Here is a 96,047-nt window from a genome sequence, read left to right on the forward strand (position 1 = left end):
CACGGTTTCAGTCAGGTGCTGTTCGTTGAAAACGCGCAGCGCTTCGGCCGTGGTGCCGCCCTTGGAGGTCACATTTTCGCGCAGGGTAGACAAATCTTTGTCCGGGCTGGCGGCGACCAGCGCGGCGGCGCCGGTGGCGGCCTGCTGAACCAGCTGGCGTGCCGTGTGAGCATCGAACCCCTGACGTTCGGCTTCCCGCTGCATGGCCTCCATAAACAGGAAGAAGTAGGCAGGCGCGCTGCCCGCCGCGGCGATGACGCCGTTGATCTGCGCTTCCTCATCGACCCAGCAGACTTCGCCGACGCTGCTCATCAGGGCGGCGGTGAAGTCACGGTCAGCCTTGCTCACGTTATCGGGCGCATACAGTCCGCTCATCCCCTGACAGACCAGAGACGGGGTGTTAGGCATGATCCGGACGATATTCAACGGCTTGCCCAGCAGCGCCTGAAAACGCGCGACGCCGACGCCCGCGGCGATGGACAGCACCAATTTGTCGCTGAAGTCGACGTTCGACGCCAGCGATGAGCATACCTCCGCCATCAACTGAGGTTTTACCGCCAGCACCACGACATCGGCGTGTTGTACGCAGTCGATGTTATCGCCGGAGCTGATAATGCCATACTCTCTGGCCAACGCATCGCGACGCGTCGCTGTCGGGGCGCTTACGGCAATGTGCGTGGCGGGATAGCCGCCGTCGATTAAGCCGGCAATAATGGCCTGCGCCATGTTACCTGCGCCGATAAAGGCAATTTTACGGTGTTCCATCGGATTCTCGCTGTAGTCGGGTGTCTGTTAAGCGTCAGGCGGCGGAGTAATCTCTCGCGCCGAAAATCGCCGTGCCAATTCGCACCAGCGTGCTGCCGGCGGCGATGGCCGCCGGCATGTCGTCCGTCATCCCCATGGAAAGGGTATCCGACTCTGGATAACGGCTCCTGAGCTGCTGAAAAAGATCGGACAGCTGGCGGAAAACCGCGAGCTGACGCTGATAGTCGCTTTCCGGCGCCGGGATCGCCATCAGGCCGCGCAAGCGCAGTCGGGGCATGGCGGCGACGCTGTCGGCCAGCGCGGGCAGTGCGTCCGCCATCATGCCTGACTTACTCGCTTCCTGACTGATGTTGATCTGTAACAGGACATTGAGCGGCGGCAGCCCGTCCGGACGCTGGTCGTTCAGGCGCTGCGCGATGCGCAGGCGATCGATAGTGTGGCACCAGTCGAAGTGCTCCGCCACCAGTCGGCTTTTGTTGGACTGCAAAGGACCGATGAAGTGCCATTCCAACGGCATATCGGGCTTCGCGGCGCGGAAATGTAGGATTTTATCGACGCCTTCCTGGACGTAATTTTCGCCGAAGGCGCGCTGTCCGGCTTCGATCGCCGCTTCGATCGCGCTGAGGGGTTTGGTCTTGCTGACGGCCAGCAGCGTGACGTCTTCGGGAAGGCGTCCGCAGCGTTCGGCCGCCGCAGAAATTTGCTGCCTGACGCCCTGTAGATTCTGCTGCACCGTCTGTGTCGTAAGGTTCGTGCTCATAGTCATTCAGGAGGCTTATAGGTGATTTGAAATATCGGTTCGGCAGATAGTGTAAAACAGAATGCCCTGGATCTGCACCTTGAAGGGTAACCAGTCCGGTGGGCGAAGCGCCTTAACGCATGAAAAAAGGCGTGCTCGCAAGAGTTTGGTCTAAGCTAAAAACCAGCAAGCCGGATAGGTGCGGCCTCGACCTGCCGGTTTGCTTCGTTCGACAGTTCTAAAGATGACCGCCGTTTATAGGGAATTTTCAATGAATAAAAAGAAAACAATCGCGACCATCGGCGTCGCCTTACTCCTTCCCCTGATGGCTGATTCAGCCAGCGCCGCCGCGCCTTCGTCCCCGCCTATCGGCAAGATTTGCAAAGCGACCACCTCGTTAATTTTCGGACGCAGCACCCAGATTATGAAGCTCGACGCCGTTGAAAACGGCATCGCTTATGTGCATTACTTCCGGCCTGGCGACCGTTCCCGCTGGGCGATCAAATGCAAGCTGGCGGGCAATCGTGTGTTGTGGGCCAGCAACAATCCCGACAGCATTGGCCGGTGGCGCGACGATCCCGCGGATGAAACCATCACCTACCGCATTCACGGCGATGCGCTCGATATCAGCGAAATCTACTCCGATGGCTCCAAGGAGCGGCAGTCTTACTCGTTAAACGCGCTTTAGCGTTGAAAACCGCTGGCCTTTCCGGACGAGGCCAGCCCGTCCGGAGCGCGGGCTTAAGCGTAGTCGATGCGCTCGGGCGTACGGCGCATGATCACCTTTCCGTGGCGCACGGACAGCAGCGCCTTGGCCTGACGACGCACGGCCTCGTAGTCATTTTCCGCGTCCATAATCAGTAGGTTGGCGGGCCGGCCGACGACCAGACCGTATTTTTCGCCCAGATGCATCGCTTTGGCGCTGTGATCAGTCACAAAGTCCAGACAGCGCTGTAGATCTTGGTAGCCCATCATGTGACAGATATGTAGCCCCGCATCCAGCACTCGCAGCAGGTTGCCGTTGCCCAGCGGATACCACGGATCTTTGATGGAATCCTGACCGAAACAGACGTTCATCCCTGCACGATCCAGCTCCGCGACGCGGGTAATGCCGCGCCGTTTTGGGAAGGTGTCGAAACGGCCTTGCAGGTGGATGCTTTCGGTCGGACAGGATATGAAGCTGATGCCGGAACGCTTAAGCAGACGAAACAGCTTGGAACAGTAGGCGTTATCGTAGGATCCCATCGCCACCGTATGGCTGGCGGTCACGCGCTCGCCCATGCCGCGCACACGCGCTTCTTCGGCCAGCACCTCCAGAAAACGCGACTGGGGATCGTCGGTCTCATCGCAGTGCACATCTACCAGACAGCCCCGGCGCTCCGCCAGATCCATCAGAAACTTCACCGAACTCACGCCTTGTTCGCGGGTATTTTCGAAGTGCGGGATCCCGCCGACGACGTCGGCGCCCAGGTCAATCGCCTGTTCCATCAGTTTGCGGCCATCGGGGAACGACTCGATCCCTTCCTGCGGAAACGCGACGATTTGCAGGTCGATCAGATCGCGTGCTTCCTCTTTGACTTCCAGCATAGATTTTAGCGCACCCAGCGTGGGATCGGTCACGTCGATGTGGGTACGCACATGCTGGATACCGTGATCTCGCAGCAGGCCGATGGTGCTGTGCGCCCGGCACTTGGTGTCTTCGTGGGTGATTGTGGCTTTGCGCTGGCTCCAGCGCTCAATACCTTCGAACAGCGTCCCGCTCATGTTCCATGCCGGTTCACCGGCGGTCAGGGTCGCATCGAGGTGGATATGCGGCTCCACCAGCGGCGGGATCACCAGCCGCCCGCCTGCATCGATGTCCTCGGGCGCCGCCGTTAGCTGACCGTTCTGCGGCTCGATGGCGGCGATCAGACCCTCGCGTAGGCTCAGGGTATATAGGCCCGGCTGATGGCGAAGCCCAGCATTGATAATGTTCATAGCAACTCCTGCTGTTGTGCGTTGGACATACGCCAGATCAGCAAAGCGACCGACGCATTCAAGCGAAATTGGGGATCGCTCAACGCATTCCCCGACTGTTGTTCGATGCGCTGCAAACGCTGATGCAGCGTATTGCGATGAATATGTAGCCGCTCGGCGGCTTTGATCAGATTGCCGTTTTCCTGCAACACGGCGTCGAGCGTTTCCACCAGTTGATGCGGATGTTTGCGGTGAGGCTCGAACAGCATCCCCAGCGTCTCCTCCATGAACTGCGTGATCAGTTCAGGCTCTTCGACGGCGGTCAGCAGTTTCAGCACGCCCAGCTCGCTATAGTCGCACTGGCCCTTGGCCGGCTGCATGCTCTGCGTGACATCCAGCGCGCGTCGCGCTTCGATCAATCCTTGTCGGTAGCGCGCCGCCGACATCACCGTGGACGAGATGCCGCAGAACAGGCGCAGCGGGCGGATAGTGTCGTCGATCGTTCGCTGTACGTGTTGCAACCGCTGTTGGCTGCGCCGGAATGGCCGATCGTCCTCGGGCAGCAGCAGGATGAACAGTTCGCCTAGTACGATCAGCGGCAGCCCGGCGTCGTGGCTGGTCAGCGCCGCCTCCAGCTGCTGTTGAATTTGTTGGCGGGCCGACTGTAATCGCGCTTCGGCCGTCGCGGGATCGTGCCTGCTGAACAGGGCTTGCGTGCCGCTCAGTCGCAGCGCGACGATCCGACGAGGCTGCTCCAGCGCGAGGTGGAGATAGCTGGCGCGCTGGTTAGCGATCGCCAGGCTCGGATACTCGCCGGTCAGCAATTGGATCAGAATGTCTCGTTGGGATCGCAGCGTCGCTTCTCGCTGGACCAGCGCAGTGCCGATCAACTGAGTGACGATCCCCATTTTGAGCGAGTAGGGCTGTTCTATCAATGGAATCCCTAGCGTGTCCGCAAGCGTGATAACGGTCTGCGGGATCGCATGAATAAACGCCTCTCCGGTGAGGATCACGATGCCCGCAATACCGCGTTGGCGGCCTTCTCGCAAGAGCCGCCGCAGGTTTTCCTCATCGCGCGGATGGTTGATCCCGGTGACGAACACCAGCTCGCCGCCCATGATCCACTCGGCGATCCCTTCATTTCCCGCCACGTAGTACCAGCGCACCGCGCGATGAATATTGTGCGCGCCGCCGCGCAGCGTCAGCGGCTCCAGCCCCGGTAGCGACAGAATTTCACCGATGGTCAAACTCATGACTGCTCCTTGCTTTCCGTCAGGACCGCACGGCGTCCGGTCAATCGCGTGAAGAGTATATAAAGGCCGGCGGAGGCTGCGATACCGACCAGCGGAAAGGCGACGCCCAGCTTGCCGCCCGCGAACATCGTTGCCGTAAAAAACGTACAGCTGAACAATACCATTGAGATCGAGAGCAACCCTTTGCGCTGATTTTTGGGTGTTTCACTCAAGGGAAACTCATTCCGTTCTGACATGGCGGTGGCCTCTGTTTAACGTAGGGAAGGGAAATACCTGAGTTAACAGAGCAATTAACGTGCCCGTTTTTTGATTCGGAGAAAGTAGGCGGTGGATACGTCAAGTATTGTGCAGTTTGCCCGGTTTTTGCGTCTTTATTTCCCGTAACCGCTCTATGATTGTGCGTTTTGCCCGTGAGATGCACTGATATCGACAGGCGTGCCGAAGGAAGAAAAGGGAAGAGGGGCGATAAAAGGTCGTCGCCGCCTTGATGGCGACGACGGTCGGGCGTTAGGGCAGTAGCGGAAGCTTATCGCCGATGCGGAACATCGCCATGGCTTCCACCAACTGGCGGGATTGCGCTTCCAGCGATTCGGTCGTGCTGGCGGAGGCTTTCACCAGCGCGGCGTTCTGTTGGGCGACCTTGTCTATTTGGGTAAAGGCGATATTGACCTGCTCAATGCCGCGATGCTGCTCCTGAGACGCATAGGCGATCTCTTTTATCAGGCTGGTGATGCGGTTGATCTCGCCGGACACCTCGTCCATGGTCTCGCCCGCCTGCGAGGCCAGCGTCAGGCCCTCGGTCACGTGGTTCTGCGAGTCCATGATGAGCGTTCGAATCTCCCGTGCGGCCTGTCCGCTGTGCTGGGCCAGATGGCGAACCTCGCTCGCCACTACCGCGAACCCTTTGCCTTGTTCTCCGGCGCGAGCTGCTTCCACCGCCGCGTTCAGCGCCAGAATGTTGGTCTGGAATGCGATGCCGTCGATGACACCGAGGATATCGCTGATGCGTTTGGCGCTGGCGGCGATTTCCTGCATTTTCTCGATGACGTAGCACACCGATTCGTTGCCCCGGTCGGTGGTGTCCGAAACGTTGTCCGTCAACTGATGCGCCAGCGTAGCGGTGTCGGCGTTGTGTTTGACCGTAGCGCTGAGCTGCTCCAGGCTGGCCGCCGTCTGCTCGAGCGCGGCCACTGAGGCTTCGGTGCGCTCTTCAAGGTGACGGTTGCCGGAGGTCAGTTCATGGCTGCCGTGGTCAATGTGAGTACTGGCGTCGCGCACCTGTCCGACCGATGTCATTAGTGCGAGCTGCATGCGTTCAATGGCGTCGCTCAGGCGGCCTAGTTCGTTATCACCGTTTGCCGGGATGCGCTGAGTCAGATCGCCCGCCGCCACCTGCTCCAATTGCTCAATGGCCCGGTCGAGCGGCTTGAGTAGCATATGCCGCAGCGCCTTCCAGCCAAGGAATACCAACAGCAGCGACAGCAGGCCGGCCACGCTAATCAGCAACAGCATGATGCGTTCGTTATCTTCGGCGTCCTGAATGCGTTCAACGGCTTGCTGCTGCGCATAGGTGCGAAACGCTTGAATCGCGCGGTCGAATGCCGTCGACAGCGGCGTCAGTTCGCTTTCCAATAGCGTGTAGTATTCGTCTGTGTACTGTTTTTGCAGCGATTCCACCATCGGGTTGAGGCCTTGTTCCAGATAGCGTTGATAGGATGTCGCGACGTTTTTCGCCAGCGAAAGTCCTTCCTCCGACGCATGTCCGGTCTGGGAAAATTGCTGGATAACCTGGGTTGCGCGCTGGACATCGCGGGTCAGACGCTCGGTTTCCTGTGCGCCGATATCGAGCAAGCCGACCTCGATTTTTCGGACGGCCAGCGTGGCCGAAGCTCTGGCCTGTAGCGTGAGGTTATAGCCGTTCATCAGGCCGCCCAGCTGTATACCCTGAATAAGGTTTAGCGCGCCGAGCGATTGTCGGCTTTGATTAATGGAGTGAATGCCCATGCCGCTGACGATAAGCAGCAGCAGGGTGACGAGCGTTAACAACGACAAAAGACCGGTACGAATGGAGAGGTTCTTCAAACGCATGATGTCTATTCCCTGTGTGTAGAAAAAATCACGGACGGCATCACTGCAACGCCGCCGGACGTTGCCTGCTATAGAATATGAAGCTCCCCCGACTGCCCCGGACAAATCTGGGCGGCGCTCGAAATCGTGGCGCACTCTCTGTACGCTGCGTTCCCGTAGTCTTTCCGAGTCCAAACGGGGCGTGAGGGATAAAGGCCACGAAGCGTGGATTTTGAACATATCAGAAGAGCGGCGAGGGCAGGAAACAGGATTCCCTTATCGTATGGCGGAGGCCAAAAAGGGAAAAATGGAGCGAAATTGTCGTTAAACGTTAAATAATTGGCCCTGATGTTTGCCGCTGGTTTATTATCTGCTGATAAAAAATGAGCATGTAGTGTGAGATGCCGTTTACGAATGTTGAGTTGCGAAGCACAGCGGGGAACCTGAAAGCACGGGGCGGCTTCCTCAGCGGCACCCGAAAATGTCCCCAGAGGTGAATGTGCAGTTAACACGTTTTACGGATTACGGCCTGCGAGCGCTGATCTATCTGGCGTCGTTGCCGGAAGGAAAAATGACCAGTATTACTGAAGTGACCGACGTTTACGGCGTCTCTCGCAATCACATGGTCAAAATTATCAATCAACTGAGCCGCGCCGGGCTGATTAACGCGGTCCGTGGCAAAAACGGCGGCATCCGACTGGGCCGTGACCCGGCTACCATCCGCATCAGCGACGTATTGCGAGAACTGGAGCCGCTGACTTTGGTCAACTGCGATCGCGATAGGTGTCACATAACTTCCGCCTGCCGTCTCAAGCAGGCCCTTCATCAGGCAGTGCAGAGTTTCCTGCAGGAGCTGGACAGTTACACGCTGGCTGATATGGTGAAAGAAAATCCGCCGCTATACCAATTACTTCTGGTTGAATAAGCAAGCCATTCAGCCACCTGCCGATGACAACGGAGGAAACTTAATGTCACAAGATCCATTTCTGGAACGAGAAGCAGAAAAATACGAATCACCGATTCCTAGCCGAGAATACATTCTGGCGCACCTCGCCAAGCGAGATACCCCTATCAGTCGTGAAGAACTGGCCACCGATCTGGACCTGACGTCTGACGAACAACAAGAAGCGCTGCGTCGTCGCCTGAGAGCGATGGAGCGTGACGGCCAGCTGGTCTTTACCCGTCGTAAATGTTACGCCCTGCCTGAAAAACTGGATTTGCTTCGCGGTACGGTCATGGGCCATCGCGACGGTTTCGGTTTCTTGCGCGTTGAGGGTCGCAAGGACGACCTGTACCTGTCCGCCGAACAGATGAAAACAACGATACACGGCGACGTCGTACTGGCTCAGCCCCTCGGCGAAGACCGCAAAGGCCGCAGAGAAGGGCGCATCGTCCGCGTGCTTGAGCCGCGAACCAGCCAGATCGTCGGCCGCTACTTTACCGAAGCCGGTACTGGCTTTGTGGTGCCGGACGACAGTCGTCTGAGCTTCGATATTCTGATCCCGCCTGAGGCGGTATCCACCGCCCGTATGGGGTCGGTCGTCGTGGTCGAGCTTACGCAGCGCGCCACGCGTCGTTCCAAAGCGATCGGTAAGATTGTGGAAGTGCTGGGCGAAAATATGGGAACCGGGCTGGCGGTGGATATCGCGCTGCGCACCCATGATATCCCGCACGCTTGGCCGCCGGAAGTGGAAGAACAGGTCGGCGAATACAGCAGCGAAGTACCTGAGAGCGCCAAACAGGGGCGCATCGATTTGCGTCAGCTGCCGTTAGTGACCATTGATGGCGAAGACGCCCGAGACTTCGATGATGCCGTTTTCTGCCAGAAGAAACGCGGCGGCGGCTGGCGTCTTTGGGTGGCGATTGCGGATGTCAGCTATTACGTGCGCCCGGAGACCCCGCTCGACACTGAAGCGCGCGCCCGCGGCACGTCGGTTTACTTCCCGTCTCAAGTCGTGCCGATGCTGCCGGAAGCGCTTTCCAACGGCCTGTGTTCGCTGAACCCGCAGGTGGATCGTCTGTGCATGGTGTGTGAAATGACCATCTCCGCGCAGGGACGGCTCTCCTCCTATAAATTTTACGAAGCGGTGATGAGCTCCCATGCGCGTCTCACCTATACCAAGGTGTGGAATATTCTGCAGGGCGACGAAGCGCTGCGTGCGCATTACCAGCCGTTGGTCGGCGCGCTGGAAGAGTTGCACGAGATGTACCAGGTGCTGGATAAAGCCCGTGAACAGCGAGGCGGCATCGCTTTCGAAACGGAAGAGGCGAAGTTTATCTTCAACGCCGATCGCCGTATCGACCGTGTGGAAGCCGTGGTGCGTAACGACGCGCACAAGCTGATTGAAGAGTGCATGATCCTGGCGAATATCGCGGCGGCCAAGTTTGTTGAGAAACATGAAGAGCCTGCGCTGTTCCGCGTGCACGATCGTCCTACCGAAGACCACGTTCTGGCGCTGCGCAGCGTCCTGGGCGAGCTGGGCCTGACGCTGAAAGGCGGCATGAAGCCACAGCCTCAGGATTATGCGGAGTTAATGACGCAGCTGGCCGACCGTCCAGACCGCGACATGCTGCAGACCATGCTGCTGCGTTCGATGAAGCAGGCGGTTTACGATCCGGAAAACCGCGGCCACTTCGGGCTGGCGCTGACGTCTTATGCGCACTTTACGTCGCCGATCCGCCGCTACCCCGATCTTTCGTTGCACCGGGCGATCAAGTATTTGCTAAGCGATCGCAAAGCGCGATCGACCGCGACCGGCGGCTGGCACAGCGATATGGCGGAATGTCTGCAATTGGGCCAGCACTGTTCCATGACGGAGCGCCGTGCGGATGAAGCGACGCGTGACGTGGCGGACTGGCTGAAATGCGACTTCATGCAGGATCATGTGGGCGAGGTCTTCACCGGCGTGATCTCCAGCGTCACCGGGTTCGGCTTCTTCGTGCGGCTCAACGATCTGTTTATCGATGGGTTAGTCCACGTCTCGTCGCTGGATAATGACTACTATCGCTATGATAATATCGGCCAGCGTCTGATCGGCGAATCACGCGGCCAGGTTTACCGGTTGGGCGATGTCGTGGAAATCCGTGTCGAAGCGGTGCATATGGACGAGCGCAATATCGACTTTGCGTTGGTCTCTTCCACGCGTAAAGTGCGCGGCGAAGGTAAAACCGCGCGTGACCGGATGAAGCAGGGCGACGGAAAAGACACTAAATCCCCCCGCCGCCGTAAGCCTGCCAATAAGCACGTCAACTTCGAGCCGGACAGCGCGTTCCGCAAGGATAACGACGGCGCGAAAAAAGGGAAGGCGGCCGATGGCGGGAAGAAAACGCCGTCCAGAGCCAAGAAGAACGCGCAGAAAACGCGTAAGATCGCGGCCGCCACCAAGGCCAAGCGAGCAGGCAAAAAGCCCCCCGCGGAATAAAGCCTGACATCTGGCGATAAGCGCAGCGTCGGCGCGGGGGAGTATCCCCCGGCTGAAACTGCGTATCATCAGCGTAGTGAAGCGTATCCATTATCAACATCGCGGGCGGTCTGCCGCCCGCGTTATCTGTCAAAAGAGTATCAATGAGCGAAATTATTTACGGTATCCACGCGGTGAAAGCCCTGCTGGAGCGCGACCCACAGCGTTTTCTCGAAGTGTTCATCCTGAAAGGTCGAGAAGACCGTCGTCTTCAGCCGGTTATCGCCGAGCTGGAATCCAACGGCATCGCCGTGCAGGTCGCCAACCGCCAATGGCTCGACAGTAAAGTCGAGGGTGCCGTACATCAGGGGATCATCGCTAACGTCAAACCGGGCCGCCAGTTTCAGGAAAACGATTTGCCTGAATTGCTGGCTGCCCACGATGCACCGTTTCTGCTGGTGCTGGACGGCGTGACCGACCCTCATAATCTTGGCGCCTGCCTGCGTAGCGCAGATGCGGCGGGCGTGAATGCGGTGATTGTTCCACGCGACCGTTCCGCTCAGTTGAACGCTACGGCGAAAAAAGTCGCCTGCGGCGCAGCGGAAAGCGTGCCGCTGATTCGTGTGACCAATTTGGCGCGGACGCTACGTTTGCTGCAAGAGCACAACGTGTGGATCGTGGGTACGGCGGGCGAGGCCGACCATACTCTGTATCAAAGCAAACTGACCGGGCCGATGGCGCTGGTGATGGGCGCGGAAGGCGAGGGGATGCGTCGATTGACGCGCGAGCATTGCGATGAGCTGATTAGCATTCCGATGGCGGGCAGCGTCTCTTCGCTGAATGTGTCGGTCGCGACCGGCGTGTGTCTGTTCGAAGCGGTGCGCCAGCGAAGCTGAGGCGGATTGTGATGGCGGGAGCGAGCGCTCCCGCTGACCTTTCTTATTTCGTCGTGGTGGACGACGATTTGGCCGCAATGCGTTGTTCAACCGCGTTACACCAAAGCACTGACGTCTTATTCGGCCAGGATCTCGCCGCCAGTTTACTCTCTACCGCCTGCTGCCAGGTCGTCGAACCAATCTGCACATTGATTTGCGATTGGCCGAGAATATTCAGTTCGGACTCCACCCATAAATTCCATTCCAGACTGCGGCAGGGCGCGGTGGTCGTGGTGGCTGCAGTGGCGGAACCCGCACTGAACAGCAGAACGGCGATGGCCAGTATTTTCTTCATTAGATCCTCTCAATCGGGTGGTTTCAGGGTCTCTGGGCCGCCGGTTGCCTGTACAGTACGGCAAAGGCTCTCCAGACGCCGGGGTTCAGCTTTTCGCTCTCCGTCCGGCTGACAATCCGGTAATACTGCGCGCCGCGCAGATTGGCCAGGCGCAGCACTTCTCTGTCCGCGTCATCAGGACTCCCGCGCACGATAACAGAAAGCGTGTCGATTCTATCCACTGACAGGCTCTGCTGCCGGTTAATCTCAATGGCATGTTGACCGGGCGGCGGCGCTGGCTCCGGCGCGTTCAGGCCGCAGGCGGAGAGTAGCAGAGAACATGAAAATATCGCCAGTCGCCAGCGTGTTGGCCGCCGTAATGGGGGTCAGTTTGGATATCGAAAATTATTGTACGTTAAGCTCGTTTTTTGAGCACAATAACGTTGCACAGAGGCTTAACTGACACACCGCTATGCAACGTAGGTCACGATCAATCGACTAATGAAACAATGCCTTCAAGAATGTCTATAAGCTCAATTTTGTCATTATTATCATCTCTATAAGTAGAGCATTTTATGATTTTTTCGGCAGTCATTAAGGGCCAGAACCTGTCCAGTACGTCGTTAGGTTTCGTGCTGGTTGCCCTTCCTATGATTTTTTTTGCGTCGCATGTATCTGTGAAAACAACCTGAACCCCTGTCTCATCCCTTATTAGATCTGGGCAAAGATAGTTTTCAATTTCACGTTTACGTGTGGCAAAAAACATTTTTCCGGCCTCTTCAACTTCCTTTTTTCGTTTTTCTATCGAAAGAACTTGTGCTCGATCCCCTCCAATATCCGAATCAAGAAAAACGCACCATGGTAGTCCAAGGTCATTTGCTAGATTTAACGTTACCCAATGTTTAACACTTCCACATCCTCCAATCAGTATGGGTACAATATTTACATCTTCTAGGCTTGCAGGAATATCTCCGGATTTTTTTAAACATTTTCCTGCGTGTCTAAGGAATGTTACATCTGATTTTCCCTCAACTAAAACTATACCCTTAGCTCTTTCCATACCAGTCTCTGGCAGAACGCCAAGACTTTCTGTCGCCTCCCTAAGAACTGCATCATCAGGCATTTTTACAACAGGCTGTCCATCAGCATCTTTTGTTACATATCGAATACCCTCGACTGGAATTAATCCTGCCAAAGCTGGTACATGTGTAGTTACAATAATTTGCCTATTAGGTTGACGTGACAGTGATAATAAAGCTTTCATCAACATAATTTGATAATTAGGGTGCTGTGATGTTTCTGGTTCTTCTATAGCATAAATAACGTTGCGCTGGGTCCCTGATACTGCTTTCTCAGCTTCAGCTCTAAAAAAATTAAGCAAAATAAGTCGCCTTACACCGCTTCCTCTTTTATTTATTGGAATTCCATTCTCACCATCGAGTGTAAAGTTAAATGTCCATTTGGGTTTTTCTTTAAACCGCGGAGTAAGCTCATTCGCAAGTTCTGGTGCCATTTCTCGCAGTTTATCCAGAGTCCTCTCAGCAACATCTAATACACTGTCCTGGATTTCTTGTTCAAGAGCTGAAATTTTCCCTTGCAAAGCCGCTTGAGCATCTTTAACAGCTTGTTGTAATGGGCTTTTTGCTTCAGAGTCACCATCGCTACTCTCTCTGTCGGCCTTGAAGAGAGCAAAGGTTGGTAGTTGTTCAAGAATCCGCCCCCATATTGACTTAGTTTCTGTCCCTAATCCCTTATCTACATCAAGTAAAATTTCAGCACATTCATATGGCATAGCAGCATCTCTGATAGCCTGTCGCCATAAAGATGCAGTTCGCTTATCCTCCACATTTTTCTCAACATCTTTTCCTGTGACTTTCAATTCTGATATTTTCATTCCCAGCAAATTGTTCAACGGTTCATTTACAGGGTGCTGGCAACGTATGTATGTTTTATCTGGTTTTCCAGTTGTTGTTGCTTTGAATGTTTTTACAATTTCGAAATGTCCATGACTGTTTAATAGATGTTCAGAAGCCAGAGTTGTGCTCACTCGTTCATCAATAAGTATAACGGGTGGCAAATCATCAAACTCACAAGAAATTTCAAAGTGAGTTTCCCCATTAGCCATGCTAAAGCAGTTCATGTCATTTTTATCTGCTTTAATTCCATCAATTTCAAAAAATATAGCTAATGCTTCAAGGATTGTTGATTTACCAAAATCATTACGGCCTACAATTCCCGTCATGGCTTCATCGACAGGAATTTCTATTGTATTTCTGTAACCCCTGAAATTAGTGAGTTTGATCTTTTTGAGTCGCATGTGTAGTCCTTATTTAGTGCATTAAAGAGTTTATTTATTTTGTTTATATATAGCCTGTATTCGACATACTTGCGAACAGCTATATCCTGTAGCATCAGCTGTTTCTCGAATACTCAGTTTCTTAATCTGGCGGTAGTAGGGCTCCGTTTGGGAAACGGAAAATATTGTACGTTAAGGCTATTTTTTAACCATTACGCCACTTGGGACTGTTATCAAAACCAGCCCCATTAATTATGCATACTAAGTGTGAAGGATGTCGTTGACTACCTGCCGTTTAATGGTTCACTGTATTAATTATTAAACGTAGTTTGCAGTTTCTCATACATCTTTTGAGCCTTTTGCAGCTCTGAAGAAGAAAGCTCTTTGGCGATTATGTCTCGTTCATCACTTGAATCTGGAGTTGCATCTGCGCCAATTGAACACCATGCCCAAGCGGCAATCACATCTTTGGTTACAGTAATGCCGTTATGAAGATAATGACATACTCTGTAGGCAGCGTAGGTGTAACCTTGGTTTGCGGCTTTCTGATACCAGAATAATGCACGCTCAGGATTTACAGGTTCCATCTCCTCATAAATCTCACCTAATCGTTCCTGTGCCCACATGCTGCCATTTTTGGCCGACAGCTCGAGCCATTTAACCGCTTCCTCTGTTTTTCCTTCGCGGAGAAAGTCCATACCAACGGCAAATTGTCCGCTGGCGTTACCTTTCTTGGCTGATTTCAAAAACCAGTTAAAGGACTCTTTTCTGTTTTTTTCTTCATCACGCAGAAAATATCCAAGCTGAAGCATTCCTTCTGGCGAACCATTTTTTGCGGAGTCTGTCAGCCACTTTTTCTTTTAATTCGTTTTTGTTTTTTAATAGCAGGAAAGGGTACTCTTCCAACAATTTTGCGAACTCCAACTGATCACTGGCACTACCTGATTGTGCCCATGTGGAATACCAATGCAGGGATTGTTCGGTGTCTGGTTTGCCACGTTCACCTCTGGCATAAACCGCCGCCAGTGCTTTCTGGGCAGGCCGATATCCCTGTTTGGCGGCACGCTGATACCAGTCAGTAGATTTGGGTTCATTACGGCGCGGATAAACGTTTTCATAATCAGGGTCTGCTGCCAGTATAGTCGCAAAATCGTACTCTGCTTTTACATCGCCGGATTTGGCCTGTACTTCTATTTCGTTATAGCGGCTACGAAGGGCATTTAATCGTTTTCTGGCCTCGTCTGACTTGCCAAAATGAATGGCACGACTGTAATAAAAGTATGCCTGACCAAGATTCTTTTCTATTCCATCACCACTTTCTAAACGCTTAGCCAGTTCGAGATTTGCCGCTGCATCACCACGGCCTGCTTTTAATCCTAAGTCGTGAATTTTATCTGAATCTGCAAAAGCAGTTGATACTGTAATTAATGACATAATCAGCGCAATGGATGGTAAAATTTTTGTTTTTTTCATCGCTACATCTCCTGGCATTCCGTTTGATAAACGAAAATTATTGTACGTCAAGGCCAAACCTGGACCATTCCGATAGGAGAGAACCGCTCTATGCGCGGGTTCTCGAATTGTGATCGGGTGATGCTGAGTTCGCACTCAATCGATCTTAAAAAGACCTTTTCTGTTTCAAGGTTTAACTACATTTAGCATATAATTTTTACTGAAATAACTTGCCGGTGCGATCATACTTCCGTACATTCCACCACTGATATTTATCTTAATTTCAACTACTTTATTCGGTGTGCCATAAACTTCTACACAGTTTCCATTATAACGCGGCTCTTTATGCAACATAGAGTCATCAGTATTTTCGTCAGGCAACAAGCAATTTCGCAGGGAAATACCCGCATCAGATGGTGTAACAGTACCAGGAATATAACCAGTTCGTTGGTGATACCATCCGCCCATAACAGATCCACCAATAATATCTATTTTAACAAAGTAAGGAACACCCACTGAGGCTGATTTCAATCTACTGCCTTCTGGCATATACTCGGCCTTCGGGCTTAATAAACCACATGCAGAAAGAAAAAACGCACAACCAATAATAAGAAAGGTTATAGTTCGCATTTTTATTTTAATGGTTTAAAAACCACCCCCCCAAAAAATCGATTGATGAAAAAAGATATATCTTTCCCATACTTTATTTGATTTTCCACTTGCCCCCATGAAAATAATTTCAAATGAACTGCTCCACTAACATCCTGTGTTACAGGACCATCCCAGACAATCCAGTGAGTGGGCACTGTCAATTTATCCGACAAGCTTCCATTTAATAATCCATCATTAATTAGGGTGATGACTTTATAACCTTTATTAATATATTCATTTAAATCTCGAATACCCTGAATGCCAGCCTGTGCTATCCCGACATTGCTGAACACCTTCTCATACCCAGCTTTTTCAAACCATTCCGTTAGCGTTTTCCACAGAGTGACACCAGCAACAGGAGAGTCAAGGGTATCAAAGCTAAATATGGTATTCTCTGAATCTCTTAGCCCTGCCAGAGTCATCCAATCAAGGCCGGAGATATTATTATAAAAATGCCCCGTAGGATGGCGGCATCCCTCACTAGGTTCTATCTCAAGTTCACCAATTTTTGTTTTCCCATACCGCCAAAGTTCACGAGCCGCCTGTGCATACACATCAGGGCGGTCTTTTTGCAGACAGTAAAAAAATGCAGCAGGACCACACACACTGGCTCCGGATTGATAAGGGTAAGATAAATGGTTAAATCTTTCCTGAATATCGCCTTCAATGCTGTCTTTTTCAAACGGATCCTGTGGTGTTCCTATTGGATATTCTTTCGCAATAAATGGACGTTCCGGGATAGTGATTTTAATCTGTTTTGTTTCGCCCCCCTGACTCTCAGGCTTCATTGTCCCTTTTGATTCAAAATAACAGGGGTTTTCTCGCTTCACCGGAGACCAGGCTTTGCCTGATGCAAATTCTTCCAGTGTATACATCTTAGTGAACGGAACAGGCGTTACACAGTGCGTATGCAACATGGTTTTTCGGTAAATGTTCATTTCCATAATATAAATAGATGAGAGTGACTCATTTATATTTCCGGTCATGTGGCTCTGTGTTTCATAATTGCCCTGAAATGGCTGTTGTTTTACATCCACCAGGGGATGTTTATTCCTTTCGGAGTCCATGCGGTAAATACACAGGTCATACCGAAGGGAATCAGCCGGGACATTAGAGTTTATTCTGGTACTGAGGTGGTAAACAGCCATCATTAATCCATTAATATATGCAGGTTAATATTTTCAGCGGATTCAGAAAAATGACACTCTGTCATCCCCTGGCTATCCGTATTCCCCGTTTCTGTATGACCGTCCGGGAACATCAGAACATACCGGCAATCCACCATCAGTCTGCCATCATCATCTGCACACTGAAAACGAAGGGTGTTACGTGAAGAAGGTTGCTGCACTGACTGGCTCTGTGCGCTGACAATTTTTGCCGTTGACGGGTTTCCCGCCGCAATAACGAAGTTCGTTCCGGTCGCACAACCACAGCGTACTGGTGAACCATTGACGGCTACGGCCCACCCCTGTGGGTTGGTCTGCCGGAGATCGCCGGAAGCAATCACGCCTGGCTGCCCGCATTTCGGGCAGAGTGACGTTTTATCGCCCACGTAGAGCTTTCGCCTTCCGTTCACCGACCAGCCCTGACTCCCGGCATAACAGACTGCCCCTGTTGACGTTTTATCACCATCAAGCCCGGAGTTTTTGCCGTGCACACCGCTCCATCTGTTGTCTGACATACATGTTTTCCTCAGTCCGTAAGAATATGCAGACTGATATCGTCTGCCGATTCGGCATAATGCCATCCGGTAACCCCGTGCTCATCGGTAACGCCAGCTTCAGAGCGTCCGTCCGGGAACATCAGGGTATAACGGCAACCGGCCATTAGCTGCCCCTCGTCACCGGCGCACTGAAAGCGAATACAGTTCCGGGCGCTGGAGTTCTGAGCTTGCTGTGCAGGAATGGAGGTATGATGGGTATTGCGGGAGGTCAGGGTACCCGGCATCGTGCTGGTATACTGTGTGGCAGAGCCAAAAACGTAATGGTCCGGGCAATGGCATAACACTCTGTCACCCGTGGCAACATAAGCCCGCCCTTCTTCGGCCCAGTCCTGAGCTGAAGCCAGAAGTTCAAAGTAGCCATCACATTTACTGCATGATGCCTTGTCACCGGTCCGGGCTATTGCTTTATTTCCTTCAAACCAGGTCGCAGTGGCAGAAATGATTTCTCCATAGCTCGTTTTGTCGCCAAGGCAGGCCAGTGCTCTTGCCATCATTAATCCCTCAATATATAAATGGTTATGCTCATAGGCATCATACAACAATCACGACTTAACCCAAATTTTCCGTTTCTGATTGCCGGTACAGCGCCTGAATGCGGCATATCTGGGAAGGGCTGTATCCCGTTGCATCCGCTGTTTCCCTGATACTGAGTTTCTTGACCTGCCGGTAGTACAGGACTTTCTGATGCCGATCCTGATCGGCTTGCTTACCCCGATATTTACCCAGCGTATGCGCCCGCTCAATTCCCTGTTTTTGTCGCTGGCGGCGGCTCAGCCAGTCCTTATGTGACATTGCGGCCATCAGGTCGATAAGCATATTGTTAATGGCGGTTATTACTGCGCGGGTGATAGGGTCGACCTGCGAAGGGTCTTTATCTGAGAGTGCCTGCCATGAGGTGGGGACATCCAGGCTGACAATTCGCAGCTCGTGTTGTTCTATCTGCTTTTTCAGCGTCATCCAGTCGCTGTTGCTCAGGCGGGTCAGGCGGTCTATCTGCTCGACCAGCAAAATATCATTACGATGACTGTCCATCAGCAAGCGCCCCAGCTCCGGGCGGTCAAGTTTTGTCCCGCTGATGTTCTCCCGGTAATAGCTGGCGATTTTATGCCCTCGTTCCTGAACGAACTGCTCCAGCATCTCTTTTGCCCGATCGGCGAACTGATCTTCCGTCGATGCTCTCAAATAAGCTCTGATGAACATTTTTCCACCGCGTTATCGCATTTAGGTTATTGCATTCACTCTATCGCATATAGGTTATGTCATACATCGTATGCCGTCACGTTTTGATTATGGCGTCAGGGTGTACCCTTATGCCATAAGCATTTTTGTAAAAAATACTGCATCGAATAATTTATGAGGGAAACTATATGGCAAGGAGGCAGATTCTTTCTCTGTCGGAAAGAGAATCATTACTGGCATTACCGGACGATGAGTTAACGCTGACCCGAATGGCGTATTTCAGCGAGCAGGATCTGGCATTTATTAATGCTCACCGTAAACCCGCCAGTCGGTTTGGTTTTGCCGTCCTTCTCTGTTATCTGAAAAATATCGGGTTTGCTCCGGATAAAAAAATCCCACCCTCTGATGCGTTGCTGAAGCATATCGCCAGCAGGCTAAAGCTTACCGGGGATCTCTGGCCCGCTTACCTTTCCGGCAGGGATACGACCCGGCGTGAGCATTTAACCGAACTGTACCGCTATCTTGGCGTAAAGGCGTTCACCGGAAAAATACAGCAGGACTGTATTACACACCTGCTGTCGATGGCGACGCGCACCGATAAGGGTATTCTCCTAGCCGAAGAGTTACTGGTCTGGCTCCGGCAGAACAACGTGATAATCCCTGCGATTGATGTAGTGGAACGTACCTGTGCGGAGGCCATGGCAGGCGGCGATAAAATCGTATTTCAGACCCTGAATGCCCCGTTAACTCCGGCTCACAGGGATGCCCTGGATCGTTTACTTGAGTCATCAGATAATCAGTCGTCCAGGCTGACATGGCTTCTGCAACCGCCGGGTAAAATCAATGGTAAAAACGTGCTGCAACATCTTGATCGGCTCAGTAGCATTGAATCGCTGGCATTACCGGAAGGTATAGATCGTATCATTCACCAGAACCGGTTGCTGAAACTGGCGCGGGAAGGCCGAAAGATGAGCAGCCGGGATTTAATTCGATTTTCAGCAGCCCGGCGTCATGCGATCCTGGTGTGCGTGCTGGAAGAAGCCAGAGCCACACTGACAGACGAAGTGATTGAGCTGCATGAGCGAATGCTGAACAGCCTTTTCAGCAAAGCCAAAAGAACACAGGCTGAGCGGCTTCAGCAGACCGGAAAGCTGATCCAGTCAAAACTGAGGCAGTATATTGATGTCGGTCAGGCGCTGTCTGATGCCCGTGATTCCGGTGGCGATCCATGGCTCGCAATAGAAAACATACTCCCATGGCCTGAATTTGTCGCCAGTCTGGAGGAAACACGCCATCTCGCCAGAAAAAATAATTTTGACCCGCTGCATATTATTACCGAGAAATACAGCACATTACGGAAATATGCCCCGCGCATGTTGTCAGCTTTACAGTTAGTCGCAACTCCGGCAGCGCAACCTCTGGCTGATGCGCTGGTTGTGATCAAGGATATGTACCGGAAGCAGTCACGTAAAGTTCCGGCCACCGCGCCGCTTGAGTTTGTCCCCGAAAGTTGGCGCAAGGTGGTAATTACACCTGCGGGTATTGACCGGCAGTACTATGAATTTTGTGCGCTCAGCGAGCTTAAGGGGGCGTTGCGCTCCGGGGACATCTGGGTTAAAGGTTCACGCCGCTACAAAAATTTTGATGATTACCTCATTCCCGAAAAGGACTTTGACAAACTCACACCGGCGCTGCCACTGCCCATATCTGCTGATTATCATGAGTACATTACCAGCCGTATGACCCTGCTTCAGTCCAGGCTTGAAGAGGTCAATGCCATGGCTGCCCTTGGTGAACTGCCCGATGTGGAAATATCTGACAGGGGCGTAAAAGTCTCTCCGCTGGATAACAGCGTTCCGGTGCAGGTTTCACCGCTGGCAGAGCTGGTTTACAGCATGCTACCGCGCCCTAAAATCACGGAAATTCTCGATGAGGTAAACAGCTGGACGACGTTTACCCGTCATTTTACGCATATAAAAAATGACATTACCCGTCCCGATACCCGCCTGCTCCTTACCACCATTCTTGCGGATGGCATCAATCTTGGCCTGACCAAAATGGCGGAAGCCTGCCCCGGGAGCACCAAATCATCACTCGAAGATATCCAGGCATGGTATATCCGCGACGAAACCTATTCAGCCGCCCTTGCAGAACTGGTAAATGCGCAGGGGAAACGTCCGCTGGCGGCATTCTGGGGTGACGGGACAACGTCATCATCAGATGGGCAGAATTTCAGAACAGGCAGCGCAGGCCGCTACGCTGGGCAGGTTAACCCGAAATATGGGCAGGAGCCTGGACGTCAGTTTTATACCCATATTTCGGATCAATACAGCCCGTTTTACACCTGCATAATTAGTCGGGTCAGGGATTCAACCCATGTTCTCGATGGCTTGCTGTATCACGAAAGCGACCTGGAAATCAGGGAGCATTACACCGATACTGCTGGTTTCACCGATCATGTCTTTGCCCTGATGCATCTGCTGGGCTTTGTGTTCTGTCCGCGAATCAGGGATCTCCACGACAAGAAGCTGTTTATCAGAGGGAAAGCGGACCAATACCCAACGCTTCAGTCACTGATATCAACGACCAGCCTGAACCTGAAAGAGATCGAAATTCACTGGCGCGAAGTGCTGCGTCTGGCGACCTCGATAAAGCAGGGAACCGTGACGGCATCCCTGATGCTGAAAAAGCTTGCCAGCTACCCCAAACAAAACGGACTTGCCAAAGCTCTGAGAGAAATTGGTCGCATTGAGCGAACCTTGTTTATGCTCGACTGGTTCCGCGATCCTGCACTGCGTCGGCGAGTACAGGCGGGACTGAATAAAGGAGAGGCCCGTAACGCGCTGGCGCGTGCGGTATTCCTGCACCGGCTGGGTGAAATCAGGGACAGAAAACCGGAAAATCAGAGCTATCGCGCCAGTGGACTGACGCTGCTGACGGCAGCTATCTCGCTGTGGAATACCGTCTATATGGAAAGAGCGGTCGATGCCCTGAAACGTAAAGGGGTGAAGATCAACGAGCAACTGCTGTCGCATTTGTCCCCGCTTGGCTGGGAACACATCAATCTGACAGGCGATTATATATGGAAAAGCAACCGGATACCGGCTTCCGGTAAGTTTCGTCGGCTGAGGCCAGCTAAAGTAGAAAGGTCAAAAAATAACCTTGACGTACAATAATTTTCGATATCCAAACTGACCCCTAATGCGTTGCGCGTCAAAGATAGCCACGCTGAAAACGCCCGCCGCGACTCCCGCCAGCCCGACAGTAGCGCCTTGCTGACACGCTGATAGGCAGACATAACGGCTGCCTTACTGCTTGCTTCATCGCGTTTTTTTCTGGACGTACGGCTGTCATTTGTCATTTTTCGCTTGCGAGGTGCGTTGTTACAGTCGTAATATTCGGTCGTCTTCATTTCCACTCACCTATCGCATTGCAAAGGAGGTTCAGTATGACTTATTCACATCCAACCCTTTGCAGGCCGCGTCAGGATTAATCACCGCAGTTCTCTTTTTCTTCGCGTATTGTCCCGACCCTGCCTGCCCACGCATTCTTTTTTTTAATTGATCAACAGGATTGATCTATGGGCAATACGATTCGCTTTATCTCTGCGCGCGTGAATGTGATCGCGTCGCAAAACACCTGGATTGATGATACCGCCATTCAGCAATTGACCGCTACCGCCGGTCTGCCGGATATGGCGCGGGTGTCCGGCATGCCGGACCTGCATCCGGGTCGCGGTTACCCCATTGGGGCCGCTTTTTTCTCTCTCCGCCGTTTTTATCCTGCGCTGGTCGGCAACGATATCGGCTGCGGCATGGCACTTTGGCGCACCGGCTTGCAGGCCGGAAAAATTTCTCTGGATAAGCTGGAGAAAAGGCTCGGCAATATCGACGGTCCGTTGGATGACGTGCCGGAGGTTCCCGACGATATGCTGCTTCACCGGTTTTCTCTCGGGACGCTGGGAGGCGGAAATCATTTTGCGGAGCTGCAACAGGTGGACCAGGTCTACCAGCCGTCGCTCTTCGAATCACTAATGCCGGATGCACGGCGATTGTTGCTGTTAGTGCATAGCGGATCGCGCGGGCTAGGTCAGACGATTCTGGAACGTCACCTGCGAAAGCATGGGCACCAAGGCGTACTGGAAGGCACGCCCGAAGCCGATGATTACTGGCGGCAGCATCAGCAGGCGCTGCGCTTCGCCGAGTTCAACCGGCAGTGCATCGCCCGCCGCATGTTGCAACGTTGGCATGCAGAAGGCGAAGCCTTGCTGGATGTGACTCACAATCTGGTGACGCCGACCACAATCGACGGTGAGGCTGGCTGGCTGCATCGCAAAGGTGCCACACCGTCCGACGCGGGACCGGTCGTCATACCCGGTTCCCGCGGCGATTACAGCTATCTGGTACAGCCGATGCCTGATGCGGTGAGCTTGTTCTCTTTGGCGCATGGCGCAGGTCGCAAATGGATGCGCGGCGAGTGCAAAGCGCGGCTCGAACAGCGTTACAGCGTGCAGGATCTGGCGCGCACCGAGCTGGGCAGCCGCGTCATCTGTCAGGATAAAGCGTTGATGTTTCAGGAAGCGCCTCAAGCGTACAAGTCGATTGATACGGTCATCGCCTCTCTGGAGAACGCGGGACTTATCACGCCGATTGCACGTTTGAAGCCGTTGTTGACGTATAAAACGCGGGGAGGCGTCGCATGATTTTTTTACAGCTATCCGCCGCGCAAGGGCCTGATGAGTGCATGTTGGCGACCGCCAAGGCATTGCACACGCTGACGCGCGAGGCGCACGCGTTGTCCGTCACGTTGGAAGTGGTGGAAAGCGAACCTGGAGACCGGCCGGGAACGCTGAGATCCGCGTTGGTTCTAGTGCAGGGCGACGCCGAGGAAGCACTGGCGAATTTATGGTGCGGAACGTTGCAGTGGGTTTGTCCCAGTCCTTGGCGTAAAGGGCCGGGACGAAAAAACTGGTTTATCGGCGTGCAGCGTTTCACGCCGCAACACACGTTCACTGATGGCGAGATCCGTATCGAGACGCTCCGTTCTTCCGGTCCCGGCGGTCAGCACGTCAACAAAACCGAGTCTGCCGTTCGTGCGACGCATGTCGCCAGCGGCATCAGCGTACGGGTGCAAAGCGAGCGCAGTCAGCATGCCAATCGCCGGCTGGCGCTTCAGCTGATCGAGTGGCGGTTACGGCAGCAGCACCAGCAGCGGACGGCGGCCTTGCGGGAGCAGCGACATCGTTGTCACCAGCAGATTGAGCGTGGCAACCCCGTTCGGGTGTTCAAAGGCGAGCGCTTCGAACCCTGCGGTTAGTCAGCAGTCAGTCGTTACGCTTTGCCGTTTTTTATCTATGGTTGGGGGATTTCCTTTCATCCCACCGGCGTGTTTGGCGCTATGGTAATGAGAGTGGATGCGCCGCCGACGGCTCTGGCGGGCAGATGAGCGATAAAAGGGAGGAGGCATAGATGATTGAAATCTCAGTAATTACGATAAACGGCGTTGAGGCGTTGCACGCCACGCCGTCAGGGAAACAGTCGGAGCCTCTGCCCACCGTTTTCTTCTTTCACGGCTTTACCTCCTCGAAGGAGGTTTACTCCTATTTCGCCTACGCGCTGGCGCATGCCGGATTTCGCGTGGTCTCCCCGGATGCGCCGATGCACGGCGCGCGATTCGATGGCGATGAGGCGCGGCGTTTGCGTCATTTCTGGGATATTTTTCAGCAGAATGTCCGAGAGCTGCCGGCGTATGTGGCGCATTTTCGTCAGTTAGGGTTGATTGACGACGGGCGGATCGGCGTTTGCGGAGCTTCTCTGGGGGGAATGACGGCGCTGGCATCAATGACACAGTATCCATGGATCAATGTGGTAGGGGCCTTTATGGGGTCGGGCTATGTGTCGTCGCTGTCGCAAGCGCTGTTCCCTCCGGTCGCGCCGGATGCACCGCAGAACGCGCCGCAATTGGCGTCGCTGGCGGAGCAGCTTGCACCTTACGACGTGGGGCATCAACTGGAGAAGGTGTCTGACAGACCGCTGCTGCTGTGGCATGGGCTGGCGGATACGCTGGTGCCGGCCGGTGAGACCGAACGTTTGTATCAGGCGTTGGCCAAACGTCAGCTGGACGCGAACGTGACTTATCTGACGGAGGCCGATATCGGCCATAAAATCACCCCCACCGCGCTGCGGGCGGCGCCCGCTTTTTCCGCCAGCACCTGTGAGCCGCCGCTTCCATCCTGTCGCCAATTACGTTGTTTAACTCAAGGCTGCGTATTTCATGCGCGGCCTTTCCGCTCCTTCGCCACATTGCCGCTTGTGTTACCTGTTCGGGGCACTTATAATTGCGCGTCATTTTTTCGGCCGCACACAACTACGTTCCTTGCTTCCATGGGCCGCGGCTGACCCTGACAGGAGGCTGAATAATCCGTAAGGAGCAATTCGATGCGTCATTACGAAATCGTTTTTATGGTTCATCCTGACCAAAGCGAACAGGTTCCAGGTATGATCGAACGTTACACCGGTGCTATCACTGGTGCTGAAGGTACGATCCACCGTCTGGAAGACTGGGGCCGCCGTCAGCTGGCTTACCCGATCAACAAACTGCACAAAGCTCACTACGTTCTGATGAACGTGGAAGCGCCGCAGGAAGTGATCGACGAGCTGGAAACAAACTTCCGCTTCAACGACGCCGTTATCCGCAGCATGGTTATGCGCGTTAAACACGCGGTAACTGAAGCTTCTCCGATGGTAAAAGCGAAAGACGAGCGCCGCGAGCGTCGTGAAGATTTCGCAGAAACCAGCGATGATGCTGAAGCTGGGGATTCTGCCGAGTAATTTGCCGTGACGAAGACGAATCGACTGGTACTGTCCGGCACCGTGTGCAAGACGCCCATTCGAAAAGTCAGTCCTTCAGGCATTCCTCACTGCCAGTTCGTGCTTGAGCACCGTTCTTTGCAAGAGGAGGCCGGATTAAACCGGCAAGCATGGTGTCGTATGCCCGTGGTTGTCAGTGGACATCAGTCACAAGCATTAACTCACAGTATAACGGTCGGCATGCAACTCACTGTTCATGGTTTCATCAGTTGCCACCAAGGGCGCAATGGCCTGAACAAAGTTGTCTTACATGCCGAGCAGATTGAATTGATAGATTCTGGAGACTAGCCAAATGGCACGTTATTTCCGTCGTCGCAAGTTCTGCCGTTTCACCGCGGAAGGCGTTCAAGAGATTGACTATAAAGACATCGCTACGCTGAAAAACTACATCACTGAAAGTGGTAAAATTGTACCGAGCCGTATCACCGGTACGCGTGCAAAATATCAGCGTCAACTGGCCCGTGCTATCAAGCGCGCGCGCTACCTGTCTTTGCTGCCGTACACCGATCGTCATCAGTAATCGGCCGCTGTCTAATAACAAGACTTTGAGAGGATAAGGTAATGCAAGTTATTCTGCTTGATAAAGTAGCAAACCTGGGCAGCCTGGGCGACCAGGTAAACGTTAAAGCGGGCTACGCTCGTAACTTCCTGGTTCCGCAGGGCAAAGCTGTGCCGGCAACCAAGAAAAACGTTGAGTTCTTCGAAGCTCGTCGCGCCGAACTGGAAGCCAAACTGGCTGACGTTCTGGCCGCAGCTGAAGCTCGCGCCGCTAAACTGAACGAACTGGCTAACGTCACCATCGCTTCCAAAGCGGGTGATGAAGGTAAACTGTTCGGTTCTATCGGCACGCGTGACATCGCTGATGCGGTTACCGCAGCAGGCGTTGAAGTTGCGAAAAGCGAAGTCCGTCTGCCGGAAGGCGTTCTGCGTACTCTGGGCGAACACGAAGTGAGCTTCCAGGTTCACAGCGACGTTTTCGCTAAGCTGAACGTGGTTATCGTTGCTGAAGCGTAATTTACGCTGACGTTAACGTCGTAAAACGCTGGCCTTGTGCCAGCGTTTTGCATTTCTGGGGGAGGGAAATCGAGTTTGGACCTGTCGTGACAAGAGCACTCTCCACTAATAGAAAGCGCCCGCTTTCCTACAACTTCTGATTTTTTATTCCGTCATCACGCTATGTCTAGCGTGTACGAACAAATGCGCCATCCGGCTGACGGATGAACTGCACCGTCTGGTTATCCGTCGTATCAATCTCTAATTCCGACACGACGTCCTGGGCATTCAGCCGCAGTCTGACTTTTTGTCCCGCATGAAGGCTGCTGAGCGGTTTGTCGTTACCTTCGACCTGCGCCATCGCGAACACATCGTTGACCGGAAGGTTATGATCGCGGAAGAGCTGCGCCAAGGTTTGTCCCGAGGCTATCTGATAATTTTGCCACGGTTTTTCGGCAGCGGCAGATGGCGCTTCGGGTTGCTCCGGCGCGGGGACGGAGTCAGCGCGCGGCGCCGGATTCGCCAACCTGGCCTGAACCGGTGTCGGCTCTGAGGTCAGCGGAACGTTGGTTGGGTTGTCGGCGCGAGTGGGCTGCGGGGTTGGAGAATAGGGCCAGAGCAGCACGATCAGCAGCAACGCCGCCGCAATCAGCAGCCAGCGACGATGCGGGTAGGGTAGCGGCTCCATCCATTGAAAGCCGTCCGGCAGATACCACAGCTGGCGCAACAGCAGCGAGACTCGGCCACAAGGATTGCGCCGCGTGGCGGAAGATGCGGACGATCTCCGCGCTGGCGTTTCATCGGCGGTGCTGAACTGCCAGGGCCGTTGGCGCCACCAACGCAGGCACGATTGCCACAGCGTGCGGGAATCCCAGCGGTTTTTACTTCTCCTGGGCGCGATTCTGCCCATGATGACCTCTCTTGCTACCGTGTAAGGTAAAAACGCCTTGAGTATATCGGTAATCCTTTAAGGATAGCCAGCAAGTCAGCGCGCTTTTGGGGCGGAGTACACGCTATCGGTCACAAGGTGTGTCAATGCGCGTCCAGCGGGGCTGGGCAGAGAAAATTTTACCCATAAACCTCACGCTGTTATGCTGCACGCTCGCTATTTTTACAGAAAAAGGAACATCAATGACAACGCCTTCTTATGACAGCGTAGAAGCCCAGGCAAGCTATGGCATCGGCCTGCAGATCGGTCAACAGTTACAGGAATCGGGTCTGGAAGGTCTGCTTCCTGAAGCGCTGGTCGCTGGCCTGCGTGATGCTCTTGACGGACAGGCGCCCGCCGTACCGGTCGACGTCGTTCACCGCGCGCTGCGTGAAGTTCATGACCGTGCGGACGCGGTACGTCGCGAACGTCAGCGTGAGCTGGCAGTAGAAGGTCAGCGTTTCCTGAAAGAGAATGTGCAGAAAGAAGGCGTAAGCAGCACTGAATCCGGTCTTCAGTTCCGCGTGTTGACTCAGGGCGAAGGCGACATTCCCGCCCGTCAGGACCGTGTGCGTGTGCACTACACCGGTCGTCTGATCGACGGTACGGTCTTCGACAGCTCCGTACAGCGCGGTCAGCCGGCGGAATTCCCGGTGAGCGGCGTTATCCCCGGTTGGGTGGAAGCACTGACGCTGATGCCGGTCGGTTCCAAGTGGGAGCTGTATATTCCGCAGGAACTGGCGTATGGCGAACGTGGCGCAGGCGCGTCCATCCCGCCGTTCAGCGCGCTGATTTTCGAAGTTGAGCTGCTGGAAATCCTGTAATACAGGAAGATGTCAGACAGTCGACGGGCTGTCTGACATCAGGTTTTATTACGATGACGCCGGGCGTCGACGCGCATCGTTAGAAGTTATATCCCACCATGGCGTAATACCCCCATCCTGTCGATTTAATCGGCCCCTGCGGCGTGCCAATCTCCGCGCCATCCTGCCACTGTCCGCCGTGATGGAAATAGCGCGCGACGAGGGCGTAGTGCCAATGGTCGTAGCCCAGTGACAGAATATGGCTTGAGGCGATGGCGTTGCTGGTCCGCACCCGTTTACCATTGCCGTCGACCCAGTTGCTGTCTTTAGCCAGATCGGAACCGAAGTCGAAGTTAGTGAAACCGATGTAGCTCAAGTTGCCGCCCCACAGCGGCGTTATCGGTACAAAATATTTTATTTTGATGCGATAGCCATCCCACTGATTTTCATTGGCCGCCTGGTAGTTTTCCCACTGATATTTGGCGTAGACGTTGAGGGACAGACTCATCGGCAGGCCGGTATCAATATCGGTGCCCAGCCCCATATACCAAGTATTTTGACGGCCGTCGGCGTTATGCCCGAGGTCGTAAATATAGTTATTGGCAAAGTACCACTGTTTGAAGGGGCCCACACTGAGATCGGTGCCGGTCAGGTTGTCGAGGGAAAAACGAGGTTCGATTTCCATAAACAGCGGAGATCCTTTGTCCCAGATGCCGCTGTCGGGCGTGTTGCCGATGCCAAACGATTTGGGAACATCTACATAGCCGTAAAAGTCGAGCCAGTCTGTTTTGGCGAAGGCTTCGTACTCCAGATAAAGGTCGTTATTCAGCTGAGGTCCGAAACGGGTATGGTAGCTGCCGACCACGTTGACGCTCTGGTGCCACCAGTCTGAAACGTACTGACTATCGGCTGAAGCCGCGCTAAAAGACGCAGCCAGTAGCGTACAGGCGGCAAAGGCGATTTTCTTCATGTATTTCCTCGTTAAAACAAAGAGCGTGTCCTGCTCGTTAAAAGTGTCGGCGTACTGAAGGCAAGCAAAGCGCTGTCGATATTGCCGCAAACTGCTGACAGCACGCTTCACAAAAGAGTGGGAAGTGAGCGCGTATCTGGCGGCCTTTCGCGAATACCTTCTCCGCAGCCGCTGCTCACCGAGTCGAGGGCCGCATGACGGCTAGCGTTGAGTATCCCTGCCACATCATTGTCATGCCCGGCCTAGATCGAAGTCCCTCGACTTCTTTTTGTGAGAAGCAAATGACATACCAGAAAAAATCGGCTTCATCGCTGCCTTTCATTTTGTTACCTGATGCAATCAATGACGAACGTTGCAACGAAAAATCCGCCTAAGGCCTGAGTCTTTCGCCTCTTTTTGGTGAAAGACATGTTGAAGGTGCACCAGCGAAGGGACAGGCAGCGCGGACGGGGGATGTCGTCTGCGGTGGGCGAGAGTATCCACCGAATGGCTGGAGGAAAGTTTGGCTTGCATCACGGCTTACCCGTTTTTTTCTTTCGAAATAAGTTCATACCAATGGTGTCCGCGCCTAATTAATTAAAAGTTGAAGATATACCGACTTTCAATACGTCAAAACGATGACTTAACAGCTGGATGGGTGCGCAGCTTAGGTGCAGGTGGAGGAAACCGCCACCACGCATGAAGGAACGCTGCTGATGGAAGAACACTGTTCCGGCCTCTCGTTTTCTCTGACTCGTTTGGCTCTGACTGTTCTGCTGGTGGGGGCGACGCTGCCGACGGCTGCTCATGCCGAAACCAAGGTGCGTATTGGCATGACGGCGGCGGAAGTCCCTGATCGAATCGCGGTGATGTAGGGCAGACGCATTGTCGAGCAGGCGCCGTTGGCCGAGCTGATGCACAGCCCGCGTCACCCTTATACGCGCGTGCTGCTCGGCACCCGGCCGCAAGGCGGGCTGGAAAAAGGAAGTCGTCTGGTCAGCATCTCTGGCGCGCCGCCGGATCTGGCTCACTTACCCGCGGGCTGCGCCTTTGCGCCGCGCTGCCCGCAGGCCAGCGAGCTCTGCCGGCAGCGGGTGCCTGAGGAGAGTCGCGTGGCGGCGGAACATCAGGTGTTTTGTCACCACTGGCAGGTGTGATGAACGAATTTTGTTCGACTCTGTATGGCATGACGGCCTTTTTGTGGCAGGAAATGCTGGTGTAAGCTTAATAACAGGAAATTAGCCATTTTCCGATAGAGCGTAGGGGGGAATCCCCGTATACCGTTGGCATACGCCGCATCGCGGCTATGCAGAGGGTATCATTATGATTAAACCGCTGTTGTTCGCTGCCGTTTTGGCAAGCGTGATGTATACGGCGCCCGCCGCGCAAGCCGACAGCCTGAGCCTGTCGCTGCCGGGCGTTCAGCTACACATTGGCGATCGCGACAGACGAGGTTACTACTGGGATGGCCGCTACTGGCGTGATCCTGACTATTGGCGTGAACGTCACCATTACCACCGGCCGCCTCCGCCGCCGCGCCATTACTACGAGCCGCCGCCGAGAGTGATTGTCGTGCAGCCGCCGCCGCGGGTCTATCGGGAGGATCGCCACCACCGCGGGCCTGACCGAGGCTGGGATCGCGATCGCGAACGTGGGCGTCGTCACCATCGGGACGACGATCATCGCCGGTAATCATCATTCAGGGGGGGCGAACTCACCCCGCTATGCCTGACCAGCCATGAATGAACCTCAAGGGATGCCAGCAATTGCGGCATCCCTTGTCGTTTCAGCCTTTCAGCCCACGCCGGCCCACTGGCGGCGCGAGTCCTGAATCCCCTGACATCGTGAAAATCCACATCGTTGTCTGCATCTCAGCGGCCCTGATGTGCTCCTGATATGGCACGAAGAGCCTTAGAGGACTCTCGGGTACTACGTGGCGAGGCGTGACCGTCATTCCCATGCCTGCGGGTGTCTTACGATGAGGTGCCTTCGTGAGGTGGTAGTGAAGAGCATATCCCATATAATCATGATGAATAGATGAAGTATCATCCATGAAGATGATGGGCGTGCGTAAGCGGCCATCGCCTGTAGGATTATGGCCGGCTCATCCCTTTTCAGCGTTATCCGATGGGGCGTCAGGCGGCCTCGGCAACCGGTAGAGAGGAGACATCATGCTAGATCATATTTGCCAGCTAGCGCGTGAGGCGGGTGACGCCATCATGCAAATCTATGAAGGACAGGAACCGGTTGAAGTTAAACATAAGCAGGATGACTCGCCGGTGACCGCGGCCGATATCGCCGCGCATAAAGTTATTGCCAGCGGGCTGACGGCCGCCTATCCCACAACCCCTTTGTTGTCTGAAGAGGATCCGCCGCCGTGGGCTGAACGCCAGCACTGGCAGCGTTATTGGCTGGTGGACCCGCTGGACGGGACAAAAGAGTTTATTGGCCGCAACGGTGAGTTCACCGTCAATATCGCGCTGATCGAAGACGGTAAGCCGGTGCTGGGTGTGGTCTATGTGCCGGTGACCGGCGTGATGTACGCCGCAGCGGAGGGTAAAGCCTGGAAAGAGGAGTGCGGCGTCCGTCTGCCGATCCAGGTGCAGGACGCGCGTCCGCCGCTGGTTGTCGTCAGCCGTTCCCATGCGGATGCGGAACTGCAGGACTACCTCGCCCAGTTAGGCGACCACCAAACCGTCGCTATCGGTTCGTCGCTGAAATTCTGCCTGGTGGCGGAAGGAAAAGCGCAGCTTTATCCGCGTTTCGGGCCCACCAGCGTGTGGGATACGGCCGCAGGGCATGCCGTGGCGCTGGCGGCGGGCGCGCAGGTCAATGACTGGAAAGGACAGCCGCTGTCTTATCTTCCTCGCGAATCGTTTCTCAATCCCGGATTTCGCGTTTCCCTGTATTAATCTCGTCTAAGGGCTGTCCGGGCCGAAGTGCCTGGCCCGGAGCCCCACAATGGCTATTCACGCCCTCTCTCACATTAAGCGCGTTAAAGTTTTATGAGGATTGTCCGAAACCTTTAAGCGCTGTCGTCATTTCGTCATAAAAAGACGATATAACACCGCACGGGATAAATGAGCCGGCTGAAATGGCGGAAGACGTCACTGGCGAACGCTGCGCTGTATTACCCTGGAATTTGAAGGTTTATTCTGATTTATCAAATTTTGCGTTTTTCTGTTCCGTAAACTAATGTAAAAGCGATAAATAATGCTGGCTTATAGGGAACTTCCCATTAAATATCTACCCTAAATGTAGGATAAAGCTTGGTGCGTCATACACCCTGTACCGGGTTGGTGGCAGGAGACGCACTTCTGGAACAACGTAAGGAGAGGAAGTATGAGGATCTTCGAACGCTATAACCCTTTTAAAGTCGCCAAATACGTGAAGACCTTATTTCGTGGACGGTTGTACATCAAAGGGGTCGGTGCTTTTGAGTTCGACTACGGCAAAATTTTATTGCCGAAAAAGAAAGACAAGCAGCATCTTGAAGTCATGTCTGAGGTCAACCGTCAGGTCATGAAACTGCAGTCAGAGCTGGCTTAACGCCGACTGCCACCCTCGCTATAAAATGCTGGAGACGACGGACTGGACTGTTGCGACACATGCAAAGAATTGATGCGTGATGTGTAAAAAAGAACAGGTTCGGCTCTGCGCCGGTATGAGGGTGACCGGTACGCCACGCGGTTATCCAGCGTCAAAAAAGGCCCTTTACGGGCCTTTTTTAATGAAGGAAAGACAGCCTTAAGGCTGCACGATGGTGACATCTGGACCAGCGCTACCGGCCGGTTTGTCTTCCAGTCGAGTGACCAGCAGCTGATCAATCTTGTAGCTGTCGATATCCACCACTTCGAACTTGTAGCCCGCGAAACGCACGAAATCGGTCCGCTTGGGAATTTTACGTAAAGTGTACATCATGAAACCGCCGATGGTTTCGTAGTTGCCGGAGTGGGGGAAGTCGTCGATATTCAGCACGCGCATCACGTCGTCGATTGGCGTGCCGCCCTCAATCAGCCAGGAGTTGGCATCACGGGCGACAATCTGCTCTTCCAACCCCTGTCCCACCAAGTCGCCCATGAGCGTTGTCATCACGTCGTTGAGGGTGATGATGCCGACCACCAGCGCATATTCATTCAGAATCACAGCGAAGTCTTCGCCCGCGGTCTTGAAGCTTTCCAGCGCCTCGGACAACGTTAGCGTATCCGGCACAATCAGCGCCGGGCGAATTTGGACGCCGCTGGTCAGTTCGAGGCTTTGATTGCCCAGCACCCGGTTCAGCAGGTCTTTAGAGTCGACGTAGCCGACGATCTGATCGATATGGCCGTCGCAAACCAGGAATTTGGAGTGCGGTTGCTGAGCGATTTTCTCCTTGATGCTTTCTTCGTTCGCATGCAGGTCGAAAAATACCACGCTTTCGCGCGAGGTCATGGAAGACGGGACGGTGCGGGATTCCAGCTCGAACACGTTTTCGATCAGTTCATGTTCCTGTTTGCGCAGCACGCCGGCCAGCGCGCCGGCTTCCACCACCGCGTAGATGTCGTCCGACGTAATGTCGTCCTTACGCACCATCGGCAGCTTCAGCATCCGGAAGATCATGTTCGCCAAACCATTAAACAGCCAGACCAGCGGCCGGAATATCAGCAGACAGAAGCGCATGGGGTTGATGATCCGAACGGCAACCGTTTCGGGGGCGATCATGCCTATGCGTTTCGGCGTCAAATCGCCAAGCAGGATAAACAGGCTGGTAACCAGCACAAAGGAGCAAATAAAGCTGACGCGCTCGGCCATCTCCGGCGACATCACATTTTCGAAAAGCATACTGAAGTAGGGGGAGAAGGCGGCATCGCCAACGACACCGGCGAGAATGGCGACGGCGTTGACGCCGATCTGAATCACGGTAAAGAAAATACCGGGCGTTTCCTGGAGCTTCATCACGCGCTCAGCGTTCTGGTTGCCCTCGTCGGCCATGAGTTTGAGCTTTATTTTGCGCGATGCAGCCAGGGAAATTTCAGATACGGAGAAAAACGCGCTAACGGCGATAAGAAAAATAATTAATAACAAACTGTTTAACATAGTTTTTTCGCTTTGCCTCAATAGACAGGGCGATCCTCAGGAAGGAAAATAATCATGAACCGACGGCAGGGAGCCGTGGACAAGGCCGGTTATCAGCCTCATGTCGGCGGCATTATAGCAGGAGCGCTTAAAGAACCGCCAGCACTGGCGTGCGGCGATCGGCGGGTCGCTAATACAGCGTGTCAACGAGGGAAAAATGCCGCCGGTTTTACGCGACGGCATGCCGTGAAATCAGCGTTGTGGCGGCAGACAAACGCCGATGCCGCCTAGCCCGCAATACCCTTCCGGATTTTTGTACAAATATTGCTGATGCTCATCTTCCGCATAGTAGAACGGTCCGGCCTCCGCGATTTCGGTGGAGACCGTTCGCTTATCGCCCGCGGCGGCCATCGCCTGCTGGAAGCGCTGCAGACTCTCATTCGCGGCCTGTTCCTGCTGTACCGTCAGTGTGTAGATCGCTGAACGGTACTGCGTGCCGACATCTCCCCCCTGACGCATCCCCTGAGCCGGATCGTGATTTTCCCAGAAGATGTGCAGCAGCTTCTCGTAGCTGATGATCGTCGGGTCGAACACCACCCGCACGACTTCCGCATGACCGGTTTTGCCGGTACAGACCTCCCGATAGGTCGGATTAGGCGTAAAACCACCGCTGTAGCCGGCCGCCGTGCTGTAAACGCCCGCCTGCTCCCAGAACAGGCGTTCTACGCCCCAGAAACAGCCCATGGCGAAAATAGCGACGTCCATGCCCTCCGGGACATGCGTCATCGAGTGCTGATTGACCACATGAAGCCGGGCGACAGGCATCGGGGTTGACCGGCCTGGCAGCGCGTCGGCCTGGCTTATCGACTGCGTTTTATCAAAAAGTGAGACCACGTTGAGCTCCCATTTGCTGATTGGATCATCGTTATCGGTTAGGGTTCCGGTATCTGCCGGGCAGGATAAAAGGGTGTGCGAGCAACTTTCCCCTTGTATACACTATATTTTAGGCTTTACCGGCTAATATCTATGGCTAAAGAGAAATAATTTAATTCAATCGGGTGATCAGGGAGCGCAGTGGCGATTTTTACATTGAAGAGGAATTTTTATCGCACTGGCGGCATCCGCCTGTGTCGTGTGTTAGGTCTGTGCGGATTGATGCTGGCAAGTGCTTCTGTCGGTGCCGCTTCCAACGTTCGTTTGCAGGTTACGGGGCTGACGGGAGAACTGCAAAAGAACGTGCGGGCGCAGCTGTCTACCATTACCGCTGACGAAGTCAGCGCCGATGGACGCTTCCGCTCACGCGTCAACAATGCCATCCGGCAAGGGTTGCGGGCGCTTGGTTATTACGATCCTGAAATCGACTTTCAGTTCTTACCGGCGGTCAGCGGCGGCCGACCGGTGCTGATGGTCAAAGTCTCGCCGGGAGAGCCGGTAAAAATCGCCGGTGTGGACGTCGATATAGAAGGACATGCCCATGATGACGAGGATTTCCTGAAGCTGCGGAAAGAAAAGACGCCGGCGATAGGCATGGTCCTCAATCACGGCGATTATGACGATTTCAAAAGCGATCTGAATACCCTGGCCGTCAGTAAAGGCTACTTCGACGCACACTTTCTCAAAAGCCAGCTAGGGGTGATGGACTCGACCCATCAGCCTTCTGGGACATCGACTACGACAGCGGCGAGCGCTACCGCTTCGGCGCACTGAGCATTGAAGGCTCGCAGATCCGGGAAGAGTATGTCCGCGCGCTGCTGCCTTTCCATGAAGGCGATTACTACACCTCTGAGCAGCTGGGCGAATTCAACCGCCGACTCTCGGCCACCGGATGGTTTAACTCCGTGGTGGTTTCCCCCGATCTGCAACGGGGAAGAGAAAAGACAAATAAAGAGCTGCCGATGGAGGCGGTGCTATCTCCACGTACCCATAACACGGTGGAAACCGGGGTCGGCTACGCCACAGACGTCGGTCCGCGCCTGAAAACCACCTGGAACAAACCCTGGGTCAACTCCAGCGGCCACAGTCTGCAAAGCAGTTTCAGCGTTTCTGCACCGGAGCAGCAGCTCGATCTAAGCTATAAAATCCCGCTACTCGCCAATCCTCTGGAGCAGTATTACCTGCTGCAAGGCGGCTTCAAGCGTGAAGATCTCAATGATACCAAGGCGGACTCCACTACCCTGAACGTGGCCCGTTATTGGAACTATTCAAGCGGCTGGCAGCGGTCGGTCAACCTGCGCTGGAGTCTGGATCACTTTACTCAGGGGTCGGTGACTGACACAACGATGCTGCTCTACCCCGGTTTCAATGTGAACCGCACCCGTCAGCGGGGCGGGTTGATGCCGACGTGGGGAGATTCGCAAAGCTACTCCATCGATGTGTCCAATACTGCCTGGGGATCCGATATCGATTTCTCCGTCTTCCAGGCGCAGAACGTCTGGATCCGTACCTTGGAAGAAAAACACCGGTTCGTCGTGCGCGGCAATCTGGGCTGGATTGAAACCGGCAGCTTCTCCCGCGTGCCGCCGTCCCTGCGTTTCTTTGCCGGTGGCGATCGCAGCATTCGTGGCTACAAATACAAATCTATCTCCCCCCGCGACGGCGACGACAAGTTGACCGGGGCCGCCCGTCTCGCGACGGGCTCGCTCGAATACCAATACAACGTTACCGGCAAATGGTGGGGCGCGGCGTTTATCGACAGCGGTGAGGCGGTTAACGACTTCAAACAGAGCAACTTTAAAACCGGGGCGGGGGTTGGCGTTCGCTGGGCTTCCCCTGTCGGGCCAATCAAGCTGGATATCGCACGGCCTATCGGCGATCCGGAAAAACACGGTTTACAGTTCTACATCGGTTTGGGGCCGGAATTATGAGTAAGTTGAAAAAAATCGGGATCGGCCTCATTGCCGTATTACTTGCGCTGATCGTGGCGCTGACGCTGCTGGTGACGACGACGCCAGGGCTGCATTTCATGCTGAACTCGGCTACGCGCTGGGTGCCGGGATTAGCCATAGGGAAAGTGGACGGCGGCTGGCGCGACCTGACGTTACAGGACTTCAGCTATCAGATGCCGGGCGTGACGGTGAAGGCGACCCGTCTGCATTTGGCTCTGACGCCGAGCTGTCTGTGGCACAGTAAGCTGTGTATCAACGACCTGTCATTACAGGGGCTGGACGTGGTGGTGGACACAAAAGCCATGCCGCCCGCAGCTCAGGAGACGACGACCGCCAGCGAACCGACCACGGAGATCTCCACTCCGCTGACGCTCGACCTGCAACATTTCAGCCTGCAAAACACCCGCGTGACGGTGGACGATATCGCCATGTCGCTGGCGGAGTTTCAGACCGGTATGTTTTGGCAGGGGCGGTCGCTGACGTTACAGCCGACCCGCATCGCCTCTTTACTGGTCGCGTTGCCTAAAACCCCTGCGGGACTGGTCGTCAAAGACGACGTGACGGCGGGCGACGTCGCGCAGACGCTGCCGCAGGTCGCGAAAGCGTCTCAGGATAAGGGCGCCAAGGACGCGGCGAAGGAGAAAACGCCGGCTGAACCGCCGTTAGGCGAACGGTTGCAGGCGATATTCGCCAAACCGCTGCTGAATGACATGCCGGCCATCACTCTGCCGCTGGACGTTACTATCGCCGATATCACCGGCGAGCAGCTGCGTGTCACCGGCGATCAGGATGTGACGATCAACCGACTGCAACTCCAGGCCTCGACGCTGAAACAGGCGGTGACGCTACAGCGGTTCAGCGTGCAGTCCCCGCAGGGATCGCTGTTCGCAAACGGCGCGGCGACGCTCAATGGCGACTGGCCGGTGACGTTTAACGCCAATGGCGCGCTCAATATCGACCCGTTGAAGGGAGAGCGCCTGAAGCTCACCGTTGACGGCGCTTTGCGACAGCAACTGAAGCTGGCGATGAATCTCTCCGGTCCGCAACGCGCGCAGCTGAATATCGACACGGCGCTGGCCGAGCAGGGGCTGCCGCTGACGCTGAAGCTGCAAAGTTCCCAACTGCGCTGGCCGATGACCGGCACCGCGCAGTATCAAATGAACAATCTGCTGGTGAATTTCGGCGGCAAAGCGACGGACTATGCGCTCAACGTGAAGGGCGATATCCGCGGCAGCGCCGTTCCGCCCGCTTCGTTGCGGGTCGAAGGGAAGGGTGACTTACAGCAGTTCGAACTGGCGCACCTGCGTCTCGACGCGTTCAAAGGCTACAGCGATATCACCGCGAAAGTCGATTGGCGCGATGCCATCAACTGGAGCAGCGCGTTGACCATTAGCGGGATCAATACGGGCCGACAGTGGCCCGACTGGCCGGTGCGTCTCAACGGCATCATCAAGGCTAATGGGAAAGTGGTGTCCGGCAGCGATTGGCAGGTACAGGTGCCTCAGTTGCAGATGGACGGCAGCATCCGCGAGAACAAGCTGACGGCGAAAGGTTCGCTGAGCGGGAATGCGGCAGGGCAGTGGAACGTGCCCGGGCTAAATCTGGCGCTCGGCCGCAACCAGATCGATGTTAAGGGAAAGCTGGACGACCGCTGGCAGCTGTTGGCCGATATCAACGCGCCGGAGCTCAATGGCATGCTGCCCGGTCTGGGCGGGCATATCCTCGGAAATCTTCGCCTGGACGGCCGTCGGGACGCGCCTCAGGTGCACGCCGACTTAACGGCTTCTGCGCTGCGCTGGCAGGATCTGCGGATCCAGCGTATCGATCTGAAAAGCGATGTCCGCACGGACCAGCAGATCCAAGGGACGCTGGCGCTGAAGGTGGCCCAGCTCACGCAAGGTTCGTTGAAGGTGAGCTCGGTCGATCTGGAAGCGGGCGGCAATGAAATCAAACATCAACTTCAGCTCACGGTGAAAGGCGAGCCGGTTTCCGGCCAGCTTGCGCTGAACGGCAGCTTCGACCGCGCTCAGGAACGCTGGCGCGGGACGCTGAACAATACCCGTTTTGACACGCCGGTCGGCGAGTGGCGGCTGACGCAAGCCATGTCGCTGGACTATCTGGCGGCGGCGCAGAAAATCACCGTCGGCACCCACTGCTGGGTCAATCCGCATGCGGAAGTGTGCGTGCCGAAGCCGATTGAGGCCGGCCCCAGCGGACAGGCCAGCGTGCGGCTTAATCGCTTCGATCTGGCGATGCTTGAGCCTTTCCTGAGTGAAGATACGGTGCTGACCGGGCGGTTCTCCGGCGATGCCGACGTCAGCTGGCAGGCAAACGGCGGACTGCCGCAGGCCAAGGTCACGCTGAACGGCGACGGTGTGAGCGTGCGTCAACAGATGCAGGGGGGCGCGCTGCCGGTGGTGTTTGACACGCTGACGCTGAATGCCGGCCTTGACCGTGGTCAGGCCAAAATCGGCTGGCGGATGGCGATTCGCGGCAATGGCCGTCTGAACGGGGACGTGCTGATTAGCGACCCGCAGCAGCGGCGCAACCTGAGCGGTACGGTCACCATCGATACGCTGTCGCTGGACATGCTCAACCCAGCTTTGCAGCAAGGCGAGAAGGCTGCCGGTATTGTGAACGCCAATCTGCGACTGGGCGGCAGCGTCGAACGTCCGCAGCTCTTCGGTCAGATGGTGTTGGAAAAACTGGATATTGACGGCAACTGGATGCCGGTCGACCTGAAGAATGGCCGCCTTGCGGTGTACTTCAACGGGATGTCCTCCACGCTGCAAGGGTTCCTCAAGACCACACAGGGACAGGTCAACCTGGCCGGGGGCGCCGACTGGTCGCAGCCCGATGCCTGGCGCGCGCGCGTTGCCGTGAAAGGCGATCGCATGCGGGTGACGGTGCCGCCGATGGTGCGTCTGGATGTGTCGCCCGATATCGTTTTCGAAGCCACGCCTCAGCTGCTGGCGCTGAACGGGTCGGTGAACATTCCGTGGGCGCGCATCGTTGTGCATGATCTACCGGCCAGTTCGGTCAGCGTCTCGTCCGATGAGGTAATGCTGAATGAAGAAGGGAAACCGACGCAGCAGAAATCGACCTCGATTCCGATTAACAGCAATCTGACTATCCACATCGGGGACGACGTCAAACTCGACGCCTACGGTCTGAAAGCCAATCTGGCGGGGGATTTGAAAGTGGCGCAGGATGAGCGTGGTTTGGGCCTTAATGGTCAAATCAATATTCCCAGCGGACGATTCAAAGCGTATGGTCAGGATCTGCAGGTTCGCAAAGGTCAGCTGCTATTTGCGGGGCCGCCGGGACAGCCGATGCTAAATATCGAGGCGATTCGTAACCCCGACAACACGGAAGATGATGTCACGGTGGGGATTCGCGTCACCGGCTCCGCGTCGGCGCCCAAGCTGGAGGTCTTCTCCGATCCGACTCTGTCGCAGCAGGAAGCATTGTCCTATCTGCTACGCGGTCAGGGGCTGGATAGCAGCGGAACCGATAGCTCAATGATGACCTCCGCACTGATCGGTCTGGGGGTTGCGCAGACAGGTCAAGTTGTGGGTAAAATCGGCGAGGCTTTTGGCGTAAGCAATTTAGCTCTGGACACACAGGGCGCTGGCGATAGTTCCCAAGTCGTCGTCAGCGGTTACGTCGCGCCGGGCCTGCAAGTCAAATATGGCGTGGGTATATTTGATTCACTGGCAACGTTAACGCTGCGTTATCGTTTAATGCCGAAACTATATCTGGAGGCGGTGTCTGGCGTCAGTCAGGCATTAGATGTGCTCTATCAGTTCGAGTTTTAGCGATGCGAATTATTGTGTATGGCAGTTTACGACGCAAACAGGGAAATAGTCATTGGATGACCAATGCACAATGGTTAGGCGACCACCAGCTTGAAGGTTATGAGCTGTATGATTTGGGTCACTATCCGGCGGCAGTGGCGGGTGAGGGGGCGGTATACGGCGAAGTCTATCGCATAAGTTCCTCCATCCTGACCGAGTTGGATGCTTTAAAACGAGACGGGGGCGAATATCAACGCAAGCTGATATTTACCCCTTACGGTAGCGCTTGGATCTATCTTTATCAGCGCTCCGTGATGGGGCTGCGGCGCATCAGTAGCGGCGACTGGTCTAAACGCGACGACGACGCGTAACTGCCTTTCATCGTTCTGCTACCCCGACACGCGGCGCTTTGCTCATGACGGGGCAGGGCAGGCGTAAAAACCGGGAAATCGTTTTTCATTCTGCTTCAGTAACTAAAAAACACCGCCAGTTGCGGTGTTTTTTTATGCCTGTCGCTAGGGAATGCCTCTCCCATCAATTACCCCTTCTTACCGCCAATGCGCGCGATCGCGAAAAGGGGCCGGGGGAGAACAACGGGCAGGCGTTCAAACGACAAGGGGGCTGAGACATTAAGCCTCAGCCCCCTTGCAGAGACAGGTCATGCGCTGCCGGGAACGTCTTCCCGCTGCGCTTTCACTGCGGGATTACTTGTTTTTGGCGCGTTCGAACGAAGCAACGATTTCCGCTTTTGCGGCTTCAGCGTTGTCCCAGCCTTCCACTTTCACCCACTTGCCTTTTTCCAGATCTTTGTAGTGCTCAAAGAAATGGCCGATCTGCGCACGGAGCAGTTCAGGCAGATCGTTCACATCCTGAATGTGCTCGTACTCTTTGCTCAGTTTGCTGTGCGGTACGGCAACGACCTTGGCATCTTCACCGGATTCGTCGGTCATTTTCAGTACGCCGACCGGACGGCAACGGATCACTGAGCCTGGCTGCAGCGGATATGGGGTTGGAACCAGTACATCGACCGGATCGCCGTCCAGCGACAGAGTGTGGTTGATGTAACCGTAGTTGCACGGGTAGAACATCGCTGTAGACATAAAGCGGTCGACAAACAGCGCGCCGGTTTCTTTGTCTACTTCATATTTAATGGGATCGGAATTCGCGGGAATTTCGATGACTACATAAATATCTTCCGGAAGCGATTTGCCTGCCGGCACCGTATTCAAGCTCATGTCGGTTTCCTTCTCTTTCAAACCAGAAATGGAGTGGCGGTCATTATAGCCAACTCGTCGTGAAAGTCGCGGTTTTTAGCAGTACGGACGCCGGTTCGGCGTGCCGCAGGGCTAGGGCTGCTTCAGCCGGGGGCTTACGTCATTGAGGGGTCACTAGCAAGCTAATCATAACCAATATAATAATTAATTTAATTGAAGAGTCAGGGTGATGATCCGATAAGAAGGGGGCTTCTTTAATGAGATTTATCTATTTTTCACGGCTTTTTCATTAAGTTAAGAGGGATTTTGGGATGTTGAAAAATATCACGGTGAAGTCCAGCCTGATTGTGTTGTTGAGCGTCATGGTACTGCTGCTGCTGCTGGTCAGCGGTATTGGCGCCAACGCAATCAGCCAGGGAAATGCTTCGTTAAGCTCGATCGATAAAATACAGGGGAAAGAACTTGGGACGCTGGCGGCGAGCTATACGGCGACGCTGCGAGCCCGCACTACCGCCTATCAGGCCGCACGGCAGATGGATGAAGGCAATGTTACCCGGGCGAAGGAAACGCTGTCGCGCGTTGAAAGTTATCTGGACCGTTCTCGCAAGGATATGGATGAGTTTCTGGCGTACGGCACGGTGACCGCCAAAGGCGCGATCTTGGCCGAGCAGATCAAAACCAGCTATGAAAACTACCGTAATCTGGGCATCACCCCGATGATGGAAGCGTTGAAAAAAGGCGACACCGTCGAGTTCTACAAAATCACACAAGATGTTGTGGTGCCTTATAGCATGGCGATGGATAAAGCCATTAACGACTTCCGCGTCTTCGCCGTCATGGTGGGGGACAATCTGCTCACCAAAGCCGAAGAGCTGGCGTTAAGTCGCCTGTCGATTATCGGTCTCTCCTGCGTGCTGACGTTGCTGCTGTCCGGTGTGGCCTGGGTCGTGATCAAGCGTCTGATCCTGCAACCGTTGGATCGCTCCGTCTATCAGCTGGAAGTCATTGCTGGCGGCGATCTGTCCCAGCATATTGAAGACGGCGGCAAGAATGAAATTGGCCGCCTGATTCAAGCGATGAAGACGATGCAGGAGGCGCTGGCGAACGCTGTCGGACGAGTGCGCGATGCGGGGAGTCATATTGAGGTCGGCACGCGAGAGCTGGCTGCCGGCAACGTCAATCTGGCGGAGCGTACCGAGGAGTCAGCGGCCTCATTGGAGCAGACCGCCGCCAGCATGGAGCAGTTGTCTTCTACGGTTAAACTGAATGCGGAAAGCGCCGACCAGGCCTACCTGCTGTCGCAGAACGTGGCCGATATCGCCGACAAGGGCAGCGACGCCGTTCGTCGGATGCTGGAAAAAATGGAGCTGATCTCCCAGAGCACGGCGAGCGTGGCGGACATTCTGGCGATGATCGACGGCATCGCTTTCCAGACCAACATTCTCGCGTTGAACGCGGCGGTTGAAGCAGCGCGTGCAGGCGAGCAGGGACGCGGCTTCGCCGTAGTGGCCGGCGAAGTCCGTAGTCTGGCCCAGCGCAGCGCGCAGTCTGCTAAAGAGATTAAAACGCTGTTGGAAGATTCGCATGTTCAGGTGCGTGAAGGCACGGAAATCGCGCAGGTCGCCGGTGAAACTATGAAAGACGTTTCGTCCGCCGTGGTGCAGGTGACGACGCTGATGGGCGAGATTTCCACCGCGACCCGCGAACAAAGCAACGGCATCGATCAGGTCAACACCGCCGTTTCGCAGATGGACAGCGTGGCGCAGCAGAACGCGTCTTTGGTTGAGGAGTCGGCTTCTGCGACGCGTTCGCTGGAAGAACAGTCGATAGAACTGGCGGCCAGTATGGCGCTGTTTAAGCTGGGAAATGAGCCGTTGGCCGCGATTGCCCGCAGCTAAACGGAACTCACGCGTCGCTGCGTGTCAGCGGCGTCGTGAACAAAACGATGCGGGTTACTTCTGTTCGGAAGAGGATGAAGAGGCGTTCCCGTGTCGTTTTTTCCAGATTTTGGTCTCCCGACCACGCCATAAACGCTGGATGTTGTCATGGTGGCGGACCAATATCAGGCAGGAGAGCATGGCGACAGGGAAGGTCAACTGCGGTTTAAACCACCAGACGTAAAACGGCGCGATGAGCGCACTCACAATAGCGCCTAGCGACGAATACCCGCTTAGCAGCACGGTTAACAGCCACGTCCCCGTCATCAATCCGGTTAAATCCCAGCCGATAGGCGCGATCGCGCCGAACGCCGTCGCTACCCCTTTACCGCCGTGAAAGCGAAAGAACAGCGGATAGATATGGCCCAAACAGGCGGCGATGGCGATCAAGCCGAGATAAAAGGGCGGGACGCCCAGCGCGTAAGCGCCCCACACCGGCAGCATTCCCTTGAGAACATCGAAAAGCAGTACGGCGGCGGCAGCCCCTTTACCGCCGACGCGTAAGACGTTGGTGGCGCCCGGGTTTCCGGAGCCGTTTTCGCGTGGGTCTGGCAATCCTGCGATCCTACAGACCAGAATCGCACTGGAAATCGAGCCGCACAGATACGCGAGGATAATCATTCCCAGCGCGGTAGCACTCATAGTATGCGTCCGTCTAATAAAGGTCGTTTTAATATTAGCATCCAAGGATAATACGCATATTCGGCCGGAAGTGGTATCCGGCAGCCGCAAAAACAGAGGGTAAGGTAATGGATATCGTATTTATCGAAGAACTTAGCGTGATTACCACGATCGGCGTTTACGACTGGGAGCAGACCATTCAGCAGAAGCTGGTGTTCGATATTGAAATGGGCTGGGACAACCGCGCCGCCGCCGCCAGCGATGACGTTAAAGATTGTCTAAGCTATGCGGATGTCAGCGAGGCGGTTATTGAGCTGGTCTCCACACAGCGGTTCGCGCTGGTTGAACGCGTGGCCGAAGATGTGGTCCAAATGCTGATGAAACGATTCGGGATACCGTGGATGCGTCTTAAAGTCAGCAAACCGGGAGCAGTCGCTCAGGCTCGCGCGGTCGGCGTGGTGATCGAGCGAGGAATGAGATAATTCCGGTATGTCATGATTAGAGACCCTTCCTAAGGTCATTATCTCGTAATCTCATTATTTTAATGTCGTTTCATATGCAGCGGCTCGCGTGCAGCGAGGCCGCTTTTTTATGGTTACGGTTTGATGGAGCTGAACAGGTAATGACGGATTCATACACGTTGCTGGTGGCGTTTATCCTTGGGATCGTCGAGGGTCTGACGGAGTTTTTACCGGTCTCCTCGACCGGACATATGATCCTGGTCGGTCATTGGTTGGGATTTGAGAACGATCTGTCGAAAACCTTCGAGGTGGTGATTCAGCTGGGGTCTATTCTGGCAGTGGTCGTCGTGTTCTGGCGGCGCATGTTCGGCCTGATCGGCATCCATTTTGGACGCCAGCCCCATGAGGGCATCAAGCCCACAGGGCGTTTGACGCTGGTGCATATCTTGTTGGGAATGGGGCCGGCGGTGGTGCTGGGGATGTTTTTCCACGACGCCATCAAAACGCTGTTTAATCCGCAGATGGTGGCATGGGCGTTGATCGCCGGCGGTATTTTGCTGCTGATTGCCGAAAAATGGCGTCCTAAAACCCCGCGCGCGGAGGGGCTGGATGATATCAGTTATCGCCAGGCTTTCTATATCGGGTGCTTTCAGTGTCTGGCGCTATGGCCGGGATTTTCCCGCTCCGGCGCGACCATCTCCGGCGGGATGTTGACGGGCGTGAGCCGTTATGCGGCGTCTGAGTTTTCCTTCATCCTGGCGGTGCCGATGATGCTGGGGGCCAGCGGGCTGGATTTGTATAAAAACTGGCATCTGATGAGCATGTCGGCGGTGCCGATGTTTGCCATTGGCTTTGTCACGGCGTTCGTCGTCGCCATGATCGCGATTAAAACGTTCCTGGCGGTGATCAAGCGGATGTCGTTTGTGCCCTTCGCCATTTACCGTTTCATCGTCGGCGCGGCGGTGTATCTGATCTTCATGTAACAAAGCGGGAAGAGCCCCGCGACCAGTATGGCTCAACATACGGCCTTTCCCCCTGCGGCGACGCATGAAGGAAAGGCCGTTTTTTTAGTCCGCGTCCTGCTGGTCTTTCCAGTTTTGCAGCGCGCGGCGGCGTCGCCAGTGCAGTTCGTCGCGAATCGCCACGTTGCGAAAGCCATCGGCTACGACCTGTGCGCTGGTGACGCTGCTCGCAACCTTGAAAGCTTCACGCAGATAATCGCCTTGCGGATAAGGCTTGTTCTCAAAGCCGGTACGGCCGCGCGCATCGGCTTCGCTGGTGAGGATCAGCTGGTCCAGACGATGAGGTTTGCGCCAGACATCGATGCTGTCGAACAGCTTCAGCAGCGTCTTGGGCTGTAGGATCGGCGCGGTGTGCAGCAGATCGTGGAACTCCGCCACCAGTTTCGCCAAATCGCGTATCTGATTGGGGATCCGCAGCCGTTGACACAACGCTTCAATTAGCTTGATGCCCGCCGGACCATGTCCGTGGTGGCGCGGCCACAGCGACGGCGGCGTCAGACCTTTGCCGACGTCGTGGCACAGCGAGGCGAACCGCACGTCGATCTCGGGGCTGAGCTGCGCCGCGATCCCCAGCGTCATCATGACATGAACGCCGGTGTCGATTTCCGGGTGCCATTGCGCAGGCGCGGGGACGCCAAACAGATTGTCGATTTCGGGGAACAAGACCTGCAGCGCGCCGCAGTCCCGCAGCCGTTCGAAATAGACCTGTGGCGAGTTCGACCCCAGCGCCTTTTCGGTCTCTTTCCACACGCGTTCCGGCGTCAGGCTGTCGAGTTCGCCGCTGTCGACCATCTGACGCATTAGGGCCAGCGTTTCCGGCGCTATCGTAAAGCCTAGATGAGCGTAGCGGGCGGCGAATCGCGCAACGCGCAACACCCGTAGCGGATCTTCGCCGAATGCATCGGAAACGTGGCGGAGTTGTTTGGATTCGAGATCGCGCTGGCCGCCGTAGGGATCGATCAGGCTGCCGTCTTCATCTTGCGCGATGGCATTGATGGTCAGATCGCGGCGCTGGAGATCGTCTTCCAGCGTGACATCCGGACTGGCGTTGCAGACAAAACCGGTATATCCCTGCCCGGATTTACGTTCCGTTCGGGCCAGGGCGTACTCTTCGCGGCTGGTGGGATGCAGGAAGACGGGGAAGTCCCTGCCGACCTGCTGATAGCCGAGTGTTAACAGTGTTTCGGGCGTGGCACCGACCACCACCCAGTCGCGCTCGGTGACGGGTTGATGCAACAAACCATCGCGCACGGCGCCACCCACAAGGTAAATCTTCAAACCCAACTCCTGAATCTACGGTTTCTTAGTGACTATGGCTCACTATAACCTTTATTGATGTTCAGCGTCGGGTTTGAATACGGGCAAAGGATTAGCCCATCCAGCGATCGTTTTTCTTGCGACGTGGGATCAGATGCGGCAACACCAGCCCCAGCAGCAGACCAGCGCCTGCTACGCCGCCGCCGTACATGAACCACTGTAGGATCAACGTGCGCTGTTTGTCATCCAATTGCACGTTGGCGGCGTTGACCTTCTTCTGCGCCACGACCAGCTGATTTTTCAGATCCTGATTTTCGCGCTGCAGCCCGGTGATCACGTTATCGCTGGCGGCGACTTTTTGCTGCATATCCGCAGTGCGCTGGTTCCAGCTCTGGTCGATGTGGGTCAGCTTGTCGGTCAGGACTTTCACCTGATTCTCCAGATCCGGCACGCGGGTGCGCAGGCTAGGCATCTGGCTCAGCTGATCGAGCGGGATCCAGCTGGCGCGGCCTTTGCTGTCGCGGATCTGGGCATAGCCCGCTCCATCGTTGACTTCCACGACGGAGACTTCTTCACCCGCCTTCAGCGTGCCGACAATACGGTACTGGTTGCCCGGTCCGCTGTGAATGTAGGTGATGAGTTCATCGGAGATGTAGCGTTTTTCTTCCGCCTGGGCGCCAAAGGTGACGGCAAGGCCAACGAGGCCGGCAATAATAAAGCGTAATTTCTGCATAAGATCATCAGGTTGCGTGAATGAATGTGTAATATTCGTCGGATAAGTCTGACGACGCGGGTGACAAACCTAAATGGGAACTGTCTTACTCTTGTTTGTCAGCCGAAGACGCAGGATAACCGATGATGGTGATGGCCGCACGTCTGGCGGCCTGCAGCGGCGAGGCGATGGCAACGGTGGCAAGGTAGCGTAAAATGTTATTTACTGACGAGATTCCCGCAGCATCCGGTGTAGCTAACTATTATGAGTGAAGAGATCGAACTGAAATTTATCGTCCATCCAGCCACGGTGCCCGCTTTGCAAGCGCAGCTGAACCAGTGGAAGAGCGACTACAGCCACAGCAAGCATTTACATGCGCATCAGTTGGCGAACATTTATTACGAAACGCCGGACGGCTACCTGCGTCAGCACGGTATCGGGCTGCGTATCCGTGGGGAAAACGGCCGCTACGAAATGACCGCCAAAACGGCGGGCAAGGTGGTCGGCGGCCTGCATCAGCATCCGGAATATAACGTCGAGCTGGCAGGACCGCAGTTGGACATTCGTCTGTTGCCGGACGATATTTGGCCGGAGCACTGCGACCTTGACGCATTGGCGGCAGAGTTAACGCCGTTGTTCAGCACCGATTTCCGTCGTGAAGTCTGGGTCGTGTCTCATCACCAAAGCATTATCGAAATGGTGCTCGATCGCGGCGAGGTGGTGGCCGGGGAATGGCAGGAGCCGATTTGCGAGCTGGAGTTGGAGCTGAAGGTCGGACAGCGTAGCGACCTGCTGGAATTCGCCGACGAGCTTTCCGACGTGGGCGGCCTGCGGCAGGGCTACTTGAGCAAAGCGGCCCGCGGTTATCAGCTGGCTAAAGGCAATCCGCCGCGTGACCGACACGCCCTGACGTTCATGCCGGTTAAAGACAAAATGACGCTCGATGAGGGAATTGAGGCGGGTCTGGAGTTTGGGCTGACGCACTGGCAGTATCACGAAGAGCTGTGGGTGCGGGGCGATCAGGCCGCGCGCGACAGCATGCTGGAAGCGGGAACGCTGTTGCGGGAAATGCTGGTGCTGGTCGGCGGCGTGGTGCCGCGTAAAGTGACCTCGGCATTTCGCGGCGCCTTGACGGCGCTGGAAGCGAAGGCTTTGACCGATCTCGACGCAGAGACCGTCTGCTTCGATAAGGATTACCTGAAAAGTAAACTGGTGCTGACGACCTGGCTGCTGGAAGCAGGCTGGCGTCGTTATATGGATAACCGCGAGCGCATGCGTTTGCGGAGTTCCTATAAACGCTTCGCTGATATCATGCTGAGCCGGAGTCTGGCGGAGCTGAAGTCCGTCTTTGCGCATTCGCTGACGTCGCTGCATTACGAACAGCAACTGCCGCGTTTGGAACGTGGACTGAGCGCTTTTATGCTGCTGGGCGGTTTCTATCCGGCGGCGGCGGCGGGCGATTATGTTCGCGTCTGGCGCGAGCTGGCGCAGCAAATCGCCAAGCTTAATGTCCACCAACCGGCGCCTGTCGCGTTGGATGATATCCGTAAGCAGGCGATTACCTGTCCGCCTTTCTGGCTGAACAGCGGACAACCATGATGCAATGAACCCAGCCGCCTGTCGTCGGAGCAGGCGGCGGTGTGAGGATAGGTCGATGAGCAGCACTCCTGCGCCCCGTTTCCCATTACCCGCCTCGTTACTCTCTCAGGCCCAGCATGCGGGGTCCCGCTGGCCCTCTTCTCCTGCGCTCACGACGTTGACGGCGGAGGAGCAGGCGGCGGTCGCGATGAGCGATTTCGTCAGCGACGCGCTGGCGCGCTTCCCTGCCTGGCTACACGACATCAGACAATCTCCGCCGGTCCCCGAAGAGTGGGAAAACTATGCGGACGCGCTGCGACTGGCGCTGAGCGAGGTGCGCGATGACGCCGCGCTGATGGCTACGCTTCGCACGTTTCGGCGTCGCATGCTGGTCCGCATCGCCTTCGCGCAGGCGCTGGGTACGTGCGGCACAGAGGAAACGCTACGGCAACTGAGCGAGTTGGCGGAAGTGTCCGTCATCGCCGCCCGCGACTGGCTATACGACGCCTGCTGCCGGGAATGGGGTACGCCCTGCAATCCACAGGGCGACCCTCAGCCGCTGATGGTGATCGGCATGGGCAAGCTGGGCGGTCGGGAACTGAATTTCTCCTCGGACATCGATTTGATTTTCGCCTATCCGGAAAACGGAAATACGCGTGGCGGACGGCGGGAGCTGGACAACGCTCAGTTCTTTACCCGGCTGGGTCAACGGCTCATCAAAGCGCTCGATCACATCACCGAAGATGGTTTTGTGTACCGGGTGGATATGCGCCTGAGGCCGTTCGGAGACAGCGGTCCGCTGGTGCTGAGCTTCACCGCGCTGGAAGACTACTACCAAGAGCAGGGGCGCGACTGGGAGCGCTACGCGATGGTAAAAGCGCGGCCACTCGGCGAAGCGGATGCGGCGTATCGTCAGGAGCTGAATCAACTGCTGCGTCCGTTCGTGTTCCGGCGCTACATGGACTTCAGCGTTATCCAGTCCCTGCGCAACATGAAAAACATGATCGCGCGCGAAGTACGTCGCCGCGATCTGCGTAATAACATCAAACTCGGTCCCGGCGGCATTCGGGAAGTGGAGTTCATCACCCAGGTCTTCCAGCTGATTCGCGGAGGACGCGAGCCGCAGCTGCAATCGCGTTCGCTGTTGCCGACGTTGCAACAGTTGGGCGAACTGGGCGTGTTGCCTGCGGAGCAAACGTCGCGACTGCGGGAAGCTTATCTGTTTCTGCGGCGGCTGGAAAACTTGTTACAAGCTATCGCCGACGAACAGACTCAGACTCTACCGGAGGACGCGCTCAATCAGGCCCGCCTGTCTTGGGGAATGGCCTGCGATAGCTGGCCGTCACTTTGCGAAGCATTGACGCGACACACGCAGGCGGTGCGTGACGTCTTCAACGAACTGATCGGCGACGACGCCCCCGACGGCAGCGATGATCCGGCTCACGAACATTTTCGCAGCTTGTGGCAGGACGGGTTGGACGAGGCCGAGTTAGCGTCCCTGACCCCGCATTTGCCGGAAGCGAACCGGACGAATTTGTTACAACAGCTACAGGACTTTCGTTCCGAGCTGTCTCGCCGCACTATCGGTCCACGTGGCCGGGACGTGTTGGACCAGTTGATGCCCGCGCTGCTGGCGGAAGCCTGTCAGCAGGAGCAAGCCGATATCATCGTCTCGCGCATCACGCCGCTGCTCACCGGCATCGTCACGCGAACGACCTATCTGGAGCTGCTGCTCGAATCACGTCCGGCCTTGAAGCACCTCATCCGCCTGTGCGCGGCCTCCCCGATGCTCGCCAGCCAGCTGGCGCGCTATCCGCTGCTGCTGGATGAGCTGCTCGACCCTGCTACGCTTTATCAACCGACGGCGCAACATGCCTATGCGGATGAACTGCGCCAATACTTGATGCGGGTACCGGAAGAGGACGAGGAGCAACAGCTGGAAGCGCTGCGCCAGTTCAAGCTGACGCAGCAGCTAAGAATTGCCGCCGGAGATATCGCGGGCGCGCTGCCGGTCATGAAAGTCAGCGACCATTTGACCTATCTGGCCGAGGCGATTATCGCCGCCGTGGTGCAACAGGCTTGGCTGAGTATGGTGACGCGTTATGGCCAGCCGTCGCACCTGCAACAGCGAGAAGGGCGCGGGTTCGCGGTGATCGGCTACGGCAAGCTGGGCGGCTGGGAGCTAGGCTATGGTTCGGATCTCGATCTGGTCTTTCTGCACGACTGCCCGGCGAACGTGATGACCGATGGCGATCGCAGTATCGACGGCCACCAGTTCTATCTGCGGCTGGCCCAGCGCGTCATGCATCTGTTCAGCACGCGCACCTCGTCCGGGATCCTCTACGAGGTGGACGCGCGACTGCGGCCGTCCGGCGCGGCGGGGATGTTGGTCAGTACTGTCGGCGCGTTTGACGACTATCAGCGCCACGATGCCTGGACATGGGAGCATCAGGCGCTGGTTCGCGCGCGTATGGTTTATGGTGAAACCGGCGTCCAGCGTCAATTTGAGGCGACCCGACGACATGTTCTTTGTCGGGCGCGCGACGGCGAAGCATTACGCGCCGAGGTACGGGAGATGCGTGAGAAGATGCGGCGTCACCAGTCCCGACGGGATCCGGATGCGTTCAATCTGAAAGCGGATGCCGGCGGTATCATCGACATCGAATTTATCGTGCAGTATCTGGTCCTGCGTTATGCGCACGCGCAGCCGGCATTAACGCGCTGGTCCGATAATGTACGTATTCTGGAGATGATGGCTCAGCACGGCGTGATGGAGGAAGACGAGGCCAATGCATTAACGCGGGCTTACATCACGTTGCGCGACGAACTGCATCGTCTGGCCTTGCAGGAGCGCTCCGGGCGCGTGAGCCAAGCGCTTTTCCGCGCTGAGCGCGAGCAGGTGGAACGCAGCTGGAAAAACTGGCTGGGCTGATAAATTGCGCGAGAAATCGCCGCCGCCTCCGCGGATTTCCCCTGCGGGGGGCCGTGACGTCGTGCGAGCTGTGGTAGTATAGCGCGCGTTAAAATGAACCCTTTTTGGAGCAGGGAATGAAAGTTACGCTACCTGATTTTCGTCAAGCCGGTGTCCTGGTGGTGGGCGATGTCATGCTCGACCGGTACTGGTATGGTCCTACCAGCCGTATTTCGCCGGAAGCGCCGGTACCGGTGGTCAAGGTCGACACCATCGAGGAGCGTCCGGGCGGCGCGGCAAACGTGGCGATGAATATCGCGGCGCTGGGCGCCGGTTCGCGTCTGGTCGGCCTAACCGGGATCGATGATGCGGCTCGGGCGCTGAATGCCAAACTGAACGAAGTCAACGTGCAGTGTGATTTCGTCTCCGTCGCGACGCATCCCACGATTACCAAGCTGCGGGTGTTGTCTCGCAACCAGCAACTGATCCGTCTGGACTTTGAGGAAGGGTTCGACAACGTTGACCCGGAGCCGATGATTGAGCGCATTCAGCAGGCACTGCCGAAAATTGGCGCGCTGGTGCTGTCGGACTACGCCAAAGGCGCGCTGGTCCACGTTCAAAGCATGATTCAGACGGCGAAAGCGGCCGGCGTGCCGGTGCTGATCGACCCAAAAGGCACCGATTTTGCTCGTTATCGCGGCGCAACGCTGTTGACGCCGAACCTGTCGGAATTCGAAGCCGTCGCAGGGCGCTGCCGCGACGAAGACGATCTGGTCGCGCGCGGTATGCAGCTGATGGCGGATCTGGATCTCTCCGCGCTGCTGGTGACCCGTTCAGAGCAGGGCATGACGCTGCTGCAGCCGGGTAAAACGCCGCTGCATCTTCCGACGCAGGCGCAGGAAGTGTATGACGTGACCGGCGCTGGCGATACGGTCATCGGCGTACTGGCCGCCGCTCTGGCTGCCGGAAATCCGCTGGAAGAAGCCTGCTTCCTGGCCAATGCCGCCGCAGGCGTCGTGGTCGGCAAGTTGGGCACCTCCACCGTTACGCCGATCGAGCTGGAAAACGCGGTCCGCGGTCGTGCGGAAACCGGGTTCGGCGCGATGGACGAAGCGCAGCTGAAAGCGGCGGTCGCTCAGGCGCGTCAGCGCGGCGAGCGTATTGTGATGACCAACGGCTGCTTCGATATTCTGCATGCCGGCCATGTTTCCTATTTGGCGAACGCCCGCAAATTGGGCGACCGTCTGATTGTCGCCGTGAACAGCGATGCATCGACTCAGCGGCTGAAAGGCCCCACTCGTCCGGTCAATCCGCTGATGCAGCGAATGATCGTGCTGGGCGCGTTGGAAGCCGTCGACTGGGTGGTGCCGTTCGAAGAGGACACTCCCCAGCGTCTGATTGCCGAAATCCTGCCGGATATTCTGGTGAAAGGCGGCGATTACAAGCCGGAAGAGATCGCGGGCAGCAAAGAAGTCTGGGACAACGGCGGCGAAGTCAAAGTACTGAACTTTGAGGACGGCTGTTCGACCACTAATATCATCAATACCATCAAGGCCAGCCGCTGATCGATGTCGTTATGTCAGAGAAAGGGTTTACTCCATTGAATTCACAGTCTGTTGAAGCACGTCTTGAAACGCTGCGCACCCAGCTTCGTTATCACGAGCACAAGTATCATGTGGAGGATGCGCCGGAAATTCCTGATGCGGAATACGACCGTCTGATGCGTGAGCTGAAAGCGCTTGAGCAAGAACATCCGGCGCTGATCACGCCGGACTCGCCGACGCAGCGAGTCGGCGCGGAGCCGCTGGCGGCGTTCGAGTCGGTACGGCACGAAGTGCCAATGTTGTCGCTGGACAACGTTTTCGACGAACACAGTTTTCTGGCGTTCTGCAAGCGTATCAACGATCGCCTGAAACATGAGGACGATCTCTCGTTCTGCTGTGAACTGAAATTGGATGGACTGGCGGTCAGCCTGCTGTATGAAGAGGGCGTGCTGGTGCGTGCCGCTACCCGCGGCGACGGGACGACGGGGGAGAACATCACCTCGAATATTCGCACCATCGGCGCGATCCCGCTTCGGCTGAGCGGCGACGATATCCCGCGTCGGGTGGAGGTGCGCGGCGAAGTCTTTATGACGCATGGCGGCTTTGAGACGCTGAACGAGGAAGCGCGTCGCACGGGCGGCAAGGTGTTTGCCAACCCGCGTAACGCCGCCGCCGGTTCGCTGCGTCAGTTGGATCCGCGCATTACGGCTAAACGTCCGCTGACCTTTTTCTGCTACGGCGTCGGACTGGTGGAGGACGGCTCGCTGCCGGACTCCCACTGGGAGCGACTGCAACGCTTCAAATCCTGGGGGCTACCGGTCAGCGATCGTATTCGGCGATGCTGTGGCAGCGACGCCGTGCTGGACTTCTATCGTCAGGTGGAAGAAACGCGCAGCGGTCTGGGATTCGATATCGACGGCGTGGTGATCAAAGTCGACGATCTCGCGCTGCAAGAGCGTCTTGGCTTCGTGGCCCGCGCGCCTCGCTGGGCGGTCGCCTACAAGTTCCCGGCGCAGGAGCAGCTGACCTGGCTGCGCGACGTGGAGTTTCAGGTTGGCCGCACCGGGGCGATTACGCCGGTCGCGCGGCTGGAGCCGGTGGCCGTCGCTGGGGTGGTGGTCAGCAACGCCACGCTGCACAACGCCGATGAAATTGAACGTCTCGGCATTCGTATCGGCGACCGCGTAACGGTGCGCCGCGCCGGAGACGTCATCCCACAGATCGTCAGCGTTGTGTTAACGGAACGTCCGCAGGAAACGCAGCCTATCGTTTTCCCTGACCATTGTCCGGTCTGCGGCTCCGACGTCGAGCGGGTGGAAGGCGAGGCGGTGACCCGCTGCACCGGCGGCTTGTTCTGCGGCGCCCAGCGTAAAGAAGCGCTGAAGCACTTTGTTTCCCGCCGGGCGATGGACGTTGACGGCATGGGCGACAAGATTATCGACCAACTGGTGGAAAAGGAGTACGTGCACACGCCCGCAGACCTGTTCCGCCTGACGGCAGGTATTCTCACCGGGCTGGATCGCATGGGGCCGAAGTCGGCGCAGAATCTGGTCAACTCGCTGGAGAAAGCGAAGTCGACCACCTTTGCCCGTTTCCTCTACGCATTGGGCATCCGGGACGTTGGCGAGGCGACCGCGGCAAGTCTGGCTGCGCATTTCCTGACGCCGCAGGCGCTGTCTGACGCGGATCTGGACGCGTTGCAGCAGGTACAGGACGTCGGGATAGTCGTGGCGACGCGCGTGCGCAATTTCCTGGATGAAGAGCATAACCAGCAGGTGATCCGGGAGCTTACCGACGAGATTGGCATCCATTGGCCCGAACCGGTTGCCGTCGACGTGGACGCATCCTCCAGCCCGTTCGCCGGTAAAACGCTGGTATTAACGGGGTCGTTGAGCGTCTTGTCGCGCGACGAAGCGAAAGATCGTCTGACGGCGCTTGGCGCGAAGGTCAGCGGCAGCGTATCGAAAAAAACCGATCTGGTGATCGCGGGCGAAGCGGCGGGGTCAAAGCTGACCAAAGCACAGTCGCTGGGCATTCCGGTCATTGACGAGGCGGAAATGATGCGCTTGCTGGAGCAATAGCGATGGAAAAAACCGACCTGCTGGCGATAGCCAACACGACGATGCCGTTTGGTAAATACAAAGGTCGGGCGTTGATCGATCTGCCGGAAGAGTATTTGCTATGGTTCGCGCGTAAAGAGGTGTTTCCCGAAGGGCGTTTAGGCGAGCTGCTGCAACTGACGATGGTGATCAAAATGGAAGGCTTGCAGGGGTTAATCAAACCTCTGAAAGACGCCTCAAACGGCCGGTCTGACTGACCGGCTCGTTCCTTTTCCCGCTCGCGATTACACGTAGACGTTGATCTGGTTGCTGGCGGTGGGACGATTAATGCCGTCCGCCAATGTCGAGAAAGTGCTGGTCGGCGTGCTGCTGTTGCTGGAATAACCTTGCGTTTGCGAAGATTGCAGCTGGGAAATCTGGGCTGCGAGCGCCTGAATCTGCGCTTCAATCATCTGAATCTGCATCTGAGCGCTTGAATCTTCACCGCTGCTGGACGTGGCCTGACTCAGTTGTTGGGTCAGCTGCTGTATCTGCTGTTGCAACCGGGCAATCCTTTGTGTGTTATCACGGTTGCTGGACGAATCGCTGAATGATGTCGACGCTATTGCACTGATTACGGCCATGATGTCTTCCTCCATTTGTCAGCCTTGGCAGGCTATGGAGTGATTATAAAACAGGTGAGTTGGGTGAATATTTAGCACTTTGTCTGAAAAAACGCAGAATTTTGCGGCAAAGCGTGGGGAAAACGTAAAGAGACGGTTTATCACAGGGGACGCGGGGCTTAGACCGCCGTGGCCTCAAGGGGCGGAGAACGCGGTCGGCCATCAAGGCCCGACCGTGGGTCACTCTCCAGGATAGCGCGAAAAGCGCCGACCTTTCGGAGGACCATCAGATATAGATGTCAATCTGATTGCTTTCGGTCGGCTGGTTGACGCCTTCCTTTTTGTTGCCGGAATTCGACGCATTGCTGCTTTCAGCGACGCTCTGCTGTCGCTGACTTTGCTGCGCCTGCGCCATTTGCTCCTGAGCCTGCTGGGTTTGGAGCTGCTCAATCTGAGCTTCAATCATCTCAATCTGTGCCTGCAACATCTGCGTTTGAGTGGCTTTTGTCTCTTCATCCGCATTTGAATTGGACACATCCTTCAACTGCTCGGTGGTTTTTTCCAGTTTCTGATTGAGCTGGTTGATTTTCTGCGTGTAGTTGGTCGAGCCGCCAGATGAACTGCTGCTGACGGAAGACACTGAGCTAATACTTGTCATTTTCGCTCCTTAATCATTGTGCCATGCCATGATACTCATCCCTTACCCTGTGCTAACGTACGCAGAGGGTAAGATCTTATTGTCGGCAAATCGTTATCATCTTTTAAGGCTAGTTCAGTATAAAACATTCCCTATTATGCTCATCAGCCTCCTTCGCGCTAGCGTCCATAGACGTTGACCGCTTCCGTCAGGCGGATGGCCTGCTGTTTCAATCCTGTGGCTACGCCGGACGATTGGGTGACCATCTCGCTATTACCCTGCGTCATTTGCTCGATCTGGGCGATGGAGTCGTTAATTAACGCCAGCGCTGACGTCTGTTCGCGCGTGGCGAGACCGATTTCGTGGATGAGGCGGCTGACCTGCCCGACATGTTCCACGATGCTTGAAATATGTTGGTCAGCCTTTTCTACCAGACGGCTGCCGTTTTGAACGCTGGCGACGTTATCGTCAATCAAGGCTTTGATCTCTTTGGCGGCGGAAGCGGAATTCTGCGCCAACTGCCGGACTTCGGCGGCGACGACCGCGAATCCTTTACCTTGTTCGCCCGCGCGGCGGCTTCCACGGCGGCGTTAAGAGCCAGAATATTGGTCTGGAACGCGATGCTGTCGATGACGGCAATGATATCCACCACCTTTGCACTTGCCGCGTTAATCGCGTTCATCATCTCGACAGTCTGCCGCATGATGTCGCCGCCTTCCTGTGCCGCCTGAGTGGCGTCGTCGGTCAGTTGAATTGCGTTCGCCGCCGTTTCGGCGCTTTGGTGGACGGCTGAGGTGATCTCTTCGATCGCTGCCGCTGTTTGCTGCAGGTTGCCCGCCGTCTCTTCCGTGCGATGGCTCAGGTCGACGTTGCCAGCCGCCAACTGCTCGCTGACGCTTTTCATGCCCGCTACCTGAGTGCTGACGTCGTCGACCAGCGAGTTCAGATTGAGTGAGAATTGGTTAACTACTCGCAGTAGCATGCCGATTTCATCCACGCGGTTGAACCGCAGGGCATCGACTTTTCTGCCCGAAACGACGCGCTGCGCCTGACGGAGTAGGGTTTGCAGAGGGCGGGCGATTTGCTGCTGTAAAAAGAGGTCCAGCAACAGCATGGTCAGCAGCGAAGCGAAGGCTTGTGGGAGAATGCCGGCGCCGGATAGGGAAAATAGAAAAGGAATCACGCCGCCAGCCAATATGGCGCTGCGTAGACGCCAGCGTACCGGCATTTTTTGAAATAGGGAGAGAATGGATAACAGGCCCGTTCTGACTACCAGCCCTTTATAGAATGTGCGACGACCCGCCTGCTGTTTGATGACCGCGTCATAGAGCGCCGCGGCGGCTTTTATTTCTTCTGCTTCCGGCGTATTACGCACGGAAATATAGCCAGAAAGTTTATCGTTATGATAAACCGGCGTGACGTTAGCGCGGACCCAATAATAATCACCGTTTCTGCGGCGATTTTTCACCATACCAGTCCAGCTGTCTCCCTGTTGCAGGGTATACCACATGTCTGCAAAGGCAGCGGGAGGCATATCCGGATGACGGACAATATTATGGGGTTGTCCGACAAGGTCTTCGGCGTCAAATCCGCTGACCCGAATAAAGGCCGAATTGGCATAGGTAATATGGCTTTTAATGTCAGTCGTTGACATTAATGTGGTATTCGCGCTTAACGAATATTCTTGTTGGGTAACAGGTGAATTAACCCTCATAACTAAACCCCGAGTGTGTGTTGTCGTAAAAGAAATAAATGAAAAATAACTAACCTATTAAATAAGAAATTTTATTAAAAAGAGTGGCGCTTTATTATTATCGATGGTGGTTTGGGAAATTGACTTATTTATATAAGCCAAATTCCGTCTGTCCGGGGGTAATTCCACCAGGCTGGGGATTATCCGGTAAAGAATGATGTTGTCAATTTATTCGTAATGTTAGGTCGTAGGTAATAATCATTCTCGCGATAATGATTATTTAAACTATAAAGTCATTTGATGAGATTAAATAAGCTGAAAATAAAAATCGATTTTATTGAGTTGTTAAAAATATAACGAATTATTTATTTGTCCCCCTCAAGGTGTTCACAAAGCGGATAAAATAAAATGACATTAACTCCCCCCTTGAAGAGGGGAGTGATGATGACGTTTTGTTAATCGGCAAGGTATTGCCCCGCCGCTTGCTCGACATGCGTCATTTCATCCAGCAGCTCCAGCCACTCCGGCTCTAGTGCTTCTGCCGTGACGCCGCGACGCAGCTGCTGTTCCAGATAGGCGCAATGTTGCTTAAGACGAGGCACGCCGCTATAGCTACAGCTGCCGTGCAGTTTATGGATGGTTTCCAGCAGCGATGCCTGATTTTGGCCGTTTAATTTCGCTTCAATCTGTGGGCGCACCTGGGCCAGGAAATCGAGCAACATTTTAAGTAAATCACGAGCCAGTTCCGGCTTGTTGGCGGCCTGCCGTTGTGCCAGCGCCCAGTCCAGCGACGGCGTCGCCTCGGCGGCGTTGACCGGAGTGGCTTCCGGCTCGGCCACGTGCCTGCGCAGCACGCTGTACAGCATCTTTTCATCAATGGGTTTGGACAGATAGTCGTCCATGCCGGACTGGAGGAACTGTTCCCGTTCGCCGTGCATGACCTGCGCTGTGACGGCGATGATCGGCGTGTCTTTGTGGTTGGGCAATTGGCGGATCAGTTCGCTGGCACGCAGGCCATCCATCCCCGGCATTTGGATATCCATCAGTATCACGTTCAAATCGTTTTGCCTGGCTTGCTCTACCGCTTCCGCGCCGCTTTCGCACAGAATGATGTCGACCACCAACTCTTTCAGCAGCGTACCAATCAATTTCAGGTTCGCCAGATTGTCGTCAACCGCCATCACCCGCAGCGGCAGTCGCGGGGTTTCCTGTTTAGGATGAAGTTCCAGCCCAGTCGTGTTCGCATAGTTGCACTGGAACAGATTGGTGTCCTGCAACAGCGGCAACAGGCGCGCCGAGGTGATGGGTTTGCTCAGGCAGGCATGAACGCCCAGCGATTTCAGCTGTTCCGCATCCATCTGCGCCAGACTGGGCAGGGCGAGAATGACGCAGGGCGCGCGACGGCAAAGGTTGTGGATCTTGGGCGTGAAGTCCAGCAGCGTATTGCGGTAATGGACGGGAATGCCCACCAGCAGAATATCGAACTTTTGCGCCGGCAACAGCTCGGTGGTAGGGCTGTAGCTGACGGCCAGCGGCGTTCGCCTTAATACATCCAGCGTCGCCTGCGCGGCGGCGGGGTTGGCTTCGACATAGGCCAGATTTTTCCCCTGTAGCATATCGAAGTAGTTGTTGAGCACGGCGGGGTGCGGATTGAGCTGCAAATTCAGCGTGCACCAGAAGGTAGACCCCTTATCGGGCACGCTGTGGAAGCGGATATTGCCGCCCATTTCCTGCACCAGCCTCTGGGTGATCACCAGACCCAGCCCCGTACCGCCATGCCGACGGGAAATGCTGGTGTCGGCTTGTCGGAAAGCTTGAAACAGCTGGGTTTGCTGGGTTTCATCAATCCCGATCCCGGTATCTTTGATTTGAATTTCCAACTGTGCCTGCTGGTGGTGCTGGGAACGTTTTTCCACGCGGATATCAATGTTGCCGTGCTCGGTGAACTTAATCGCGTTGCCCAGCAGGTTAGTGACGATTTGCTGGATGCGTAATGGGTCGCCGATAAACTGCTCCGGGACATCACGCTTGATGTTCAGCGTCAGCTCCAGCCCTTTCTCGTGCGCGGTATGGGCCAGCAGGATCACCATTTCATCCAGCGTGTTGTGCAGAGAGAAAGGGATGTGTTCCAGCACCAGCTTGCCGGCTTCCAGTTTGGAGAAGTCCAGCACGTCATTGATGATGTTTAGCAGGTTGTTGGCAGAACGTTCAATGGTATGCAGGTAGTCTTGCTGTGTGGGCGTCAGCTGCGTTTTCAGAGTTTGTCGGGTGAATCCGATCACGCCGTTGAGCGGTGTGCGCAGCTCATGCGACATATTGGCGAGAAACTCGGACTTGATGCGGGCGGCTTCCTGAGCGCGCTTCTTGGCTAGATCCAGTTCGACGTTCTGAATCTCCATCTGCTCCAGCGTTTCTCTCAGATCGTAAGTTGCCTGATCGATGTTCTGCTGCATCTCTTCGTGGTAGGCGGTCAATGACATCGCCATCGAGTTGATGCCGTTTTTCAGCATGTGCAGTTCGCCGAGCATTTTGCCTTCGACGCGACTGTCCAACTGGCCCCGGCGAATGCGGTCGACGGTATCCACCATATTGCCGATGGGCGTAGTGACGTCCCGCATCAGGCGATAGGCGAACAGCAGCGCGCACCCCATACTGATCAGCAACAGCAGACCCGCCAGAGCGATTTCCCGATACTGCTGCAGTTCGATGTTATCCAAATTCAGGGCGATGGCGACATACCCTACCGGCGCTAAACGAACACTATTGGTAGTCAGCGACGGGGATAGCGCCTCCTCCGTCAGCAGCGGCATACGCATGATGAAGTGATTGTCCCGTTCGAAGATCTGGAGCGAATCCGGCACCGGCGATCCCTCCGGCAGCGCCAGAATATTGTTGATATCGCGGGAGTAGGTGCTCACTAGGGGACGATGATGCGTATCGAAAATGCTGATGGCGCGAACCACATCGGCGTGGCGGCGGTGTAGCCGGTGTACCAGCTGGCGCAGTGTTTCCGGTTGATGCTGGGCGATGGCGAATGCGCTGTTGATCGCCAGAGGTTCAATAATGCTGCTGCCGGCTTCCGTCAGCTGATCCTGCAACTGATTATAACGATGAATGATGAAGAAGCCGCTGAGCAGGAGTCCCACCAGCAGCGTGGGCGCCAGAATCAGAATCATCATTCGTGCACGCAGACTGTATTTGGTCATGGGGGTCCAATGTGGGAGAATTGAGGCTGATTAATCCGTTAATACATGACATCACACTTATATGGCGCAATTCTACTCCCCAAAACGGCGTGTGACGACCCGTCAACGCATCACCGTGTCGGTCAACGACCTCGACCCGTTCGGTCAGGGTGTGGCGCGTCATCAGGGGAAAACGATTTTCATCGCCGGCGCGCTGCCGGGGGAACAGGCCGAAGTCCAGGTGACTGAGGATAAGAAACAGTTTTCCCGGGCGAGCCTAAAACAGCTGTTGAGCAAGAGCGAAGATCGTGTCGATCCTCGCTGCCCACATTTCAACGTCTGCGGGGGCTGTCAGCAGCAGCATGCCAGTCAGGCGCTTCAGGAACGGAGTAAATCCAGCGCGTTAATGCGGCTGATGGCGAGGGAGATTGGCGCTACCGTTCCTTCGCCGGATGTGATTAGCGGCCCGGCCTACGCCTACCGACGCCGTGCCCGGCTTGGGTTATACTTTCAGGCTAAATCACAGCGATTGCAGATGGGATATCGCCAGGCGGCCTCGCACGATTTGGTGGAGGTGCGTCACTGTCCAATACTCTGTTCCGAGCTGGAAGCGCTGCTGGTACCTTTGCACGAGTGCCTCAGCAGCCTTCAGGCGAAAAGGCGTCTCGGTCACGTCGAGCTGGTGCTGGCCGACCAGGGACCGCTGGTGATTCTGCGTCATCTCGATCCGCTTAGCGCCGCAGACCGTCAGGCGCTGATCGCACTGGCGCGCGCGCGGTCGATATCGCTGTTTCTCGCCGGTGAGACAGACGCCCTTGAGTGTCTGCACGGCGAAATGCCGACCTATCAAATCGACGATCTTTCCCTGGCGTTCAGTCCGCGGGACTTCATTCAGGTGAACGACGTTATCAATCGGCAAATGGTTAGTCAGGCCTTGTCCTGGCTTGATGTAAAACCGCAGGACCGTGTGCTTGACCTGTTTTGCGGCATGGGCAATTTTACGCTGCCGCTGGCCCGGCGGGCCGAAGTCGTCGGCGTGGAAGGCGTGCCGGCGTTGGTGGCCAAGGGACAGGAAAATGCCCGACGCAACGGTTTATCCAACGCCGTGTTCTTTCATCATAACCTGGAAGAGGACGTCACCCGGCAGCCGTGGGCATCGCAGGGGTTCAATAAAATAGTGCTCGATCCGGCCCGTGCCGGCGCGCCGGGCGTTATGTCTCACATCGTGAAACTGGCGCCTGAGCGGGTGGTCTACATATCCTGTAACCCGACCACGCTGGCGCGAGACAGCAAAGTGCTATTGGCGGCCGGCTATCAGCTGGCGCGGATAGCGATGCTGGATATGTTTCCACACACCGGGCATCTTGAATCCATGGCGTTGTTTCTGCCCGGCGCCGGTGGTTGGTAAAGAAAGGGAGAATTTATGGTTGCGGTAAGAAGTGCACATTTAAATACCGAAGGCGAATTCGAACCCGATGTGTGGATCGCGTCTTTGGGGATCGCCAACCAGCAGTCATGCGAGCGCCTGAAAGACACCTGGCGCTATTGTGAACAGCAGACGAAAGATCATCCGGATGCGATGTTGCTGTTGTGGCGCGGCATCGAAATGGTCGAGATCCTCTCCACGCTGAGTATGGATAACGACAGCCTGCGCGCGGCCATGCTGTTCCCGCTGGTCAATGCGGATGTTGTCGACGAAGAGACGCTGAAAGAAGCGTTCGGTCAGAATATTGCTAATCTGGTGCATGGCGTCAGGGATATGGATGCGATACGTCAGCTCAAGGCCACGCAACACGACTCCGTCGCGTCGGAGCAAGTGGATAACATCCGGCGGATGTTGCTGGCGATGGTGGAAGATTTCCGCTGCGTCGTCATCAAGCTGGCGGAGCGTATCGCTCACCTGCGCGAAGTCAAGGACGCCCCGGAAGAAGAGCGGGTGCTGGCGGCGAAAGAGTGCACCAACATCTATGCTCCCCTGGCGAACCGGCTGGGCATCGGTCAATTGAAGTGGGAGCTGGAAGATTTCTGCTTCCGCTATCTCCACCCCGAAGAGTACAAACGCATTGCCAGCCTGTTGCATGAGCGGCGCATCGACCGTGAACAGTATATCGACGACTTCGTGACCAATCTGCGTCAGGCGATGGAGAAAGACGGGCTGAAAGCCGAAGTGTACGGCCGTCCGAAACATATCTACAGCATCTGGCGCAAGATGCAGAAAAAATCGCTGTCCTTTGACGAGCTGTTCGACGTCCGCGCCGTGCGGATCGTGGTCGAGCGTCTACAGGACTGCTACGGCGCGCTCGGGATCGTACACACCCACTACCGTCATCTGCCGGATGAGTTCGACGACTATGTCGCGAACCCGAAGCCGAACGGCTATCAGTCTATCCACACCGTGGTGTTGGGGCCGCGCGGTAAAACGCTGGAGATCCAGATCCGTACCCGCGAAATGCATGAGAACTCGGAACTGGGCGTTGCCGCGCACTGGAAGTATAAAGAAGGCGCGTCGACCACCACCCGCTCCGGCTACGAAGGGCGTATCGCCTGGTTGCGTAAGCTGCTGGCCTGGCAGGAGGAGATGGCGGATTCGGATGAAATGCTGGATGAGGTGCGCAGCCAGGTCTTCGACGATCGCGTCTACGTGTTTACGCCGAAAGGCGATGTCATTGATTTGCCGACCGGTTCGACGCCGCTGGACTTCGCTTACCATATTCATAGCGACATCGGGCATCGCTGCATCGGCGCCAAGGTCGGCGGCCGCATAGTACCGTTTACCTATCAGTTGCAGATGGGCGACCAGATCGAAGTCATTACTCAGAAACAGCCGAACCCCAGCCGGGATTGGTTGAATCCTAATCTGGGCTATGTCACCACCAGCCGCGGGCGGTCCAAGATCCATAACTGGTTCCGGAAGCAGGATCGCGATAAAAACATCCTGGCGGGCAAGCAGATCCTCGACAACGAGCTGGAAAACCTGGGCCTCAGCCAGAAGATGGCCGAAAAACTGTTGTTACCGCGTTACAACATCAATTCGATGGATGAGTTTCTGGCCGGAATCGGCGGCGGCGATATTCGTCTGAATCAGGTCGTCAACTTCCTGCAGTCCAAGGTTAATCAGCCGAGCGCGGAAGAGCAGGATCGCGAGGCGCTGCGCCAACTGACCCAGAAGACCCCGGCACCGACGCGCGCAAGCAAAGACAATGGGCGCGTGGTGGTGGAAGGCGTCGGCAATCTGATGCATCACATTGCACGCTGCTGTCAGCCGATCCCAGGCGACGACATCGTCGGCTTCATCACCAAAGGCCGTGGGATCTCTATCCATCGGGCCGACTGCGAACAGCTGGACGAACTGCGCGGCCATGCGCCGGAACGTGTGGTGGATGCGGTTTGGGGGGAAAGCTACTCCAGCGGATACTCGCTGGTGGTGCGTGTGACCGCCAACGACCGCAGCGGTCTGCTGCGCGACATCACGACCATCCTCGCCAACGAGAAGGTCAACGTGCTCGGCGTTTCCAGCCGCAGCGACGTCAAACAGCAGCTCGCGACGATCGACATGGAAATCGAAATCTACAACCTGCAGGTGCTGGGCCGGGTACTGGCCAAGCTGAATCAGCTGCCTGACGTCATTGACGCGCGTCGTCAGCAGGGCAGCTGAGCCGCAGTCCCATCATCTGGGCGGGCCCGTTGCCCGCCCATTCAGCCTTAACCAGGAAACGTTATGTCCTCATCCATCTCCCGACTGCTCGCTATCATGACGCAACTGCGCGACCCGCAAGGCGGCTGCCCATGGGACAGCAAACAAACCTTCGATTCAATAATTCCTTATACGCTGGAAGAAACCTATGAAGTGCTGGACGCTATCCGGCGTAAGGATTTTGACGATTTGCGCAGCGAGCTTGGCGATCTGCTGTATCAGGTCGTGTTTTACGCCCAGATGGCTCAGGAACAGGGTCTGTTCGACTTTTCCGAGGTCTGCGACGCCATCAGCGACAAGCTGGAGCGGCGTCATCCGCATATTTTCGCCGGGGCCGATGCGCCAGAGGCCGCCAACGCGCTGAAAAGTTGGGAACAGACCAAGTCCAAGGAGCGAGCCGAAAAGGCCCTACACTCGCAGGTCGATGACATTCCGGAAGCGTTGCCAGCGCTGATGCAGGCGCAAAAAATCCAGCAGCGCTGCTCGGCGGTGGGGTTTGACTGGGAAACGCTGGGGCCTGTCGTGGACAAGCTGTACGAAGAAATCGACGAGGTCATGTTTGAGGCGAAGCAGGCGGTCGTGGATCAGGAACGCCTGGGTGAAGAGCTGGGCGATATGTTCTTCGCCGCCGTCAATCTTTCACGACATTTGGGCCACAAGGCGGAAATCACGCTGCAGGACGCAAATCGTAAATTCTGCCGCCGTTTTCGTCAGGTAGAGCAAATCATTAGCGAAAAAGGGAAAACACTTTCCGAAGCCCGCCTTGAGGAAATGGAGGCCGCCTGGCAGCAGGTAAAACGTGAAGAAAAAGGGCATTAAGGGATTTTAGGCCTGAAATGGCTGATAATTCACATATTTTGATTTATCAGTATGATTTTTCAGGAAGATGTTTCGCCGCGACTTTGCAAGGTCGCGGCGGCCATGGACAGGATGACTATCCGATATTAGGCAAAACGAACATTTGTGGCGCCCATCAGGTTCCGGTATACTACTTTCCCGTCTTGGTCTTCCATCATCCTTAAACCTAAACTCTCAGGTTCAGCATGACAACTAATTATATTTTTGTGACCGGCGGGGTCGTATCCTCTCTGGGTAAAGGCATTGCCGCAGCCTCTCTGGCGGCTATTCTCGAAGCCCGCGGCCTCAACGTGACCATCATGAAACTGGACCCGTATATCAATGTGGATCCAGGGACAATGAGCCCTACGCAGCACGGTGAAGTGTTCGTCACCGAAGATGGCGCCGAAACCGATCTCGACCTGGGCCACTATGAGCGTTTTATTCGCACTAAAATGACGCGCCGCAATAACTTCACCACCGGACGGATCTATTCTGACGTCCTGCGCAAAGAGCGCCGTGGTGATTATCTGGGTGCGACCATTCAGGTTATTCCCCATATCACCAACGCGATCAAAGAGCGCATCATCGAAGGCGGCGAAGGCCACGATGTGGTGCTGGTCGAAATCGGCGGTACGGTGGGCGATATCGAATCGCTGCCGTTCCTTGAAGCGATTCGTCAGATGGCAGTGGAAGTCGGTCGTGAGCACACCCTGTTCATGCACCTGACGCTGGTACCATATTTGGCGGCCGCAGGCGAGGTGAAAACCAAGCCTACGCAGCACTCCGTGAAGGAACTGTTGTCCATCGGGATTCAGCCGGACGTGCTGATTTGTCGTTCCGATCGCACGGTACCTGCGAACGAGCGCGCGAAAATTGCATTATTCTGCAATGTGCCGGAAAAAGCGGTGATATCTCTTAAAGATATTGATTCTATTTATAAAATTCCGTCGCTATTGAAATCGCAGGGCCTGGACGATTATATTTGTAAACGATTCAGCCTAGAGTGCCCGGAAGCGAACCTGTCAGAATGGGAACAGGTCGTTTACGAAGAAGCCAACCCGGGCGGCGAAGTGACTATCGGTATGATCGGCAAGTACGTTGAACTGCCGGATGCCTATAAGTCCGTTGTCGAAGCGCTGAAGCACGGCGGTTTGAAAAATCGTCTGACCGTGAACATCAAGTTCATCGACTCGCAGGATGTAGAAAGCCGCGGCGTCGAAGTTCTGAAAGATTTAGACGCTATCCTGGTGCCGGGTGGTTTTGGCTACCGCGGCGTGGAAGGCAAGATGATGGCAGCGCGATATGCTCGCGAGAACAAGATCCCTTACCTGGGCATCTGTCTCGGCATGCAGGTCGCGCTGATGGAGTTCTCCCGCAACGTCGTGGGTATGGAAGGCGCGAACTCCACCGAATTTGTGCCTGACTGCAAATACCCCGTTGTGGCGCTGATCACCGAATGGCGCGATGCCGATGGCAACCTGGAAGTGCGTAGCGAAGAGAGCGACCTCGGCGGTACAATGCGCGTCGGCGGGCAGGAATGCCATCTGACTGAAGGCAGCCTGGTTCGCAGCCTGTATGGCGAGTCGACGATCATCGAGCGTCATCGTCATCGTTATGAAGTCAACAACATGTTGTTGAAACAGATTGAAGCGGCGGGATTACGTATTGCTGGTTATTCCGCCGACCGCCGACTGGTAGAGATTGTCGAGATCCCTGATCATCCGTGGTTCGTCGCTTGTCAGTTCCATCCGGAATTTACGTCCACGCCACGTGATGGGCATCCGCTGTTCGCCGGCTTTGTGAAAGCCGCGGGAGCGTACCAGAAACGTCAGGAAAAATAGGGTTTTGTCAGCAACGCGCGTCCAGAGGTCGCGCGTTGTTCGTCTGAGGTTTTAGTTTAACTTGTACTGAGGAAAATCTAATGTCCAAAATTGTTAAAGTCATTGGCCGTGAAATCATCGACTCACGCGGAAATCCGACCGTTGAGGCTGAAGTTCACCTGGAAGGTGGTTTCGTAGGTCTGGCTGCTGCACCGTCAGGTGCTTCCACTGGTTCCCGCGAAGCACTGGAACTGCGTGATGGCGACAAATCTCGTTTCCTGGGTAAAGGCGTGACCAAAGCTGTTGCAGCTGTTAACGGCCCGATCGCACAGGCTGTTCTGGGCAAAGATGCCAAAGACCAAGCTAACATCGACCAGATCATGATCGACCTGGATGGCACTGAAAACAAATCCAAATTCGGCGCTAACGCAATCCTGGCCGTTTCTCTGGCTTCTGCTAAAGCTGCTGCCGCTTCCAAAGGCCTGCCGCTGTACGCACACATCGCTGAACTGAACGGCACTCCGGGTCAGTACTCCATGCCGCTGCCGATGATGAACATCATCAATGGTGGTGAGCACGCTGACAACAACGTCGACATTCAGGAATTCATGATTCAGCCTGTTGGCGCGAAAACCCTTAAAGAAGCCGTTCGCATGGGTTCAGAAGTGTTCCACAACCTGGCTAAAGTTCTGAAAGCCAAGGGTATGAACACTGCAGTCGGCGACGAAGGTGGTTATGCACCGAACCTGGAATCCAACGCTGCTGCGCTGGCTGCCATCAAAGAAGCCGTTGAAAAAGCAGGTTACGTTCTGGGTAAAGACGTGACTCTGGCTATGGACTGCGCCGCTTCCGAGTTCTACAACAACGAAACGGGCAACTATGAACTGAAAGGCGAAGGCAAAACCTTCACTTCTCAGGAATTCACTCACTATCTGGAAGAACTGACCAAACAGTATCCGATCGTGTCCATCGAAGATGGCCTGAACGAATCTGATTGGGACGGTTTTGCATACCAGACTAAAGTCCTGGGCGACAAAATCCAGCTGGTGGGCGACGACCTGTTCGTCACCAACACCAAGATCCTGAAAGAAGGTATCGACAAAGGCATCGCTAACTCCATCCTGATCAAATTCAACCAGATCGGTTCTCTGACCGAAACGCTGGCTGCAATCAAGATGGCGAAAGACGCTGGCTACACTGCCGTTATCTCTCACCGTTCTGGCGAAACTGAAGATGCGACCATCGCTGACCTGGCGGTAGGTACTGCAGCTGGCCAGATCAAAACCGGTTCCATGAGCCGTTCTGACCGTGTTGCTAAATACAACCAGCTGATTCGTATCGAAGAAGCTCTGGGTGCTAAAGCGCCGTTCAACGGTCTGAAAGAAGTGAAAGGCCAGGCTTAATCGCCTCCTTTTCTTCTCTGGAGTCTGATGCGGAATAGCGTTCAGGCTCCGATGGGATTGAATACAAATCCGGAAGCGCGTCATGCGCCTCCGGATTTTTTTTGCCCGTCACTCAAGTCTGCCGGGGCGCGTCATGTTTTCTCCGCTCTTCTTTCCCGAACTGAGACTTTCTCTTTTATGCGCTTTCTCAATGCGTCAGCTTTGAGTCGAGGAGCGAATGAATGGGTGAAGAGGAGGTGGGGGGATATGGCAGGGAGAACGTTCCCCCTGCCGTAGACGTGACTTACTGCGCAGCCAGCCCTGACAGGCTGTAGTTGGACGGAACCCAGCGATAGCCGTTTGGTTGGCCATCGCTGTCTTTCAGCACTTTGACGTGGCCCAGACCGGGGAAGCTGATATGCGCGCCCGCGACCCAGTAGCCTTTGTCAGCGGCATCGGCCAGAATGGAAGCGCGATTTTTCGCTGCGCTATCCATATCCGAGTCGAAATTGATTGTGGTGGCCGGCAACGGGAACTGAACGGCGGCGGCATGGATAATGTCGCCCCACACTAAGAGCTTGGCCCCATCGCTATCGACCCACATCCCCGAGTGGCCCGGCGTGTGTCCTGACAGCGGCAGGCTGGTGATCCCCGGAACGATCCTATCGTTGCCGCTATACACCTTCATTTTCTTCGCGGCGTTGATGACCTGGAACGTATTCTGAGCCAGCTGGAAATTCGCTTTGCCGTCGGCAGGCGCTTTTTGCAGGTTCGCTTCACTCAGCCAGTAATCTCTATCTGCTTTACTGATGTAGACCGCTGCATTGGGGAAGGTCGGTTTGCCGTTAGTCAGCAGACCGCCAATGTGATCGCTGTGCAAATGGGTCAGGATCACTGTATCGACCTGGTCCGGTCGATAACCCGCAGCTTTCAAATTACTCAAAAGGCGGCCTACCGGCGCTCCCGGTTGTTCGCCGATACCGGTATCGATCAGAACCAGATTTTTGCGGGTGTTGATTAGAAAGGTATTGATAGAGGTTTCGACGGCGGACGCGTCCAGCGCGTCATCAGCCAGACGCTGTTTAATGATGTCTGCCGGCGTGCGGGCCAGCAGGGTTCCCATCGGCATCGTAAATGTGCCGTCTGAGAGCGCGGTCACTTCAAATTGTCCGAGCATCAATCGGTAGTAGCCCGGCTGGGTTTTTACCTGCGGGACGGCCTGAGCGTTCACCACCATGGGAACGGCGAACAACGTCATTAAACATAACGTCAGAGATTTCAGCGAACTCATGTCTTTCGTTCCTTGTCGTTTACGGGTTTTGATGGATTAAGCCTAGCACTAATTAGCGATTATTAACCGGTCGTGAGTCATGACTTAATTTAAACCTATCAGGCTAATGCTGACGGTTGTTTGGCGACTCATCGGCGATCTGCGATAATAGTTTTTTTACGCAACCGCTACAGTGGAAAAACATGCAGTACCCGATTAACGAAATGTTCCAGACCTTACAGGGAGAGGGCTATTTTACCGGCGTTCCCGCGGTGTTTATCCGTTTGCAGGGATGCCCGGTGGGGTGCAGCTGGTGTGACACCAAACATACCTGGGAAAAGCGTCCGGAGCGGGAAATTCCGCTCAAACAGATCGTCGATAAAACGACGGAGAGCGATGCCTGGGGACAGGCCAGCGTGGACGATATCGTGGGCCATATGACGCAGCTGGGGTATACCGCCCGGCATGTGGTGATTACCGGCGGCGAACCCTGCATCCATGATCTGACGGCGTTGACACAGCGACTGGAAGCGTTGGGCTTCAGCACACAAATCGAAACCAGCGGGACGCACGAAATCCGCTGCTCAACCGACTGCTGGGTCACGGTCTCGCCAAAGGTGAATATGCGCGGCGGCATGGTTGTTATCGATCAGGCGCTGCAGCGGTCGGATGAAATTAAACATCCGGTGGCGCGGGAGCGTGATATTGAAACGTTGGATGCGCTGTTGAACCGGTTGGATGATGATAAGGCGCGGGTCATTGCGTTACAGCCTATCAGCCAGAAAGAAGAAGCGACTCGGTTATGCATTGCCACCTGCATAGCGCGCAACTGGCGTTTATCCATGCAGACCCACAAATACCTGAACATAGCCTGACGACAACCTGACCGGTGCGTCCGTGCTGGTCAGGCGACTACTTTTCCTCTCCCCGATACACACAACCCGCCGTGCAGGTTTCTTTGACCCGGACGGCGGTCAAGAGCGGCAGTATCGGTTTCAGTCTTTGCCAAATCCACTGAGCCAGAATTTCACTGGTGGGATTTTCCAACCCAGGAATTTCGTTCAGATAGTGGTGGTCCAACTGCTCCCAGATCGGACGAGAGATGGCTTTCAGTTCGGCAAAATCCATCACCCAGCCGGTATAGGCATCGACTTCGCCGGTAATTTCCAGTCGAACCATAAATGAGTGGCCATGCAGGCGGCCACATTTGTGTCCGTCTGGAACATGGGGAAGCCGATGAGCGGCTTCAAACTGAAAATCTTTAAACAGCATGGTTGGCATGACGGTGAATCTCATATGACCTGAAAAAACCGACGCATACTACCGGAAAGTGCGCCTTTGCGCTATTTTCCGCCGTAAAGAAGCGTAAATGGTAATTTTTATCATTTGGTTTTTGGTGCGCTTTAGTGATTTTTATCCTTATAAAACAAACAATTATTTCTATTTTTCGGCTATATCGCTTTTTGTGGTAAAGGGTATATAAAAAACCCTTTAGTCATTTTGGTTATTTGATATTTCCATCATTTCTTTAATTGTTAAGATGGGGGTCGCTACCTTAATAACCCATCCAACTTTGTACCGCACCAAATCGGCATTGGCGCCAGCGACCTGAACAAGGAAAAAGTATCACAATGACTAATCCGGTTTCTCCGACTTCGCTATTTCCTCTAAGCGCGGATCAACTTGCGCGCCTGCAGGCGGCAACCGGTGACTTCTCACCCACCCAGCTTGCCTGGTTATCCGGTTATTTCTGGGGGATTTCTCAGCAGCCCGCGGGCGTTTCTACCAGCGCAATGGCGACAGCCGGCACCCCCGCCGCTGCGGCGCCTTCATCGATTACGCTGATCTCGCGTCTCAGACGGGGAATGCGCGTCGGGTCGCTGAACAGACTCGGGATGATCTGCTGGCTGCGGGGTTGCCAGTTACGCTCGTCAACGCGGGCGATTACAAATTTAAGCAAATTGCTCAAGAAAAACTGCTCGTCGTTGTGGCATCGACGCAGGGCGAGGGCGAGCCGCCGGAAGAAGCCGTGGCACTGTATAAGTACCTGTTCTCCAAAAAAGCGCCGACCTTAGAAGGCACCGCATTTGCGGTCTTCGGCCTCGGGGACTCCTCGTACGAGTTTTTCTGCAAAGCCGGTAAAGACTTCGACGGTCGTCTGGCGGAACTGGGGGCGGAGCGCCTGTTAGATCGTGTGGACGCTGACGTGGCGTTCCAGCCAGACGCAGAGCAGTGGCGGCAACGGTTGACGGAAACGCTGAAGTCTCGCCATCAGGCGCAGGATGCGGCTGCCGTTCAGACGGCGGCAGTGGGCGCGCTGGATGAGATTACCGCGAGTCCGTACGGCAAAGAAACGCCTTATACCGCGGCGCTGTCGGTCAATCAAAAGATCACCGGTCGCGGCTCGGACAAAGACGTGCGTCACCTGGAAATTGACTTGGGCGAGTCGGGTCTGCGCTATCGTCCCGGCGATGCGCTGGGCGTGTGGTATGAGAATGACCCGGCGCTGGTCGAGGAATTACTAGGACTGCTGAAACTGAAAGGGGATGAAACGGTGACGGTGTCCGGTAAGACGCTGTCGCTCGCCGAGGCCCTGCAACGGCATTTTGAGCTGACGCAAAACACGGCGCCATTGGTAGAGAAATATGCCGGGTTGTCGGGGGATAAAGCACTCCAGGGGCGGGTCGGAGACAAATCCGCGCTGCAGCGGTACGCGCAGCAGACGCCGCTGGTGGATATGGTGCGCTCGGCGCCCGCCGAACTGACGCCGGAACAGCTGGTCGGTTGGTTGCGTCCGCTGACGCCGCGCCTTTACTCCATTGCCTCATCTCTGGAAGAGGTCGGCAACGAAGTGCACATCACCGTCGGCGTCGTGCGCTATACCCATGAAGGGCGCGAGCGCACCGGCGGCGCCTCCGGTTTTCTGGCCGATCGGCTGGAAGAGGACGGCGACGTCCGCGTCTTCATTGAGCATAACGATAACTTCCGTCTGCCCGCGGACCCGAATACGCCGGTCATCATGATTGGTCCGGGGACGGGCATCGCGCCGTTCAGGGCCTTCATGCAGCAGCGTGAAGCGGAGGGCGCCGGGGGTAAAAACTGGCTGTTCTTCGGCAATCCGCACTTTGTGGAAGATTTCCTGTATCAGGTAGAGTGGCAGCGCTACATCAAGGACGGGTTGCTGACCCACATCGATTTGGCCTGGTCGCGCGATCAGGAGCACAAAATTTACGTTCAGGACCGCCTCCGTGAAAAGAGCGCGGAAGTCTGGCGCTGGATCCAGGATGGCGCGCACATTTACGTATGCGGCGATGCCAACCGCATGGCGAAGGATGTCGAGCAGGCGCTGTTGGCAGTGATTGCCGAGCAGGGCGGGATGGATGCCGAACAGGCGGATGAATTTTTAAGCGAGCTGCGGCTTGAGCGGCGCTATCAGAGAGACGTGTACTAATGAGCGAGAGATATTCTGGCCCGCTGGTGGTAGAAGGCAAACTCACCGATGCGGAGCGTCTAAAACAGCAGAGCAACTTTCTGCGCGGCACCATCGCAGACGATCTTAACGATGGCCTGACCGGTGGCTTTACCGGCGACAACTTTCTGCTGATCCGTTTTCACGGCATGTATCAGCAGGACGACCGCGATATTCGCGCCGAGCGCGTCGCGCAGAAGCTCGAGCCGCGTCATGCGATGATGCTGCGCTGTCGCCTGCCGGGCGGCGTCATGACGCCGAAGCAGTGGTTGGCGATCGACGCTTTTGCTAAGGCCAAGACGATCTACGGCAGTATCCGTATTACCAACCGTCAAACGTTCCAGTTTCACGGCATCCTGAAATCCGACCTGAAATCGGCGCACCAGTTGCTGCATGATGTGGGGCTGGATTCACTGGCCACGGCGAACGATGTCAACCGTAACGTGATGTGTACGTCCAATCCGGCCGAGTCAGCGCTGCACCAGCAGGCGTACGACTGGGCGAAGAAGATCTCTGAGCATCTGTTGCCGCGTACTCGCGCTTATGCCGAGATCTGGCTCGATCGGGAAAAAATAGCGACGACGGACGAAGAGCCGATTCTGGGATCGAACTACCTGCCGCGAAAATTCAAAACCACGGTGGTGATCCCGCCGCAGAACGACGTGGATCTGCATGCGAATGACCTGAACTTTGTCGCCATCGCCGAAAACGGCCGCCTGGTCGGCTTCAACGTGCTGGTGGGCGGCGGATTGTCCATCGCTCACGGCGACAAGGCAACCTACGCGCGCACCGCCAGCGAGTTCGGCTATATCCCCGTCGAGAAGACGCTGGCCGTGGCGGAAGCGGTAGTGACCACCCAGCGCGACTGGGGTAACCGCACCAACCGTAAGAATGCCAAGACCAAATATACGCTGGAGCGCGTTGGCGTCGATACGTTCAAACAGGAAGTGGAACGTCGGTCCGGCGTGACGTTCGAAGAGATCCGTCCGTATGAATTTACCGGCCGCGGCGACCGTATCGGCTGGGTCAAAGGCATCGATAACAAGTGGCACCTGACGCTGTTTATCGAAAATGGCCGCATCCTGGACTATCCAGGCCGGCCTTTGAAAACCGGGCTGAATGAAATCGCGAAAATCCACAAAGGGGATTTCCGCCTGACGGCCAATCAAAACTTGATTGTGGCGGGCGTGGCCACGCGCGATAAAGCGAAAATTGAAGCGCTGGCGCGCGAACACGGGCTGATTGACGATGCGGTCAGCGAGCAGCGTAAAAACTCGATGGCCTGCGTTTCGCTGCCGACGTGTCCGCTGGCGATGGCGGAAGCCGAACGTTTTCTGCCGCAGTTTGTCACAAAAGTAGAAGGGATCATGCAGCAGCACGGCGTCGGCGATGAGCACATCGTGCTGCGTGTCACCGGCTGCCCTAACGGCTGCGGCCGTTCGCTGCTGGCAGAGATCGGCCTGGTGGGTAAAGCCATCGGCCGTTACAACCTGCATCTCGGCGGCAACCGGGAAGGAACGCGCATTCCGCGTATGTACCGGGAGAATATCACCGAAGCTGACATCCTCAGCGAAATCGACCAGTTGGTAGGGCGTTGGGCGCAGGAGCGCGAAGCGGGCGAAGGATTTGGCGATTTCGCCATTCGTGCCCACATCATCAAACCGGTGCTCGACCCCGCTGTCGATTTCTATGACTAAGAGGAGAGCCTGATGTCTGCACTCATTCTGGATGCGCTCAACGCGTTGCCGAAGCAGGAACAAGAGGCTGAGCTTGCGGAAATCAACGCCGAGCTGGAAAGCCTTTCCGCCGAAAACCGAATCGCCTGGGCGCTGGAAAACCTGCCGGGTGAGTTTGTCCTGACGTCGAGCTTTGGTATTCAGGCGGCGATTTCACTGCATCTGGTGACTCAGCAGTGTCCGCGGATCCCGGTGATCCTGACGGATACCGGCTACCTGTTCCCGGAAACCTATCAGTTCATCGACAGCCTCACCGACCAGTTGAATCTGAACCTGAAGGTGTTTCGCGCCGCGCTGTCGCCAGCGTGGCAGGAAGCGCGCTACGGCAAGCTGTGGGAGCAAGGCGTAGAAGGTATCGAACGCTACAACCAGATGAACAAGGTTGAGCCGATGAACCGGGCGCTGCAAGAACTTGGCGCGGGGACCTGGTTCGCCGGACTGCGCCGCGAGCAGTCGAGCAGCCGTGAATCGTTGCCGGTGCTGTCTATGCAGCGCGGCGTATTCAAATTCCTGCCGATCATCGACTGGGACAACCGACAGGTCCATCAGTACCTAAAGGCCAATGGCCTGAGCTACCACCCGCTGTGGGATCAGGGCTATCTGTCGGTGGGTGATACCCATACCACCCGCAAGTGGGAGCCGGGCATGAGCGAAGAAGAGACGCGCTTCTTCGGTCTCAAGCGCGAGTGCGGTTTGCATGAAGGTTAACCCACAGCCCTTCTCCAGAGGGGCTTTCTTTCGTGACGACGAGACTTCAACCGCCTTCTGTTTTAGGGCCGACAAAACCACCTTCAACCTGATGTGTCGTCACTCTGAGTGAGCGCCGCGATTGAGATGCGAGGAGAAAAATTCATCGGGTATCGCCGTGATGCCCCCGGCGTGGCGTGATATTTTTACCGCTGTTGGCTGAATGGAGCGGTGTAGGGTGTCTGAGAGGAAGAAAATGTGGCGGCGAGACATCGACGACCGAGAGGGCGTCTGGCAGGGATTAGCGCTGGAAAGTCCTTCCGGCCAGCGATCGGCGGGAAAGCTGCAACTGCTTGTGGGCGAGCAGGGTAGGGCGCGGGCGATTTGCGGAGATGAAACCTTATTCTGGGCGGTGATAGCGGAGAATGGCGCCGAGGCTAGCGTACTTTGTCCTCGCAAAGCGATCGGCCAGCGTTCTCTGCTCCCCCCGATTCGCTCCGCCGACGTCATGCGGGCGCAAGCCGTGCAAACGTCCACCGCGCGTCAGGCTGCGTGGTGTCGCTTCTTTGCCGAGTGCTTGCTCTCTTCGCCTCAACCGCTGCTGAACAGCGGCCAGTGGCTGCTGCGGCCTATGTCGTATGTGGTGCCCGCCGCGCCGCGCGGAACTCAGCCGCAGCCGATAAATGCGTGGCGGTTTATCGCTCCTCAGGCCGCGGGCGACTATTGTCCTCGTTGGGATCTGTTCGGCGAAGACATCCCGGATTTGTCCGCGTCAGACGCGGTGTTTCTTATTGATCGCTGGTGGGAAAGCACGCAGTTACTGCCGCTGTCTGTGGTCGACCCGGCCTCGTCGCGGGTGAAGTGGTGGCGGAAGAAGGCACGGGAAAGAACGTTGCCTCCCATTCTGCTGTGGTTTGTCTCCGGGCTGGGCGCCTATGTGATTTTAGATGGGCATTCGCGGTTGCAAGCCGCGAGAGATGAAGGTGTACCACCGCTGTTTATCGTGTTGAGCGGCCTATATCACCAACGCTGGAAACCGGATGCAGAACAGCGACAGCGGGTGGTTGATGCGCTGGCGCGTCAGCAGCGGTCAAATCCTGCGCTGAATCAGGATGCGATAAACCAGACGTTAATCAATGCTTATGATGACCGTGGCGTGCTGGCCGGAGTGACTTATAGTCGAGTGGCGTCGCTGGGCGATGCTTGGCAACGGGAGGTAAAAGCGTATCTGCTTGTTCATCAGCTGACGGAACATTTGGGCAGTTTCGGTATACCCGATTGAGTCCCAATCCCCCATTTAGGGGCGTGAATACGCTTTTTACCGCTTATCGAGTGCTTCTTTATTCCATTACGGAACTTATCATGCGAATTCGGCATTTCATTACGCTTACCCCCTCGTTTTATAGTCCCATTATCACTTTTTTATCTTAGTAAAGGCATCTGTGAACTATCTCCCTGTATTCGCCGATCTACGGCAGCGCCCCGTGCTGGTGGTGGGCGGCGGCGAAGTGGCCATGCGTAAAATCACGCTATTGCTGCGGGCGGGCGCAGAGGTCCGGGTGGCGGCGCGCGAACTGTGCGCCTCGCTTGATGCTTTGCATCAGGCCGGAAAGGTGGTCTGGATTGCCCGTGAGTTCAGCCCTGAACAGCTGGACCCGGTGTTCCTGGTTATTGCCGCCACCGATGATGCGAAGCTCAATGAAACGGTCTCAGCGTCCGCGGATCGTCGGCAAAAGCTGGTCAACGTGGTCGACGATCAGCCGAAGTGCTCCTTTATTTTTCCGTCGTTGATTGATCGATCACCGCTGATGGTGGCGATCTCGTCCAGCGGGACGGCGCCGGTATTGGCGCGACTGCTGCGTGAAAAGCTGGAGGCGCTACTGCCCTCTCGCTTAGGACAGATGGCCGAGCTGGCGGGCCAGTGGCGTACTCGTATTAAACAGCAACTGCCGACGATGACAGGCCGACGCCGATTTTGGGAGCGCCTGTTCGACAGTCGTTTTGCTTCATTGGTGACGTCGGGAAAATTGACCGAAGCCGAGGACGCGCTGGAAAAACAGCTGATGGAGCCGCAGAGCCTGCAGGGCGAGGTATCTCTGGTGGGCGCGGGACCGGGCGATGCTGGCCTGCTGACGCTACGCGGTCTACAGGTGATCCAGCAGGCGGACGTCGTGCTGTACGACTATTTGGTGAGCGCGGACGTGCTGGAACTGGTTCGACGCGACGCCGAGATGATTTGCGTGGGCAAACGCGCCAGCGCGCATCTGATGCCGCAGGACGAGATTAACCGGCGGCTGGTGACGTTGGCGCAGCAAGGCAAACGGGTCGTTCGCCTGAAGGGCGGCGATCCTTTTATTTTTGGTCGGGGCGGCGAGGAATTGCAGCACGTGGCCAAGGCGGGCATTCCCTTCCAGGTGGTGCCGGGGGTGACGGCGGCGGCGGGCGTGACCGCGTACGCGGGGATCCCGCTGACCCATCGCGACTATGCGCAAAGCGTGGCCTTTATTACCGGACACCATCGCGTAGACGGCAAAGCGCCGGACTGGTCTACGCTGGCGCGCGAGCGGCAAACGCTGGTGATTTACATGGGGACGATGAAAGCCGCGGATATCAGCCGTCAGCTGATAGAAAACGGACGATCCGCTGCAACGCCGGTCGCCGTGATCAGCCGCGGCACGTGCCGGGATCAGCAGGTGCTGACCGGCACATTGCAACAGTTAGAACCGCTGGCGCAGCAGGCGGCTACACCGGCATTGCTGGTGATTGGCGAGGTGGTGAATTTGCATGAGCAAATCGCCTGGTTTGGAGATCATTCGCGGGTGTCGGCCTCAGAACGTCGGCCAACAGTGGTGAATTTGGCTTAAGGTACGATTTTATGGACGAGAAAAGACTGACGCATCTGCAACAGCTTGAAGCAGAAAGTATTCATATCATTCGCGAAGTCGCGGCGGAGTTCAGTAATCCGGTGATGATGTATTCCATCGGTAAAGACTCCTCGGTCATGCTGCATCTGGCGCGCAAGGCTTTCTATCCCGGCACGCTGCCGTTCCCGCTGCTGCACGTCGATACCGGCTGGAAGTTTCGCGAAATGTACGAGTTTCGTGACCGGACGGCCGAGGCTTACGGCTGCGAACTGCTGGTACACCGAAACCCGGAAGGGGTCGCGATGGGGATCAACCCGTTCGTGCACGGCAGCGCGAAGCATACCGACATCATGAAGACCGAGGGGCTGAAACAGGCGCTGAACAAGTATGGCTTTGATGCCGCCTTCGGCGGCGCGCGGCGCGACGAAGAAAAATCGCGCGCCAAAGAGCGTATCTACTCGTTCCGCGACCGCTTCCATCGCTGGGATCCGAAAAACCAGCGACCCGAGCTATGGCGCAACTACAACGGTCAGATCAACAAGGGGGAAAGCATCCGCGTGTTCCCCCTGTCTAACTGGACGGAGCTGGATATCTGGCAGTACATCTTCCTCGAAAAAATCGACATCGTGCCGCTGTATCTGGCCGCAGAGCGCCCGGTGGTCGAGCGTGACGGTATGCTGATGATGGTCGACGACGACCGCTTCGAGCCGCAGCCGGGTGAAACCATCACTCAGCGCATGGTGCGTTTCCGCACGCTAGGATGTTGGCCATTGACGGGCGCGGTTGAGTCGCAGGCGCAAACTCTACCGGAGATCATCGAAGAAATGTTGGTCTCCACCACAAGCGAGCGTCAGGGACGGGTGATCGACCGCGATCAGGCCGGGTCGATGGAGCTGAAAAAGCGTCAGGGATATTTCTGAGGAGTGGCAGCATGAATCACGATATAGCACAACAGATCGCCGAGCAGGGCGGAGTCGAGGCCTATCTGCTTGCACAACAGGACAAAAGCCTGCTGCGCTTCCTGACCTGCGGCAGCGTTGACGACGGTAAAAGCACTTTGATCGGCCGTCTTCTGCATGATACCCGTCAGATCTACGAAGATCAGCTTTCCACGTTGCACAATGACAGCAAACGGCTGGGAACACAGGGTGAAAAGCTGGATTTAGCTTTGCTGGTCGACGGCTTACAAGCTGAGCGCGAACAGGGGATCACCATTGATGTCGCTTACCGCTATTTCTCTACCGAGAAGCGCAAGTTCATCATTGCCGACACCCCGGGGCATGAGCAGTACACGCGTAACATGGCGACCGGCGCATCCACCTGTGAACTGGCGATTCTGCTGATCGATGCCCGAAAAGGCGTGTTGGATCAGACGCGCCGTCATAGCTTCATCGCCACCCTACTGGGCATCCGTCATCTGGTCGTGGCGGTCAACAAAATGGATCTGGTCGACTATCAGCAGTCGGTCTTCGAACAGTTTAAGCAGGACTACCTGGACTTTGCGCAGCAGCTACCGGCGGATCTCAACGTGACCTTCGTCCCGCTCTCCGCGCTGGAAGGGGATAACGTGGCGACGCCCAGCACCCAGATGAGCTGGTATAGCGGCCCTACGCTGCTGGAAGTGCTGGAGACGGTTGATGTTGCGCCGCACAGCCTGTCCCAGCCGCTGCGCTTCCCGGTGCAGTATGTCAACCGACCCAACCTGGATTTCCGCGGCTATGCGGGCACGGTGGCGTCCGGTGTGGTCCACGTCGGCCAACGCGTCAAGGTGCTGCCTTCCGGCGTTGAGTCGGCCATCGCTCGCATCGTGACGTTTGACGGTGATGTGCCGCAGGCACAGGTTGGCGAAGCGGTGACGCTGGTGCTGGAAAAGGAAATCGATATCAGCCGCGGCGATCTGATCGTCGATCATGCGGAAACGCTGGAAGCGGTGCAGAGCGCGCAGGTGGATGTCGTGTGGATGGCGGAACAGCCGCTGGTCGCGGGGCAAAGCTACGACATCAAAATTGCGGGCAAAAAAACGCGGGCGCGCGTGGAAAATATTCAGTATCAGGTCGAAATCAATACGCTGACTCAACGGGTGACCGAATCGTTACCGTTGAACGGCATCGGGCTGGTGGCGCTGACCTTCGACGAACCCCTGGTGCTGGACCGCTATCCGCAGAACCACGTCACTGGCGGGATGATCTTTATCGACCGTCTGAGTAACGTCACGGTGGGGGCGGGTCTGGTGCGAGAAGGCATCGAACGGACCTATGAAGAGCCCGGCGCTTACAGTGCGTTTGAGCTGGAGCTGAACGCGTTGGTGCGGCGCCACTTCCCGCACTGGGGCGCGCGCGATCTGCTGGGGGGGAAATAAGGTGTCCGACTCATCATCCCTGCCGCCAGCCAATGAGAACGTGGTTTGGCATTCTCACGCGGTGATGCGTGCGGATCGTGAGCGTCGTCACGGCCACCGTGGCGCGGTCATCTGGTTTACCGGGCTGTCCGGCTCGGGAAAATCGACGCTGGCAGGGGCGCTGGAGCAGGCGCTGCACGCTGCTGGCGTCAGCACCTATTTGCTGGACGGCGACAACGTTCGGCACGCCTTGTGTCGCGACCTGGGATTTACGGACGACGACCGGCGCGAAAATATCCGTCGCGTCGGGGAGGTGGCCAAGCTGATGGTAGACGCCGGCTTGGTTGTTCTCACCGCGTTTATCTCGCCGCATCGCGCCGAACGGCAGATGGTGCGCGACTTGCTGGAAGAACGTCAGTTTATCGAGGTGTTCGTGGACACGCCGCTGGCGGTGTGCGAAGCGCGCGATCCCAAAGGTCTCTACAAGAAAGCCCGCGCCGGCGAGCTGCGCAATTTCACGGGTATTGACGCGATCTATGAAGCGCCTGAGCAGCCGGAAGCGCATCTCAATGGAGAACAATTAGTAACAGATTTGATCGCGCAACTGTTAGCGATGCTGCGCCGTCTGGCTATCATAGACGCTTAACACTCTTGTCAAGCGTTGCCAAAACGCGTTGTGCCGGGAATACGAGCCGAATGGGAAAAACTGTCCAGCGTGTTACGCTATTGCCGCATCGCCAGATCCATCCTCCTTCACAGGACACGCCGGTGTCATACCCCAGCCTGGGGGCGATAGCCGGCTTCTGCTTCTACTGGTTGGCGTTTGCGCTCACTTTCTTGTTGTATGGTCTTGATGCCACGCGGCTGCTGATGCTCTATACCTGGCCCCTGTTTCTGGCGTTGCTGCTTCTCTGCGTCATGGTGGGTGTGCTGTTCGGCCTGCTGTGGCAGCGGCGGGTATTGCCCATGCTCCTGTGCTGCGGCGGTTCCGTGCTGTTCTGCTTCTGGCTGGTCTTCTCGGTAATTTCGGGCTGGTAGGCTATTATTCATAGCCGGACGGCCTCTGCGCCGGACTTCCGGTACCGGGACCTCGCTCCCTTTTGACGCGTAGGGTCTGGTGTTCTGGAGTGCCTGTGCCGAATTGTCTTCAGCAATTGCATCCGCACAGTGGAGTCCTGATAAAAGTTATGGGATGATTAGGCGGCTTTTCAGGGGGCGGGATGGGAAAACTTACGCTGTTATTATTGGTCATTCTAGGCTGGCTGCAGTATTCGCTTTGGCTTGGAAAAAACGGTATTCACGACTTGGTGCAGGTGAAGGATGGCGTTGCCGTTCAGCAGGCTAGCAATGCCAAGTTGAAATCCCGTAACGAACTGCTTTTCGCCGAAATCGACGATCTCAATGGCGGGCAGGAAGCGATCGAAGAGCGCGCTCGTAACGAACTGAGTATGATTAAACCCGGTGAATCCTTCTATCGTCTGGTGCCAAACCAGTCGGGCCATCAGACCAACTCGACCTCTACGTCCCCTCAATCTTCCTCTTATCCGACCCCACGCTAGGTATGCTGACTCTGAAGGATGACCCATCTGAGGTGATTGCCGTGCTGCCTGCCGCCGGAAACGGCAGCAGAATGCAGACCGATCGCCCGAAACAATATTTGAATATCGGTAACAAAACGATTCTGGAACATACGGTGGACGCGCTGTTTCAGCATCCGCGTATCCGTAAGGCCATTATCGCCATCAGCCCCGATGACGACGACTTTCAAACGCTGCCGTTGGCCTCCGATCCTCGCATTCAAATCGTCCAGGGCGGACGTCAAAGGGCCGACTCCGTGCTGGCCGGTCTGCAGCAGGTTCAGGACGTGAAATGGGTGTTGGTGCATGATGCAGCCCGTCCATGCTTGCATCCAGACGATTTGGCTCGCTTGCTGGAACTGACTTCGCAAAGCGACGTTGGCGGTATTTTGGCTGCGCCAGTGCGAGATACTATGAAGCGCAGCAACGCGCAGGGCGCTATTGAACACACGGTCGAGCGAAACGCGCTCTGGCACGCCCTGACGCCACAGCTATTTCCTTTTATGCTGCTGAAAAACAGTCTGGAACGCGCGCTGTCCGAAGGGGCGGAGATAACCGATGAAGCGTCGGCATTGGAGTTTTGCGGTTACCATCCCCAGATTGTCAGCGGACGGGCGGATAATATCAAAGTCACCCGCCCGGAAGATTTGGCCCTGGCGGAGTTTTATCTGACTCGTAACCTTGAAAATCAAACTATTGTATAAATAAAGGAGCGTGTGCGATGCGTATCGGTCACGGTTTTGATGTCCATAAATTCGGTGGCGAAGGCCCGCTTGTACTCGGTGGAGTGAGAGTTCCCTACACTCAAGGTTTGCTTGCGCATTCCGACGGCGACGTGGTGCTGCATGCAGTCACCGACGCGCTGCTGGGCGCCGCCGCGCTTGGCGATATCGGCAAACTGTTTCCGGATACCGATCCTGCCTTCAAGGGCGCGGATAGTCGCGAACTCTTGCGGGAAGCCTGGCGCCGTATTTCCGAGATGGGGTACAGCCTGGGCAATGTGGACGTGACCATTATCGCTCAGGCGCCGAAAATGGCGCCGCATATTCCGCAAATGAGAGTCAATTTGGCGGAAGATCTTCAGTGCCACATGGACGACGTCAACGTTAAAGCGACCACTACCGAGCAACTGGGATTTACCGGCCGCGGCGAGGGGATCGCCTGTGAGGCCGTGGCTCTGTTGGTGAAAAGCGATGCGTCGGGAGTCGTGGCATGGTAATGGAAACCTCTAATGAGCTCTACTGGATGCACGGTAAGCCTTCCGCAAGCGGCGTATTGAAAGCATCGGCAGAAGACTTTGAGGTGATCGAAGATCTCGGATTCCAGCCAGATGGCGATGGCGAACACATTTTGGTCCGGGTGCGTAAACGCGGCTGCAATACGTCTTTTGTTGCCGAAGCGCTGGCGAAGTTCGCCCGTCTGCCCGCCCGCGCGGTTAGCTATGCGGGGCTGAAAGACCGCCATGCGGTCACTGAACAATGGTTCGGCCTGCATATGCCGGGCAAAGCCGATCCGGACTGGCGGACTTTCGAGCTGGAAGGATGCGAAATTCTGGAAACCGCCCGTCACCGCCGTAAACTGCGTATCGGCGCCTTGAAGGGAAATGCGTTCACGCTGGTGCTTCGTCACATCAGCGACCGAGCGGAAATTGAGACGCGATTACAACATATCTCCGAACAGGGCGTGCCCAACTATTTCGGCAGCCAGCGTTTTGGCCGTAACGGCAATAATCTTGAGCAGGCTCGGCGCTGGGCCAATAATGAGATTCGTGTTAAAGAACGCAGTAAACGCAGTTTTTATCTGTCGGCCAGCCGTAGTGAACTGTTCAACCGTGTCGCCAGCGCCCGTCTGACTCAAAAGTTGGAAAAAACCGTGTTGAACGGGGATGCGCTGCAATTGACCGGTCGCGGCAGCTGGTTCGTCGCACAGCCCGACGAGCTTGAGACGTTGCAACAGCGCCTGGATGCGGGAGAGCTACAGGTGACGGCCCCTATGCCGGGCGATGGCGAAGCGGGTACGCAGGGCGATGCGCTGGCATTCGAGTCGTCCTGTCTGGAAGAGAACGAGCTGCTGCTGTCGCTGCTGCGCCGGGAGCGTCTGGAGCCGGCGCGGAGAGCTGTCTTGGTGACTCCGCAACACATGGCGTGGTCCTGGCAGAATGATGACGTCGTCACCGTGCGTTTCTGGTTGCCATCGGGCTGTTATGCCACCAGCGTCGTGCGCGAGCTGATGCAGGTCGAAGAACAGGCATTTGACAGCGGGATGTAGCGGTATTCGGGCGCGACGGAGAGCACAACGCTGCGGCAGGGGCATGCCTTTGTCCAAGCAGCATAGATAACGTTGATGAGGTTAGCCAAAGCTGGGGTTTGCGGGGAATGGTGAACAAACGCGTGCAGACATTACTGGAACAGTTGAGTCGGCAGGGAATTAAGGATGAACGCCTGTTACAGGCGATGGCCGCCGTACCGCGAGAACGCTTCGTTGATGAAGCTTTTGAACACAAAGCCTATGAAAATACGGCGTTGCCCATAGGTTCTGGCCAGACGATTTCGCAACCTTACATGGTCGCCAGAATGACCGAATTGCTGCGTCTGACGCCCGTATCCCGGGTTCTGGAGATTGGTACGGGGTCGGGTTATCAAACCGCCGTGCTGGCGCATCTGGTGCGGCATGTGTGCTCTGTGGAGCGGATTAAAGGACTCCAGTGGCAGGCTAAACGTCGTCTCAAGCAGCTCGATCTGCATAACGTGTCCACACGGCACGGCGACGGCTGGTTAGGATGGGCGTCTAAAGGGCCTTTCGACGCGATTATCGTTACGGCTGCGCCGCCGGAAATTCCCGCTGCGCTGATGGAGCAACTGGATGAAGGCGGCATCATGGTACTGCCGGTGGGTGAAGAGCAGCAAACACTCAAGGTGGTTCAACGCAATAACGGAGAGTTGATTATTCAAACCGTTGAGGGGGTTCGCTTTGTGCCGCTGGTCAAGGGCGAACTGGCCTGACGCTTTGCGATGATCGCCAGCCCGCCTTAAAATTTCAATACAACTATCTTATGGTACTAATTTGTTGATATTGCTAGCATCAACGAATGGTGCTGTCTCTATGGCCCGTCGAAACCCGTTTTATTCAGAAACGAGGGAGCGCGTTGTTGAGTTTATTCGGAAATGAAAGGTTCCAACTCTCGGCATTTTAGCCAATTTTTTGAGACAGCTGGCGACAATTAACGAGTCAATTTTGGGTCATAGGGGGATTCGGCGCATGGGGAGCCAAATGATGAACTGGCGTCAGCTCGCGGTATGTACGGCAATTGCTCTGGGGTTGGCGGGCTGCGCCGACGGTAACGATCAGCCTGCCTCCATAAGCAGCGTGGGCGATGGTGGCAATGCCTCTGGCCGTAGCGGCGCGATCGCTTCACCGCCACGCCTCTCTTCATCGGCGAATTCACGACCTGCGGCCGTGGTCAGCACGCCGGTCACTTCCGCTTCCGTTAACTCGCAAGGCGGCAAAATCGTTTATAACCGCAGCTATGACGCGATTCCTAAGGGGAGTTATACCGGGAATACCTATACCGTAAAGCGCGGCGATACGCTGTTCTACATCGCCTGGATTACAGGCAACGATTATCGCGAGCTGGCGCAGCGCAATAATATCCCAGAACCCTACAGTCTGAATGTCGGACAGAGTCTGGCGCTGGGAAATAATATGAATACGAGCTCAGCGCAGGGCATAGCGGTTGCCAGCGCGCCTTCAGGCGCAGTCGTAAGCGCGTCCAGTTCGCGCAGCGGTCACATGCTTCCAGCCAATGCGGCGTCAGGAGGAGTTTCACAGGCGCCTGGCAGTACGCAAATACAAACTTCACAGGTTGATTCCACCTCAACTAATGCGTATTCTGCAAATTCGGGTAAACAGAATGTGGGTAAGATGTTACCTGCTACAGGAGCCGCAGTTTCCGCTCCTGCTACCGAACCAACGCCGGTACCTAGCAGCAGTAATGCCGCTATTACTGGTTGGCGTTGGCCTACAGATGGGAAAGTCATTGATAATTTCTCAGCCTCTGAGGGGGGAAATAAAGGGATTGATATCGCTGGCTCACGTGGGCAAACCGTGGTTGCTACCGCCGGAGGGCGCGTGGTGTACGCGGGCAACGCTTTGCGCGGTTACGGGAATCTGATAATCATCAAGCATAATGATGACTACCTGAGCGCCTATGCCCATAACGAAACCATGCTGGTCCGGGAACAACAAGAGGTTAAGGCGGGACAACAAATAGCTACCATGGGTAGCACCGGAACCAGTTCAGTACGCTTGCATTTTGAAATTCGTTACAAGGGGAAATCCGTAAACCCGCTGCGTTTTATTCCGCAGCGATAAATCGGGCAGAGTGCTTCGGTATTCTGCCAAGGGATCACGGGTAGGAGCCGCTTATGAGCCAAAGTACGCTGAAAGTTAACGAGTTACATGAAGATACTGATTTCGACGAGAATGGGCTTGACGTATTTGACGATAAGGCGCTGGCAGAGGAAGAAACCAGTGACAATGACTCTTTAGACGATGAGTTATTGTCACAAGTTAGCACCCAGCGTGTTTTAGATGCTACTCAACTCTATCTGGGAGAAATTGGCTATTCGCCTCTTTTAACCGCCGAAGAAGAGGTCTATTTTGCCCGGCGAGCGTTGCGTGGTGACGTATCATCACGCAAACGTATGATCGAGAGTAACCTGCGGTTGGTGGTGAAAATCGCCCGTCGCTACAACAATCGGGGGCTAGCTTTGCTGGACCTGATTGAAGAAGGAAACCTTGGTCTGATCCGAGCCGTTGAGAAGTTTGACCCGGAAAGAGGGTTCCGCTTTTCAACGTATGCGACCTGGTGGATCAGGCAAACCATAGAGCGGGCGATAATGAATCAAACCCGCACCATCCGTTTACCTATTCACATTGTCAAAGAACTTAATGTTTACCTGCGCACAGCACGCGAGTTATCCCATAAGCTAGATCATGAGCCCAGTGCGGAAGAAATTGCCGAACAGCTCGATAAACCAGTTGATGACGTGAACCGTATGTTGCGTCTGAACGAACGTATTACTTCCGTTGACACGCCGCTGGGCGGAGATTCTGAAAAGGCGTTACTGGATATTCTGGCCGATGAGAAAGACAACGGTCCTGAGGACACTACGCAGGATAACGATATGAAGCAAAATATCGTTAAGTGGTTGTTCGAACTGAATGCAAAACAGCGAGAAGTTCTGGCTCGTCGCTTCGGCCTTCTGGGTTATGAAGCGGCCACGCTGGAAGATGTTGGTCGTGAAATTGGTCTGACTCGCGAACGCGTACGTCAGATTCAGGTTGAAGGACTGCGTCGTCTGCGTGAAATCCTGCAAATGCAGGGGCTCGATATTGAAGAGCTGTTCCGTGCATAGTCGCCACTTATAGTGACGAGAATAAAAAAATGGTGGGGTAACCCACCATTTTTTATGACTGAAACTGGGACGCGATTAACGCACGACCTGCGAGAGCAGGATGTCCACCACCTCACCAGTCTTAATCATCTGTTTCTCACCCTGACGACGGTTTTTGTACTCGATATCATCGTTATCCAGGTTACGATCGCCAATGACGATGGTGTGAGGAATACCAATCAGCTCCATGTCAGCAAACATCACGCCCGGCGTTCTTTACGGTCGTCCATCAATACCTCTACGCCATTGTCGCGCAACTGCTGATAAATGCGTTCCGCCACTTCTTTTACGCGGAAGGATTTATGCATGTTCATCGGCAGAATGGCGACCTGGAACGGTGCAAGCACGTCTGGCCAGATAATGCCGCGGTCGTCATGATTTTGTTCGATTGCTGCGGCTATCACGCGTGAGATACCAATACCATAGCATCCCATCGTCAGCGTCTGGTTACGGCCATCTTCGCCCTGTACCGTTGCCTTCATGGCTTCGGAATATTTTGTGCCGAGCTGGAAGATGTGGCCGACTTCGATACCGCGCTTAATTTGCAACGTGCCTTTACCGTCAGGGCTTTGATCGCCTTCCACCACTTTGCGCAGATCAGCCACCTTCGGTAGCGCAACGTCACGCTCCCAGTTGATGCCGAAATAGTGCTTGCCGTCGATGTTGGCGCCCGCGCTGAAATCGCTCATGCCCGCAACGGTTCTGTCGATGATGACCGGCAAAGACAGATTGACGGGACCCAGCGAGCCTGGACCTGCATTCACCAACGCGCGAATTTCTTCTTCCGTGGCGAAGGTCAGCGGACTCGCAACCAGATCCAGCTTCTCGGCTTTCACTTCGTTCAACTCGTGATCGCCGCGAACCAGCAGGGCAACCAGCGGGTACGCGCTTTCTTCCGTCGCTTTCACCAGCAGTGTTTTGACCGTTTTTTCTACCGGCACGTTGAACTGGTCGACCAGCTCAACGATAGTTTTGGCATTGGGCGTTTCAACCAGCGTCATGTCCTGCGTCGGCGCGGCGCGTTCAACGTTCGGAGCAACCGCTTCGGCAAGCTCAATATTAGCGGCGAAGTCGGATTCGGTAGAAAAGGCGATGTCGTCTTCGCCGCATGCGGCCAGTACCTGGAATTCGTGAGACGCGCTACCACCAATAGAGCCAGTGTCCGCCTGTACGGCGCGGAAGTTCAGACCCATACGGCTGAAGATTTTTGTGTATGCCGCATACAACGCATCGTAAGTTGCCTGCAGTGACTCTTGAGTGGTATGGAAGGAGTAAGCGTCCTTCATCAAGAACTCGCGTGCGCGCATGATGCCGAAGCGCGGACGGACTTCGTCACGGAACTTGGTCTGGATCTGATAGAAGGTTAGGGGTAGCTGTTTGTAGGAGCTGATTTCATTACGCACCAGATCGGTGATGACCTCTTCATGCGTCGGGCCCAGCACGAACGGACGTTCGCCGCGGTCGGCGAAGCGCAGCAGCTCGGGACCATACTGTTCCCAACGACCACTCTCCTGCCACAGGTCCGCAGGCTGAACGACAGGCATCGAAATTTCGATGGCGCCGGCGCTATCCATTTCTTCGCGCACGATATTTTCGACTTTTTTCAAAACGCGCAAACCCGTCGGCAACCAGGTGTAGAGACCCGAGGCGAGTTTACGAATCATTCCTGCGCGCAGCATCAGCTGATGACTGATAACCTCGGCGTCGGCGGGCGTCTCCTTTTGAGTGGAGAGCAAATATTGACTTGTACGCATGGTGTTGTAGTTCCGTAAGAACGATAAATAGCGTGGGCCGAAGGGCCTGAGCATAAATAAAAAGTGGCTTAGTTTACCAGCGAGGAACGTTCCCCAAAAGAGATGCAGACGTTTTTTAACGGGTATCCAGGCATATTACTTCTGTTTGTCCGTTGGTCACTCTCCAACGCACGTTGAATTCCAGTAATAGCGCAGCATATTCCTTCTCATCATGGCTTGTTTTACGGTAGGCCGGACGTGGATCTTGCGCTAATACCTGGGTGATGAAACGGCGTAGCTGCGGGTAACGATCTTGCCATGCAACCAGCTGTTGTTCCGCCAGAGGAGAAAATATCACCGGCATGTCTGCTTCCGGTGCGCAGGGCGCGAAGCCTGCCCGAGCCTGTGGCTGGCTTTCGGCGAAGGGAAGGTAGGGCTTAATGTCGATCACGGGCGTGTCATCCACCAAATCCAGACTGCCGAGTTCCAGCACCAGCTCGTGCTTGTCGACACGCACGCCTTTGAGCTCGACCAAAGACATCCCGATAGGATTGGGACGAAACGTCGAACGGGTAGCGAAAACGCCCATACGCGCGTTGCCTCCCAAGCGAGGAGGACGGACCGTAGGACGCCAGCCTGCAGACGCCGTCTGATGAAAAACGAACAGTACCCATAGGTGGCTGAAGTCGGAAAGCCCGCGCACAGCTTCCTGTTGGTTGTAGGGCGGCAGCAAGCGTAGTTCACCTCCGCCATCTTCAATCAGTCCCGGTTGTCGAGGAACGGCAAACTTCTCTTTATAAGGGGAGCGGATAACACCGATCTGATCGAAGGTAAACTCGTTCATTGAGAGGAGACTTTCAGCGCAGTGCCTTCACAGATAGCTTGGCGATAGCAGCTGTCGACATCGCTCACAATCTGGCACTGATGCAGCAGCACCGCATTCGCTTTCAGGCTGGTCGCCCGGCTTTGTAATCTTTTTCTTGCTGTGGCGATACTCGGCTGAGGATCCTGTGCCGTTGCCTGGCATGAGGAACCAGAGACTTCGCCCATATCATGGAAAGGCTTCCCTACCAGTTCCTCGGCGCTTTTGTACAGTACGGCCGGCGTAGCAGGTGGAGCGGGTCTGGTTTTAGGCGTTGTTTCAATGGTTGACGGTGTCTCGGGCTGGGATGTGGTAGGCGTAGTCGATTTGTGTAGCAGAGAACATCCTGTCAGCGACAGCGATAACATTACAATGGGCAAGGCACGCATAGCTTTTCCTCTGGCTTTCATAAGTGCGCTTATTGAAGCAAGCTATGCGAAAAATAACAAGACGGGCCGAGGCCCGTCAGTAGGATATTTTATCGTTTCATGCAATGGGAAACTTACCAACCTTTGACGGCACCGCCATTAAAAGTTTTCAACGCGGCCTGATTCACTTCATCAGACTGGTAAGCACTGACGAATTTCTTCACATTTTCCGCATCTTTATTGTCTTCACGGGCGACCAGCAGATTGACGTACGGTGAGTCTTTATCTTCAACAAACAATCCGTCTTTAGTCGGCGTCAGATTAATCTGGCTGGCGTAAGTGGTATTGATAACGGCCAAGGCAATCTGGTCGTCATCCAGCGAACGTGGCAACTGAGGCGCCTCCAGTTCTACCAGCTTCACATGTTTCGGGTTTTCGACGATGTCGAGAGAGGTCGGCAACAGCCCAACATTGTCTTTCAGTTTGATCAGCCCCTGTTTTTGGAGTAGCAGCAGGGAACGGCCCAGGTTGGTCGGGTCGTTAGGAATGGCGATTTGCGCGCCGTCCTGCAGTTCGCTCAGAGATTTGATCTTTTTCGAATAGCCCGCGATGGGGTAAACGAAGGTGTTGCCGACGGACACCAGTTTATAGCCGCGATCTTTGATCTGCTGATCCAGATAGGGTTTGTGCTGGAACGCGTTCAGATCGATGTCGCCCTTGCTCAACGCTTCGTTGGGGAGAACGTAATCGTTGAAGGTGACCAGCTCAACGTCCAGACCATATTTGTCCTTGGCCACTTTCTGGGCTACTTCGGCGACCTGCTGTTCGGCACCGACAATGACGCCGATCTTGATATGGTTAGGATCCTTTTCTTCCTGTCCGCATCCTGCCAGCGCCAGAGCACCAACCAATGCGCCTACTGCGGCGATAGATTTCAATTTAATAGCCATATTCCTTACCTCTGCTTAACAGTCTTGTTATCACGCACTTTCAAGGTGCATGGCAATGGAACAATTACTTGCGAGTGACAGCCCGAACTGCGCGATCGCCGCAGAATTGAATGATAAAAACCAACACAACCAACAGTACTAATACCGTATTCATCACCGTGGAGTTATAGCCTACATAACCATACTGATAACCGATTTGTCCCAGGCCGCCGGCGCCTACGGCACCCCCCATTGCAGAATAGCCCACCAGAGTAATCAACGTGATGGTAGCGGCGTTAATCAGGCCGGGCAGCGCTTCTGGCAGCAAGATTTTTTTGATGATCTGCATCGGCGTGGCTCCCATCGCCCGTGCGGCTTCAATCAACCCGCCGGGGATTTCCAACAGCGTATTTTCCACCATACGGGCGATAAACGGCGCGGCACCTACGGTCAGCGGTACGATCGCGGCCTGAAGACCAATGGAAGTGCCGACAATCATGCGGGTAAAAGGAATCATCCACACCAGCAATATAATGAAGGGGATGGAACGAAAGATATTTACGATGGCCGAAAGCGCCCGGTAAAGTTTGGGGTTGGCGATAATCTGTCCCGGGCGCGTTATATAGAGAAGCACGCCGACAGGCAGCCCCAGTACGAAGCCGAAAAAGCCTGAAACCAGGGTCATCACGATTGTTTCCCACACGCCGCGGGCCATTAACCACATCATGGCTTCAGACATAACCGAGTACCTCTATATTTGCGTGGTTGTCTTGCAGGAATTGAATAGCTGCCGTGGTGTCCGCTTCCGTGCCGGCCATTTCCGCCAGCATGATGCCGAACTTAACTCCACCGGCGTAATCCATCTGCGCACTGATAATATTGTTGTTTACGTTGAAGCGCCGTGCGATTTCCGACAGCAGCGGAGCATCAACAGACTGACCGGTAAATTCCATGCGCAGCAGAGGAATACTGCCCTCATGAGGCGTTGGCGTCAGACGAGCGATATAGTCATCCGGAATATCCAGATGTAATGTTGAATGAATGAACTTCTGAGCCAGCGGCGTTTTGGGATGAGAGAACATCTGTCCGACGGTGTCTTGCTCAATCAGACGTCCTTCACTGATAACGGCGACCTGGTCGCAGATGCGTTTCACTACATCCATTTCATGGGTGATCAACAGAATGGTCAACCCCAAGCGGCGATTAATATCTTTCAGCAACTCCAGAATCGCGCGAGTCGTGGCCGGGTCCAGCGCGCTTGTCGCTTCATCGCACAACAGAACTTTGGGATTGCTGGCCAACGCGCGGGCGATTGCGACGCGCTGTTTCTGGCCTCCAGATAGGTTGGCGGGATACACATCGTGCTTATCCGACAACCCAACCAGCTCCAGCAATTCATCGACGCGCTGTTTGATCTTGGCGGACGGCAGACTGTCCAGCTCCAGCGGTAATGCGACGTTACCGAATACCGTCCGGGAAGAGAGCAGATTGAAATGCTGGAAAATCATGCCGATTTGGCGGCGTGCGCGCGTCAATTGGCTATTCGATAACGCCATTAAATCCTGTTCGGCGACCAGAACGGTTCCAGATGTGGGACGCTCCAGCAGATTAATGCAGCGGATCAAGGTGCTTTTACCCGCGCCGGAAGAGCCGATGACGCCATAGATTTGGCCCGCCGGAACGTGCAGCGTAACGTCGTCGAGCGCCGTAATGGCTCGACCGTTTTGCTGAAAAATCTTTGTAATACGAGAAAGTTTTATCATGAGTTCTATCAATAAGGGCCGCGGGCCGATGAATAACACTTACTTATACTGACTATTTGTTGTCGGGATGCTAAGGCGTCTAGACGTCCAAGTCAATCGAGATTGTAACTCTGCTATCATTCTCTCCAGCAGCGAAAACTGCGATACTACGGCGCAATTTTCTCTATCGGGAGCAAAGTAAAGTGGCAACCAGCGTTCCAGCAATTTTTCTCGACCGCGACGGCACGATTAATGTCGATCACGGTTATGTACACGAAATCGATCAGTTCCAGTTCATCGACGGCGTTATCGATGCACTGCGCGAGCTGAAGTCCATGGGATTTGCCTTGGTGCTGATTACCAATCAGTCGGGTATCGCGCGCGGCAAATTTACGGAAGAGCAGTTCATGCAACTGACCGAATGGATGGATTGGTCTTTGGCCGACCGAGGGGTAGACCTGGACGGCATCTATTTCTGTCCGCATCATCCGGAAGGCTCTGAGGAAGAGTATCGCCAGACGTGTGACTGCAGGAAACCACAGCCGGGTATGCTGAAATCTGCCCAAGAGCATCTGCACATCGATATGGCTTCTTCTTATATGGTCGGCGACAAAGTCGAAGATATGCAGGCGGCCGCAGCGGCAGGAGTAGGCACTAAAGTCCTCGTACGCACGGGTAAACCTGTGACGGAAGAGGGAGAAGAACTGGCTGATAGCGTGATAGAGAGTCTGGCAGACCTGCCTAAAGCCATAAAAAGCTTAAAAAACAAGCGTTGAGGCTGAAAAACGCGCGTATAGCAAAAAAGATTAAAAAAGGGGTTGTGCAACCCGGAGAGATCCCTATAATGCGCTCCCACTGACACGGCAAAGCGGACAG

At 55.6% G+C, this 96,047-nt stretch carries 83 protein-coding genes and 6 pseudogenes (1 of these 89 only partly in view); 52 read left to right on the forward strand and 37 right to left on the reverse strand.

The features are described from left to right. A protein-coding gene (gene proC, locus AU511_RS01690) for a pyrroline-5-carboxylate reductase (protein WP_094108569.1) crosses the window boundary here: on the reverse strand, positions 1-765 show its 5' portion. The gene continues 57 nt to the left of window position 1, outside the view; 765 of the gene's 822 nt are visible here — the first part of the coding sequence; the start codon lies at positions 763-765; its stop codon lies off the left edge, out of view. Between the two features lie 34 nt (positions 766-799). Continuing rightward, positions 800-1,531 (reverse strand): YggS family pyridoxal phosphate-dependent enzyme, encoded by a 732-nt coding sequence (locus AU511_RS01695; protein ID WP_094108570.1) that lies wholly within the window; start codon positions 1,529-1,531, stop codon positions 800-802. A 244-nt stretch (positions 1,532-1,775) separates the two neighbouring features. Between AU511_RS01695 and AU511_RS01700 the strand changes: the two genes are divergently transcribed. After that, entirely contained in the window at positions 1,776-2,192 is a 417-nt protein-coding gene (locus tag AU511_RS01700) for a hypothetical protein (protein ID WP_094108571.1), read from the forward strand. Between the two features lie 53 nt (positions 2,193-2,245). Here AU511_RS01700 and codA read toward each other — a convergent pair whose 3' ends face one another. The 4 genes and pseudogenes from codA to AU511_RS01720 form a co-directional block, all read right to left on the reverse strand. Next, entirely contained in the window at positions 2,246-3,481 is a 1,236-nt protein-coding gene (gene codA, locus AU511_RS01705) for a cytosine deaminase (RefSeq protein ID WP_094108572.1), read from the reverse strand. Further along, positions 3,478-4,713, reverse strand: coding sequence for a PucR family transcriptional regulator (locus tag AU511_RS01710; RefSeq protein WP_094108573.1), 1,236 nt, complete (start codon positions 4,711-4,713; stop codon positions 3,478-3,480). Before AU511_RS01710 ends, codA begins: the two co-directional genes overlap by 4 nt. An 86-nt stretch (positions 4,714-4,799) precedes the next feature. After that, positions 4,800-4,949, reverse strand: a pseudogene (locus tag AU511_RS17080) (cytosine permease); the annotation flags it as partial. A 271-nt stretch (positions 4,950-5,220) separates the two neighbouring features. Then, entirely contained in the window at positions 5,221-6,801 is a 1,581-nt protein-coding gene (locus AU511_RS01720; RefSeq protein WP_094108574.1) for a methyl-accepting chemotaxis protein, read from the reverse strand. Between the two features lie 478 nt (positions 6,802-7,279). Here AU511_RS01720 and nsrR point away from each other — a divergent pair, with 478 nt between their 5' ends. The 3 genes from nsrR to rlmB all read left to right on the forward strand — a co-directional run bounded on the left by nsrR (position 7,280) and on the right by rlmB (position 11,077). Next, positions 7,280-7,705 carry a nitric oxide-sensing transcriptional repressor NsrR gene (gene nsrR, locus AU511_RS01725; RefSeq protein ID WP_099045351.1) on the forward strand — a complete coding sequence of 142 codons (426 nt, stop codon included), beginning with the start codon at positions 7,280-7,282 and terminating at the stop codon, positions 7,703-7,705. A 43-nt stretch (positions 7,706-7,748) separates the two neighbouring features. Then, positions 7,749-10,202, forward strand: a complete 2,454-nt coding sequence (rnr, locus tag AU511_RS01730; protein ID WP_094108575.1) for a ribonuclease R — start codon at positions 7,749-7,751, stop codon at positions 10,200-10,202. Between the two features lie 143 nt (positions 10,203-10,345). Beyond that, the gene (gene rlmB, locus AU511_RS01735; protein WP_094100478.1) at positions 10,346-11,077 is read left to right on the forward strand and encodes a 23S rRNA (guanosine(2251)-2'-O)-methyltransferase RlmB; all 732 of its coding nucleotides are present in this window, start codon (positions 10,346-10,348) and stop codon (positions 11,075-11,077) included. 43 nt (positions 11,078-11,120) lie between these two features. Here rlmB and AU511_RS01740 read toward each other — a convergent pair whose 3' ends face one another. The 11 genes and pseudogenes from AU511_RS01740 to AU511_RS01780 all read right to left on the reverse strand — a co-directional run bounded on the left by AU511_RS01740 (position 11,121) and on the right by AU511_RS01780 (position 18,712). Further along, entirely contained in the window at positions 11,121-11,411 is a 291-nt protein-coding gene (locus tag AU511_RS01740; RefSeq protein ID WP_094100477.1) for a hypothetical protein, read from the reverse strand. A gap of 23 nt (positions 11,412-11,434) precedes the next feature. Then, the gene (locus AU511_RS17590; RefSeq protein ID WP_240503740.1) at positions 11,435-11,632 is read right to left on the reverse strand and encodes a YdgH/BhsA/McbA-like domain containing protein; all 198 of its coding nucleotides are present in this window, start codon (positions 11,630-11,632) and stop codon (positions 11,435-11,437) included. A gap of 248 nt (positions 11,633-11,880) precedes the next feature. Beyond that, positions 11,881-13,707 (reverse strand): AAA family ATPase, encoded by a 1,827-nt coding sequence (locus AU511_RS01750; protein WP_094108577.1) that lies wholly within the window; start codon positions 13,705-13,707, stop codon positions 11,881-11,883. Positions 13,708-13,737: 30 nt separating this feature from the next. Next, positions 13,738-13,845, reverse strand: a pseudogene (locus tag AU511_RS17595) (recombinase family protein); the annotation flags it as partial. 152 nt (positions 13,846-13,997) lie between these two features. Then, complete coding sequence (locus AU511_RS17600) at positions 13,998-14,498, reverse strand: tetratricopeptide repeat protein (protein ID WP_240503741.1); 501 nt, start codon at positions 14,496-14,498, stop codon at positions 13,998-14,000. Further along, complete coding sequence (locus AU511_RS17605; RefSeq protein ID WP_240503742.1) at positions 14,470-15,159, reverse strand: tetratricopeptide repeat protein; 690 nt, start codon at positions 15,157-15,159, stop codon at positions 14,470-14,472. Before AU511_RS17605 ends, AU511_RS17600 begins: the two co-directional genes overlap by 29 nt. Before the next feature lie 165 nt (positions 15,160-15,324). After that, positions 15,325-15,687, reverse strand: coding sequence for a hypothetical protein (locus AU511_RS17170; RefSeq protein WP_139829350.1), 363 nt, complete (start codon positions 15,685-15,687; stop codon positions 15,325-15,327). Between the two features lie 83 nt (positions 15,688-15,770). Next, positions 15,771-16,937, reverse strand: coding sequence for a hypothetical protein (locus AU511_RS01765; RefSeq protein ID WP_094108578.1), 1,167 nt, complete (start codon positions 16,935-16,937; stop codon positions 15,771-15,773). A gap of 2 nt (positions 16,938-16,939) precedes the next feature. Continuing rightward, positions 16,940-17,470 (reverse strand): PAAR domain-containing protein, encoded by a 531-nt coding sequence (locus AU511_RS01770; protein ID WP_094108579.1) that lies wholly within the window; start codon positions 17,468-17,470, stop codon positions 16,940-16,942. Positions 17,471-17,481: 11 nt separating this feature from the next. After that, the gene (locus AU511_RS01775) at positions 17,482-18,003 is read right to left on the reverse strand and encodes a PAAR domain-containing protein (protein ID WP_094108620.1); all 522 of its coding nucleotides are present in this window, start codon (positions 18,001-18,003) and stop codon (positions 17,482-17,484) included. Positions 18,004-18,061: 58 nt separating this feature from the next. Continuing rightward, the gene (locus AU511_RS01780) at positions 18,062-18,712 is read right to left on the reverse strand and encodes a recombinase family protein (RefSeq protein WP_094108580.1); all 651 of its coding nucleotides are present in this window, start codon (positions 18,710-18,712) and stop codon (positions 18,062-18,064) included. Positions 18,713-18,879: 167 nt separating this feature from the next. Here AU511_RS01780 and AU511_RS01785 point away from each other — a divergent pair, with 167 nt between their 5' ends. The 8 genes from AU511_RS01785 to rplI all read left to right on the forward strand — a co-directional run bounded on the left by AU511_RS01785 (position 18,880) and on the right by rplI (position 26,574). Beyond that, positions 18,880-21,867, forward strand: coding sequence for a Tn3 family transposase (locus AU511_RS01785; RefSeq protein ID WP_094108581.1), 2,988 nt, complete (start codon positions 18,880-18,882; stop codon positions 21,865-21,867). A gap of 404 nt (positions 21,868-22,271) precedes the next feature. After that, positions 22,272-23,393, forward strand: a complete 1,122-nt coding sequence (locus AU511_RS01790) for an RNA ligase RtcB family protein (RefSeq protein WP_094108582.1) — start codon at positions 22,272-22,274, stop codon at positions 23,391-23,393. Then, entirely contained in the window at positions 23,390-24,007 is a 618-nt protein-coding gene (gene prfH, locus AU511_RS01795) for a peptide chain release factor H (RefSeq protein ID WP_094108583.1), read from the forward strand. The genes AU511_RS01790 and prfH overlap by 4 nt, the downstream gene beginning before the upstream one ends. Before the next feature lie 152 nt (positions 24,008-24,159). Further along, a complete protein-coding gene (gene yjfP, locus AU511_RS01800; protein WP_094108584.1) occupies positions 24,160-25,089 on the forward strand; it encodes an esterase in 930 nt (309 codons plus the stop codon). Positions 25,090-25,128: 39 nt separating this feature from the next. Then, entirely contained in the window at positions 25,129-25,521 is a 393-nt protein-coding gene (gene rpsF / locus AU511_RS01805) for a 30S ribosomal protein S6 (RefSeq protein WP_026739199.1), read from the forward strand. A gap of 6 nt (positions 25,522-25,527) precedes the next feature. Beyond that, the gene (gene priB, locus AU511_RS01810; RefSeq protein ID WP_094100472.1) at positions 25,528-25,848 is read left to right on the forward strand and encodes a primosomal replication protein N; all 321 of its coding nucleotides are present in this window, start codon (positions 25,528-25,530) and stop codon (positions 25,846-25,848) included. Between the two features lie 4 nt (positions 25,849-25,852). Beyond that, positions 25,853-26,080, forward strand: coding sequence for a 30S ribosomal protein S18 (rpsR, locus tag AU511_RS01815; RefSeq protein WP_000135199.1), 228 nt, complete (start codon positions 25,853-25,855; stop codon positions 26,078-26,080). A gap of 41 nt (positions 26,081-26,121) precedes the next feature. Continuing rightward, positions 26,122-26,574: a 50S ribosomal protein L9 gene (gene rplI, locus AU511_RS01820; protein ID WP_026739200.1), complete on the forward strand. Its 453-nt coding sequence runs from the start codon at positions 26,122-26,124 to the stop codon at positions 26,572-26,574. Positions 26,575-26,740: 166 nt separating this feature from the next. Here the strand turns inward: rplI and AU511_RS01825 are convergent, their stop codons facing one another. Continuing rightward, complete coding sequence (locus tag AU511_RS01825; protein WP_094108585.1) at positions 26,741-27,463, reverse strand: LysM-like peptidoglycan-binding domain-containing protein; 723 nt, start codon at positions 27,461-27,463, stop codon at positions 26,741-26,743. Positions 27,464-27,684: 221 nt separating this feature from the next. On the opposite strand from AU511_RS01825, the gene fklB reads away from it, so the two are divergent. Beyond that, complete coding sequence (fklB, locus tag AU511_RS01830; RefSeq protein WP_094108586.1) at positions 27,685-28,305, forward strand: BamJ family beta-barrel-assembly machinery protein; 621 nt, start codon at positions 27,685-27,687, stop codon at positions 28,303-28,305. A gap of 79 nt (positions 28,306-28,384) precedes the next feature. Here fklB and AU511_RS01835 read toward each other — a convergent pair whose 3' ends face one another. Then, a complete protein-coding gene (locus AU511_RS01835; protein ID WP_094108587.1) occupies positions 28,385-29,254 on the reverse strand; it encodes a nucleoside-specific channel-forming protein Tsx in 870 nt (289 codons plus the stop codon). 650 nt (positions 29,255-29,904) lie between these two features. Between AU511_RS01835 and AU511_RS17960 the strand changes: the two genes are divergently transcribed. From AU511_RS17960 to AU511_RS01855, 5 genes are all read left to right on the forward strand, one after another. Next, entirely contained in the window at positions 29,905-30,108 is a 204-nt protein-coding gene (locus AU511_RS17960) for a hypothetical protein (RefSeq protein ID WP_240503743.1), read from the forward strand. Between the two features lie 9 nt (positions 30,109-30,117). Beyond that, positions 30,118-30,390: an oligopeptide/dipeptide ABC transporter ATP-binding protein gene (locus tag AU511_RS17615; RefSeq protein WP_276207158.1), complete on the forward strand. Its 273-nt coding sequence runs from the start codon at positions 30,118-30,120 to the stop codon at positions 30,388-30,390. 166 nt (positions 30,391-30,556) lie between these two features. After that, the gene (locus tag AU511_RS01845; RefSeq protein WP_094108588.1) at positions 30,557-30,925 is read left to right on the forward strand and encodes a DUF2502 domain-containing protein; all 369 of its coding nucleotides are present in this window, start codon (positions 30,557-30,559) and stop codon (positions 30,923-30,925) included. Between the two features lie 479 nt (positions 30,926-31,404). Continuing rightward, positions 31,405-32,145 carry a 3'(2'),5'-bisphosphate nucleotidase CysQ gene (cysQ, locus tag AU511_RS01850; RefSeq protein ID WP_094108589.1) on the forward strand — a complete coding sequence of 247 codons (741 nt, stop codon included), beginning with the start codon at positions 31,405-31,407 and terminating at the stop codon, positions 32,143-32,145. 430 nt (positions 32,146-32,575) lie between these two features. Beyond that, positions 32,576-32,782 (forward strand): DUF1107 domain-containing protein, encoded by a 207-nt coding sequence (locus tag AU511_RS01855; RefSeq protein ID WP_026739210.1) that lies wholly within the window; start codon positions 32,576-32,578, stop codon positions 32,780-32,782. A gap of 198 nt (positions 32,783-32,980) precedes the next feature. Here AU511_RS01855 and paeA read toward each other — a convergent pair whose 3' ends face one another. Next, positions 32,981-34,309, reverse strand: coding sequence for a polyamine export protein PaeA (gene paeA, locus AU511_RS01860; protein WP_094100464.1), 1,329 nt, complete (start codon positions 34,307-34,309; stop codon positions 32,981-32,983). A gap of 231 nt (positions 34,310-34,540) precedes the next feature. Next, entirely contained in the window at positions 34,541-35,182 is a 642-nt protein-coding gene (gene msrA, locus AU511_RS01865) for a peptide-methionine (S)-S-oxide reductase MsrA (protein WP_094108590.1), read from the reverse strand. Positions 35,183-35,413: 231 nt separating this feature from the next. Here msrA and tamA point away from each other — a divergent pair. From tamA to AU511_RS01880, 3 genes and pseudogenes are all read left to right on the forward strand, one after another. Further along, positions 35,414-37,152: pseudogene (gene tamA / locus AU511_RS01870) on the forward strand (autotransporter assembly complex protein TamA). Beyond that, complete coding sequence (gene tamB, locus AU511_RS01875; RefSeq protein ID WP_094108591.1) at positions 37,149-40,991, forward strand: autotransporter assembly complex protein TamB; 3,843 nt, start codon at positions 37,149-37,151, stop codon at positions 40,989-40,991. Before tamA ends, tamB begins: the two are co-directional and overlap by 4 nt. A 2-nt stretch (positions 40,992-40,993) precedes the next feature. Further along, a complete protein-coding gene (locus tag AU511_RS01880; RefSeq protein ID WP_094100461.1) occupies positions 40,994-41,341 on the forward strand; it encodes a gamma-glutamylcyclotransferase family protein in 348 nt (115 codons plus the stop codon). A 333-nt stretch (positions 41,342-41,674) separates the two neighbouring features. Here the strand turns inward: AU511_RS01880 and ppa are convergent, their stop codons facing one another. Continuing rightward, positions 41,675-42,205 (reverse strand): inorganic diphosphatase, encoded by a 531-nt coding sequence (gene ppa, locus AU511_RS01885; protein ID WP_074728244.1) that lies wholly within the window; start codon positions 42,203-42,205, stop codon positions 41,675-41,677. Positions 42,206-42,495: 290 nt separating this feature from the next. Here ppa and AU511_RS01890 point away from each other — a divergent pair, with 290 nt between their 5' ends. After that, positions 42,496-44,082, forward strand: a complete 1,587-nt coding sequence (locus tag AU511_RS01890; RefSeq protein WP_094108592.1) for a methyl-accepting chemotaxis protein — start codon at positions 42,496-42,498, stop codon at positions 44,080-44,082. A 54-nt stretch (positions 44,083-44,136) separates the two neighbouring features. Here the strand turns inward: AU511_RS01890 and plsY are convergent, their stop codons facing one another. Then, positions 44,137-44,763: a glycerol-3-phosphate 1-O-acyltransferase PlsY gene (plsY, locus tag AU511_RS01895; RefSeq protein WP_139829351.1), complete on the reverse strand. Its 627-nt coding sequence runs from the start codon at positions 44,761-44,763 to the stop codon at positions 44,137-44,139. Positions 44,764-44,870: 107 nt separating this feature from the next. On the opposite strand from plsY, the gene folB reads away from it, so the two are divergent. After that, on the forward strand, positions 44,871-45,224 hold the full coding sequence (folB, locus tag AU511_RS01900; protein ID WP_094100458.1) for a bifunctional dihydroneopterin aldolase/7,8-dihydroneopterin epimerase: 354 nt from the start codon (positions 44,871-44,873) through the stop codon (positions 45,222-45,224). Between the two features lie 140 nt (positions 45,225-45,364). Beyond that, positions 45,365-46,186 carry an undecaprenyl-diphosphate phosphatase gene (gene bacA / locus AU511_RS01905; protein WP_094108594.1) on the forward strand — a complete coding sequence of 274 codons (822 nt, stop codon included), beginning with the start codon at positions 45,365-45,367 and terminating at the stop codon, positions 46,184-46,186. A gap of 84 nt (positions 46,187-46,270) precedes the next feature. Here the strand turns inward: bacA and AU511_RS01910 are convergent, their stop codons facing one another. Next, complete coding sequence (locus tag AU511_RS01910) at positions 46,271-47,503, reverse strand: multifunctional CCA addition/repair protein (protein ID WP_094108595.1); 1,233 nt, start codon at positions 47,501-47,503, stop codon at positions 46,271-46,273. A gap of 91 nt (positions 47,504-47,594) precedes the next feature. Next, positions 47,595-48,215, reverse strand: a complete 621-nt coding sequence (locus AU511_RS01915; RefSeq protein ID WP_094100455.1) for a TIGR04211 family SH3 domain-containing protein — start codon at positions 48,213-48,215, stop codon at positions 47,595-47,597. Between the two features lie 243 nt (positions 48,216-48,458). Between AU511_RS01915 and AU511_RS01920 the strand changes: the two genes are divergently transcribed. The 5 genes from AU511_RS01920 to AU511_RS01940 all read left to right on the forward strand — a co-directional run bounded on the left by AU511_RS01920 (position 48,459) and on the right by AU511_RS01940 (position 56,544). Further along, the gene (locus AU511_RS01920; protein WP_094108596.1) at positions 48,459-49,793 is read left to right on the forward strand and encodes a CYTH domain-containing protein; all 1,335 of its coding nucleotides are present in this window, start codon (positions 48,459-48,461) and stop codon (positions 49,791-49,793) included. A gap of 55 nt (positions 49,794-49,848) precedes the next feature. After that, positions 49,849-52,704 (forward strand): bifunctional [glutamate--ammonia ligase]-adenylyl-L-tyrosine phosphorylase/[glutamate--ammonia-ligase] adenylyltransferase, encoded by a 2,856-nt coding sequence (gene glnE, locus AU511_RS01925; protein ID WP_094108597.1) that lies wholly within the window; start codon positions 49,849-49,851, stop codon positions 52,702-52,704. 116 nt (positions 52,705-52,820) lie between these two features. Further along, positions 52,821-54,248, forward strand: a complete 1,428-nt coding sequence (hldE, locus tag AU511_RS01930) for a bifunctional D-glycero-beta-D-manno-heptose-7-phosphate kinase/D-glycero-beta-D-manno-heptose 1-phosphate adenylyltransferase HldE (protein WP_094108598.1) — start codon at positions 52,821-52,823, stop codon at positions 54,246-54,248. An 11-nt stretch (positions 54,249-54,259) separates the two neighbouring features. Further along, positions 54,260-56,308 carry an NAD-dependent DNA ligase LigA gene (gene ligA / locus AU511_RS01935; RefSeq protein WP_094108599.1) on the forward strand — a complete coding sequence of 683 codons (2,049 nt, stop codon included), beginning with the start codon at positions 54,260-54,262 and terminating at the stop codon, positions 56,306-56,308. 2 nt (positions 56,309-56,310) lie between these two features. Further along, a complete protein-coding gene (locus AU511_RS01940) occupies positions 56,311-56,544 on the forward strand; it encodes a DUF3820 family protein (RefSeq protein ID WP_094100450.1) in 234 nt (77 codons plus the stop codon). 27 nt (positions 56,545-56,571) lie between these two features. Here AU511_RS01940 and AU511_RS01945 read toward each other — a convergent pair whose 3' ends face one another. From AU511_RS01945 to barA, 4 genes and pseudogenes are all read right to left on the reverse strand, one after another. Then, on the reverse strand, positions 56,572-56,910 hold the full coding sequence (locus AU511_RS01945) for a FlxA-like family protein (RefSeq protein ID WP_167371984.1): 339 nt from the start codon (positions 56,908-56,910) through the stop codon (positions 56,572-56,574). A gap of 265 nt (positions 56,911-57,175) precedes the next feature. After that, complete coding sequence (locus AU511_RS01950; RefSeq protein ID WP_094108600.1) at positions 57,176-57,547, reverse strand: FlxA-like family protein; 372 nt, start codon at positions 57,545-57,547, stop codon at positions 57,176-57,178. A gap of 158 nt (positions 57,548-57,705) precedes the next feature. Next, positions 57,706-59,240, reverse strand: a pseudogene (locus AU511_RS01955) (methyl-accepting chemotaxis protein). Positions 59,241-59,674: 434 nt separating this feature from the next. Next, positions 59,675-62,425 carry a two-component sensor histidine kinase BarA gene (gene barA, locus AU511_RS01960; RefSeq protein WP_094108601.1) on the reverse strand — a complete coding sequence of 917 codons (2,751 nt, stop codon included), beginning with the start codon at positions 62,423-62,425 and terminating at the stop codon, positions 59,675-59,677. Between the two features lie 61 nt (positions 62,426-62,486). On the opposite strand from barA, the gene rlmD reads away from it, so the two are divergent. The 5 genes from rlmD (at position 62,487) to eno (ending at position 70,161) form a co-directional block, all read left to right on the forward strand. Further along, positions 62,487-63,812: a 23S rRNA (uracil(1939)-C(5))-methyltransferase RlmD gene (rlmD, locus tag AU511_RS01965; RefSeq protein ID WP_094108602.1), complete on the forward strand. Its 1,326-nt coding sequence runs from the start codon at positions 62,487-62,489 to the stop codon at positions 63,810-63,812. A gap of 15 nt (positions 63,813-63,827) precedes the next feature. Next, a complete protein-coding gene (gene relA / locus AU511_RS01970) occupies positions 63,828-66,059 on the forward strand; it encodes a GTP diphosphokinase (RefSeq protein WP_094100445.1) in 2,232 nt (743 codons plus the stop codon). Positions 66,060-66,122: 63 nt separating this feature from the next. Then, positions 66,123-66,917 (forward strand): nucleoside triphosphate pyrophosphohydrolase, encoded by a 795-nt coding sequence (mazG, locus tag AU511_RS01975; protein ID WP_094108603.1) that lies wholly within the window; start codon positions 66,123-66,125, stop codon positions 66,915-66,917. Positions 66,918-67,141: 224 nt separating this feature from the next. Further along, positions 67,142-68,779: a glutamine hydrolyzing CTP synthase gene (gene pyrG / locus AU511_RS01980; RefSeq protein WP_094108604.1), complete on the forward strand. Its 1,638-nt coding sequence runs from the start codon at positions 67,142-67,144 to the stop codon at positions 68,777-68,779. Between the two features lie 80 nt (positions 68,780-68,859). Beyond that, positions 68,860-70,161, forward strand: a complete 1,302-nt coding sequence (eno, locus tag AU511_RS01985) for a phosphopyruvate hydratase (protein WP_094100442.1) — start codon at positions 68,860-68,862, stop codon at positions 70,159-70,161. Positions 70,162-70,444: 283 nt separating this feature from the next. Here the strand turns inward: eno and AU511_RS01990 are convergent, their stop codons facing one another. Beyond that, complete coding sequence (locus AU511_RS01990) at positions 70,445-71,431, reverse strand: MBL fold metallo-hydrolase (protein WP_094108605.1); 987 nt, start codon at positions 71,429-71,431, stop codon at positions 70,445-70,447. 182 nt (positions 71,432-71,613) lie between these two features. Here AU511_RS01990 and queE point away from each other — a divergent pair, with 182 nt between their 5' ends. Continuing rightward, entirely contained in the window at positions 71,614-72,285 is a 672-nt protein-coding gene (queE, locus tag AU511_RS01995) for a 7-carboxy-7-deazaguanine synthase QueE (RefSeq protein WP_094108621.1), read from the forward strand. A gap of 37 nt (positions 72,286-72,322) precedes the next feature. On the opposite strand, the gene queD is transcribed toward queE, so the two are convergent. Further along, positions 72,323-72,691, reverse strand: a complete 369-nt coding sequence (gene queD / locus AU511_RS02000; protein WP_026739240.1) for a 6-carboxytetrahydropterin synthase QueD — start codon at positions 72,689-72,691, stop codon at positions 72,323-72,325. Between the two features lie 350 nt (positions 72,692-73,041). Here queD and cysJ point away from each other — a divergent pair. The 16 genes and pseudogenes from cysJ (at position 73,042) to rpoS (ending at position 89,498) form a co-directional block, all read left to right on the forward strand. Beyond that, positions 73,042-74,861 (forward strand): annotated as a pseudogene (gene cysJ / locus AU511_RS02005) (NADPH-dependent assimilatory sulfite reductase flavoprotein subunit). Further along, positions 74,861-76,576, forward strand: a complete 1,716-nt coding sequence (cysI, locus tag AU511_RS02010) for an assimilatory sulfite reductase (NADPH) hemoprotein subunit (protein ID WP_094108606.1) — start codon at positions 74,861-74,863, stop codon at positions 76,574-76,576. The pseudogene cysJ and the gene cysI overlap by 1 nt, the downstream one beginning before the upstream one ends. Positions 76,577-76,588: 12 nt before the next feature. Beyond that, positions 76,589-77,323 (forward strand): phosphoadenylyl-sulfate reductase, encoded by a 735-nt coding sequence (locus tag AU511_RS02015; protein WP_094100440.1) that lies wholly within the window; start codon positions 76,589-76,591, stop codon positions 77,321-77,323. 217 nt (positions 77,324-77,540) lie between these two features. Further along, entirely contained in the window at positions 77,541-78,584 is a 1,044-nt protein-coding gene (locus AU511_RS02020; protein WP_167371985.1) for a hypothetical protein, read from the forward strand. A gap of 160 nt (positions 78,585-78,744) precedes the next feature. Then, positions 78,745-80,166 carry a siroheme synthase CysG gene (gene cysG, locus AU511_RS02025; protein WP_094108608.1) on the forward strand — a complete coding sequence of 474 codons (1,422 nt, stop codon included), beginning with the start codon at positions 78,745-78,747 and terminating at the stop codon, positions 80,164-80,166. A gap of 11 nt (positions 80,167-80,177) precedes the next feature. Next, on the forward strand, positions 80,178-81,086 hold the full coding sequence (cysD, locus tag AU511_RS02030) for a sulfate adenylyltransferase subunit CysD (protein WP_094108609.1): 909 nt from the start codon (positions 80,178-80,180) through the stop codon (positions 81,084-81,086). 11 nt (positions 81,087-81,097) lie between these two features. Next, a complete protein-coding gene (gene cysN / locus AU511_RS02035) occupies positions 81,098-82,525 on the forward strand; it encodes a sulfate adenylyltransferase subunit CysN (RefSeq protein WP_094108610.1) in 1,428 nt (475 codons plus the stop codon). A gap of 1 nt (position 82,526) precedes the next feature. Next, the gene (gene cysC, locus AU511_RS02040) at positions 82,527-83,150 is read left to right on the forward strand and encodes an adenylyl-sulfate kinase (RefSeq protein WP_094108611.1); all 624 of its coding nucleotides are present in this window, start codon (positions 82,527-82,529) and stop codon (positions 83,148-83,150) included. A gap of 50 nt (positions 83,151-83,200) precedes the next feature. Further along, entirely contained in the window at positions 83,201-83,542 is a 342-nt protein-coding gene (locus AU511_RS02045; protein ID WP_094100434.1) for a DUF3561 family protein, read from the forward strand. Between the two features lie 182 nt (positions 83,543-83,724). Next, a complete protein-coding gene (gene ftsB, locus AU511_RS02050; protein ID WP_094100433.1) occupies positions 83,725-84,063 on the forward strand; it encodes a cell division protein FtsB in 339 nt (112 codons plus the stop codon). 2 nt (positions 84,064-84,065) lie between these two features. Continuing rightward, positions 84,066-84,785, forward strand: a complete 720-nt coding sequence (gene ispD / locus AU511_RS02055) for a 2-C-methyl-D-erythritol 4-phosphate cytidylyltransferase (protein ID WP_094108612.1) — start codon at positions 84,066-84,068, stop codon at positions 84,783-84,785. A 17-nt stretch (positions 84,786-84,802) separates the two neighbouring features. Beyond that, positions 84,803-85,300: a 2-C-methyl-D-erythritol 2,4-cyclodiphosphate synthase gene (gene ispF / locus AU511_RS02060; RefSeq protein WP_026739252.1), complete on the forward strand. Its 498-nt coding sequence runs from the start codon at positions 84,803-84,805 to the stop codon at positions 85,298-85,300. Next, a complete protein-coding gene (gene truD, locus AU511_RS02065; protein ID WP_094108622.1) occupies positions 85,300-86,349 on the forward strand; it encodes a tRNA pseudouridine(13) synthase TruD in 1,050 nt (349 codons plus the stop codon). The genes ispF and truD overlap by 1 nt, the downstream gene beginning before the upstream one ends. Positions 86,350-86,456: 107 nt before the next feature. After that, entirely contained in the window at positions 86,457-87,083 is a 627-nt protein-coding gene (locus AU511_RS02070) for a protein-L-isoaspartate(D-aspartate) O-methyltransferase (RefSeq protein WP_094100430.1), read from the forward strand. Between the two features lie 268 nt (positions 87,084-87,351). After that, positions 87,352-88,452 (forward strand): murein hydrolase activator NlpD, encoded by a 1,101-nt coding sequence (gene nlpD / locus AU511_RS02075; protein WP_420843432.1) that lies wholly within the window; start codon positions 87,352-87,354, stop codon positions 88,450-88,452. A gap of 53 nt (positions 88,453-88,505) precedes the next feature. Beyond that, complete coding sequence (rpoS, locus tag AU511_RS02080) at positions 88,506-89,498, forward strand: RNA polymerase sigma factor RpoS (protein WP_026739256.1); 993 nt, start codon at positions 88,506-88,508, stop codon at positions 89,496-89,498. 75 nt (positions 89,499-89,573) lie between these two features. Here rpoS and proS read toward each other — a convergent pair. The 6 genes and pseudogenes from proS to metN all read right to left on the reverse strand — a co-directional run bounded on the left by proS (position 89,574) and on the right by metN (position 95,192). After that, a pseudogene (gene proS / locus AU511_RS02085) lies at positions 89,574-91,291 on the reverse strand (proline--tRNA ligase). 115 nt (positions 91,292-91,406) lie between these two features. After that, entirely contained in the window at positions 91,407-92,114 is a 708-nt protein-coding gene (gene tsaA, locus AU511_RS02090) for a tRNA (N6-threonylcarbamoyladenosine(37)-N6)-methyltransferase TrmO (RefSeq protein ID WP_094108614.1), read from the reverse strand. Further along, the gene (gene rcsF / locus AU511_RS02095) at positions 92,111-92,521 is read right to left on the reverse strand and encodes an Rcs stress response system protein RcsF (RefSeq protein ID WP_094100426.1); all 411 of its coding nucleotides are present in this window, start codon (positions 92,519-92,521) and stop codon (positions 92,111-92,113) included. The genes tsaA and rcsF overlap by 4 nt, the downstream gene beginning before the upstream one ends. 113 nt (positions 92,522-92,634) lie before the next feature. Next, the gene (locus AU511_RS02100; RefSeq protein WP_094100425.1) at positions 92,635-93,450 is read right to left on the reverse strand and encodes a MetQ/NlpA family lipoprotein; all 816 of its coding nucleotides are present in this window, start codon (positions 93,448-93,450) and stop codon (positions 92,635-92,637) included. Between the two features lie 64 nt (positions 93,451-93,514). Then, positions 93,515-94,168, reverse strand: a complete 654-nt coding sequence (locus AU511_RS02105; RefSeq protein ID WP_094100424.1) for a methionine ABC transporter permease MetI — start codon at positions 94,166-94,168, stop codon at positions 93,515-93,517. Beyond that, complete coding sequence (metN, locus tag AU511_RS02110; RefSeq protein WP_094100423.1) at positions 94,161-95,192, reverse strand: methionine ABC transporter ATP-binding protein MetN; 1,032 nt, start codon at positions 95,190-95,192, stop codon at positions 94,161-94,163. Before metN ends, AU511_RS02105 begins: the two co-directional genes overlap by 8 nt. Positions 95,193-95,374: 182 nt before the next feature. Between metN and gmhB the strand changes: the two genes are divergently transcribed. After that, on the forward strand, positions 95,375-95,947 hold the full coding sequence (gene gmhB / locus AU511_RS02115) for a D-glycero-beta-D-manno-heptose 1,7-bisphosphate 7-phosphatase (protein ID WP_094108615.1): 573 nt from the start codon (positions 95,375-95,377) through the stop codon (positions 95,945-95,947). The last annotated feature ends 100 nt before the right edge of the window (positions 95,948-96,047 follow it).

The organism is Lonsdalea iberica, from assembly GCF_002111585.1.
GTDB lineage: Bacteria > Pseudomonadota > Gammaproteobacteria > Enterobacterales > Enterobacteriaceae > Lonsdalea > Lonsdalea iberica.

Coding starts and splice junctions, on each gene's coding strand:
- queD (WP_026739240.1), bottom strand. CDS start 72,691: ATGCCAACCATGCTGTTTAAAGATTTTCAGTTTGAAGCCGCTCATCGG.
- rlmD (WP_094108602.1), top strand. CDS start 62,487: ATGGCGCAATTCTACTCCCCAAAACGGCGTGTGACGACCCGTCAACGC.
- nlpD (WP_420843432.1), top strand. CDS start 87,352: ATGATGAACTGGCGTCAGCTCGCGGTATGTACGGCAATTGCTCTGGGG.
- AU511_RS02070 (WP_094100430.1), top strand. CDS start 86,457: ATGGTGAACAAACGCGTGCAGACATTACTGGAACAGTTGAGTCGGCAG.
- cysN (WP_094108610.1), top strand. CDS start 81,098: ATGAATCACGATATAGCACAACAGATCGCCGAGCAGGGCGGAGTCGAG.
- plsY (WP_139829351.1), bottom strand. CDS start 44,763: ATGAGTGCTACCGCGCTGGGAATGATTATCCTCGCGTATCTGTGCGGC.
- AU511_RS01700 (WP_094108571.1), top strand. CDS start 1,776: ATGAATAAAAAGAAAACAATCGCGACCATCGGCGTCGCCTTACTCCTT.
- AU511_RS01765 (WP_094108578.1), bottom strand. CDS start 16,937: ATGGCTGTTTACCACCTCAGTACCAGAATAAACTCTAATGTCCCGGCT.
- truD (WP_094108622.1), top strand. CDS start 85,300: ATGGAAACCTCTAATGAGCTCTACTGGATGCACGGTAAGCCTTCCGCA.
- AU511_RS01990 (WP_094108605.1), bottom strand. CDS start 71,431: ATGAGTTCGCTGAAATCTCTGACGTTATGTTTAATGACGTTGTTCGCC.
- AU511_RS01920 (WP_094108596.1), top strand. CDS start 48,459: ATGAGTGAAGAGATCGAACTGAAATTTATCGTCCATCCAGCCACGGTG.
- barA (WP_094108601.1), bottom strand. CDS start 62,425: ATGACCAAATACAGTCTGCGTGCACGAATGATGATTCTGATTCTGGCG.
- AU511_RS01940 (WP_094100450.1), top strand. CDS start 56,311: ATGGAAAAAACCGACCTGCTGGCGATAGCCAACACGACGATGCCGTTT.
- mazG (WP_094108603.1), top strand. CDS start 66,123: ATGTCCTCATCCATCTCCCGACTGCTCGCTATCATGACGCAACTGCGC.
- AU511_RS01695 (WP_094108570.1), bottom strand. CDS start 1,531: ATGACTATGAGCACGAACCTTACGACACAGACGGTGCAGCAGAATCTA.
- rcsF (WP_094100426.1), bottom strand. CDS start 92,521: ATGCGTGCCTTGCCCATTGTAATGTTATCGCTGTCGCTGACAGGATGT.
- AU511_RS02100 (WP_094100425.1), bottom strand. CDS start 93,450: ATGGCTATTAAATTGAAATCTATCGCCGCAGTAGGCGCATTGGTTGGT.
- AU511_RS01720 (WP_094108574.1), bottom strand. CDS start 6,801: ATGCGTTTGAAGAACCTCTCCATTCGTACCGGTCTTTTGTCGTTGTTA.
- prfH (WP_094108583.1), top strand. CDS start 23,390: ATGATTTTTTTACAGCTATCCGCCGCGCAAGGGCCTGATGAGTGCATG.
- AU511_RS01915 (WP_094100455.1), bottom strand. CDS start 48,215: ATGCAGAAATTACGCTTTATTATTGCCGGCCTCGTTGGCCTTGCCGTC.
- cysQ (WP_094108589.1), top strand. CDS start 31,405: ATGCTAGATCATATTTGCCAGCTAGCGCGTGAGGCGGGTGACGCCATC.
- cysD (WP_094108609.1), top strand. CDS start 80,178: ATGGACGAGAAAAGACTGACGCATCTGCAACAGCTTGAAGCAGAAAGT.
- ftsB (WP_094100433.1), top strand. CDS start 83,725: ATGGGAAAACTTACGCTGTTATTATTGGTCATTCTAGGCTGGCTGCAG.
- AU511_RS01750 (WP_094108577.1), bottom strand. CDS start 13,707: ATGCGACTCAAAAAGATCAAACTCACTAATTTCAGGGGTTACAGAAAT.
- AU511_RS17600 (WP_240503741.1), bottom strand. CDS start 14,498: ATGCTTCAGCTTGGATATTTTCTGCGTGATGAAGAAAAAAACAGAAAA.
- AU511_RS01890 (WP_094108592.1), top strand. CDS start 42,496: ATGTTGAAAAATATCACGGTGAAGTCCAGCCTGATTGTGTTGTTGAGC.
- AU511_RS01790 (WP_094108582.1), top strand. CDS start 22,272: ATGGGCAATACGATTCGCTTTATCTCTGCGCGCGTGAATGTGATCGCG.
- fklB (WP_094108586.1), top strand. CDS start 27,685: ATGACAACGCCTTCTTATGACAGCGTAGAAGCCCAGGCAAGCTATGGC.
- ispD (WP_094108612.1), top strand. CDS start 84,066: ATGCTGACTCTGAAGGATGACCCATCTGAGGTGATTGCCGTGCTGCCT.
- AU511_RS01855 (WP_026739210.1), top strand. CDS start 32,576: ATGAGGATCTTCGAACGCTATAACCCTTTTAAAGTCGCCAAATACGTG.
- rlmB (WP_094100478.1), top strand. CDS start 10,346: ATGAGCGAAATTATTTACGGTATCCACGCGGTGAAAGCCCTGCTGGAG.
- AU511_RS01945 (WP_167371984.1), bottom strand. CDS start 56,910: ATGGCCGTAATCAGTGCAATAGCGTCGACATCATTCAGCGATTCGTCC.
- AU511_RS01825 (WP_094108585.1), bottom strand. CDS start 27,463: ATGGGCAGAATCGCGCCCAGGAGAAGTAAAAACCGCTGGGATTCCCGC.
- yjfP (WP_094108584.1), top strand. CDS start 24,160: ATGATTGAAATCTCAGTAATTACGATAAACGGCGTTGAGGCGTTGCAC.
- rnr (WP_094108575.1), top strand. CDS start 7,749: ATGTCACAAGATCCATTTCTGGAACGAGAAGCAGAAAAATACGAATCA.
- relA (WP_094100445.1), top strand. CDS start 63,828: ATGGTTGCGGTAAGAAGTGCACATTTAAATACCGAAGGCGAATTCGAA.
- rpsR (WP_000135199.1), top strand. CDS start 25,853: ATGGCACGTTATTTCCGTCGTCGCAAGTTCTGCCGTTTCACCGCGGAA.
- AU511_RS01835 (WP_094108587.1), bottom strand. CDS start 29,254: ATGAAGAAAATCGCCTTTGCCGCCTGTACGCTACTGGCTGCGTCTTTT.
- glnE (WP_094108597.1), top strand. CDS start 49,849: ATGAGCAGCACTCCTGCGCCCCGTTTCCCATTACCCGCCTCGTTACTC.
- AU511_RS01770 (WP_094108579.1), bottom strand. CDS start 17,470: ATGTCAGACAACAGATGGAGCGGTGTGCACGGCAAAAACTCCGGGCTT.
- ligA (WP_094108599.1), top strand. CDS start 54,260: ATGTCAGAGAAAGGGTTTACTCCATTGAATTCACAGTCTGTTGAAGCA.
- AU511_RS02045 (WP_094100434.1), top strand. CDS start 83,201: ATGGGAAAAACTGTCCAGCGTGTTACGCTATTGCCGCATCGCCAGATC.
- AU511_RS01845 (WP_094108588.1), top strand. CDS start 30,557: ATGATTAAACCGCTGTTGTTCGCTGCCGTTTTGGCAAGCGTGATGTAT.
- AU511_RS17605 (WP_240503742.1), bottom strand. CDS start 15,159: ATGAAAAAAACAAAAATTTTACCATCCATTGCGCTGATTATGTCATTA.
- rpsF (WP_026739199.1), top strand. CDS start 25,129: ATGCGTCATTACGAAATCGTTTTTATGGTTCATCCTGACCAAAGCGAA.
- hldE (WP_094108598.1), top strand. CDS start 52,821: ATGAAAGTTACGCTACCTGATTTTCGTCAAGCCGGTGTCCTGGTGGTG.
- bacA (WP_094108594.1), top strand. CDS start 45,365: ATGACGGATTCATACACGTTGCTGGTGGCGTTTATCCTTGGGATCGTC.
- ppa (WP_074728244.1), bottom strand. CDS start 42,205: ATGAGCTTGAATACGGTGCCGGCAGGCAAATCGCTTCCGGAAGATATT.
- paeA (WP_094100464.1), bottom strand. CDS start 34,309: ATGTTAAACAGTTTGTTATTAATTATTTTTCTTATCGCCGTTAGCGCG.
- ispF (WP_026739252.1), top strand. CDS start 84,803: ATGCGTATCGGTCACGGTTTTGATGTCCATAAATTCGGTGGCGAAGGC.
- AU511_RS01880 (WP_094100461.1), top strand. CDS start 40,994: ATGCGAATTATTGTGTATGGCAGTTTACGACGCAAACAGGGAAATAGT.
- folB (WP_094100458.1), top strand. CDS start 44,871: ATGGATATCGTATTTATCGAAGAACTTAGCGTGATTACCACGATCGGC.
- rpoS (WP_026739256.1), top strand. CDS start 88,506: ATGAGCCAAAGTACGCTGAAAGTTAACGAGTTACATGAAGATACTGAT.
- pyrG (WP_094108604.1), top strand. CDS start 67,142: ATGACAACTAATTATATTTTTGTGACCGGCGGGGTCGTATCCTCTCTG.
- AU511_RS01775 (WP_094108620.1), bottom strand. CDS start 18,003: ATGGCAAGAGCACTGGCCTGCCTTGGCGACAAAACGAGCTATGGAGAA.
- tsaA (WP_094108614.1), bottom strand. CDS start 92,114: ATGAACGAGTTTACCTTCGATCAGATCGGTGTTATCCGCTCCCCTTAT.
- AU511_RS02015 (WP_094100440.1), top strand. CDS start 76,589: ATGTCTGCACTCATTCTGGATGCGCTCAACGCGTTGCCGAAGCAGGAA.
- eno (WP_094100442.1), top strand. CDS start 68,860: ATGTCCAAAATTGTTAAAGTCATTGGCCGTGAAATCATCGACTCACGC.
- AU511_RS01710 (WP_094108573.1), bottom strand. CDS start 4,713: ATGAGTTTGACCATCGGTGAAATTCTGTCGCTACCGGGGCTGGAGCCG.
- metN (WP_094100423.1), bottom strand. CDS start 95,192: ATGATAAAACTTTCTCGTATTACAAAGATTTTTCAGCAAAACGGTCGA.
- queE (WP_094108621.1), top strand. CDS start 71,614: ATGCAGTACCCGATTAACGAAATGTTCCAGACCTTACAGGGAGAGGGC.
- AU511_RS01740 (WP_094100477.1), bottom strand. CDS start 11,411: ATGAAGAAAATACTGGCCATCGCCGTTCTGCTGTTCAGTGCGGGTTCC.
- AU511_RS02105 (WP_094100424.1), bottom strand. CDS start 94,168: ATGTCTGAAGCCATGATGTGGTTAATGGCCCGCGGCGTGTGGGAAACA.
- AU511_RS17170 (WP_139829350.1), bottom strand. CDS start 15,687: ATGCCAGAAGGCAGTAGATTGAAATCAGCCTCAGTGGGTGTTCCTTAC.
- cysI (WP_094108606.1), top strand. CDS start 74,861: ATGAGCGAGAGATATTCTGGCCCGCTGGTGGTAGAAGGCAAACTCACC.
- AU511_RS01785 (WP_094108581.1), top strand. CDS start 18,880: ATGGCAAGGAGGCAGATTCTTTCTCTGTCGGAAAGAGAATCATTACTG.
- AU511_RS01780 (WP_094108580.1), bottom strand. CDS start 18,712: ATGTTCATCAGAGCTTATTTGAGAGCATCGACGGAAGATCAGTTCGCC.
- rplI (WP_026739200.1), top strand. CDS start 26,122: ATGCAAGTTATTCTGCTTGATAAAGTAGCAAACCTGGGCAGCCTGGGC.
- codA (WP_094108572.1), bottom strand. CDS start 3,481: ATGAACATTATCAATGCTGGGCTTCGCCATCAGCCGGGCCTATATACC.
- tamB (WP_094108591.1), top strand. CDS start 37,149: ATGAGTAAGTTGAAAAAAATCGGGATCGGCCTCATTGCCGTATTACTT.
- AU511_RS01950 (WP_094108600.1), bottom strand. CDS start 57,547: ATGACAAGTATTAGCTCAGTGTCTTCCGTCAGCAGCAGTTCATCTGGC.